The sequence below is a fragment of the Labrys sp. Lb11 genome, assembly GCF_057554225.1.
Window position 1 is genome coordinate 1 of sequence record NZ_BAAJOT010000007.1, and the last position, 115,343, is coordinate 115,343.

The window sequence follows — 115,343 nt, forward strand, 5'->3', positions numbered from 1 at the left end:
GCGACGATGTCGCGCGGCAGCGGCTCGTCCAGGCCCATCATCGTTTCCATATGGGCGCGGTTGATGGCGAAGCCCGGCAGCAGCGACAGGGCGCGGTACCAGTTGACCAGGTTGTAGTAGGCCCGCCCGTCGACGCGCCCGAGCATGTTCTCGAACACCGCGCCATGGGCGGCGATATCGGCCTCCGGCACGCCGACGATGCGCACGAACATGCGGTAGACCCGGGCATAGACATGCACGGCGAAGCTGTGGGTCAGCGGCGCGACGCAGCCGGGATAGCTCTCGACGATGTTGGAATTGTCGAAGATGGTGACGGCGTCGTCGGTGAGCGGCGCGTCCCGCAGCGCCGTGGTGATCGGCCGGGCCTGGAGCAGGAAGAGCCGGTCGCCCTCGAAGGCCCATTCGATGTCCTGCGGCCGGCCGAAGCGGGCCTCGACGCGCCGCACCGCGTCGAAGAGGGCCGCGAGGTCGGCCGCGCCGAGCACGCCGCCCCGCGGCTGCTCCAGGACGCGGCCGTCCGCCTTGTCCAGCACATAGTCCTCGCCCTCCGCCTCGCCCGAGACCAGGCGCTCGGCCAGGCCCGCCACGGCCGAGATCACCACCCGGTCGCGCCGGCCGGACACCGGATCGGCCGAGAAGGCGACGCCGGCGGCGCGCGCCTTGACCAGGCGCTGCACGATCACCGCGGGCGCGCCGCCATCGGGGTCGAGCCCGCGCGAGGCGCGATAAGCCCGCACCGTCTCGCCGGCGCCCGAGCGCCATACGGCGGCGGCGGCCGCGGCGACGCCGGCCGGGGCGACGTCGAGCACGGTCAGGAACTGGCCGGCATGGGAGTGGCTGGCGCCGTCCTCCTCGCGGCCGGAGGAGCGCACGGCGAACGGCCCCTCCCCGGCTCCCGCCAGATGGGCGGCGAGCGCGGCGGCGCCGGCCTCGGTCAGGCCGTCCGGCCCGAAGGCCTCCGGCAGGATCACGGCGAGGGGCGGCACGTCGAAGCCCGCCGCCGCCAGGGCGGCGAGGGCCGCGGCCTTGCCGCCGACCTCGGCCGCGGCGGCGCCGGCCTGAGGGACCAGCATGAGGTCGCTCATCCCGGGCCTCCGGCGAACAGCAGCGGCGCGAAGCCGGCGGCGGCGTAGCACGCCAGCACCCAGAGCCCTGCGAGGGTGTCGATCCGCTTCTCGCCTTCCGGCGTCGGCCGCCGGACGAAGCCGGCGGCGGCCAGGGCGATGGCGAGGAAGGCGGCGAGGCCGATCGCGGCGACCGGCAGCGGCGCGCCGGCGGCGAAGCCGACCCCGATCAGCAGGGCGCAGGCGAGGCCCACCATCGCCAGCCAGAGCCAGGCCGCCCGCGCCGGCCCGAGCAGCGCCGAATAGGTCTCCACGCCCCGGCGCTCGCTGCCCGGGGCCCAGACCTTGCGGCCGATCTCCAGCACGCAGCCATTGGCGAAGCTCAGCCCCAGGAACCAGCCGAGCCCCGGCGGCGGCGTGCCGGCGGCGGCCAGCCATTCCGTGCCCGTGACGAAGAGATCGATCAGCGGCATGATCGCCATGTGCGAGACGAGATAGAGGAAGGGCCGGGCCTTCAGCCGGCGCGGCGCGAAGAACTCCGCCGTCATCAGGCCGAGCCAGAGCCAGACCAGGACGAGCAGCGCCAGCACGCCGATGCCGAGGCTCATCGCCGCCAGCCCGGCCACGGGCGCCAGGCCGAGGGCGAGGCCGACGATCAGCCCGAGGCCGACCAGGCCGCGCGGGATCGGCCGCTCCGGCCGCCAGCGCGCGTCGTCCTCGCGGTCCTTGACCTCGTCGCAGGCCCGCATCTGGAAGAAGACGATCAGCGTCGCCAGCCAGGCGACGAAGAAGGTCCAGGGGCCGGGCAGCGCCCGCCCGGCGAGGCTGGCCGAGACGGCGATGCTGGCGGCGGAGAACACGGCGAGCAGCAGGCCGGTCCTGCCGAGCGGGAAGCGCTCGCGCTGGTAGATCCACAGGCGCCGCGGCAGGGACGGCGCCGCATCGGGGAGCGGGCGGACCGTCACCGCGTGCGCGCCAGCTTGCGGTGGGCCCGGGTGAAGTGCCCGGCGGCGATGGCGCCGATGATCGAGATCTCGCCGCACAGGCACACCGCTCCGGCGATCTCGGCCAGCGCCGCCGCCTTTCCCGGTCCTTTCAGCCCCATGACGGCGAGCCCGGCCGCCTGGCTCGGCAGGCCGGTGCCGCCGCCGACCGAGCCGACCAGCACGTTCGGCAGCGTCACCGAGACGAAGACGCCGCCCTCGCGCCGCTCCATCCGGGTGAAGCCGGTGGCGGATTCGGCAACGCAGGCCGCGTCCTGGCCGGTGGCGATGTAGAAGGCGGCGAGGCCGTTGGCATAATGGGCCTGGGCGCCGATCTGGCCGCTGAGCAGCGCCCCGAGATTGGCGAGGCGGCCATAGTCGAGCATGCGCTCGGCGCCGGTGTGCAGGTGCTTCTCGATGAGGTCGTCGGGCAGCACCACGCTCGCCGTCACCTTGCGGCCGCGGCCGGTGAGCAGGCCGAGATAGGAGGCCTTCTTGTCGCCGGAGAAATTGGCCTCGACATACCAGGCGCGGGGCCTGACCGGGCAGGCCTCCTCGACATGGCGGCACAGGGCCTCGGTGGCGATGGTCACCATGTTCTGGCCGGAGGCGTCGCCCGTGGTGTAGCGGCAGACCAGGAACACCACGTCATGGTCGATCATCGGCTCGATCGACACCAGCCGGCCGTGCCGGGTGGTCGCCTCGGCGGCCGCCTTGAGGTCCCCGGCGTGGCGCGCCACCCACTCGACGAAGGCGCCGGCGGCGACGACGTCGGCGAAGATGAAGCCGGGCGTGCGCAGCACGCCTTCCGACAGGAGCGCCGCGGTCGCCCCGCCGGCCCGCCCGATCAGGTCGGCGCCGCGGGCGAAGGAAGCGACCAGGGCCGCCTCGGTGGTGGCGAGCGGCACGAAATAGTCGCCATGGGCGTTGAGCCCGTTGACCCGGAGCGGCCCGATCACGCCGACGGGCACCTTCACCGTGCCGATCAGGTTCTCGATGTTGCGCGAATAGTCGGCGGCCCGCGCCACCGTGTCGGCGTCGGCCAGCAGCGCCTCCTCGGCCTCGCCCGCCCCGCCCTCGCCCTTGAGGCGCTGCCAGAGCCGGGCGATCGAGGCGGCGGAGGCACGCCGCGCCGGCCTGACCGGCTCGGGCGCCGGGCTTGTTCCCGGCCGCAGCCGCGCCGCGGCCTCCTCGACCGTCACCGTCCGGCGCAGGCGCTCGAGCTGGTGCAGGATGGTGGGCGGGATGATCGGCACGGGAACGACGCTTTCCTCCGGAGCGGCAAGGGTGGATCCGGCGCCCCGGGGTCGGGGCCGGCGCGCGAGGGACCACCGGGGTGGCCGCCGGACGCCGTGCGTGCTCCCGGGCTGCGTCGCTCGCACCGCTCCGCCCCCCGACACGCCCTTCCGGCGCCATGGCCGGGCCGGTCCCGGCCCATGGCGAATCCAATCCATAATCGACGGACGATCTCCTAGCCATGGCCGGCTCCGCCGCGCGTGCCGTATCGCACAGGCAAGACGCGGACGCCGGCCGTCGCCGAGGACGGCCGCGGCGCGGCAAACCGGCGCTTGCGGCCGATCCCCTCTTGACGTTGCGGGCGCATCGTCGTCTTTGCCGGGCAATTCGAACTCCCGCCGAAAGCCGCTTCCCATGCTCCGCTCGCCCCTGATGAATGTGATGGTCAACGCCGTGCTCAAGGCCGGCAAGGGCCTCAAGCGCGATTTCGGCGAGGTGGAGAACCTGCAGGTCTCGGCCAAGGGGCCGGGCGACTTCGTCTCGATCGCCGACAAGAAGGCCGAGCGGGTGCTGCACCAGGAGCTGGAGAAGGCGCGGCCGGGCTACGGCTTCGTCATGGAGGAGAGCGGCGTGATCGAGGGTCCGGACAAGACCCATCGCTGGCACATCGACCCGCTCGACGGCACCACCAACTTCCTGCACGGCGTGCCGTTCTTCTCCACCTCCGTGGCGCTGGAGCGTGACGGCGTGCTGGTGGCCGGCGTCGTCTACAACCCGGCGACCGAGGACCTCTTCGTCGCCGAGCGCGGCAGCGGCGCCTTCCACAACGACCGGCGCATCCGCGTCTCCGGCCGCCGGGCGCTGGAGGAATCGCTGGTCTGCGCCGGCGTCATGCAGATCGGCCGCGGCAACCACGCCACCAACCTCGCCGACATCGCCGCCGTGATGGCCCGCGTCGCCGGCATGCGCCACATGGGCTCGATCGCGCTCGAGCTCGCCTACCTCGCCTCCGGCCGCTTCGACGCCGTGATGGAGCGCTGGCTCTCCTCCTGGGACATCGCCGCCGGTATCGTGCTGGTGCGCGAGGCGGGCGGCTTCGTCACCGACACGCGCGGCGGCGACACCATGCTGCAGACCGGCGAGGTCGTCGCCGGCAACGAGGCCATCCACAAGGGCATCCTGGCGACGCTCGCAAAGGCTTGACAGCCCCCGCCGACCGCTGCATATACCGCCGCGTTCGCTCCTTGGGGCGGCGTGGCGGGGTAGCTCAGCTGGTTAGAGCAGCGGAATCATAATCCGCGTGTCGGTGGTTCGAGTCCACTCCTCGCTACCATTTGTTTTCATTGAATTTTCTTCGTTTGATGAAGCGCACTTTCGCAGTGCGGTTTGAAACTTTCGTTCCGGCTTCGGACGCCGCGCGCTTTTTGACCGCCGACTCGGCAAGCTCGGAATCACGCTTGAGATCGTGAGCGTCGAGGATCGCGCCGGCGTCTTTCAGGCTGTGACACCGTGACGGCCGGCGGCAGGATCCTGCGGCTGCCGGGGTGGCCGATTGACGCTTCGTAAGGTAAGATGACGCCTGAACACTCGAGGCCCCCATGCAAGGGCCGTCGACGACAGGAGCGCGCCCATGGTCGACCTTCCCGGCGATACGAGCACGACCGCCACCTTCCAGGGCGACGTCCAGGTGGTCGGCTCCTATTCGGGAGCCTTCGAAACCGCGGGAGACAGCGACTGGATCAGGCTCGACCTGGTCGCCGGCACCACCTATCGCTTCTTCGCCCGTGACGAGCTGGCCGGTGGCGCAAGCGGCGACGCCTATCTCCGCCTGTTCGACGCAGCGGGCGCGGAACTCGCTCACGACGACAACAGCGGCAGCGGCCAGAATGCCTATGTCAGCTTCACCGCCACGACGAGCGGCACCTATTTCGTGGGCGTCAACGACGTCGGAAACGCCATCGCCCAGTACACCATCGATGTCGTCAGCAGCCATTACCATGGCGCCGTGATCATCGACGGTGAGATGATCGATGTCGGCTCCTCCGGGGGAGGGCGCTTCACATCCGGCAGCCCGGGAGACGATCTCGTCGATTACTCAGACTTCGACGAGGGGTTCGATGATACGGTCTTTGGCGGGGCCGGCGACGACAGGATCTATGTGGGCATGGATTGGCTCGACCCGAAGATCGGGAAAGCAGGCGACGGCTACAACACCGTGTACGGCGGGGCCGGCGCGGACAGCATCAACGGCGGGTACCTCGACGACATCCTGCACGGCGACGACGGGAACGACTACATCGGTGGCGGACACGGCGACGATTCGCTCTGGGGCGATGCGGGCGACGATACCATCTGGGGTGGAAAAGGGGGCGACTCGCTGCACGGCGGCGACGGCGACGACGTGCTGGACGGCGGCGCCGGGGCGGACACCATCGACGGCGGCAGCGGCAACGACATCGTCCGTGTGACCGGGGGCGTGCTCGACGACACGATCGACGGCGGGGCCGGCACCGACGCGCTGGACCTGAGCCAAGTCTACTTCATCGACGCCTCCATTGGCGCCAGGGTCGACCTCACCGCCGGCACCTGGGGCGCCAACCCCGGCTCCGGCGGTCCCTCCGCTATCGCCGGCATCGAGAACGTCATCGGCACGCGCCGCGCCGACATCATCGTCGGCGACGCCGCCGCGAACGTCATCGACGGCCAGGGCGGCGGCGACACCCTTCAGGGCGGCGCCGGCGCCGACACCATCCTCGGCGGCGACGGCAACGACACGCTCGTCGGCGGTACCGGCGCCGACATCATGAAGGGCGGCACCGGCAGCGACACCTACTATATCGACAATGCCGGCGATCTCGCCGACGAGGCCGGCGGCACCGGCATCGACAAGGTCTACACGTCCCTGAGCCTGCGGCTCACCGATCCGACGCATTTCAAGGGCGCCTTCGAGGCCTTGGTGCTGGTGGGCGGCGGCGACATTGACGGGACCGGCAACGCCCTCGCCAACGCCATCACCGGCAACGGCGGTCTTAACACGCTGACGGGTGCTGCCGGCAACGACACGCTGGATGGACGTGGCGGCAACGATCGGCTGGTCGGCGGCGCGGGGGCGGACAAGCTGACCGGCGGCGCCGGGGCCGACACCTTCGTCTTCAACCTCGTCGGCGAGAGCACGCCGGTCTCCGCCCGCCGCGACAGCATCCAGGACTTCAGCGCCGCGGAGGGCGATCGCATCGACCTGACGGAGATCGATGCCAACAGCGTGACCTCCGGCAACCAAGCCTTCAAGTTCCTCGGCAGCGCCGCCTTCACCCATCACGCCGGCGAACTGCGCTGCCAGGCTGTGAACGGGAACGCCTATGTTTACGGCGACGTCGATGGCGACGGCAAAGCCGACTTCTCCATCCAGGTCGACCACCTGATCTCGCTGCAGGCGAGCAACTTCCTCCTGTAGAGGCGTCGATGAGGTGCCCAGGGCCGCCCTGAACCGACCTCGGCCCAGAACCAGAGCGCTTGTCCTGGAGCAAAGCGCGTTTCGGTGGAAACGCGCTTTGCTCCAACTCCCTGTTTCGACGCGTCTTTGCGACTTGACGCGATTCCGTCAAATCGCAAAACGCTCTGGCCCGCGGTCTCAGGCGGCGGGGCGCAGGCGACAGCGGCACCGGCTGCCTTGGTCCGGCTCCGTTGTGCCGGCGCGCGCCCGGTGATCTGCCCGTGCGTGCGTGCCGGCCTCACCGCCACCGCTTGGCCGCATCTGCTCGAAAATGCCGCACATCGGCAACTGCGGCAGCCGTCCTGCCTGACAGGAGCACAGGCCGCCGGCAATGGCCGCCTCGATCGCGCCGGGAGCCGCCTCGCACCAGTCCGGAGACCGACGCGGTGAAAGAGCGCCGGGAAGCGCCGATGCTGGATCGCTTCCCGGCCAGTGCTCCATCCGCCCGGGGCGCAGGGGGTAAAGTGCGTATCCCTGGCGACGAACGATCGATATCAGCTCCGCCGCTCGCCGCCACCTCCCCCTTTTGAGGGCCTCGCATCGCCGCCGAGCCGTCGGTCTCGCGGGCCGAGCACGACCGCCCGGGCGGTCGCCGCGGCGACGCCGGTCCTGGGCCGAGCCGGCTCGCCTGCAAAAAAGGCCGGGGAACTTCCAGGGGGCGCAGGTTCCCCGGCCCCCGGTCACCGAAATTGGCCTCGCACGGCCAAAGCAGCGGTGGCCAGTCAGGAACAAGCCGTCGGCCGACGCGTTCATTCCATGGCGTCCCCCAAAGCCGCCGACCAGCTCAAGCCGCCCGCGAGAGCTGGGGAGGAGGCCCGGCCCCACCGGGCCTCCTCCGTTTCAAGGCAGAGGCGGAGCGGGCTATCGTCCGGCAGCCGGGGAAATTCCGGCTGCAAGTTTCTCAAGAGCGAGACGCGTCAGCGTCGGCACGTCGCGGTCGTTCGTCATCGCGGCCTCGATCACCGCGCGGGCAACGCGGGAGCGGAGTTCCAGTTCCGGAATGTGGAGATGTCCACGAGTCCTCCGCGCAGCCGTGCAAACCTGATCGTAGACGACCCCCATGGCATCGACCTGCTCATCGTCGAATATGCTGTAGCACGGAATGCTGTGAGCCATGCTCATGTCCTCCTTCATGAAGCGGACGGTCAGCCCAGGTGACATGCCCCGGCCAGCATCACGACAATCATATTCAAGAAATCGAACAAATGATGTATGTCTAATATAAATATTATAAATATTTGTTTAGATACTTGCTCCGGTCTGTATATTTTTTGGCCACCACTACATTAATTTCAAGCTTGGCTTGACGTTCCGTCAAACAGCAGATCAACTCCCGATTCGCGAAAAGCTTGTATCTATCCGATTTGTTCTTTTTGAGGCAACCGGAACAATCCCCGACGGCACGAGTTTGCCGGCGGGTGCCTCCCAGCACCTGTCAGTTCGCGCCGCAGAGCTGCAGAAGGGGCCCGGCCACGACCGAGCCCCTTTTGTGCCGAAGGCGGAACCCTGCTGCTGCCTGTGCGTTTCGTGAGCGCGTACGGCACCGGACCCGAGCGCGATCACGCGTGTTGCCGTACGCAGGTCGCCTCGGGCAACCGGGGCGGCCTCCAAGGCGCTCCATGGGCGCCGCTTTCTCGCACGGCCGAGCCGATGAAAGCGCCGGACAGCGGCAGAAAGCATTCGCCCCCCCGTCGCTGATCTCCATGCGCCCGGGCGGGGTGGCATCTGCCCGCCCGATGTCCGACCGCCGTATGGGAAACGGCACCTTCCGGATCATCGTCAATCCAGGCGCGGCGCAACTCCCGCACGTCGAGCCAGGGATGCCGGTGAAAGTCAGGGCGCTCCGGCAGGTCCGCCGGCATATGACGACAGCGCCGCAACGATCTCCTCGAACGAATACGGCTTTCCGACGAGAGGCGCATTCGCGAACCGCTCAGGGAGGCTGTCTCGGCCATAGCCCGACATGAACACGACAGGCACCCGCAGGTCGACCAAGGCGTCGGCGAAGGGAAAGACGGGGTCATTGCCGAGCTTGACGTCCAACAGGGCCAGGTCGGGCGAACCATGCATCCTGAGTGCGCGGAATGCATCCGCCACAGTACCGACAGGACCGGTCACCCGACAGCCCTCATCGGACAGCAACTCGACAAGACTGTCGGCAATAAGGCCATCATCCTCGGCGATGAGCACACGCCGAGCGACGACATGAGCAAAAGCCCGCATCGCACCAGCCTCATATCAGTGATTGAATTATTAAATCACTATACAATCAATACTTATAAGACAATTTTACCAAAAATTACGATTTCTTGCAAGAAAGCATACGGCCAGGTTGACTTGGGAACGCAGGAATCGGAACAAATCCACGCGGACGGTATTGTTCAGCCGCGGGCGCTCGTCCCGGCGCGCCGGATTCGTCATTGCACCTCGGCCCGGCCCCGCATCCGGTCCCTTTTCATGCATGGGCAGCAAGCCGGCCCGCGCCCTCCCGGCCGGGCCTCAGCCATGGGCCCATGGGCCGACGACGTCGAGAAGCCGCAGCACGCCCCCAAGGGCGCTTCCTGGGTCTTCCCGCGCGGCGGCGCCGCGACCCGGCGCCTACAGGGTGAAGGCATCGGCGGTGATCGTGGCGAGGCGATCGAACTGGATCGAGAAGTCCGCATTGCCGTCGATCCCACCTTGGGCGACCGCCCCCTCGAGGATAAGGGTGCCGGCCCCGTCGCGCTCCGCGGCCGCGTCGGGGTCGGCGACCGGAACTTGCCAGGCCACGGATCCTGCTCCGACTAAATTTTCTGTCCCTTGATCAACGTTACGGCATCCATTGTTCCGTCAACGGAGCAGCGCAGCATAGACTTGCTGCGGGATCGGACCGGAACGAGGCTGTGGCCGAGCACCGCTCCTGCGACGCCACGGCTGCGGACATCGACCGCGGCGCGTCGCAGGCGCCCCCGGTTCTCAGGGCCGGTTTTGAAGCTTGGCTGCCGTGAGCCTCAAAATGGGTTCCCGCGCCTCCGACAATTCATTCATAGTATTCCGCAACGTCATGAGAAAAACTGTCACAATTATCACGGCTGCAACGCCGAATGGGAACAATCACCGATCTGAGAACTTGTGCCGGAGAAGCCGACCGGATCCGATCCTTCTATCGAGGAGATGTCCCATGCGTAAAAATCTGCTTTCAACCGCTGCTGCCATCATGGTGTCCGCCCTGCTTGCCGGCAGCGCCCTTGCGCAGGACGATCAGATTCTCAAGCGCAAGCCGTTGCAGCAGGGCGAGGCGCCCGTGACCCGGCAGGAGCCCGCCAACAAGGTCGAAACCCCGAGGCAGCGACCGAACACGCAGGCCGAACAGCCCGCTGCCGAGCAGCCGAGCAGAGCGGAAAGGGCTCCCGCTGCGGATACCGGCCAGCGAGCCAGGAAGCCGGCCGAGACCGCCGGCCAGCCGGAGCAGACCGGGCTCCGGCAGACCGGTCAGGCCGCCTGCGAGCCTGGCCAGGACACCAATTGCCCGCCCCAGAGGCAGCGCATGGGCCAGCAGCCCGGTGGCGTCGGCGAGCAGGGGCCCGGCATGGCGGAGCAGCCCGGGACGCGACAGCGCCGGACCTTCGGCCAGCAGGGAACCGGCGGCCGGGAGACCGACCAGCAACAGATGCGGCAGAAGGCGCCGGCCACGGCCACCAACCCGGTGCAGCCGCGGGGTGAGAACACCGGCGTCGCCGATACGACCGGCAACCGGACCGGGCGTGCCCGCACCGATGTCGATGTCACCGGCAGCCTGAGGGTGGCGCCCGACAAGGCGAGCCGTGTCCGCGACACGCTCGTCCGGACGGGCGAGCGGAGCAATGTCGACGTCGACATCACCGTCGGCCAGTCCCTGCCGGAACGCGTTCGCGTACGCCCCCTGCCGCCGGACATCGTCGAGATCGTGCCCGAGTATCAGGGGTATGACTATGTGATCGTCCATGAGCAGGTGGTCATCGTCGACCCGCAGAGCCACAGGGTCGTGGAAGTGATCCGCCAGGGTTCGGGCCGGCAGCACGCCGCCGGCAATCGCACGATGGGGACCAACGGCATCAGGCTGACGGCGAGCCAGCGCCGGCAGATCCTCGACTACGCCCAGGAGCGGCGCATCGCCGCGGTGCGGCCGAGCTTCGAGCTGCAGGACGGCGTCGACGTGCCGGCCGAGGTCGAGCTCACGCCGATGCCCGACGTGATCGTCTCCGAAGTGCCCGCGATCCGGAACTACGATTTCTTCGTGACCGGCAACCAGGGAGACCAGATCGTCCTCGTCGATCCGGACACCCGCGCCATCGTCGAGGTCGTGCAATAACGGCTCGGCGCGCGACAGGGCGGCTTCCCCGCCTGCGCCGGTCGATGCGCCGGAGAGGCCCGGTTCCGCACCGGGCCTTTTCCGCGTTCCGGATAGGAATGGCCCAGGACGACCGGCCGCCAGGACGGCACGTGCCGGCATGATGGCGGGTGGAGACGTCTCGCGGCCGCCTCCCCCTCGGCTCGCGGCTTGGCAAGACCCTGGCCGAGGTCTACCATCCCATGGGTTTAGGGTGACTTGGATGACCTCCAGTTTCAATGTCCGCGACGCGAGCGGCTACGAGCAGCTCATGGGCCGCTGGAGCGAGAAGCTCGCGCCCCTGTTCATCGATTTCGCCGGCGTCGCCGAGAACGAGACGGTTCTCGACGTCGGATGCGGCACCGGCAGCCTGACCTTCGCGCTGGCCGGGTTCGACCTCGGCGAGATCAGCGCCATCGACTTTTCTCCCGTCTTCGTCGAGGCGGCCAGGCGGCGCAACACCGATCCGCGCATCGCGATCCACCAGGCCGATGCGTGCGCCCTGCCCTTCGCGGACGCCAGGTTCGACCGTGCCCTGGCGCTGCTCGTGCTGCATTTCGTGCCGGAGGCCGGCAAGGCGGTCGCCGAGATGCGCCGCGTCGTGCGGCCGGGTGGCGTGGTCGCGGCCGCCGTGTGGGACCATCTCGGCGGCATGCCGGGCATGCGCATGATGGTGGATACGGTCGCGGCTCTCGGCGAGGGAGGCCGCCGGCTTCGCAGCCGCTATTGCGGCCAACCGATGATGCAGCCGGGCGAAATGCGGCGCACCTTCGTCGAGAAAGGCCTCTCCGACGTTGCGGAAACCGAATTGCTGATCCGCATGGACTACAAGGATTTCGACGATTATTGGGCGCCGATCGCCGCGGGCGAAGGGCCGCTCGGCCAATACGTGGCCACGCTGGACGCCGCCGAGCGGGCACGCGTCGACGCCGCCATGCGCGATGCCTACGAAGCCGGCCGGCCCGACGGTCCGAGATCCTTCGCCAACGTCGCCCGGGCCTGCCGCGGCATCGTGCCCTGAGGCGGCGTCGAGGAAACAGGCCCTCCTGACTATTGGAACAGGATCGCGGCGTAGTTCCGGGTTCCATGAAGGACGTGCAACACATCGACACGCTCGATCGGATCGCCGATCACACGGTCGGAGATCTGACAGTTGCGGCGAACACGATGCCGAACAACCCGCTCCTCATCGCGAGGAACAAGCGGAAATGCCTGGGGCATGTCCGCCAGCTCCAGGCATTTGGTTCGCAATTCTTCGACAAAGAATATGGCTCGGATAGGATTGTCTGCGGCGATGTCGCCGCCGATGGCCTCCATCTCGGCTTCGGCCTCGCGGAGAATTCAGACGATCACCTGCCGTCCGCCATGGCGCGATATTTGACGGCAAGGCGGTCGAAAACCTCCCCGGCGGGCTTGACGGCAACCACCATCATAACAGTTATCGTGAAATGTCCCGGGAGCCGCCGACGAAGGCCAGGCGGCCAGGACATGGCGCTTCTGGTGGCTGCCGCCGCAAGACACAATCTCGCCATCCTCGGTCCATTGCCCCTTTGACGAGGACACACCGTCGTCCCGCCGAGGCCGGCCGGCATCGGCGCCATCCCGCAGGAGATTGCCACGGCCAGGCCGTCGAGCCGAAGTGGTGCGTGATCCGTTCGCCGGTCTTTCCCCCCAATCGCTCCGGCGCGCGCCCCTGAAGGAGGCACCTGGCCTTCAGGCAGGTTTCTCCGCCGGCCCTGGCACGGTTCGACATGTCCGTCCCAAGGGCTTTGCCGGGACGCGGGGCTGGATTTTCCGACGCCCTGTCACCCAGGATGCTGTCCGTCGCCGATCGACTTCCTTACAGTCAACCATGCCGGTCGTCGCTTGGAACGGGTCGGCCTGGCACCTGGACTGTCCGAAGCCCGGATGCGGTGTTGTCCCGGGCTTCTGACGCGGCTGGAGATCCTGAGCCATGACCGACCGCTCGCGCACTCCGCGCGACTTGCCAGGAGGCGGCCAGCCGGCCGCCGGTGCAAACGAGGCGGCAAGGCCGCTCAAGCAGGCCGTCGTCCTGGTGCACGGGATGGGCGAGCAGATGCCGATGGACACCTTGCGCGGCTTCGTCCGCACGATGTGGGAAGACAGCCCGGCCATCGATGCCCGCCGCGACGCCGATCCGCCCGGCCGGAACCCGGTGTGGTGGAAGCCCGACGCGCGGACCGGGTCTTTCGAACTGTCGCGCATCACCACGCGGGCGGGCCGGGACGGCGCCGGGCCGCGGACGGATTTCTTCGAGTTCTACTGGGCCGACCTCACGGCTGCGAACACGCTGCAGCAACTGCGTGACTGGTTCATGTCGCTGCTGTGGCGCTCTCCCCGGCAGGTGCCGCCCCGCGTCCGGTCCGTCTGGGTGCTCCTCTGGCTGGGAACTCTGATCTTCGGCGGACTGGCCCTCTGGAAGGCCGCCTCCGCCATTCCCTGCGTTCCCACCCTGCCGCCATGGGCCAACGCTGCGCTTGCCGTCGCCACTGCGGTCTATGGCGTGGCCATCGGCCTCGTCCTCGCCACCTTCGGCGACGTCGCGCGCTATGTCCGTGCCAAGCCGCCCAACATTGCCGCCCGGCGCGCCATTCGCGAGCGGGGGCTGGACCTGCTCCGCTGCCTCGGCGGCAGCGCGGAATACCAACGGATCGTCCTGGTAGGTCACAGTCTCGGCAGCATCATCGCCTACGACCTCCTCAAGTTGCTGTGGTCGGAGGGGGCAGCCTACCGTACCATGGCGGACGACGACGAGCTGCATCGGGCCTATCTGCAGTGCGAAGCGGCCGCAGCCGCGCTCGATCAGGCACCGGAAGCCGAGCGTGGCCGCCGTCTCGAGAGCTATCGCCTGGCGCAGCGGGCCGTATTCGACGCCATGCAGGACCGTCGTGGTCCCGGGGAGCGCTGGCTCATCTCGGATTTCGTCACCGTCGGCAGCCCGCTCTCGCACGCCCAGTTCCTGCTCGCCCGTGATGCCTCAGCACTGGCGGCCGGCGTCGAGGAACGGCGGTTCCCAACCAGCCCTCCCGTTATGGAAGACCCGAAGACCGGCTTTCGCTACAGGAGCAAGGATCAGCCGGCCACATGGCAGGCCCACCATGCCGCGCCGTTCGCCGCGGTGCGCTGGACTAACATCTACGATCCCAACGCGGCCATCCTGTTCGGCGACATCATTTCCGGGTCGGTCGGCGGCAACTTCGGCGGCGGCATCGCCGATCTGCCGGTGAGGATCCGGCGCGCGGGCCGGGGCCCGTTCTCGCGTTTCTTTACGCACACTTCCTACTGGAGCGAAAAGACCGAGGAGACGGGGCACCTCGACATCCTGCGCGAGGCCCTCGATCTGTAGCCATGCGGGCCCGGCCATCCAGGCTCCAATCCCGGGGACGGCCATGCCGCGCAGTTTGCGGGGCACGGCTCCGCCGACCCCTGGCCTATCCGCTCGGCCGACGCCAATATGGTCGCGACCGTCGCCGGCCGACTCGGGCCGGCTTTCCTCCAAGCACGCCGCAGGGGCCTCGCGCGGCCTTCCGCGGGGCGCCGAACCGAAGACAGCATTTCCATGCCGGCTCCCGCCACCGTACCGATCTTGCAGACGCGCCGGCCGTGACACCCAGGCATCCGTCCGCCCAGGCTCCGGCGATCGTGCTCTTCCGCAGGGATCTGCGCCTGGCCGACAATCTCGCGCTGTGGGCCGCGGCGAAGTCGGGACGCCCGACGCTGCCGCTCTTTCTCCTGGACGACGCGAGCGCCGGCCTCCGGCCGCTCGGCTCCGCCGCACGCTGGTGGCTGCGCCGGTCCCTTCTCGCCCTCGGCGAGCGGCTGGGGCGGCGCGGCACGCCTCTCGTCCTGCGCCGGGGCGCCGCGGTCCAGACCGTCCTGCAGGTCGCCGAGGACATCGGCGCCGGCGCCGTGTTCTGGAACAGCCGGCATGCCCCATCGGAAGCGGCAGTCGATGCGCAGATGCAGGCCGCCCTCGCCGGGCGCGGCATCCGGGCCGAAGGCTTCGAGGGCGAGCTGCTGCACCAGCCGACGCGGCTGACCAGCGGATCGGGCGGCTCCTACAAGGTGCACGCCGCCTTCTGGCGGGCGGTCCTCGCCAGGCTCGAACCCGGCGACCCGATCGAGGCGCCCGACCTGCCGCCCTTCGCGCCCGACGTCCCATCCCAAGAGCTCGACCTTGTCCTGCCGCCGCTGCGGGCCCCGGACTGGCCACCGGGCCTGGACGAGCGCTGGACGCCGGGCGAGAGCGCGGCCCGGGAGCGCCTGCAGGCCTTTCTTGCCGGGCCGGTCCTGACCTATGCCTCGCAGCGTGACCGGCCCGGCGAGACGGACGGCACATCCCGCCTCTCGCCGCACCTTGCCTGCGGCGAGATCACGCCGCGCCGCATCCTCGCGGCGCTGGCGCCCTGCGACGCGCCGCAGATGACGGACGGCGCCGTCAAGTTCCGCAGCGAACTCGGCTGGCGCGAATTCTCCTACCATCTGCTGGCCCACAACCCGCGCCTGCATACGGACCATTATCAGCCCGCCTTCGATCGCTTTCCCTGGCGGAGCGACCCGGCCGCGCTGGATGCCTGGCGCAAGGGCCGTACCGGCTATCCCGTCGTCGATGCCGGCATGCGCGAGCTCGCGGCCACCGGCTTCATGCACAACCGGGTCCGCATGGTCGTCGCCTCTTTCCTGACCCGGCACCTGATGATCGACTGGCGGCACGGCGAGCAATGGTTCTGGGACAGGCTCGTCGACGCCGACCCCGCCAACAACCCGGCCAACTGGCAGTGGGTCGCGGGGACCGGCGCCGATGCGGCCCCCTATGTCCGGATCTTCAATCCGGTGCTGCAGGGCGAGCGCCTGGATCCGGACGGCCGCTATGTCCGTCGCCACCTGCCGGAGCTGGCGGGCCTGCCCGACCGGTTCCTGCACCGCCCGTGGGAGGCGCCGCCGGCCGTGCTGTCGGACGGCGGCGTCACGCTCGGCCGATCCTATCCCCGGCCGATCGTCGACCACCGGGCGGCGCGGGAGCGGGCGCTCCGCGCCAATGCGATGCTGCGGGGCAAGGCCTGACCGACGATCGGCGATCGTGCCGCTCCCGCCGGATTGACGGCGGCGGGTCCCGGCCGTAGAAGGCGGGCCTGAGAGCAGGGCCGCATCGGCGACCGGCTCGCGGAAGCAGCGTCTTCCGGCCATTCCCGGCGACGACGCCACGGCGCCGCGTGGCAGCAACGAGATCACCGGGGCCTGACGGCGCGGTTCGGCGCCGCTGATGGCCCGTTCCCAAGACCTTCCCCTTTGCCCCCTTTTCCCTTGCATGCCTCGATCCCGCCCCGGGAAGCACGGCATCCATCGTTTCATCCGGAGCCGGTCATGACGACCTTCTTCACTGCCGACACCCATTTCGGCCACGGCAACATCATCCGCTTCTGCAACCGCCCCTTCGCCTCCACCGAGGAGATGGACGCCGCGCTCATCGCCAACTGGAACGCGGTGGTCGGCCCGCAGGACACCGTCTGGCATCTCGGCGACTTCGCCTTCCGCGGCAATGATCGCCGGCTGCGCGGGCTGTTCGACGCGCTCAACGGCATCAAGCACCTGATCATCGGCAACCACGACCACAGCCGCACCCGCCGCCTGCCCTGGGCCTCCCAGCCGAGCGACCGCGCCTGCGTCACGGTCGAAGGCCGCCAGCTCGTGCTCGACCATTACGGCATGCGCATCTGGCCGGGGCACCGCCACGGCGCCATCCACCTCTACGGCCACTCGCACGGCCGCCTGCCGGGCGTCGGCAACAGCCTCGATGCCGGCGTCGACTGCTGGGATTTCCGGCCGGTGACGCTGGCCGAGATCCTGCCGCGCCTCGCCGCCCAGGGCGACTACGACCCAGAGACCGGCGGCCTGGACGAGCGGGACTGAGGCGCCGGCGCGCCGGCCTGACGCAACGCGATTTTCCGCTGCCCGCCGGTCCCGGCCGGCGCCGGGAGGGATGGCGTGCCGGTCCGATTGGCTTATGCTCGGGCCTCGATCCTCCAAGCGCCCGCCGCGACTCGCGGCGGCGCCGAGGCCCATCCCGGCCATGAACGCCGGCTGAACGGCATCTTCGGGCGGCGTTCATGGCCGCCGTGCGCAGCATGCATGCCCCGGTCGGCTCGGCCGGGTCGGAGGGAATGATGAAAGCCAAGCTCCTTTTCGCCGGGCTCGCCGCGCTGACGCTGTCGGGCTGCGTCAGCGCCGGCTACGAGACCTATTACGGCACCTATAGCGGGCCGGCGCCCGTCTATGTCGAGCCTTCGCCTGTCTATGTCGAGCCGTCTCCCGTCTATGTCCGGCCGCGGCCGATCTATGTCGGGCCGCCCCCGGTCTATCCGGTGCGCCCGCCCTATTGGGACCGGCCGCGGCCGGACTATCCCGCGCGCCCGCCCTATTGGGGCAGGCCGCGCCCGGATTATCCCGGGCGTCCCCCCGTCGCCGGCCGCCCGGACTATCCTGCCCGGCCCCCGGTCGTCGGCCGCCCCGGCTATCCCGGCCGGCCGCCGGTCGCCAACCGCCCCGATCGCCCCACGGCGGTGCCCTATCCCTCGCGCCCGGCCCGCTTCGATTGCCCTCCCGGCCGGCGCTGCAACTAGAGCAAAGCGCGTTTCAGTGGAAACGCGCTTTGCTCTAACTCCTTGTTTCGACGCGTCTTTGCGACTTGGCGCGATTCCGTCGAATCGCAAGACGCTTTTGGCGGGAAAAGGCGCCGCGGCCGGGCGGGGAGCATCGCCCGGCCGTGGCTCATCCGCTGCTTTTCGCCCAGGCCACGTAGGGGTAGCGCGCCAGGTTGGAGTTGCCGAAGCGCCCGTCCGTCGTCACCTCCTCGCCGACCCAGGGCGGCATCGCGACGACCTGGGTCGGGTGATCGAGCTCGACCTCCGCCAGCACCAGCCCGGCATTGGCGCCCGCGGCCATTGTCGGTGCAGGACAGGACATGGAGCGGAATTGCACCTAAGACCCGCCTTCATCGCATTTCCTAACGAGATCGCATGCGATCTCGTCGAGATGGCCGGATCAAGTCCGGCCATGACGCCCACGTTGATTCACTTGTTCGCGAACAGCCCCTAATCCGGTCCCTGAAGGCGTTGGGGTAGAATGGCAGACGCCCCGCTCCGACCGGTGGCCAGGGGCTCTCGAGACTCAGGAAGGCGCCATGGCTGACCACATCCTCACCTTCAACGCCGGCTCGTCCTCGATCAAGTTCGCCCTGTTCGCCGCGGCGCCGGATCGTCCTGTCCTGGCCGCCAACGGACAGGTGGACGGCCTCGGCGCTGATGTCCGCTTCAGGGTGCGCGACGCAACCGGCGCGACCGTGCACGAGGAGGACCTGCCGGAGAGCGCCGTCCGCGGCCATGCCGAGGCGCTGGAGGTGATCCTGTCCTTCGTCGCGGTGCGCTTCCCCGGCGCCCGCATCGCGGCCGTCGGCCATCGCGTCGTGCACGGCGGGACGGCGTTCGACCGGCCGGTGCTGATCGACGAGGCGGTGCTGACGGCGCTGCAGGCGCTGGTGCCGCTGGCGCCGCTGCACCAGCCCCACAGCCTCGCCGGCGTCCGGGCGGCGCGCCTGCGCTTTCCCGGCATCGCCCAGGTCGCCTGCTTCGACACCGCCTTCCATCGCGGCCAGAGCTTCGTCAACCAGGCCTATGCCTTACCCCGTCGCTTCTACGACGAAGGCGTGCGCCGCTACGGCTTCCACGGCCTGTCCTATGAATTCGTCGCGCGGCGCCTGGCCGAGATCGCCCCGGCGGACGCCGCCGGCCGGGTGGTGATCGCCCATCTCGGCAACGGCGCCTCGATGTGCGCCCTGCGCGGCGGCCGCTCCGTGCGCTCGACCATGGGCTTCTCCGCGCTCGAGGGCCTGCCGATGGGCACACGCTGCGGCGAGATCGATCCGGGCATCCCGCTCTACCTGATGGAGGAACGCGGCTTCTCGGCCCGCCAGGTCTCGGACTTCCTCTACAGGGACTGCGGCCTCAAGGGCATGTCCGGCCTCTCGCAGGACATGCGCGAGCTGGAAGCTTCCGACAGCCCGCGGGCGCGCGAGGCGATCGACTGCTTCGTCGCCGCCATCCGCCTGCAACTCGGCGCGCTCGCCGCCGTGCTCGGCGGCCTCGACGCCGTCGTCTTCACCGCGGGCATCGGCGAGAACGCTGCCCTGGTGCGCGAAGAGGTGCTGCGCGACCAGGCCTGGCTCGGCCTGGAGCTCGACGCCGGCGCCAACCGCCGCCACGCCCGGGTGCTGACGACCGCCGCCTCCCGCGCCCGCGCCTATGTCATCGCCACCGACGAGGAAGCCATGATCGCCGAACACACGAGCCGCACCGCCGGCCCAGGCAGCTTCTCCCGACCCGGCTTGCAGGTGTAAGCTTGGGCAGCGTTGATTTTGCATCGACCATGCAAAATCGATCGTGGCGAGAGCCGCGAGAAGCTGCCTGGGGCGTGTGAACGGTCGTCGAGCTCGGCGCGCAGGGACCGGATCCGACCATGACGTCGCGGCGGGGGGCCCCTCCATGAACGGAGCCCCGCCCCTCGCCGCCCCCGGGGCCTTCGCACTGGCGCCATCCGCCCCTATGCTGCGCCCGCCATGCAGCCGATTCTCGCCATCGACCGTCTGTCCAAGACCTACAAGTCCGGCCTCGCCGCGCTGCGGGAGGTCTCGCTCGAGATCCGCCGCGGCGAGATCTTCGCCCTGCTCGGCCCGAACGGCGCCGGCAAGACCACGCTGATCTCGATCGTCTGCGGCATCGTCAACCCGAGCGCGGGCAAGGTCACGGTCGACGGCCACGACATCATCAAGGACTACCGCGCCGCCCGCGCCAATATCGGCCTGGTGCCGCAGGAGCTGACCACCGACGCCTTCGAGAGCGTGCGGGCGACGGTCGGCCTCAGCCGCGGCCTGTTCGGCAAGGCGCCGAGCCCGGCCCATATCGAGAAGGTGCTGCGCGACCTCTCGCTCTGGGACAAGCGCGACGCCAAGATCATGACGCTCTCCGGCGGCATGAAGCGCCGGGTGATGATCGCCAAGGCGCTGGCGCACGAGCCGCGCATCCTGTTCCTGGACGAGCCCACCGCCGGCGTCGACGTCGAGCTGCGCCGCGACATGTGGCAGCTCGTGCACCGCCTGCGCCAATCCGGCGTCACCATCATCCTGACCACCCACTACATCGAGGAAGCCGAGGAGATGGCCGACCGGATCGGCGTGATCCGCAAGGGCGAGCTGATCCTGGTGGAGGAGAAGCGCGAGCTGATGCGCAAGCTCGGCCGCAAGCAGCTCTCGCTCCAGCTCCCGGCGCCGCTCGAGGCCATCCCCGACAGCCTCGCCGCCTACGGCCTCGCCCTCTCGGCCGACGGCGCCGAGCTCACCTACGAATACGACGCCGCCGCCGAGCACAGCGGCATCCCCTCGCTGCTGCGCGACCTCGCCGCCGCCGGCATCCATTTCCGCGACCTGCACACCCGGCAGAGCTCGCTGGAGGACATCTTCGTCAGCCTGGTGCGGGGGAACCGATGAACCTTCACGCGATCCGCGCCCTCTATCTGTTCGAGATGGCCCGCACCGGCCGCACCCTGCTGCAGAGCGTGGTCTCGCCGGTGCTCTCCACCTCGCTCTATTTCGTGGTGTTCGGCTCGGCCATCGGCTCGCACATGACCGAGATCGACGGCATCAGCTACGGCGCCTTCATCGTGCCGGGCCTGGTCATGCTCGGCCTCCTGACCCAGAGCATCTCCAACGCCTCCTTCGGCATCTATTTCCCGCGCTTCGTCGGCACCATCTACGAGGTGCTCTCGGCGCCGATCTCGGCCATCGAGATCGTCATCGCCTATGTCGGCGCCGCGGCGACCAAGTCGATCCTGCTCGGCGCGCTGACGCTCGCCACCGCCGCCCTGTTCGTCGACATCTCCATCGCCCACCCCGTCTGGATGGTCGCCTTCCTCGTCCTGACCTCGGTGACCTTCAGCCTGTTCGGCTTCATCATCGGCATCTGGGCCGACAATTTCGAGAAGCTGCAGCTCGTGCCGCTGCTCATCGTCACCCCCCTCACCTTTCTCGGCGGCAGCTTCTACTCCATCGACATGCTGCCGCCCTTCTGGCGCACCGTGACCCTGTTCAACCCGGTGGTGTACCTGGTGAGCGGCTTCCGCTGGAGCTTCTACGGCAGATCCGACGTCGGCGTGGAGGTGAGCCTGGCGATGACGCTGGTGTTCCTGGGGCTTTGCCTGGCGGTGGCGAGCTGGATGTTCAGGACGGGATATCGCCTGAAGAGCTGAGCTTGCCAATCGCATCGCGTGAGGGCAATCTCCGCGCAACAAGATGGTCGGCGGGCCTGTGCCGGTGCATTCTCCGGTCGGGCGACGGGACGTGGGGACTTCAAGATCATGATCATGGACGATGGGATCGCCGATGCCGGCGCGATGGACGCGGCAGGTCGGCTTGGGCTGCGGTCGGGGCTTCTCAGCCGCCGGTCGTTTCTGGTCGGCTCCGCCGCCGGCCTCGGCGCGCTGGGGCTGGCCGGCTGCGCGACAACCGACGGCATGAGCCTCGCCGAAGCGTCGAAGGTCTACGGGCCGGTGCCGAACGAGAAGTTCCCGATTCCGGCGGTCGACGTCAAAAAGCTCAACCCGAAATATTATCGCCGGACCGTGAGCTACGACAGCAAGGAAGCGCCCGGCACCATCATCGTCGATCCCGGCAAATACTACGTCTACCGCATCGAAGGCGACGGCAAGGCCACCCGCTATGGCGCCAATGTCGGCCGCGCCGGGTTCCTGTGGAGCGGTGAGGCCTATGTCGGGCGCAAGGCCGAATGGCCCACCTGGACGCCGCCCAAGGAGATGATCCAGCGCCAGCCCGAGGCGGCCAAATATGCCGGCGGCATGCCGGGAGGCCTCGACAATCCGCTCGGCGCCCGCACGCTCTATCTCTATCAGAACGGCGTCTACACGCTCTACACGATCTACAGCACCAGCGTGCCCCAGACGATCGGGACTAACATCACGAGCGGCTGCACCGGCCTCCTCAGCCAGGACATGATCGACCTCTATTCACGGACGCCGGTCAACACGAAGGTCGTCGTGCTGCCCGCGTAATGCGAGCGCTGTTCGACCTTTCTCTGTTCATCGTGCACCTGCTGACGGCGGCACGTGCGATCACCCGTCCCAATCGCGAGCCCGCTGCCCGCGTCGCGTGGGTGGCCGTCATCATGCTCCTGCCGGTGGTCGGCGTGGTGGCCTATCTCTTCCTCGGAGAGACCAGCATCGGGCGCGAACGGATGCGTCGGCTGAAGCAGGCGGAAGACCGGACCGCGCGGCCCGACGATGCGGCCTGCGCGCCGCAAGCCGTCGACCCCGAGGCCGCCGCCCAGTTCGACCTGTGCGGATCGATCAACGGGCTGGGGCCGGTGGCCGGCAACCGGATCGTGCTTCTCGGTGATCCCCAGGCCTCGAGCGACCGGCCGACGCTCGATTCCGACAGCGCCATCGCCTCGCTGGTGCGCGACATCGAGCAGGCGAGCGAGCACGTCCACGTCTGCTTCTACATCTGGCTCGACGACGGCAATGGCGGCAAGGTCGCCGACGCCCTGGCGGCCGCCGCGCGGCGCGGCGTGCGCTGCCGGGTGATGGTGGATGCGCTGGGCTCGCGCGCCTTCATCCGGGGGCCCCGCTGGCGGCAGTTGCGCGAAGCCGGGGTGTCGCTCGTCGCGACGCTGAACGACATCCCGCGCCTGAGCCATCTGGCGATCGGGCGCGTCGACCTGCGCAACCACCGCAAGCTCGTCGTCATCGACAACCGCATCGCCTATTGCGGCAGCCAGAATTGCGCCGACCCCGCATTCCGCATCAAGGCGAAATACGCGCCCTGGGTGGACATTTTCCTGCGCTGCGAAGGGCCGGTCGTGCGCCAGGCCCAGTACCTGTTCCTGTGCACATGGATCGCCGAAACCGGCGAGCCGCTGGAAGAGCTCGCCGTCGCCCAGCCTGCCCCAGAGCGCTTCAGCCCCGGAAGCGTCGCCCAGATGTACGGCACCGGGCCGACAACGCTCGGCAACGCCATGTCCGACTCCTTCACCGGCGCCATCTTCAGCGCGCGCCGGGAACTCGTGATCACCACCCCCTATTTCGTGCCGGACGAGGCGGTCCTGCGCGCCTTGTGCGCGGCCCCGCGCCGAGGCGTCGAGACGACGATCGTCTTCCCCGCGCGCAACGATTCATGGCTGGTCGAAAACACCAGCCGCGCCTGCTATGCCGACCTGCTCTCCAACGGGGTCCGCATCTACGAGTATCCTCTGGGGGTGCTGCACAGCAAGTCGATGACCATCGACGGCAAGATCGCCCTGGTGGGCTCGGCGAACATGGACCGGCGCAGCATGCAGCTCAACTTCGAGAACAACCTGCTGGTGGCGGACGAAGGCGTCGCCGCCGCCGTCCGCTCGCGCCAGCAGGGCTATCTCAGCGTTTCGCGGCCGGTCGCGCTGGAGAGCATTGCGACCCAGTCCTTCCGGGAGCGCCTTGTGCAGAACGCGGTCAGCATGATGGCGCCGGTGCTTTAGGCGAGAGTCTGGCCGCACCGGTCGAGACGAAGATTGTCGTCCTGCTGGCATAGGCAACGGCGTCAGCCGCCGGTACGGGCGGCGCAGAGGAACGGGGCCGCTCGTGAGAGTCATGGAGACGGCGCGACAAGGAAGCGGCGCGTGCGCCGTTTAATCTCCGCCGAGCACTTTGCTTCTCACCATCTGATGTTCATCAGGTAAATTCCGGCCTAGGATGAATTCGTTGAGGAGGACAGGCGGGGTAGAGCCGCGCAGCAGACTGAGCGAATGGCCACGCCATTCGGGATCTAGCAGCGCCGGGCGCAGCCCGACGCAGACCTTCCGGCCCCGGTGCACAACAACGAGCGGCACAGTCACCTCGTGCTCCGCCACAGGTCCCTGACAGACAAACCCCTCTAGCTCAAGCAGGCGCCGCAGATCCCTCAGCAGGTCCGCCTGAGCCGCCGGTGTCTTCTCCTCGGGACGTGTGCCGTCGAGTGCGTAGCGAAGCAGCTCTGCGGCCAGATTTCGGTCCAGTCGGTCCTTCAGGTATTGATTGTGGTAGTGACGTAGACAGCTCTCACACGAGTGCTCGCATCTGGCAGGGCAGTGCTCGAGCAGCGCAAGCGTATGCTGGAGGATTTCGCCGATGTTCCTGGCAGCCAAGTCGGCGTAACCTGCACCACCCGACAGTGTGTCGTAAAGGTAGACATCCAACAGCAATTTCTCGTCTTGCCTGTTCGGCACGATGCGGAACCCCGCCCCAAATTCGGAAGGATCGAGGTCGATCTGCGGATGGCGACTGGCCGCTAAGCGCAGGGCTTCGGCGATGGAGTACAGCGCATCCTCCAGCGTCCTCAACTGCAACGGGTCTCCCGTATTCGTAATGAGCGGTTGCTGCAGGTTGATTCGCAACAGCAGAAGGTCGGTGGAGAAGACATGACCAAGGAACACCTTTTCATAGACGCCTGAGCACTTCAGGCTCGGCCTAGGTTTGCCGTGGGAAAACTCGATCTTGTAGGGCCGGCTGTGGGATGCGTGCGCTGGCTCGTCCACTGATGCGCGCCCGCACTGGTTGCAGATCCAAAACCCGCTTCTGCCGTCTGACGTCTCCTGGCCTTTGTTGACGGTTACTAGCTTGCGGTCAGTAGTGACGACATAGGTGAGGTTGCGGCCAATTGGCGACAGGCTGGGCAGGTCGTCCCGGCCTACCGGCACCGGGAACTGTGCGGCGGTGGCGTAAGTGATGTCCTGCTCGCGGTCGTCCTCCTTGAGGGCGCGGCCGTCCTCCGGCAGGAACACCTGCGGCACGATCATATGCGTGTGCTTTAGATCGCTCCCGCAGATAGGACAGTGGGCCCCATCTTGTGTCAGGCCGTCGAGGTCGGCGACGAAACTACAGTTCTCGCAATGCACCAACGTCCTGCGGCCCTGAAAGATCGGCGCCGCGCGGTCCTCGACATCGGGCAGCGTGTTGGCCACCACCCCACCAGAGCGGTACGTCTCTTTATTGATGACGATCAGCCGTCCCGGTGCATATTCGCTGAGGGCCTTGCCGATTGATTGCTGGGGTCGTTCCACGACCTCCATTTTCCAGTCAAGGTCACGCTGAACGAGCCGCTCGACCAGAAAGCTCGACAGATCCGTTGGGAACGCATAACTGGGTAGCAGGCCCTTGACGAACAGGAACTCAAGCAGTTCCTGTTCGTCAAGGGCCTCCCGCGTGACGCGCTCATCCTCGTCCTCATCGCTGCCCCCCGTGCCTTTTCTAGCGCCGGTCTGTGCCTTCAGATCGGCGCGGAACCCCGCAAGGGTCACCAGTAGGTCTTTAGCCTCGTCCTCGATCCAGGCGTCAATCGTACGAGGAGCAACTCGCAAGTCGTCGGGCAGCCAATTCCGTATTAACACGCGCAGGCTTCCCTGCTGCGCGATCAATTCGCGGCGCACCCAGGCGTCAAAACTGGCGAGGTCGAGGCCGGACATCGGTTGGCCGAGAAAGAAATCAGTTGCCTTCCCCAGAGCCCGAAATAGCGCCGACGAGCTTGCACCTATAACGATATTGTGGCGGTCCATGTAGCCGTGGAAGAACGTCTGGAAAAGATATGCTGCGATGTGGCGCCGGGCGATCTTGGGATTGTCAACCTTGATATCCGGGTCCCGGGGGGGCCCCGCCACGATCTGCGCGGGATTGTTATAAAAATAACTGTCGTGCGGTCCGTTCTGGGCGTAAGTCAGCACGGTGGAGAGCGACGACCCGCGGCGCCCTGCCCGGCCAGCGCGCTGCTGGTAGTTCTCCCGTTGAGGCGGTACGTTGCGTAATCCCACGGCGATCAGCGAACCGATATCGACGCCGACTTCCATGGTGGTTGTGCAACTGAGCACGTCGATCGGCTTGTCGGATTTCGCGATGCGGACGTCCTTGAATCGGAGTTCGAACTGCTCCGTCGTGGCATGCACCCGTGCGTTGTCACGGTTCGACAGTTGCGCGGTATGCTCCTCGACTGCGATGCTTCGAAGCTGCGCACCGCTCACAAGTACACGTTCGACAGGATCCCGCCAGAACCCCTTGCGGGCTCGGATGTATTCGCTGGATGAGGGTATGATGGTATGGACGGCGCCAGAACCACAGGCAGCGCAGTGACCGCGCACAGATACCGGCAGTAGGGCCGTGCAGTCGCCACATTGATACCAGGACATATTCAGGTCGACGTGGACAATGACCTTCGAGGGATCAATGAAGACCGCGTTGTTGGAGTCCGTCAGACCTAGCTCATCCGCTAACACTTTCTCAATCGAGCCGAACTCGGCCACATCGACGTTGAGTGCCGCGGCCAGCGGCGGCCGGACGGCCTTGGTGAAGGCGCCATTGCTGCCCCACCCGCTTTTCCAGTACCCCGCCGCCGAGCCCCGCACATTGGCCTCGATAGTACGGTCAAAAGCATAGCCGTCAGCCACATGCATCAGCCATGCCGCCGCCAGACTGCCAACGTCATCCCGGGAGAGCGACGGTACCGGAGATGTCACAGCGTCTACGAGCTTGCCCAGTGCGCGCTTGGCAGGAAGTAAGCAACCTACGGTGGTGCCAGCCAGCGAGTAGTAGCGGCCGCACAGCTGTTTCAGCAGCGCGGCCTTGTAGCGACTGGGCGGTTCTCCTGGATCAAAGTCAGTGAGCAGTTCATCCAGGGGTTGGTCGGCGTGGTCCTTCTGCAGTCGAATGACCTGCTCTTCGATCGTCTGGGCGTCCTGTCGATCGAAGATCGGCAGGTTGCTTTCACTCAGGACCTTGAGGACAGCGATGTAAAGCAGCCGGTCTGGCCGCGGCTCCCGGCCTACCTCGACCAGCGACCGAGTGGCAAGAGCCAGCAATTGCCGAAAAATATCCTGCTCAACTTCGCGCGGGATGTCACGCGCCAGTCGCGCCGCCTTCTGTCGGCCGTCCGAAAACAGCAGGACCTTGCGGCCACCATTGGGAAACTCCCGCGTCTCCTCCCGCGAGGCTGGCTGGGCATCCAGTTGTGTCTTCACGAGATTTGCAAATGGCGCTTCGCCCTTGGTGGCATGATCCATGATGGACGACGTATCACCTCGCATGGTCGGCTCACCACAGACGCAGCACTTGCAAAACCTAGAGCCGTTCTTCACCCAGTCTTGGTTCTGCTTGGGTAGGTGCACCCGGGTAAACCCGGCTGACGGCTTGGGTTCGCTGTAGACAAGGCGCCCGCTGCGTGTATCAAGCCAAGCCTCGACACAATCGAGGAAGCGAGGATTAGGGGGGTCGATGAGCAGTTCCACCACGACAAGTGCCGGCTGTCTTCCTTCACGGAATGGCCCCGAGGGCGTGCTCCACAGGAAGTCCGGCTGCGAGCTGTCTGCATATGCCCTAAGGTAGGCGGTACCACATTCGCGGTGCGTCAGCAGCTCAAAAACTCTCGCTCCGCACTGGCATTGGCGACGTTGGTGCGTGTGGAGCCTGCCGAGAATCCGGTCACCACCTAGATAACGCGCTTGGGGGCAGTTGGGGTCGACGCACGCGTAGAGGCCGGGAAGACCGCGGAAGAACATATGAAGGCGGGATGGCAGCAAAACTCTGTCATCAACCTTCCGGCGCGCAAAGGGCGCCAGGGCGAGCAGGCTGTCCAGCGCCCGATCTCCGTCGGGGTGCCGATCGAACAGTTGGCCCTGCAATGTGTCAAGCGCGACGGCCTTCCCTGAAACAAGCTCAATCAGCCGCTCCAATACAGGGAAGCTGGTGAGGTTGGTGAACAGGTAGTCGGCGAGGTCCTGCGCTGCGGCCGGTGCCGGCCAGCCAAATCCGGCGGCAAGTTCTCTGATCGCCTGCCGCGCAGCTTCCGGACGGGTCGCGAACTGTTCGAAGGCAGCTAGATCGAAGGCCGCCAGCGCTGCCGTCTGGGCGTCGCTGGGCCGGCCGCCCGGCGAGCGCTGCTCGCGAGTGCCCGTGACGACCGAGAATCTACGAGCGGATTGCGGGGAGAGGCCTGTCAGGCTGCGGCCGAACTCCTCAATGGCCGCCACGGCCGCAGCCCCCTGCCCAAGGCTCGCGCTGGTGAGGATGAACCGGACTCGTTCCCGCGGCACATCAAGACGCGCCAACACACGTCTGATCAGGAGAGCCACTTCAGCGCCCCCGGCCCCCCGATACATGTGCGCCTCATCAAGGATGAGAATTAGCTGATTGCCCTCGTCGGCGTGCAACCATTCCTTTGTCTGCTGAAAGATCGACCGCTCGATCGGCCGCATCAGCATGTATTCCAGCATCGAGTAATTGGTGATGAGGATATCGGGGCAAGCTAGTTGCGTTTCGTCGCGGGTCATCATCTCGCGGTCACCCGGCTGGGTGATCAGCCTTCGGTCCCAATGACGGAAGCGGCGCGGCGGTCCGCCTTTCGGATTCGGCTTCAGTTCCTCGTGCTGCTTACCGAAGAACGCTTCAAGGTCCTTGGAGGGCCACTGGCCGATCTTCTTCAAGCTGGTGACCGTGGCTGGATCGGCCATCAATGGCAAGTAGAAGCTCTCGAACAGTGGTTCAATGCGTTCCGTATCCCGGGGTCCTGATCGCACACCGGGATAGGGCGATCGACCAGTATAACTGCCAAAGCGCACCGGTCGCCCACGGCCGGCGGAAACGATCGCAGATGCTGCCTCGTCGCCGAGCAGGCGCCGAATACGCCCTAGCTGGTCGTTGACAAGGGCGTTCATCGGATAGAGGAGCAGAGCGCGGCAACCGGGCAGCGAGGCGGTGCCCCTCCGCTCATATGCTTCCAGGGCGAGTTGGCCGATAATCGGCATAAGAAAGCTCTCGGTCTTGCCGGAACCAGTGCCCGTCGCGACAATGAGATCATCGCCGGCAAAGAACTTTTCCAGCGCCTGTGCCTGATGCACATATGGCCGCGGAAACAGGCCGACCTTTGCCTCGGCGAGGTCCTCCAAAACTCCTGCGACGGTCCGCGGTAGCTCGAGCTGATTAAAAGGCGCCCCCAGTTCATAAACCGGCGTGGACTCGACAAACGGCGCCCGTGCGACGGCCCCGCGCTCCTGCAGCAGCAGGCGCCGTTCCCGGATTAGGGCTTCGTTTCTGACATGATACTGAGCTTCAATGTATGACCTGAGACTGGCCCCGAGCCGCCCGATTGTTGCATGCACGCCGCGTTCGCGGCTCAGGGTATCGTTGGTCATAGACTCCCCCCTTCCAAACGCATTCCCAGGCGACTGAACGCGTGGGCGACGAATGGCATGGCGCGCATCGGAAACGCCACGTGCCGGACCGCTGGTGAGGTTGATTCCGACGCGCTCCATCCGAGCGCAAGGATGCGCTGCTCCTCGGGCGGCAGATCGTTAGCGATAGTGAGCCGCACAGTATCGCCAACCTGCTTCAATCGCACCCTGCGCCACGCGGCGAAAATATGGTCGAAGGCAAACCTGAAGCGCCGGGCGTGCCCATGCTCCACTTGGATCGCACGCTTCAACCGAAGCCCGTCCGCGGTTCGCTCGAAGTCTCCAAGGAAATAGGGACGGCTGTAGATCGCCGACCGCTTGGTCTGCGCCCGGCACAGCCGAAGGCTAACGCCGCCAAGCTCGACGTCCCGGGCATCGACCCAGCGCGGCAAGGACTGCCGCCGCCCCTGCTCCGGCGCATAGATTTGCAGGTGACCGGCGGAGAGTCCGGCCTGTTGCAGCCGCGGACGGTAGTTCCGAAGTGCCCTGTTCATCCAAACATCAATGGGTTCTTCGCGCCCGAGCCAATCATCGAAGCTTTGTACAGGAGACGGCGTTGTCCGAGGATCGGCGTAGCGTACGATTCCCTGCGCCACGAAACGGCCCACTCCACTCGGCAGCGCTCCTAGCAGGAACGAACCACCACTCGGTAACGAAACAGCGCGCGCCGGTGTCGGGTGCCAATATCCTCCCGGCGAACACCACAGGTCTCCAGTCATCTCTAGTCCGTCGAGGACCTCCCTCGCGAGCGTGCGAATAGAGTCGCCCAGCTCAAGCAGCCCCCCGAGGTTCCTAACCACCATGTGAGTGAGGCGCCCTGTGTAGACGCCACCATCTTCCTGCGCTGCGCATGTCTCGCACGCGGCGCGCAGGTGCGCAGCAACGATTGCCCGCCAGACAGCCTCGGGCGGTCCTTGGATAGTTAGGCTGCCGACAACGTCCGCGATCGTTTCAGAGCGTGACAGCAATCGGACGGAAAGGACCATCTGCGGCGCTAGCCCTTGTCCGGACCGGCCAATTCGAGCAGCAGCTTCAGCCGCCCGTCAACGTGGCCGTCGCTATCCACCTTGCCACCGTCGAGTTCCTGCTCGCAGTCTTCCATGGCGAAGCCGATCATGCGCCATAGAGGCCAAAGCCAAGCATAGGCCGTCGACTGCAGTGACGTTGGGACGTTGGTAGTGCGGAAAGACTCAAGGGCTGCCATATATGCCGCCGTCGCCCGTTCGATGCGCGGATTGCGGAAGGATCGGTCACGGCGGAGCAGCCTGACCAGTTCCTCGGTTTGAGGCTTGCCGCTGGATAGGCGCATGGACAGCTTCTCCGGATCGAGCGACGCCAGTGCCCCCGCTACTATGGGGGCAGCCGACTTGAGAAACACGTTCCAGTCCAGCACGTCGGTATCGAAGACTGGCCCCAACTGCAGATAGAGAGGCTGCTCGGGAAGAGTCGAGACGCCGTCCGAAAGTGTTGCCACGACGAGGACGCCGGCTGTGCGGACCAGTTCGGCCACGGCGTCAACCAGCAACTCGAAGGGCGCATTGTTCACACGCTCCAACACCAGCACACCGACTGCGTCGCCTAGGCCGACGAAGACCCGCTGCGCGTCTTCATCCAGCGTGGACGCATCGACGAAGCCGACCGGGACTCGCGCCCGAAAACTGTGCTGTCCAGCCAAGGCCATTGCCGTCGCACGGGCGAGGTCGGCCGCGTAGGCGCCCTTCAGAAACAGAACTCGCCCCGTCACGACTGCAGCAAGCAACTCCTCCGCGAATGTAATGGCGGAAGAGGACTTCAACCCAAGCGCGACAAAATTTGACGTCAGCAGACGAACGGCCTCTACTCCAGTAGCGAGCGGTTTTACGGCTTCAGGGCGCAGCCTCAGAGGCACGATGTGGAGCGTGCTCGATGACGTAACCACCTGCGAGCCTGTGGCCATGGGTGCCGAGTCCGGGTGCGACATTGCCTTGGCGCGGATGTCAGAGAGCGAAGCTAGCTCCTGGCCGAAGTCCTCAGCCAGCTTGTCCAATCGTTTCTCCGTGTCGCCCCAAAGCGCCTCGAGATCAGCGATGCGGCTTTCGATGGCCCCCATGCGCAACGCCATCTCGTCGCTGCGGCGTTCTACGGCCTGCCCCTGGACATCCAGTTTCTGCAGCACACCCGTCGAAAGTTCGACAAACTTGGCTTCGAGTTCAGCGAACCGAACGCTATTATCAACCGGCTGGGGAGGCTGCGTGCGCAGTCCCGCCAAGGCCTCAGCCAGTTGAACAAGCTCTTTGGCCTGCCTTTCAACGTCGCCCTGCAGGCGCTTCAAGAGCCTTTCATCGTCCTGCAGGCGGTCCGGCAGCGTGGAGAGCGCTCGGTCTTTCTCTACCGCCACCGAGGGCTTTGACCCGGTGGCCAGTCTGTCAAGCGTGTCTGTTATCTCGAAGGGGCTGAAGCGCAGCAGACGCGCAATGGTCTCAGCAGCACAACGGTTGAGGAACGACTGCTCCTGCAGGCACCGGAACAACGCCTCGATCTCGAGCTGCGGCTGGTCGGCAACCGTCTGCGGGTGCTCCCTAGTGGTGGCTTTCTCGATTGCACCGAGCAGCGCGTCGAGCCCCTCCACGTCGGGTAGATGCTGCTCCGCCCAGGCCCGCCAGAAGTAGTAATAGGAGGCATTGTCAGCACGCGCTTTGTTGCCTGAACCAGTAGCTCGCTTTTTCAGGAAACTACTAACGAATACCTGCTTCCGCCTTAGCAGGCCGGCGACACTGTCTTTCCGAAAACCATCGACGCTCGGCAGGACCTTCAGCAATTCCCGGTCGGTCTTGTTGGTGACCTCATTGAGAAAAGTCAGCACCTCACGTTCGCCCAGCAGGCGCAGTCGCTCGGTCACTTGGGGAGTGGGCGAGGGAATGGTCATCTCCGCTCCCATTTTTTGCGGACGCGGACCGCGGCTACCCGATGATGAGCGATCAGCCAACACGGCGCGTTCAGCGAAAGCGTTGCCGCCGCCAGGGCGTCGTCGGAATGCGACCGGGCGGCCGCAGCCGGACGGCCAGCCGCCGCGAGGACCCAACGGGCATGGGAGCGACTAGAGGGCGTCAGGGTCTCGGAGGAGGCAACAATCGGTATCCGCCCCTCCAGCCACCACTTGCCGAAAGGACCGAGGTCGAGCAACACATCACGCGATGTGTCGTGCAGCACACGTGCAAGCTCCGTCAGGCCGGGTTCGCTCACCGCGGCAGTCGTCGGATGCTGCGCATCGGCGGCGGTCGGCAGCTCATGGCTGTCCCACTCGAGTTGACCCGGCGGCCGTGAAAGCAGCCTCGGAACCAGACCTGCCGGCAGCACCAAGGCGGAGAGTTCAATCAGGCCGGTGCGCACCTGTTCCAGCAGCGACCGCGCCTCGACCGAGCTCGCTGTCACCATGCGGTTCCCTAAGGTCATGATCGCGACAGGGGTAGTGCGCACCATTGGGCTGACCACCAGATCCGGCAGTGTCTGCCCTTCGGCCTCCAGCACAGGCGGTTCGGTAGACTTGAAGCCGCTGACCTTGACGAAGCGCCAGTCTCCCCCTGCCACGGCCACTGCGACCTCAGTTTCGCCGCTCCGCGCTCGCACGATCGCCGGTCCGTTGCCAATTTCTCCCGGCTGCATCGCCAGTATGAGGTTGGTTCCGGTCTCAAGCACCAGTCGCGCCAAGGCATCCATACGGTGCATCGCCGGCAGGGCCACACCCCACTGCCGCCTTGCAGGTTGCACCGTCAGCCCGGTTGCGTGCTGAAGCCACGCTGCTAGCGCCTCGTCGGCCACCTGCGGCAACCTAACAAGTAGGCAGCTCCAATTCCCCAGATCCGCGAGGCGGGTCTCCGTGATCTGCGGAGGCACGGTCGTGGCAGCGCCTGTTCGCTGGACGAAGTAATAGGCCGCCCCCCAATCGAGCCCTGCAGCCAGTGATTTTCGACTGCCGCTCGCTGCAACAAACACCGAACTCCGCCCGGCCTCCAGTCCCGAGACGGGCGACTGCACGGCCAGCCCAAAGGCGCGATCCACGTCGTGGCTAACCCTGGACACACGGAAAGACGGTGCGTCGGGGTTGACCACGTAACTCTGGGTGCCACCATACAGTTTGTCGCAAGACACCTCGACGCGATACCTGTCGCCGCCGCCATCGAAGGTGAGCGTTCCTCGGCTGCTTGGGGCCTTCGGAATGAGCACCTCAAGACCCCAACGCGCCGCTGTCCTGCCGGCGGGTGGCTGGACATGGAGCAGTAGAGCAAGCGACTGCAGTAAGGATGGTTCGAGTCGGACCGGGGCCGACACATCGAGACCGAGACCGTACCCCCCTTCCGTTGAATGATAGAGATCGCATTCAGGCTGCGCCGCCCCCGAAGCGTGTGCAAAGTGGGCGTCGCGGTAAACTCCCTTGCGCAGCCCCACCGGCGAGCGGCAGACGGGGCAGGTGTAGCGACGGTGCCGCTGAGCCAGCGTTGCTGTCACCTCCTTTCCGGTCCCGACATCGATGGCGAAATACATTCTATGCTCCCGGCCGCATGACGGCCGTCACCTGCTCTTTGAGCTCGGTCAGGCTGCCGGCGACCGCCCCATTGACCAGCAATGGAATGGCGTCCCGTCGCCAGTTGCGAAAGGCCGGCTCGCGTGCGCCGCGAGGGGCGATCCAGCGGGTAACCGCCAGCGCCGACACCTCTGCAACCGTCCTAAGGTCGCAGTAGTCGGGAACAGCTTGACGGCCCTGCAGGATGTCGACGGCGTTGGCGGCCAAGCAGCAGACGAACACCTGTCGTTGTATGCCGTGCCTGAGGAGAGACTCGCTGAAGCCGAGCCGCGTAAGCGCGGCTTTGATGGTGCGAAGCCGCCAATTGGGGCCCTTGCCGTATTCGTGGTGGTCTGCGTACCCGTGATTAAGGTGCCTGAGGTAGGTCCGCATTTTCTCGAACAGGCCATCGGTGATATGGAAGTGCCCCCAGCCGGTTGTGTAGCCGACTGGCACGAAATATGGCCTCCCACCGAGGGCCAGACGGTTGTAGACCGACGAGCGCCCCATGGACGACGTAGTTGTGACCATCAGTAGACTGGCGTGCTTCGCAGTTCCCGATATAATCCCGACGCTATCGCCATAGGCCTGATTGAAGTCTCGCACTACCTCCTGCGTCCGCACCAGCGCGGCAACCGCCTTACCGCCGAGCAGGAACGAATAAGGCGGCACAGCTCCCAACACATAGGCGTCAAGGAGGTGCACAAGCCGCTGCGACCGGTCATGAGTCGTCCATGAGATAAACCTGTCGCGCACCGCGAGATTAAAGACGGGATCGCCCAGCGCAATAACCCCAGCGAGGCGGTCGTGCCCCTCATCCCACACGAGATAGCGCAGGCGGCGACCGAACCCCGCAGACACAGGGACCGACCAAGTCAGGGTGGCCAGTCGAAAAAGGTCGGCCTCGACAGTATCGCTGTGGACGCGCCGCAGGACCAAGCGGATATTCGCCGGCTCAATCTCGTCACCGTTGGCAAAACTTGCCAGCAGCCTCTCCATATTCCGTGCGAGAAAGGCACCATTAGCGCCTAGCTTTTCCGCGCGCTGCCCTCGGTGCAACTGCCGTACGGCGACCTTGTCCTGCCCTGGCGGCACGAGGATACCATTCTTGCCCTTCTTAAATCCCTGATCCCTAAGGTTCTGGCGTACAGCACGCTTAAGCTGCGCTTCCGGCGTCGGAAACTTAACGAGCACTCCCCTATCGTCCCGCAATCCCCCCCCCTCTGGTTGACCCAGATTGCTTGCACCAGTTAACAACAGGCCTAATGCAAAATAAATACCCGGCAAGCTCCAGATAGCGGCAATGCTTGGAGTTGGCGAAAATTTTTGATTCGCCTGTGCGATTTGATTTGAGAATCACGTTTAGCCGCCTGCAGACTAGGGACGATGTGTGCGGCTGGTGGATACCTACTTTGGGTCATTTTCCGACAACATCGAGAAATCTAAACACAGATGAGAGTGGCGTTGCGAGCGCATCGAATAGCGATTCGGAATATGACGTCAACGATCACGGATTGGCTCACACCCCTCCGTCAACGCCCGCCACCCCACCCACCCGGATCCCCATGGCCCACGCCCTCCACTCCCCCGCCTCCTCCCCCGCCCTCTCCAACCGCCCCGATCTCGCCACCGCGGCGATCCGCGCCGCGCGCGAGGATCTCGCCGCCTGCTTCCGCATGGCCGCCCGCAACGGCTTCGAGGAGGGCATCTGCAACCATTTTTCGGCGGTGGTGCCGGGCCATGACGACCTCTTCCTCGTCAACCCCTACGGTTACGCCTTCCGCGAGCTGACCGCGTCGCGGCTGCTGGTCTGCGACTTCCACGGCAACGTCGTCGACGGCGAGGGCCAGCCGGAGGCCACCGCCTTCCACATCCATGCCGAGATCCACAAGCGCCTGCCGCGCGCCAAGGTCGCGTTCCACACCCACATGCCCTACGCCACGGCGCTGTCGATGACCGAGGGCGATCCGCTGGTCTGGGCCGGGCAGACGGCGCTGAAGTTCTACGGGCGCACGGCCGTGGACCGCGACTACAACGGCCTCGCGCTCGACTCGCGGGAAGGCGCCCGCATCGCCGCCGCCGTGGGCGAGGCCGACATCGTCTTCATGAAGCATCACGGCGTGATGGTGCTGGGCCCGACCGTCGCGGAGGCCTGGGACGACCTCTACTACCTGGAGCGGGCGGCGCAGGTCCAGGTGCTGGCGATGTCGACCGGCCGCGCCGTGCGTCCCGTCGACCCGGCGATCGCCGAGGCCGCCTACCGGCAGATGCGCGAGGGCGACGCGGACTCGGCGCGGCTGCACCTCGCCTCCATCCGCCGCCAGCTCGACGCGGAGGAGCCGCAATACCGGCACTGAGGCCGGCGCCCGGCGGACGCTGCGGCGCGACCGGCCGAGGGGCGCTCCGAAGACGTCGCCACCCCCACGCACTGCCACTGCCGCGCCAGGGCGGCGCAGCTCTTCCGCGCCGGACGCAGCCGGCTCGCCGACGACGCGACGCACACCTGCGGCCCGGCCCGGGGCCACGGCGTGGACGGCGGCCTGCAGGACGTCTTCGCCCTCGCCCGGAAGCCCGCCCCGGCCTGCCCGGGGCCCGCTCCAAAGGGCTCTTCGACAGCGATCATGCGGCGCGGCGTCCCGGCAAGACCCACCCGGCGGTCATCGCCATCCCCTCGCCACAAACGCCTCCTACCGCGACCCGATGACTCGCCTTCCCCTCCTCGTCCTCGCCGCCGCCGCCCTCCTCCTCGCCCAGCCCGCCCAGGCCCTCTCCCCGCAGGAGCAGAAGCGCCTCGACGCGCAGATGCTGAAGCTGGCGCCGGAGACGCGGGCGGAGCAGCGCTGCAACAGGCGGGCGAGCAGCCGCGTCCGCCACGAGCATGGCGGCTTCCAGCCCGACCGGGTGGTCGCCTACGCCTTCGGCGACGTCACCGTGCGGGGCACGCAGGTCGAAGCACCGGGCGCGGCGCTGCGCAGCAACGGCGAATGGTATCGCATCGCCTATCACTGCCGCACGACGGCGGACGGCCTGGGCATCGAGGCCTTCGACTACACGCTCGGCGACAAGGTCCCGCACGGGGACTGGAAGGACCACGACCTCTACCGATAGGGCGCTCGCGGGGCCGGCATGCCGGCTGGCCCGGCGTGGTCCGGCTGCCCTGCCCCTGCGACAACGATTTCGCGTTCGTGATCCCCTTCCGCCCCGGACGGTGGTATAAAGGTGCTTGGACCGTCGGCGGAAAATGCTCTTCGTGACGGGGTCCCAACGCCAGCGTCACGACAGCTTCTCCGCCGGCAGGCCATCGACCACAGCCTGCAGGAAGGAGGAAGAGATGCCTGCTCCTGTCATTCGCAAGACCGAAGAAACCGCCATAGACCTCGTCAACGTCGCCGTCGGCCTGTGTCTGGCGCTCTCGCCCTGGGCGCTGGGCTTCACCGGGGAGACGCACGCGGCCTGGGCCGCCTGGATCCTCGGCATCGTCATCGCCGCGGTCGCGCTCGGCGCCTTCATGGCGTTCCATGCGTGGGAGGAATGGGTGAACCTCGTGCTCGGCCTGGCGGCCCTGATCTCGCCCTGGGCCCTCGGCTTCGCGGCCGCCAACCGCGCCGCCACCACCGCCCTCGTCGTCGCGGGCGTGCTGGTGGCCGTGCTCGCCGCGGTCGAGCTCTGGTACGCCCACCACCGGCCGATGTCCTCGGCCTGACCGCAAGCCGCCGGCCGCACGGCCGGCGCAGGGATAGGCGCGCCGCGACCCGCCCGGGGCCGCGGCAGCCCGCGGCTCACGCCGCCCGGAAGCCGCCGTCCACCGGCAGGCTGACGCCGTTGATCATCGCCGCCCGGTCGCTGAGGAGATAGGCGATCGTCTCGGCCACCTCGACCGGCTCGACGAAGCGGCCCATCGGGATGCGGTTCAGCATGCCCGCCGCCTTGGCCGGGTCGCTCCAGGCCTTCACCGCCATCGGCGTGAGCGTCACCACCGGGTTGACGGCGTTGACGCGGATGCCCTTGGGGGCGAGTTCCACCGCCATCACCGTGGTCAGCGAATCGAGCGCGCCCTTGGAGGCGCAATAGGCGGCGTGGTCGACCACGCCGTAATAGGCGGCGGTGCTCGAGACGTTGACGATGGCGCCCTTCTTGCCGCGGGCGATCAGGCTGCGGGCGGTCTCCTGGCCGAAGATCAGCGCCGCCTTGACGTTGACCGCCATCAACTCGTCGAAGGCTTCCAGCGAGGTCTCCAGGAACGGCTCCAGCGTCGTGGTGCCGGCATTGTTGACGAGGAGGTCGATCGGCTGCAGCGCCTGCGCCGCCCGCCGCGTCGCCGCCGGGTCGGCCAGATCCACCACCAGGGTCTCGCAGCCGATCTCGGCGGCGAGCGAGGCCAGTTCCGCCTCGGTGCGCCCGACCGCCACCACCTTGGCCCCGCGCGAGGCCAGGAGCTGCGCGGTGGCCCGGCCGATGCCCTTGGTGGCGCCCGTGACGAGAATGCGTTGATCGACGAAGTCCATGGCTGCCCTCATGCCTGCCGCGCCGCGTTCCGTCGCGACGCCGTTTCCTGCCCGCGGCCAAGCTACGAGGCTTTTGGCCGGGGAGGCAAGCCGGGACGGCGGGGCTCGTCCCGGCCGGTGCCGGGAGCGGGCCTCGCTGGGAGAGCCGGCCCCGGCGGGACAGCGGCACGGTCGGGCTTGACTCCACAGTCGCCAAGATGAGCGACCGATGGAAATGGGCTCGCCCATTCAGCCGCGTCATGGCCGGACTTGATCCGGCCATCGCGACCAGATCGCATGCGATCTCGTAAGGGAACGTGACGATTGCAGAGCTGCCGCCACCCGATCCTGTGTCGTTGCGTGCGCGTGGATGGCCGGATCAAGTCCACGGCTGTCCGGTTGGTTTTGGTAGACAGGTTGCATGGCATTGATTCTACTTGTTTCCAAGCACTTGCCGGTGTTTTGGACACGAGAAGGAGCCAACGCCATGCGTCACCACAATAGCGTATTGCACGGGCTTCTGAAGCATGTGCCGTGGTCGGTGTTCGATCGGCTTGTGGATGAACAGGGAACGGATGCCCGGGTTCGGCGGCTGAGCACCAAGAGTCAGTTTGTGGCGCTGCTTTACGCGCAGCTTTCCGGCGCCGCCTCGCTGCGCGAGATCGAAACGGCGATGTCCAGCCACGCGGGCAGGCTCTATCACCTGGGCGTGCGTCAGGTGTCGCGCTCGACCTTGGCCGACGCCAACGCCCTGAGAACGCACGAGGTCTTCTCGGGCCTGTTCGCCCATATGGCGGCCCAGACCAGCCGGGGCTTTCGTCGGTCGAGCGCCGAGGTGGTGCGCCTGATCGACTCGACGAGCCTGCGGCTGTCGGGGATTGCTGCGGCCTGGGCACGCTTCTCCCGCAGCGCCGTCGGCGCCAAGGCGCACATCATCTACGACCCGGACGCCGACCGGCCGCTCTACCTTGAAGTCACGCCCGCCAAGGTCAACGACATCACGGCCGCGCACGCCATGCCCATCGAGCCCGGCGCCACTTATGTCTTTGATCTCGGCTATTATCATTACGGTTGGTGGGAGCGCCTGAACGCAGCCGGCTGCCGGATCGTCACCCGGCTCAAGAAGAATACGCCCCTGGCTCCGGTCGCCGAACAGCCTCTGCCGCCCGGATCGACCCTGCTCTATGATCGGATCGGCCACCTGCCCGAACGCCTGACGACGACGCGCATCAACCCCTTCCAGGATCCCGTGCGCGAGATCGGCGTCGTTCTCGATGACGGCAAAACACTGCGCATCCTCACCAACGACCTGGACGCCCCAGCCCAGGAGATCGCCGACCTCTACAAGCGCCGCTGGGCCATCGAACTCTTCTTCCGATGGGTCAAGCAGACCCTCCGCATCAAGCACTTCATCGGGCAATCGGAGAACGCCGTGCGCATCCAGATCGCCGTCGCCCTCATCGCCTACCTGCTGCTGCGCATCGCCAACGACGCCGTCAAAATCGTCGACAGCCCACTCGCCTTCGCCAGGCTCGTCCGCGCCAACATCATGCACCGTCGCAGCATCGACCAATTGCTCAAGCCGCCCACCATCCCAAAAAGCGACCCTCGCCAAGTCCATCTGGACTTACTCCCAACATGAACCGGACAGCCGTGGACTTGATCCGGCCATCTCGATGAGATCGCATGCGATCTCGTCAGGGAACGTGACGATTGCAGGGCTGCCGCCACCCGATCCTGTGTCGTTGGCGTGCGCGTGGATGGCCGGATCAAGTCCGGCCATGACGGCTGAGAGGGCATCGCCCCTCCCAGCGGCGACATGGTCCGGCCTTCTCTCAGCCCCACGAGATCCAGTCCGGCCGCAGCGCCGGGCCGGCGCGGTTCCCGCAGCGCAGCATGCATTTCCTTTGACCGTCCGCGGGATCGGCGCTAGCGTCGCGATGCTGGTATCAAAGGTACACCACATGGCCAAGGCGGCGATCCGGCGGCGCAAGCTCTATGAGGAGATCGCCGACGACCTGGAGCGGATGATCCAGGACGGGCAGTATGCGCCGGAGGATCTCCTGCCCTCCGAGCGCGACCTGATGCGCCAATACGGCGTCGGCCGGCCGGCGGTGCGCGAGGCGCTGTTTCACCTGCGCAAGATGGGGCTGGTGCAGATCCGCTCGGGCGAGCGGGCGCGGGTGACGCGGCCGACGCCGGAATTCGTCATCGAGGCGCTGTCGGGCACGGCCCGGCACATGCTGGCGGCGCCCGGCGGCGTGCACGACTTCCAGGACGCCCGCCTGTTCTTCGAGGTGGGCCTGGCCCGTCTCGCCGCCACCACCGCCACGGACGAGGACGTCGCCGATTTCGAGGCGGCCCTCGCCGCCAACCGCGCGGCGATCGGCGACCTCAAGCGCTTCCGCGAGACCGACGTCGCCTTCCACTACGTGCTGGCGGTCATCCCCGGCAATCCGATCTTCACCGCCATCCATGCCGCCCTGGCCGACTGGCTGATGGAGCAGCGCCAGACCACGCTGGCCCCGGCGCAGGACGCGGTGATCTTCGAGCAGATCTACGAAGCGCACCGCGCCGTCTTCGAGGCGGTGGCGGCACGCGACCCGGACCGGGCCGAGCAGGCCATGCGCAGCCACCTCGAGGACGTGGCGCGGCGCTACGGCGACATCGTCGGAGCCCGGCCATGAGCGGCCACGTCGTCATCGTCGACTTCCGGCTCAGGCCAGGCGCCCGCCCGGCCTTCCGCCGCCTCGTCGACGCCAACGCCCGCGCCTCGGCGCACGAGGAGCCGGGCTGCCGGCGCTTCGACGTGGTCGAGCCCGACGGCGAGCCGGACCGGGTGCTGCTCTACGAGATCTACGACGACCGCGCCGCCTTCGCGGCGCATATGCGCACCGGGCATTTTCTCGCATTCGACGCCGAGAGCGCCGCCCTCGTCGCCAGCAAGGCCGTCATCCTCGGCGATCTTGCCTGCGAGGGATCGGTATAGTTATCATACCAGCATACCCTCCCATAGAGGCGGGACGACGGAGGACAAAGGCATGACCGACAGCGGTCTGAAGGCGATGGCGGGGACCAGGGCCCCGAAATTCGGGCATTTCATCGTCGAGTTCGCCACGCCCGGCATCGGCCACATCCTGAAATCGGCCGGCTGCGACTTCGTGCTGTTCGACCTGGAGCATTCGGGCTTCCACTTCGAGACGGTGAAGAGCGTGCTGCGCTACTTCGAGGCGGCGGACCTGCCGGCGATCGTGCGCGTGCCGTCGAAGGAGTACCACCACATCGCCCGCGCCATGGACATGGGCGCCGAGGGCCTGATGCTGCCGATGGTCGGCACCGCCGCCGAGGCGCGCCACATCATCCAGTCGATGAAGTACCACCCGCAGGGCGGGCGCGGCGTGGCGCTGCAGGTGGCGCATGACCGCTACCGGCCCGGGGCGGTCGCCGACAAGTTCGCCGCCGCCAACAGGCGCTCCACCTTCTTCTGCCAGATCGAGACGGTCGAAGGCGTCGAGAACGCCGACGAGATCGCGGCGGTCGAGGGGGTCGACTGCCTCTGGGTCGGCCATTTCGACCTGTCGGTCTCGCTCGGCATCCCCGGCCAGTTCGACCATCCCGCCTTCAAGGCGGCGATCGACAAGACCGTCGCCGCCGCCCGCAGGCACGGCAAGGCGCTCGGGCGCCTGGTGCCGAACGTGGAGACCGGCGTCGCCCTCTATGGCGCCGGCTTCGACTTCATCTGCTATTCCGGCGACGTCTGGGTGCTCCAGTCCGCCCTCACGGAGGCGATCACCCGCCTGCGTGAAGGCACCGCCGGCGCCGGGAGCTGAGGCCATGACCTTCCGCGTCGCCCTGTCCGGGGATTTCAGGAAGGCGGACGGCTCGCCGACCTATCCCGACTTCGACCTCGCGCCGCTGCTGGCGGCGCCCGGCGTCGAGACCGTCTTCCTGGAGTCGGCCAGCCCGATCCGGGCCGAGCAGCTCGAGGACTTCGACGCCCTGATCCTGCTCGCCCACCGCTTCGCCGCCGAGAGCGTGCCCAGGAGCGGGCGCCTCTCGGTCGTGGCCCGCTTCGGCGTCGGCTACGACACCGTCGATGTCGAGGCCTGCACCAGGGCCGGCATCGCCCTGGCGATCACGCCGGACGGGGTGCGCCGGCCGGTGGCGGTGTCGATCGTGACGCTGATGCTGGCCCTCGCCGGCAAGCTGATGGTCAAGGACCGGCTGACGCGCGAGGGACCGGCTGGCTTCGCCCGGCGTTCCGAGCACATGGGCGTCGGCCTGGTCGGCCGCACCATCGGCTCGCTCGGCATCGGCAATATCGGCGCCGAGCTGTTCCGGCTGCTCAAGCCCTTCGACATGCGCTTCATCGCCCACGACCCCTTCGCCGACAAGGCGGTGGCGGCCGAGCTCGGCATCGAGCTGGTCGGGATCGACGACCTGTTCCGCCGGGCCGACATCCTCAGCGTCAACTGCCCGCTGACCCCCGAGACCCGCCACATCGTCAATGCCGAGCGCATCGGCCTGATGAAGCCGACCGCCTATCTCATCAACACCGCGCGCGGGCCGATCGTCGACCAGGCGGCGCTCACCGCCGCGCTGCAGGCCGGCCGCATCGCCGGCGCCGGCCTCGACGTGCTCGAGCAGGAGCCGCCGGACCCGGCCGATCCGATCCTCAAGCTCGACAACGTCATCCTGGCGCCGCACGCGCTGTGCTGGACCGACCAGTGCTTCGCCGGCAACGGCGCCGCCGACATCCGCGCCGTGCTCGACGTGCGCGAGGGCCGGGAGCCGCGCGGCGTCGTCAACCGCGCCGTGCTCGCGACCGAGCGCTGGCGCGAGCGGCTCGCCGCCTATGCCGTGGCCGCCGGGCCGTAGGAACCGATCCGGGCGCCGCCGCAGACAAGAAGGCTCGACCGAAGCGCCCTCGGGACGAGCTCGATCAGGGAGGAACGACATGAACGAGCGTGAGAGGCGTGACTTCGAAGCGGGCCTGGCCGAGGAGGTCGACGCCTGGCTGCAGGGCCGGCCGACCCGGCGGACCTTCATCACCCGGCTCGGCCAGATGATGGGCATGCTGCCCCTGGCCGGGCTGGCGCTGCCGGCCTGGACCAGCGAGGCGCTCGCCGCCGCGGCCGTGGACCTGGCCGACCCGTCGACGCCGCTCGGCAAGGCCCAGGCCGCCGCCATCAAGGCCTCGACCGAGGGCCCGGCCGACGGCTCGGCCTTCCGGGCGGTGCAGGCGGCCAAGCAGTTCTCCGGCGTCACCCTCAACATGACCTACGAGGCCGGGCTGCAGGCGCTCGACCCGCGCAACTTCTCCGGCCCGGTCTGGGAGCAGTTCACCGGCATCAAGACCAACGTGGTCGAGCTCTCCCATCCCGACCAGTATTCCAAGCCGGTGGCCGAGCACATCGCCGGCTCCGGCGCCTACGACATCCTCGACATCGAGCCGGCCTGGACGCCCTCGCTCGCCGACGGCGGCGTCATCGCCCCGCTCGACGACTACATCGCCAAATACATGAACAAGGCGGATTTCGACGACTACCATCCGCTCTACAAGGCGCTGCCGACCTACAAGGGCAAGGTCTGGGGCTTCTTCGACGACGGCGACATGTTCGCCCTCTACTACCGCAAGGACATCTTCGACGATCCCAAGCTCAAGGACGCCTATTCGAAGAAGTTCGGCAAGGCGCTCGAGGTGCCCAAGACCTGGGAGGATTATGCCCAGGTCGCCCAGTTCATCTCCGACCAGCTGGCACCCAATGTCTACGGCGCCGGCCATTTCCGCAAGGCCGGCAGCCCGGGCAACCAGTACGACTTCCTGCAGCAGTTCCGCGCCAACAAGGGCGTGTTCTTCGACGACGCGATGAAGGCGCAGCTCGCCTCGCCCGCCGGCGTCAAGACGCTGGAGAACATGCTCGCCGCCAACAAGGCCTCGATCCCCGGCAATGACGAGCTCGACGCCGTCTCGCTCTGGGCCGCCTTCCTGCAGGGCAAGGTGGCGATGATCTATTCCTGGCCGCCGAGCGGGCGCATGGCCGCCAACTATTCCCAGAGCGCCAAGGCGATCAACTTCATCCCGCAATCCTCGGTGGCCGGCAAGGTCGGCTATGCCATCGTCCCCGGCGGCCATCCCGAGCACGCCACCGGCTACACCAAGAGCCTGGCGGCCGAATCCGCCAACGCCGAGGCCGCCTACCTGTTCATGCAGTGGGCGACCTCGCCGCCGGTCTCGCTGGCCCGGACCATGCTGCCCTATTCGCTGCGCGACCCGTACCGGCTGTCGCACTTCAAGTCCGACCTCTATCGCGCGCTCTGGCCGGACGCCAAGGACTACCTGATCAACCTCAACAACTCGGCCAATGTCGGCCTGCTCGACATGATCATGCCCGGCTGGCAGGACTATGCCCTGACGCTCGACCGCATGTGCACCTCGGTCTGGGCCGGCACCGACCCGAAGGCCGCGCTGGAGACCGCTGCGGCCGAGTGGGACCAGACCACCGAGCGCCTCGGCGTCGACAGCCAGAAGGCCTTCTTCGCCGAATACAACAAGCTCCCCGGCTCCTCCGCCGACCACACGGTGGAGTCCATGGGGATGGCGGTGAAGCTGGAGTGAGGCAGGCCGCACCAGCACCGCGTCTCCGGCCGGGAGAGCGCACAAACCTTTCGGGCGTCATGGCCGGACGTGATCCCATGGGCACCGGGACAAGGCCGGACCATGCCGCTCCCGGGAAGGGCGTCGCCCTCTCAGCCGTCATGGCCGGATCAAGTCCGGCCATGACGCACTGAACCGGTGAGCCCGTTTTTCCGGCGATCGCACATCTTGGCGCCCATCGAACTTGATCCGGCCATCTCGACGAGATCGCATGCGATCTCGTCAGGGACCGCGCCCGCCAACGGCACGACATCGAGCCACGACACACCGACACGAGACAGATCGCATGGTGCAGGACGCCCTCCGAGTCTCCCCCGCCCGACCGCCCGCGGGCCCGCTGGCGCGGCTGTCGGCGTGGAGCGACCGGCATTTCAAATGGCTGCTGGTCGCCCCCGCCGTGCTGCTGATCCTGGCGCTGTCGGTCTATCCGCTGCTGTTCTCGCTCTGGGTCGCCTTCGTCAATTTCGACTTCCAGGTGCCCGGCCACGCCTTCGTCGGCCTGAAGAACTTCTCGCTGGTGGTGTTCGACCCTGTGGCCCGCTGGTCGCTGGTCCTGACCGTGCTCCTGTCGAGCGCCAACGTCGCCATCGAATTCGGGCTCGGCCTCGCCCTGGCGCTCGCCATGGTGCGCGCCTTCCCCGGCCGCGGCCTGGTCATGTCGATCCTGATCGTGCCGCTGTTCATCAGCCCGGTGATCGTCGGCCAGGCCTGGGCGCTGATGCTGCAGCGCCCCTTCGGGCCGACCAACTATCTGCTCGGCCTGATCCTCGGCCACGAGGTGACGATCGGCTGGCTGACCGAGTCGCCCTGGATCTACATCGCCCTGATCCTGGCCGACGTCTGGCAGTGGACGCCGTTCATGTTCGTCATCCTGCTGGCCGGGCTGACCTCGATCCCGCCCAATCTCTACGAGGCGGCCGAGCTCGACGGCGTCGGCGGCTGGCTCGCCTTCCGCGCCATCACCCTGCCCCAGCTCAGGCCGATGATCCTGCTCGCCGTCACCTTCCGCCTGCTCGACGCGGTCAAGCTGTTCGACACGATCTTCATCATGACCGCGGGCGGGCCGGGCACCAGGACCTACACCTCGTCCTTCTACCTCTACACCGTCGGCTTCACCCAGTTCCACCTGTCGCAGGCGACCGCCGGCAGCTGGATCTTCCTCATCATCACCGCGGTGGTAATCGGCCTCCTGGTGCGGCGGCTGCTCAAGACGGAGCCGGCCTGATGCCGAACCCCACGCCCCGCTGGCGCCGCCGCGGCTCGGCCGGCCGCTTTCTCTTCCTCGGCCTGTTCGTGCTCTTCGTGCTGGCGCCGCTCTACTGGATGTTCGTCACCTCGATCAAGCCGAGCGACGACTACCTCGCCGTGCCGCCGGTCTGGTTCCCCTCCGAGCCGACCATCGTGCACTACACCGCGGCGCTGTTCGCCTATCGCGGCCTCGCCGGCCTGATCAACAGCCTCGTCATCTCCGTGGCGGCGACCGTGCTCTCCGCCGTGTTCGGCACGCTGATGGCCTACAGCCTCGCCCGCTACGGCACCGGCGGCAAGCACCTGTCCTTCTGGGTGCTGTCGCAGCGCTTCCTGCCGCCGATCGCCGTGGTGCTGCCGATCTTCCTGATCTACCGCAACATCGGCCTGCACGACACGCATCTGGGCATGATCATCGCCTACACCGTCTTCACCCTGCCGGTGACGGTGTGGATGATGTACGCCTATTTCAGCGGCCTGCCGCGCTCGATGGAGGAGGCGGCGCTGGTCGACGGCTGCACCCGCTGGCAGGCCTTCCGGCGCGTCGCCGTGCCGCTGGCGGCGCCCGGCATCGTCGCGGCGGCGGTGTTCGCCTTCATCGCCTGCTGGACCGAGTTCTTCTTCGCGCTGGTGCTGACCAGCCGCACCGCCTTCACCCTGCCGACGGTGTTCCGCGCCTTCCTCGGCTTCCAGGGCGCCCAGTACGGCGAGGCCAGCGCCCTCGCCATCGTCTCGCTGGTGCCCTCGATCCTGCTCGGCGTGCTGGCGCAGCGCCATCTCGTGCGCGGGCTGACGCTCGGCGCCGTCCGCGGTTAGGGCGAGTGATCAGATATGGTTTGGAGCGAGATGAGGTCAAAAATGGCCAGATGCAAGGAGCGGCGCGACGCCAAGACGTCCGTCTTGGCGAGCGACGGGACGCGGCAGATGGCCATTTTTCACCTCACCGCTTCGCGGCGCGGCGCTTTTGGCCGATTGGCGCGTCGCATCGCTCGCCAAGGCATCAGCCTTGGCGTCGACGTCGCAAGCCCGAGGCTTGCGACAGCGCTCCTGCCACTCGGCCAAAATCGCTCGCGTCTCGCCCGAAACCATATCTGATCACTCGCCCTAGGAGATCATCATGGCCGGCGTAGAGATCAACAGCCTGCACAAGCGCTACGGCTCCTTCCATGCCGTGCGCGGCATCGACCTCGCCATTCCCGACGGCGAGTTCACCGTGCTGGTCGGCCCCTCCGGCTGCGGCAAGTCCACGCTGCTGCGCACCATCGCCGGGCTGGAGGACGTCACCGAGGGCCGGATCGCCATCGGCGGCGAGGTGGTCAACGACATGCGCCCGCGCGACCGCGACGTCGCCATGGTGTTCCAGGACTACGCCCTCTACCCGCATATGGCCGTGGCCGAGAACATCGGCTTCGGGCTGAAGGCGCGCAAGATGCCGCAGCCGGAGATCGAGGCGCGGGTCAAGCGCGCCGCCGCCATGCTCGGCATCACCGCGCTGCTGCAGCGCTATCCGCGCCAGCTCTCCGGCGGCCAGCGCCAGCGCGTCGCCATCGGCCGCGCCATCGTGCGCAACCCGCGCCTCTTCCTGTTCGACGAGCCGCTCTCCAACCTCGACGCCCAGCTGCGCGACGAGATGCGCGGCGAGATCAAGCGGCTCCACCAGGAGATCCGCACCACCATGATCTACGTCACCCACGACCAGATCGAGGCGATGACCCTGGCCGACCGCATCGTGCTGATGCGCGAGGGCGTGATCGAGCAGGCCGGCGCCCCGCTCGAGCTGTTCGAACGGCCGGTCTCGCGCTTCGTCGCCGGCTTCCTCGGCTCGCCGCAGATGGGCTTCGTGCCGGGCGAGCTCGTGCGCGGCGAGGCCGGCGACGCCGTCGCCTTCAGGGACGGAGCGGTGGCGAGCCTGCCGCTGCCGCGGGGCCGCCTCCCCGCGGACGGCGCCGGCGGCCTGGCCGTGCTGCTCGGCATCCGGCCCGAGCATGTCAGCCGGGCCACGGGGCCGCAGCCGGCGCCGGGCGTCGCCCGGATCGAGGCCGCGATCGAGCTGCTGCAGCCGACCGGCTCGCGCAGCTTCGCCACATTCCGGCTTGCCGGCGTGCCGATCCTGGCCGAACTTCAGGCCCACGACGTCAGCCGCCCGGGCGAGAGCATCGCCCTCGACATCAACCTCAACCGCGCCTCGCTGTTCGACGCGGCCACGGAGAAAGCGCTGTGACAGAGGCATCCCAACCGAGCCGGGCCGTCCGGCTGTGCGGCACCGAGGAGATCGAGGCCCCGGTCCGGCTGCTGCGCGCCGGCCCCCTCTCGGCCGAGCTCGACGGCGGCGCCCTGCGCGCCATCCGCATCGGCGAGGTCGAGGTCATCCGCGCCATCGCCTTCCTGGTGCGTGACGAGAACTGGGGCACCTTCTCACCCGCCATCGCCGACCTCACGGTCGAGGAGGATGCCGACGGCTTCCGCGTCGGCTACCGCGCCATCTGCGCCGACGCCAGGCGGACCCTGACCTACGAGGCTCGCATCACCGGGCGCAGCGACGGCTCCCTCGACTTCGAGGCCGACGCCTTGCCCGTCACCGACGTGCTCACCAACCGCACCGGCTTCGTCGTGCTGCACCCGGTCGAGGGCGTCGCCGGCCATCCCGTCAGGGTGCTGCACGTCGACGGCCGCGAGGAGCTCTCCACCTTCCCCGACCGCATCGACCCGATGCAGCCCTTCCGCGACATCCGTGCCCTGTCGCACGAGATCGCGCCCGGCGCCTGGGTCACCTGCACCATGACCGGCGATACCTTCGAGATGGAGGACCAGCGCAACTGGTCCGATGCCTCCTACAAGACCTATGTGCGCCCGCTCGCCCTGCCCTGGCCCTACACGCTGGCCGCGGGCGAGCGCTTCTCCCAGGCGGTCCGGCTCGCGGTCTCCGGCCCGCTGCCGGCCGCCGCGACGGCGGGCGCGGCCCGGCCGGTGACGGTGACGCTCGGCGGCGAGGCCGGCCGCATGCCGCGCCTCGGCCTCGGCGTCCCGGCCGAGGAGGCCTCCCACGCGCTACGCCTCGGCGCCCTGGTCAAGCGCCTCGCCCCGCGCTTCCTGGTCTGTCAGCTCGACCGGCGCCAGGGCAACGGCCTCAGCGAACTGGAGCTCTATCGCCGGCTCGGCGAGGCGGCGGGCGCGGAGGTGGTGGTCGAGATCGTCATTCCCGGCGGCCCCGACCCGGCGGCGGAGCTGGCCCCGATCGCTCAGGCCTTGCGGGAAACCGGGCTGAAGCCGGCCGCCGTCCAGGTTTTCCCGGCCCAGGACCTCAAATCGGTGCTGCCCGGCTCGCCCTGGCCGGAGATGCCGAGCTTCGAGGCGATCTACGCCGCCGCCCGCGCCGCCTTCCCCGGCATCCCGCTCGGCGGCGGCATGGCGACCTATTTCACCGAGCTCAACCGCAAGCGCCCGCCGGCCGCCCTGCTCGACTTCGTCACCAACACCACCTGCCCGACCGTCCATGCCGCCGACGACCACGCGGTGATGGAGACGCTCGAGGCGCTGCCCTACCAGATCCTGTCGACCCGGGCCTTCATGGGCGACCTGCCCTACCATATCGGCCCGAGCGCCATCGGCTGCCGCGAAAACCCCTATGGCCGGGCGACGACGCCCAACCCGGACAACCGGCGCACCTGCCTGTCGCGCCTCGACCCGCGCCAGCGCGGCCTGTTCAACGCCGCCTACACCATCGGCTATGCCGCCGCCTTCGCCCGCGGCGGCATCGCCGCCCTGGCCATGGGCGCGCCGACCGGCCCGTTCGGCTTCATCCACCGCCCCGGCGAGGGACCGCAGCCCTTCTTCGAGGATCTGGGCGAGGGCGCGCTCTATCCCGCCTGGCACGTCATGGCCGGCCTCGCCGCCGGCAGCGATGCCCCCAGGATCGAGGCCGGGTCGGACCGCAGGAGCACGGTCGAGGCCCTCGCCTGGCGCGACGGCGCCGGCACCGTGCTCTGGCTCGCCAACCTGACTCCGGCGGACCAGGCCGTCAGCCTCGACGGCGTCGCCTCCGGCAGCGCCACGGTCGCGGTTCTGGACGAGGGCAATTTCGTCGCCGCGGTTTCGACGCCGGACCTCCTCGACGCCGGTCGCCGGCCCCTCGACGGAACCTCGCTCACCCTCGGCGCCTATGCCGTGGCGCGGATCGACATCGCCTGAGCCCGGCTCTGGTGGATCGAGGGCAAAGGCTGAGGCCGCCTGTCCCCGAAAGCCTTGCCGCAGAGCAGGAAAAGCAGGACGAGGCGCGCCAATTGCACGATCTCGCGCGGCGGAGCGCGTGGCCGGACGCCTTTCAACCCGGCGACGGCGTTAACATTGTTCGACGCCCGGTATTGACGGTATCGCGAATTTATCGAAAGTCTTCAGAATCGGCGAAATCATCGGGTCTGAGGGCGATGGCACAGAGCGGGCCTCTTGCTGGGCGGAACATCCATGGTGTCCAGTATCTGCGCGCCCTGGCCGCGATCCTGGTCGTCTATTTCCACACCACCGTCTACACCAGCGCCTTCGCCTGGCCGGACAGCCTGTCGCGCGATTTCGGCGAGGGCGGCGTCGACCTGTTCTTCGTCATCAGCGGCTTCATCATGATGACGGTGACGGCCCGCTCGCCGATGACGCCCGGCCAGTTCCTGCTGCGGCGCATCGTGCGCATCGTGCCGCTCTACTGGCTGGTGACGCTGGTCATCCTGGCGGTCGGCCTGATCTATCCCGCGGCCATGCTCAACAACGTGGTCACGGTCGACCACGTCATCCTGTCGATGCTGTTCATCCCGCACGCCAATCCGCTGACCGGCGCCATCACGCCGTTCTTCAAGCTGGGCTGGACGCTCAATTACGAGATGTACTTCTACCTGATCTTCGCGGTGCTGCTGCTGGTGCTGTCGACGCCGCGCGCCCGCCTGATCGCCCTCGTCGCCTACGCCGCCGTCATCTCCACCATCTTCCTGATCGTCGACCCGCAGATCGCCATCGTCCGCGTCTACACCAACCCGATCATCTTCGAGTTCGTGATGGGCGCGGCGGTCGGCTATCTCTTCATCACCGACCGCCTCTCCCGCCTGCCGCCGCTCCTTTGCGGCGCGATCATCCTCGCCGCCCTCGCCGCCATGCTGTCGGTGCGGCCGGACGACGAGATCCGCACCCAGGTGCACGGCGTCGCGTCCGCCTTCCTGCTGGCCGCCTTCCTGGCGCTCGAGATCCAGGGCCGGCTGCGCCGCGTGCCGCTGCTGTGCCTGCTCGGCGACGCCTCCTACTCGATCTATCTCGTCCACCCGCTGGTGCAGTCGGTCGCCCGCATCGGCGCCAAGATGCTGCACCTGCCGGTCGAGACGCCGGCCGTCGGCTTTGTCCTGGTGGTGGCGGCCACCGTCGGCGCGACGATCGGCGGCGTCTTCGCCTACCTCCTGGTGGAAAAGCCGCTGCTGACCTGGCTGCGCCGCTACGTCGAACGCAAGCCCAAGCGCACCGCGGCGCCAGCCGCGGCCTGAAGCGGCGCGATCGAGATCGCCCCGCCCTACACCCTCTCCCAGCCGCCGTTCCTCTCCGAGCGGAACAGGGCGTCGATGATCTTCATGTTCTGCACCGCATCGGCCGGGCCGTAGGGCAAGGCGGTCTCCCCGCGGATGGCGGCGGAGAAGGCATCGGCCTCCTCGGCATACTGGTCGACCGGGTCGGTCATCGAGGCGACGGCCGAGAGATCGCCGAGCCCGGAGCCGTCATCCGTCAGCATGCGGCAGGCCTCGCCCTGCGGCGCGTTGAACGGGATCGCAATCTCGAAGCGCCGGCGGGTGCCGAGGATCTCGACCCGCTGGAACGGCACGAGCTGCGTCGACACGGTGAAGTCGAGGCGCCGTCCGCCGCCGAAGTCGGCGATGGCCGTCGCCAGCCGGTCGACGCCGCTGACCGGGTCGCGGTCGACCAGGGCGACGACGCGCTGCGGCTCGGCCTCGAAGATGAAGCGGCCGGCGACGATGGGATAGCAGCCGATATCGAGCAGGCCGCCGCCGCCGATGTCGGCCTTGTTGCGGATGTCCTGCGGATCGTCGTTGAAATAGGAGAAGAAGCACTGGATGGCGCGCACCTCGCCGAGGGAGCCCGAGCGGACCGCCTCGCGCGCCTTCAGCCATTGCGGATGGAAGCGCACCATGAAGGCTTCCATCACATGGCGGTCCTGCGGCAGCGACAGCAGGCGCTCGGCGTCCGCCGTGTCGAGGCCGATCGGCTTCTCGCACAGCACGTGCTTGCCGGCGGCCACGGCCTGAAGGGTCAGCGGCACGTGCAGGTGGTTCGGCAGCGGATTGTAGATCGCCTCGATGGTCGGGTCGGCCAGCAGCTCCTCGTAGGATCCATAGGCCGTGGGAATGCCGAGCTCGGCCGCCGCGGCCTGCGCCCGGCCGAGGTCGCGCGAGGCGATCGCCGCGACCTCGGCGGTGCGCGAGCGCTGGATCCCCGGAATGACCTTCTTCGTGCCGATCCTCGCGGTCGACAGGATGCCCCAGCGCGTCTTGGTCATGCTTCCTCCTCGTCCGTCCCGGACCGTTGTCGCCTTGCAGACGGCTCTCAGCGTATCGCCTTCTCGCCTCCGGCCAATGTGATCACCGCGATGATGATCAGACCGGTGAGCAGCATGCGCAGGCCCGGATCGGCGCCCGCGGCGTTGAGCATGGTCACCACCAGGAACATGAACAGCGCCGCGCCCCACACGCCCGGCACGCTCGCCCGGCCGCCGGCCACCGAGGTGCCGCCGATCACCACCACCGCGATGGTGAGCAGGAGATATTCCTGGCCCTGGTCGAGGGAGTTGCCGCTGGAGAAGCCGGCGATCAGCGCGCCGGTCAGGCCGGCCAGCGCCCCCGACAGCGCATAGGTGACGAAGCGGGTGCGCTCGACGTCGAGGCCGGCGAGGTGGGCGGCGCGCTCGTTCTGCCCGGCCGCGCCGACCGAGCGGCCATAGACGGTGCGCTCCAGCGCCAATGCCACCAGCACGGCGGCGACGAGGGCGACGACGGCCAGCAGCGGCACGCCGAGGAGCTTCCAGGTCACCAGGTCGAAGAACAGGTCCGGCGGCTTGATCTTGAGGCCGCGGCCGTTGACGATGGCGATCGACATCACCACCAGGCTGGAGGACAGCGTGGCGATGATCGGCGGGATGCGCAGCACCCGGATCAGGGCGTAGTTGCAGGCGCCGACCGCGAGACCGACCAGCACCGCGGCGAGGAGGCCCGGCACGATCATCATCGCGTCCTCGTTCATCACCAGCATCGAGACGGCGCTCGACAGCGCGATCACCGAGGGGATGGAGAGGTCGACATTGCCGGGGCCGGTGGTGATCACCAGCATCTGGCCGAGCGACACCAGCACGGTGAAGGCGGAGAAGGAGAAGGCGGCGGTGAGGATCTGGCCGCCGCCGTGGCCGCCGGACACCGCCAGCGTCGCGAGCCAGGCGGCGACCGCGGCGAGGTAGGACCAGATCCACGGCTTGCCCAGCAAAGTGCGCATCATGCCGTCCTCGCCACTTGCTGGATCAGCGCCCGCACCGCCAGCACCAGGATGAGGATCACGCCCTGGGCGCCGATCTGCCAGTCCGGCGTGATGCGCATGAAGGTGAGGAAGGAGGAGGCCAACGTCAGCGTCATGGCGCCGAGCACGGCGCCGACCGGCGAGACGCGGCCGCCGACGAAGGAAGCCCCGCCCAGGATGACCGCCGCCACCGAGATCAGCGTGTAGCGCGAGGCGATGTTGGCGTCGCCCGAGGTGGTGAGGCCGAGCAGGCTGAGGCCGGAGACCACGCCGAACAGCCCGGCCATGGCGTAGACGGCGACGCGGATGCGCAGCAGCGACCAGCCGGCCCGCTGCACCGAGCGGGCATTGCCGCCGGCGCCGCGGATCAGCACGCCGAAGGTCGAGCGCATCACCAGGAGCCAGGCGACGAGCGCCGTCGCCGCCGCCACCCAGATCGGCAGCGGCGCCAGCGGCGGCTTGACCTGCATCGCCGCCTTGAGCCAGTCCGGCGCCGCCCCGCCCGGCGTCGGCAGCACCAGCACGGACAGGCCCAGCCAGACGAAGGACAGACCCAGCGTCACCACGATCGAGGGCAACCGGCGCCATTCGATCAGGGCGCCGACCAGGGCATAGCCGGCCACCGCCGCGACCAGCGCCGCCACGCCCAGCACCGGCGAGACCGGCAGCAGCGTCGCGCCGATGCAGACGACCAGCGAGACGAACTGGCCGATCGACAGATCCAGGTCGTTGACTGCGATGATCAGCATCTGCGCGATGGTGGCGAAGATGATCGGCACCGCCAGGTTCAGGAGCAGGTTGACGCCGAAATAGGACATGGCGCGCGGCTGCTGCCAGAAGATGGCGGCGCACAGCAGCACCAGGGCCAGCGCCGGCAGCGCCGCCTCCAGGGCGTTCGACAGGCGCAGGCGCAGCCCGGCGCTCATGGCGCCGCCTGTTCGAACGAGGCCTGCACCACGCGCTCCTCGGTGAGGTCGGCGGCGGCGATCTCGCGGACGATGCGGCCATTGTGGAAGACGTAGACGCGGTCGCAGTGGAAGAGCTCGTCCATTTCCGTGGTGTACCAGAGGAAGGTGCGGCCGTCGGCGGCCTCGGTGCGGATCAGGCGGTAGACCTCCTGCTTGGTGCCGACGTCGACGCCGCGCATCGGGTCGTCCATCAGCACCAGCCCGGCCGGCGAGCCGAGGGCGCGGGCGAACAGCGCCTTCTGCTGGTTGCCGCCGGACAGCGACAGGATCGGGCTGTCGATCGACTTGCAGACCAGGGCGAGCCGCCGGCGCCAGTCCTCGGCGCGGCGGCGCTCGGCGCCGAGGTCGATCAGGCCGCCGCGCGTCAGGCCCTTCAGCCAGCGCGGGCTCATGTTGCGCTCGATCGACCAGAGCGGGAAGACGCCGTCGGCCTGCCGGTCGCCGGCGACCAGCGCCGCGGCGCCCTCGACCGTGACGCCGGCGACGCGCCGCCGGGCCGCGTCGTGGACGCGCATCAGCAGGCTGGTCTGGCCGTGTCCGGCCAGGCCCGCCAGGCCGACCACCTCGCCCTTGCGCGCGGTCAGCGCCAGCGAGCCGTCGGCCCCGGGCGCGACCGCGACCACGGCCGGGCCGGCGCCGGCATGGGACGCGGCCGCCGCGGCGCGGCGCTCGGCGGCATGGCCCATGGCCGCGACGATGCCCTCGCGCGAGAACTGCGCCGTCGCCTTGTCGGCGACGATGCGGCCGTCGCGCATGACGACGACGCGGTCGGTGGCGGCCAGGATCTCGTCGATCTTGTGGGAAATGATGATGACGCTGCGCTCGCTGGAGACGAAGCTGCGGGCGAAGGCGATCAACTGACGGGCGGCGCTGGCGTCGAGCGAGGAGGTCGGCTCGTCGAGAATGACGACGTGGGCCTCCTCCCGCGTCTCGGTGAAGGCGCGGGCGATCTCGACCATCTGGCGCCGGCCGATCGGCAGGCTGCCGACATGCGTGTCCATGGCGAGGCCATGGCCGGGGAAGATCTCGTCGAGCTTGCCGCCGATCAGCCGCGCCGCCTCGCGCCGCCAGCCCAGGCCCCGGATCGAGGGATGCGCGATCCGGGCGTTCTCGGCGATCGACAGGTTCGGGCAGAGCGACAGCTCCTGGAACACGCAGCGCACGCCGAGCCGGTGGGCGTTGCGCACGTCATAGGTGCCGGATATCGCCTGGCCGCGGACGGTGAAGCTGCCGCCGTCGGGCTGCAGCGTCCCGGCGATGAGGTTCATCAGCGTCGACTTGCCGGCGCCGTTGTGGCCGACGAGGCCGAGGCACTCGCCGGCACGCAGGGTGAAGTCGACCGGCGACAGCGCCTGCACCGCGCCGAAGCTCTTGGCCACGCCTGCCAGGGCGACGGCCGGGACGGGCTTGGCGGGAAACGCGACCACGGTCACCGGACGAGCGTCACTTCAGCTTGGCGAGGAAGTCGATCACGTCCTTCTGGGAATATTCGACGTTGGTGACGCTGCCCTTCTCCGTGCGCTTGAGATCGTCCTCCAGGCTGTCCTGCGTCACCACCAGGATCGGCAGCGTCATGTCCTGCGGCGGCTTGGCGCCGGCCAGGATCTGCTGGGCCACCCAGAAGGCGAAGGTGCCGGCGCCGGGGGCGATCGAGGCCGACATGCTCTGATAGCCGTTGGCGTCCTTCTGCTCCTTCCAATAGGTCAGCTCGTCCTCGCGATTGCCGAAGAAGATGGTCGGCACGGTCCGTCCGGCGGCCTTGAAGGCCTGCGCCGCGCCGAAGCCGTCGCCGCCCTGGGTGACCACGGCCGCGACCTCCGGCAGGGTCGGCAGGATGCCGGCGACCTCCTTCTGGGCCACGGTCTGCGTCCAGTTGCCGTGCACGGAGCCGACGACCTTGAACTCGGGATTGGCGGCGACGCCCGACGTGATGCCGGAATGGATTTCGTCGTCGACGAAGACGCCGGCGATGCCGCGGATCTCCAGGAGGTTGCCCTTGATGCCGCGGCTCTTGAGATAGTCGATCTGCATCGAGCCGAGCTTCTTGAAGTCGACGGCGATGCGGTAGGCGCAGGGTTCGGTGACGATGCCGTCGAAGGAGACGACGACGATGCCGGCGTCGCAGGCCTGCTTGACCGCGCCGTTGACGGCGGTCGGCGAGGCGGCGTTGACGACGATGGCGTTGTAGCCCTGCAGGATCATGTTCTGGATCTGCGCGGCCTGCTCGGTCGCCTGGTTCTCGGCGGTGGTGAAGGCCGGCGCCTCGGCGACGAGGCCGTCGGCCACCGCCTGCTTGGCCACCTTGTCCCAGCTCTTGAGCATGGCCTGGCGCCAGGAGTTGCCGGCATAATTGTTGGACAGGGCGATCTTCATGTCCTTGGTGTCGGCGGCCTCCGCGCCGGCCAGCGGCACGGCCGCCAGGGCCGCGGCCACCAGGATCGCCTTGATCGAAGTCGTGCTGCTCATGGTGTCTCTCCCGGAAATAACGGTTGGTCCGACGTGTTTTTGATCATTCCGTCGCGGGCGACGCGACAGCCGCGGGCGCCAGTTAACTAGCATGTCAGTGCAGGGTCAAGCGGCCCCGCGCATTGGTCGGACGATATTCCTCTGGACAATCCGCGGGATCGCCACGGGACCGGTCGGCGCGCCGGCGATGGCCGTTTCGGCCGTCGGGACCAGGGACGAGGCGGGGGCAATTCACCGGGAACGCCGGACCATGTCGTGCGCACCGGCAAGGCAGCCGGCCCGGCAGCGATGCCTGCCGGGACGGATGCGGCCCGGCCCCGGATCGCCGGGCCTTGCGTCAGTCGCGCGGTCCCGCCGGCTGGCGCAGCCGAAGCCGCGGATGGCCGTATTCGCGGATCAGGCCGAGTACCTGGGCCTTGACCAGGCCGCGGGCCTCCGGCCGCACGAAGCTCATCAGGAAGTCGATGGCTTCGTCGAGCCTCTCGTCGTGATCGGCTTCAGGATCGGTGAAGTAGTTTCCGTGCGCGTAGATGTTCTCGGTCATGCGCCGGTCGAGGTCCGCGAAGAATCCCATGGCCGTTTGCCCGGTTCCGGCAGCGAAGGCGCCGCCTCCCCTTCATTAAGGCAGGCGGGCATAAAGGTTCCATGGGATCCGGCCCGCAAGCGCATGAAGGCAGTCGAGGGCGGAGACGGCCGGCCCCGATGCACCGGAGGCTTCTTCGGCAGGGACCGCGGCTACATCCGCCCGACGTCATGCGCCGTCTGGTCGAGGACGCGGTTCATCGCGGCGCGCGCCCCGGCGGTGTCGCGGTAGCGGATGCAGTCCATCACGTCCTTGTGCAGGGACAGCGTCCGCGACTGGCTCTCCATCAGGCTGTTGGTCAGACGCAGGGAGGCCCGCAACGCCGTCTCCATGGTGCCGATCAGGCCGTTCAGCACGATGTTGTGGCTGGCGGCGATGACGGCGCGGTGGAAGGCGAGGTCGGCCTCGCAGCAGGCGAGGAGATCGTTGGGGATCGAGCGCTCCATGGCGAGATAGGCCTCCTCGATCACGGCGAGATCCGCCGCCGTGCCGCGCCGGGCGGCGAGCTCGGCCGCGGCCGGCTCGATGATGCGGCGCGCCTCGACCAGGCTGGTGACCAGCTCGACGTCGCGGGTGAGGTTGGGGTGCCAGGACAGCACGGCCGGGTCGAGCAGCCGCCAGTCCGCCCGCGGCCGCACCTTGACGCCGATGCGCGGCCGCGCCTCGACCAGTCCCTTGGCCGCCAGCACCTTCACCGCCTCGCGCACCGAGGTGCGGCTGACGCCGAGCACCTCGACTAGGTCCTCCTCCCGCGGCAGCGTGTCGCCGGGCGCGTAGCGCCCGCCGAGCAGCCAGGCGCCGAGGGTGCGCACCACGGTGTCGTGCACCTTGCCGCCGTCGGCCTGGCTGTCGGTCACCATCGGCAGCCATTGCTGCGGGTCGATGTCGCGACTCATGCGCCAGGCCCTCCCCTCATGTCAGCTCCGGCGCAACGCCTGGCTGCGGACGTTGTCGAGCAGCACGGCGAGCAGGAGGATCAGGCCGCGCACGAGATACTGGTAGAAGGCCTGGATGTTGAGCAGGTTCATGGCGTTCTCGGCGATGCCGAGGATGAGCACGCCGACGACCACGCCGGAAATGGTGGCCCGTCCGCCGGCGAGCGACACGCCGCCGAGCACGCAGGCCGAGATCACCGACAGCTCCAGGCCGGTGGCGGCGTTGGGCTGGCCGGAGGTGATGCGCGAGGCGAGCAGGATGCCGGCGATGGCGCACATCAGGCCCTGGATGGCGAAGATCCAGATGCGGGCGCGCGATACCTCCACGCCGGCCAGGCGCGAGGCGTCCGGATTGCCGCCGATCGCCAGCACGTTGCGGCCGAACACGGTGCGGTTGAGGACGAAGCCGAAGACGGCCAGGCACAGGATCATCACCCAGACCGGGGCCGGGATGCCGAGGAAGGTCGTCAGCGCGATGGCGTAGAAGCCGGGGTCGTTGACGCCGACGGCGCGCCCGTCCGAGACGATCAGCGCCAGGCCGCGCACGATCTGCATGGTGGCGAGCGTGGTGATCAGGGCGTTGATGCGCAGCTTGGCGATGACCACGCCGTTGATCACGCCGACGATGACGCCGGCCGCGAGCGCCAGCACCAGGCCGGCGAAGATGTTGCCGGCCCAGTTCGAGCCCATCACCGCCATCATGCCGGCGAAGGCGGTGATCGAGCCGACCGACAGGTCGAAGTCGCGCGAGGCCAGGCACAGCATCATGCTGCCGGCGACGATGCCGATCGTCACCACCGACTGCATCAGGCCCAGCATGTTGCGCGTGGTGAAGAAGTTCGGGACGAACCAGGCCACCAGCGCGAAGGCGACGACGAAAAGGAGCACGAGGCCCTGGTCTCCCAGGATCAGGCGGCGCACGGCGTTCATTGGCTGGATCCCTCGGCATGCACCGGCAAGGCGGCGGCGAGAATGGCGTGTTCGTCGAACTGGCTGCGGGTGAACGCGGCGGCGATCCGCCCCTCGCGCATCACCAGGATGCGGTCGCAGATGCCCATCACCTCGGGCAGCTCGCTGGAGACCACGCCGATGGCGAGGCCCTTCTCGGCGAGGTCGTAGAGGATGGCGTAGATTTCGCTCTTGGCGCCGACGTCGATGCCGCGCGTCGGCTCGTCGACCAGCAGCACCTTCAGCTGCGGCTCGGCCAGCCAGCGCGCCAGGATGGTCTTCTGCTGGTTGCCGCCGGAGAGGTTGACGATGTCCTGCCGGCGCGAGGGCGTCCTCACCTTGAGGCGCTTGATGAAGTCGTCGGCCAGCACGGCCTCGCGCGCCGGCTGGATGATGCCGAGCGGCGAGAAGTGGCGCCGGGTCGAGATGACGATGTTCTCGCCGACCGAGCGGCCCTGGACGATGCCGTCGGCCTTGCGGTCCTCCGGGCACATCACCAGCCCGGCGGCGATGGCGGTGCTGGGCCGGGGCGAGAGCGGCGCGCCGTCGACGGCGATGCTGCCGCCGCTGGCCGGGTCGGCACCGTAGACCAGGCGGAACAGCTCGCTGCGCCCGGCCCCGACCAGGCCGAAGAAGCCGAGGATCTCGCCGGCGCGCAGCGAGAAGCTGGCCGGATGCGGCAACCGGCTGCCGGCGAGCTCCCTAACCTCGAGCCGGGTCCGGCCCGACGGCCGGCCGCGCCAGCCCCAGATGTCCTTGATCTCGCGCCCGACCATCTGCCGCACGATCTGGTCGCGGGTGACGCCGGCCATGCTCTCGAAATGGGCGGCGACGCGCCCGTCGCGCAGCACGGTGGCGGAGTCGCACAGGCGGAACACCTCGTCGAGCCGGTGCGAGACGTAGAGGATGACCTTGCCCTGCCGGCGCAGCTTGTCGATCAGGCGGAACAGCACCTCGCTCTCGGCCGCGGAGAGCGAGGAGGTCGGCTCGTCGAGGGCGATCACCTTGGCGTCGAACATGATCGCCTTGGCGATCTCGACCATCTGGCGCTGGCCGATCGAGAGGTTGACGATCCTGGTGCGCGTGTCGATGCCGCCGCCGACCTCGGCGATCGCCGCGGCGGCGCGCTGGTGCAGCGTCCGGAAGGAGATGACGCCGCCGGCATTGGGGAAGCGCCCGAGCGTCAGGTTCTCGCCGACGCTGAGTTCGGGCACGAGCTGCAGCTCCTGGTGCACCACGGCGACGCCCGCGGTCATCGCCTCGTGCACCGAGCCGAAGCGGCCGTCATGCTCGCCCAGGTGCAGCATGCCGGCGTCGGGCTTGAGATCGCCGCCGAGGATCTTGATCAGCGTCGACTTGCCGGCGCCGTTCTCGCCCATCAGCCCATGCACATGCCCCTTCGGCACGCCGAAGCTGATGTCCGACAAGGCCTGGACGCCGGGGAAGCCCTTGGAAATGCCCTCGAACCGGAGGAATGCGGTCATGGCGGTCCTGGTGGGATGGATATCACGAGGGAGAAGGCGTCGAGCCACGGCGTCGAACGCGGACGCTCACCCCTCTCCCGGCTGGGCTAGTGTCGGCACACAAGTCGTTCATGAGATTTCAGGCGCGACGCCAGCCGATCTCCTCCCCCTTGCGGGGAGGGGTAAGGGGGTGGGGGTCGTAGACGCAGGGCTCTTCCTACCCTGCACGACCCCCACCCTTCATCCCTCCCCGCAAGGGGGAGGGAAGACGCAAGCGTCCCGCCTCAGCCTGTCTCCGCCCCTCTCGCCCGGCCTCTAGGATGTGTGCCGACACCAGCCCGGCCGGGAGAGGGGTCCGTCGGCGCCAAGCCTTGCGGCTTGCTACTCGATGCCGAGGCTCTTGCGCACGGCGCCGTAGTCGTCGCGCTTGGCGAGCTGGCCGGCGGTCTGCACCAGCTTCGGCGGCTCCTTGCCACCGATCCAGTCGAACATGTTCACCGAGGTCTCGTAGCCGTGGCGCTTGGGCGAGATGATCACGGTGGCGAAGAAGCCGGTGGGGCTGGCCTTCTTGAACTCGTTGATCGCCGAATCCGCGCCGCCGATGCCGACGGCGATCACGTCCTCGGGCTTGATGCCGACGCCTTCGGTGGCGCGCACCGCGCCGAGCGCGGCCTCGTCGTTCAGGCCGAAGGCGACCCAGTGCTTGACGCCGGAATGGGCGTTGATGACCGTGGTCGCGGCGTTGAGGGCGGCCTCGGTGTCGGTCTTGGCCTGCGGCGCATCATAGATGTTGGCGGCGGGGAAGCCTTCCTTGGTCAGCACCGAGATCGCGCCGTCGACGCGGTCCTTGGCGGTCGGCAGCTGGTCGTAGGAGACGCGGATCGCGCCGACGTCCTTCAGGTCCCAGCCGCGCTTCTTGGCCTCGTCGATGATCGCCTGGCCGACCTGCTCGCCAATCTTGGTGGCCGAGATGCCCATGTGCGGCACATCGGCGAGCGGCGCGCCCGAGCCGTCGACCAACTGGTCGTCCACCGTCATCAGCTTCAGGTTGTTGGCGGCGGACTTGGCGACGATCGCCGGACCGAGCTTGACGTCGGGGGTGCAGATGATGAAGCCCTGCGCGCCCTGGGCGCCGAGATTGTCGATGGCAGCCATCGCCTTCTCGCCGTCCTCGGCGCCGATCTTGACCAGGGTGAAGCCCTTGTCCTTGGCCGCGGTCTCGGCGAACTTCCACTCGTCCTGGAACCACGGCTCTTCCGGCTGCTTGACCACGAAGCCGATCTTCACGTCGGCGGCATAGGCCGACACCATCAGAGCCTGCAGGGCGATGCCCGCGACGGCCAGTCCTTTCACGATGCGCAACATGTCGTCTCCTCCCGGATCGCTTGATCCCTTTGCCCGGGCACGGGCCGCGTGCCCAAGACGGTTGCGGGGCTGGACCCCGGATCTCTTCCCTACTCGTGGTAGAGCACGGACCGCCCGCCATCGATGACGATGCAGGCGGCGTTGATGAACGGCGCCTCGTCCGAGGCCAGGAACACGGCGGTCATCGCCACCTCCTCCGGCCGGCCGATACGCCGGGGCGGATGCAGATCATAGGCGCGCCGGCGCTCGACGTCCGGGTCCGGGAAGGTGTTCCAGTAGTCGACCGCGATCGGCGTTTCGATGTAGCCGGGGGCGATGGCGTTCACCCGGATGCCCTCGGCCGCATATTCGATGCCCAGCGCCCGCGTCAGGCCGAGCAGGCCGTGCTTGGCCACCGGATAGGGAAAGGTGTGCGGAATGATGGTGAAGGAATGCGAGGAGGCGATGTTGACCACCGCGCCGCCTCTGCGGGCCCGCATGGTCGGCAGCACCGCCCGCGTCACCGTCCACACGCCCTCCAGGTCGACGGCGAAGCAGCGCCGCCATTCCTCCTCGCTCGTCTCCAGCGGCTCGTGGAAGACGTTGATGCCGGCATTGTTGACCAGGATGTCGATGCCGCCGAAGGCCTCGAGGGTCCGGGCGGCCATGGCCTCGACCGCGGCGCGGTCGGTGACGTCGGTCGGGACGAACAGCGCCCGGCCGCCGGCGGCCTCGATGGCCCGCGCCATGGCGGCGCCGGTCTCGGCGTTGCGCTCGGCGATCACCACCGCGGCACCCTCGCGGGCGAACGCCTCGGCGGTCGCCGCGCCGATGCCCTGGCCGGCGCCGGTGACGATCGCGGTCTTGCCTGTCAGCCGGTCCACCATGGCCTCACCAGTCGACGATGGTGCCGTCGTCGAGGACGGCGTTGGTGGTGTGCAGCACCTCCGGCTGGAACGGATGGGCGGCGCAGGCCGCCTCGTCCACCTCCAGGCCGAGGCCCGGCGCCTCCGGCACCTGCCAGAAGCCGTCGACCATGCGGATCGGGCCGCGCACCACGTCGAAGTACCAGGGCACGGCGCCGACCATCTCCTCCTGGATCAGGTGGTTCGGCGTCGAGACGGCGAAGTGCAGCGCCGCCACGCCGGCGATCGGCCCCAGCGGGTTGTGCGGGGCGACGCCGACCGACACGGTCTCGGCCATGGCCGCGATCTTCTTGGCCTCGAGCAGGCCGCCGCAATGGCAGATGTCGGGCTGGGCGATGTCGACGGCGCGCGCCCGGAACAGCTCGTCGAACTCCAGCCGGTCGACCAGCCGCTCGCCGGAGGCGATCGGCACGCCCGTCTTGGCGGCGATGGCGGCGAGGCCCGCGGTCTCGCCCGGCGGCAGCAGTTCCTCCACGAACATCGGCCGGCCCGGCGCCAGCGCCTCGACATAGGCCAGCGCCGCCCCCGCCGAGGCCGGCCGGCCGTGGAAGTCGACCATGATTTCGATCTCGGGCCCGACGGCGGCCCGCAGCGCCTCCATCATCCGCGCCACCTTGTCGACCTCGGGCAGCGGCGCATGGAAATGCGTGTAGGGGATGAACACCGCCTTGAAGGCGCGATAGCCCTTCTCGACCACCTCGTGCGCCCGCTCGACCAGCGGCGCGGCCTCCATGGTCTCGTAGACCGCGCGCATGTCGCCGAGGCCGAGATGGGTGTAGACCCGCACCTTGTCGCGCACCTTGCCACCGAGCAGGCGCCAGACCGGCACGCCGAGATGCTTGCCCAGGATGTCCCACAGGGCGATCTCGATGCCGGAGATGGCGCTCATGCCGATGGCGCCGAGCCGCCAGAACGAGTGCTTGCGCATCACCCGCACCGCCTGCTCGATGTCGCGCGGGTCGCGCCCCACGACCAGCGGCGCCAGATCCTCGACCGCGCCGACCACCGCGCGGGTCTTCCATTCCAGCGTCGCCTCGCCCCAGCCGAACAGGCCGGGCTCGTCGGTCTCGACCTTGACGAAGACCCAGTTGCGCATCTCCGCATTGACCACGCGGGTGCTGATATTGGTGATTCTCAACGCGGACGTTCCTGAGGGCGGCCGACCAGCGGCATGTTTTTATCGTATGAATAAATCTATAATCCCGCGGAATGACGGATGCAACCGATTTGTCCGAGCACACGAAATCGAGCGGCCCGATCGCGATCTCCGCCAGCGCACGCAGGGGAGGCAGACCGGCTGACGGCCTTCCCCAAAAGGCGCCGCCCCCTCTCCCGGCCGGGCTGGCGTCGGCACGCAAGTCGTTCATGAGATTTCAGGCACGACGCCGGCCGGCCCCCTCCCCCTTGCGGGGAGGGAAGACATAAGCGTCCCGCCTCAGTCTGTCTCCGCCCGTCTCGCCCGGCCCCTAAGATGCGTGCCGACGCTAGCCCGGCCGGGAGAGGGGCTCGCGCGCGCCTGCCGGCAGCCCGAAGGTCGAACCGGCCGACTTGTCCAGGGCCGCGCCGATCTTCGGCAACGCCCCTCACCTCTCTGCTCAGTCCCGCGATACCGCGATTTGGATCAGCCGAGCCGACACCGAATTCATCATATCAATAGCCGGGATTGACGCGGACCTGAATCCGTCCCTGCGAGTCAGAGGGCCACGGCCCTGGCGCAGTCGCAGATCGCCGCGAACGCCGCGTCGATATCGGCGGCGGTCGCATCGAACTGGCCGGCCTGGAAGCGGATGGCGACCTGACCGTCGACGCGCGTCTGGGTGAGATAGATGCGACCGTCGTCGTTGATCCGGCTCACGACCGCAAGGTTGTGCGCGTCGAGGGCCTCGCCGGCGGCGTCTGCGCCGGCCAGGGCTTTCGGGACGTGCCGGAACGAGAACAGCGACAGCATCGGCTCCGTCACGATGGCGAAATCGGCTTCGGCGGCAAGCCGGCGGGCCAGCGTCTCGCTCCAGGCGACGTGGCTGCGGATGCGCGTGCGCAGATCCTCCAGGCCGTGGGCCCGCAGCACGAACCAGAGCTTCAGGGCCCGGAACCGCCGGCCGAGCGGCACCGACCATTCCGAATAGTTGATGACCTCGTCGCGGCCCGGGGTCTTCAGGAAGTCCGGCCGCATCGCCAGGGTTTTGACCAGGCTGCCGGGATCGCGGATGAAGTGCGTCGAGCAGTCGAACTGGGCTCCCAGCCATTTGTGCGGATTGAGCACGATGGAGTCGGCTTCCTCGGCCCCGGCCCAGTAATGCCGGAACTCCGGGCAGATCATGGCCGAGCCGGCCCAGGCCGCATCGACATGCACGTAGAGCCCGTGCCGGCGCGCGACGGCGCAGACGCCGGCCACGTCGTCGGTGCCGCCGACGCTGGTGCCGCCGACGCTGGCGACGATCCCCGCCGGAACGAAGCCGGCGGCCTTGTCCGCGACGATCGCCCGCTCCAGCGCGACGAGGTCCATGGCCCGCGACGGACCGGTGCCGGGAATGCGCACCAGGTTGTCCTCGCCGATGCCGGCCACCCAGATCGCCCGGTCGATCGAGGTATGGACCTGGCCGGAGCAGTAGACCCGGATGCGCGGCTGGCCCGACAGGCCATGGCGGTTGCCGCCCCAGTCGAGGGCGCGCTCGCGCATGGTCAGCACGGCGACCAGCGTCGCCGAGGAGGCGGAGTCCTGGATCACCCCGGCGAAGTCTGCCGGCAGGCCCACCGCCTGGCGCAGCCAGTCGAGCACGCAGGTCTCCAGCTCCGTCGCGGCCGGCGAGGTCTGCCAGAGCATGCATTGCGCCGCCATGGCCGAGACGAGGTATTCGGCGACGACCGAGACCGGCGCGGCATTGGCCGGGAAATAGGCGAAGAAGCGCGGATGCTGCCAATGGGTCATGCCGGGCACGATCGCCTCTTCGAAGTCGGCGAAGATCGCGTCCATCGGCTCGGGCTGCTCGGGCGGTGCCTTGGCGATCCTGGCTGCCACCTCGCCGGGGGCGGTCTGGGCCCTGACAGGCCGCCGGCGCAGGGAGTCGCGGTAGTCGGCCCCCCATGCGGCCGCCCGGGCCGACCATTCCCGAAACGCGTCATTGTCCATGCTGCACCCTCCCGCGGCCGATGGCGCCGACCATAGCGAGGGCGCGCCATTGCGCCAATGTCGGGCGTGCCGCCCCTGTGGACCTTCGGGCCGCGCCTTCCCGGCCGGCCGCTGCCTGGCAGGGGCTGCGGCGGAACGGGGCAGCCCGCCGCTCCGCCGATCCGCGCCTCAAATCGTCAGAGTGCCGGCCTTGGCGGCGGCGTAGCGTTCGCCGACCTTGTCCCAGTCGACCACGCTCCACCAGGCCTTGAGGTAGTCCGGCCGGCGGTTGCGATAGGTCAGGTAATAGGCGTGCTCCCACACGTCGTTGCCGAACAGCACCCGGCCGCCCTCCATCAGCGGCGTGTCCTGGTTCGGCTTGGCGACCAGCGCCAGCCTGCCGTCCGGCGCCACGGTGACGAAGATCCAGCCCGAGCCGAACAGCTTGGCCCCGGCGGCGTCGAAGGCCTCCCGCAGCTTGGCCAGGCTGCCGAAATCCAGTTCGATCGCAGTCTTGAGGTCGCCCGTGGGCTCGCCGCCGCGCCCGCCCATCACCGTCCAGAACATGCTGTGATTGGCGTGGCCGCCGCCATTGTTGCGCACCGTGGTCCGGATGGTGTCCGGCACAGCGTCGAGATTGGCCAGGAGCGCATGCAGGGGCTGCTGCGCGATGTCCGGGTGATCGGCCAGCGCCTTGTTGAGGTTGGCGACGTAGGCGGCATGGTGCTTGCCGTGATGCAGTTCCATCGTCTCGGCATCGATGGTCGGCGCGTTGCGGTCGGCCGGATAGGGCAAGGGCGGCAGGGTGAAGGGCCCGCCTTCGGCGCGGGCCGGCCCGAGGCCGATCTGCGTGGAGGCGACGGCCCCGCCGATGACGGCGAGGGCGGCGCGGCGATCGAGCGACAACATGGGGTGGGCTCCTGTCTTGGCTGAGGCCGCCGGGCGCATCCCGGCCGCCCGGAGGAACCGGACCCCGCCGCGCCGCATGACCCCGCACCGTTGAACGGCGGACCTGCCTCCGGCGCAATCCGCCGGAACAGGCCCGCTGCATCCTGGACAACGGAGGCCACCCGCCCGCGTTCCCACGGGAACCGCATGCGTGGATCGAGAAGGCGATATGCCGCGGCGGACGACAGCCGGCGCGGGCACGACGCCGGCCGGCCCGGCCTCAGGCCTTGATCACCCGATGCGAGCCCTCGGCGCGGTGACGCTCCAGCGCCGAAAAATCCCAGGCGATGCCGAGGCCAGGCTCCGGGCTGGGCACGGCGTGGCCGTCGCGGATGGTCATGCCGGCGACGGTCAGACTGTCGAGCTGGGGGATGTACTCGACCCAGCGCGCATTCGGCACGGCGCAGCACAGGCCGACATGCAGCTCCATCAGGAAATGCGGGCAGACGGCGATATTGAAGCTCTCGGCCAGATGCGCCGTCTTCAGCCAGGGCGTGATGCCGCCGATGCGGGCAACGTCGACCTGCACGATCGAGCAGGCCCGGCGCTGCAGGTAATCGCGGAAATGCGACAGGCCGTAGAGGCTCTCGCCCACCGCCACCGGCACCGGCGTCGAGGCGGCGAGGCGGGCATGGCCGTCGACGTCGTCGGCCGGCAGCGGCTCCTCGAACCAGCCGATATCGGCCTGGACGTAATGATGGGCGCGGCGGATGGCCTCGTCCACGGCGAAGGCCTGGTTGGCGTCGGTGAAGATCTCGAAGTCCGGCCCGACAGCGGCGCGGATCGCCGTCAGCCGGGCGACGTCCTCCTGCACCGGCCGGCCGACCTTGACCTTGCAGCCGCCGAAGCCGTCGGCCTTGGCGCGCAGGGCGTCCTCGACGATCGCGTCCGCGCCGAGATGCAGCCAGCCGCCCTCGGTGGTGTAGAGCCGCACCTTGTCCTGCGCCCCGCCCGCCATGACGTGCAGCGGCAGGCCGGCCCGGCGGCAGCGCAGATCCCACAGCGCCGTGTCGATGGCGGCAAGCGCCAGCGAGGTGATGGCGCCGACCGAGGTTGCGTGCGTGAGGAACAGGAGGTCGCGCCAGATCTGCTCGACCATGCCGGCCTCGCGCCCGATCAGCGCCGGGCCGAGGCTGCGGCCGATCAACTCGACCACGGAATGGCCGCCGGTGCCGATGGTGTAGGCATAGCCCGTGCCTGTCGCCCCGTCGCTGTCGGTGATGCGGACGATCGGCGTCTCCTGGGCGACGAAGCTCTGGATGGCGTCGACCCGCTTCACCTTGGGCTCGAGCACCACCATGGAGAGCTCGACCCGCTCGATCCTGGCCATATCGTCTTCCCCGCTATTGCCCGCCCGATAGGCGATATGCCGATAGGGTTGTCAAGGAGGGGCGGTGCCCCGAGAGCTGCACACCGCCCGTGGCGAGGCCTCGGCCGGTCCGACTCGACTGGGACAGAAGTGTGCTGCTACTCTTTTCGTCGCCTCACGTCAGGGGTGCAGTCCGCGTGAGCCGCGACCACGAATTGAGTAAACTGCGCCCGCTATTCTCGTTGACGCATCAACCATGCTATTTAATTCTGCAGATGCGTCGCTCCAAATTTCACTCTATAACATATTGAATCCGAATCTTACCCACTTTCGCAGGACCAACTCTCTGTACATACTTCTTTTGCGCGGTTATTTTCACAAAATCCGAAGAAACAATCTCCACTTTAGGTGGATTTGATTGCATTTCGTACGCCCATTGAAACATTAATTCCAATTGATTCATATTATCAGAAAGGTTAGTCATAAATTCAACCTTGTAATCATGGGTACTTGCAAATCCATCATCGCATAGTATATCAATTATTTCTATAAATCCATTTTGGTTTAGGTTGGAAAATTTTGATATAATATTGTAGTTGCATCGCGACTCCATATGAGGACCAAAAAAATTCATGGCCCTGTAAAATGCAAAGCCCGCAACGAGCAGGATCAATAGGCACACTCCGGAGAAAGCGTACACAAGCCCCCTCATTGCCCCTCCTACCAACCGCTAGTGTCCCAGAGCCTCGCACCAATGCGACACGATATAACATTGGCGGAGATATTCGCACGAAATATTGTAAAAATACTTCCTCCTTGCAATGGAGGAAGCCCTTGGAATTGGAGAGGCCCAATGTGTGCAGGCGACGATGGCGCTGCGACCTGGCACACCAATGAAACAAGTGATGAAAACACGGAATCGTATATATACGGTAGAAAATGTGCACTAGAGGAAATTATTGGAACCGCAGGATTCAACAAATACCCGTGCATATCCGAATCCATGGCGAAAAATGTCCCGACACATCTTTCCAATGCATGATACTTGTCCATCCTCGGCGTGCGGCCGGCGGCACGAGGGCAGCGGTTGGCGCAACGTCTCCTTGAATTGACCTTGAGCAGAGCCGATCGTCAGGGTGCCACGCGCTTCCTGGAAACCTTCAATCCGTAGAGCCTGCCCTTTTGCCCGCGGTTTGGCTTTTCTCACGAGATCCGATGCTTTGAGGAGGTAACTGCCCGCCCCTACTCGATTCTAACCCGAAACACTGTCAAGTGAGCCGGCCCGCCGATGCCTCGGGCGGTGATGGCCCTGTTCCGGGACCATCACCCCGAAGCACGTGCCGTTTGTCGAAGGTCGTACAGAGACAGGAGATGTCGAGAGCGATCATGGCGCCGATGCAGCGTGGCGGATCTCCACCGGAATGTGCATGAACGCATGCTGGTCGCCCGGGGCAGAACTCTCGTATCCGCCTGCGAGGACGCCGAGGGCGGCGCGCCCGCGTTTCGACGCGGGAACTCGACGAACCGACCGGCACAGGACTGCGCCTGAGGGCCTGCCCCGAAAGTCCGTCGGGCAAGGTCATGAGGTTTCTGGCCAGGAACCGTGCCCCGCCAAGGGTGCGGGTCGAGGCCAGTCTGCCCGGGCAGTCTCGTCGGAACTCAACGCCCCCGGGCCGCTCGCAGCCTACGCGGTCGGGCCGCCAGCCAGCCGATCGGCTTCGCGCTGCTGCTGCCGTGCCGCGATGCGAGCCTGCCGTTCGGCTTCACGCTGCTCCCGCCGCGCCGCGATGCCGGCTTGCCGCTCGGCTTCGCGCTGTTCCTGCCGGACCGCGATGCGAGCCTGCCGTTCGGCTTCGCGCTGTTCCTGCCGTGCCGCGATGCCGGCCTGCCGCTCGGCTTCGCGCTGTTCCTGCCGGACCGCGATGCGAGCCTGCTGTTCTGCGATGCGCACGCGCTGCCGCATCTGCTTGCGCTGTTCGACCTTGGCCTCCCTGCGCTCGGCAAAGGCCGCCTCGGCTTCCTCGCTCGACATGAGCGCCAGACGACGATCTTCTTCGCGGGCCGACCGCCACGTCGCCAACAGATCGGCATCCGTCATGCCGGTCCGGCAGAAATAGCGCTCGAACAAGGCCAGGTTGAAATCGATGACCGACCAGTGCGGATGCTTGCGGTCGGCGGAGAACGGGCGCTCGAAACAGCCGAGCACGACCTCATAGCTCGGAAAATAGAAAAGATTGCCGTCGTCGCCGTGCCGGGCCTTGAACTCGTCCAGCGCCGCTCGCAGGATCGCCTTCGATGCGGCATTGGCCGCCAGCGCCGGCATGTTTCGGAAAGTCGCGGTCAACCCTACGGGAGAAAGTGTGAAGACGATGGTGGTGTTCGGTTTGCGCCGCCGTATCAGCGAATAGATCGCTTCCAGGTTCGCGATATTCTCGCTCGTCGTCGTGTTCCGGAACTTGTGCCGCGACAGATCGATGCGATCCATCGGGACGGCGCGCCAGAAAACCTCTCCCGTCGGCTCGTCGTACCAGACCTCGCTGAGGCCGAGGGTGAGGATGAAGACTTCCGCCGCATCGAAGATCCGCCGCGTCTGCCCCCTGATGTCTTCGTCATAGCCGAATTCCCGGCCGTCATAGCCGTGCCAGAGCGGGACTTGCGGGACCTTCCGTTCCCAGGCCCATTCGAACTGCTGGCGGATCGCATAGGTGTTCACGATGCCGTCGCCCATGATCGAAACATAGGCCTGGGCGTTGCTCTGTTCCGAATTGTTGAAGCCCAGATTGCTCAGGTGATTGGACAGATGGGCCGCGAAGCATGAGCCGAATGCGACGGTGACGGTCTCCGGGCCGATCATCGGCTCCGCGGGCACGAGCCCCTTGACGAGGTACTCGTACACGACATCCTCCCGGGCGAGACTGCCGTCGCCCGGATAGTAGTTGACCGTTTCGCCGCGATAGAAGGTGCCGGTGGTTCTTGTGCCGACCCCGTCCTGGGTGAACTCCATCATCGGTGTCTTGGCGGGGGGCATGACGAGGCCGGCCTCGCGCAAGGGCATGCTGATCTTGTCCATGGCCGACGACATCCCCACCCCGTTCCCGCCAGTCCAACGCTGGCGCCCGCCGCAATTGCAATGATCGCCGCAGTCGCCCGTACCGTAGGAGAATGCGTCGAAGCCTGCAATCAGGAGCGGACTGTCACCGGATTGCCGGCCCGCCGCCATTCACGTGTAGTAGTGAACCTCGAGCAGCAGGCAGCCCTCGATCGACTGGAACGGTCCGTGATGAATGCCCGGAGGCCGGCAGGCATAGGTGTTCGGGCCGAAGGCCTCGGTCGGCTCGCCCGGCCCGCGCCGCCCGACGACAAGATCGCCGCTGATCAGATAGACTTCCTCCCAGTATTCGTGGACGAACCGCGATGTCGTGAAAGCTCCGGGGGCAAAGCGCAGCAGCCGCGTCCGATTGCCGGCCCTGGCGGTCTCGTCGAGGTCCCCGGCCAGGATTTTCTGCTGGATGCCCGGCGGGTAGCCGGGCGGCGAATGCCAGTCGCCGCCCTCGATGTCGACCGCGTGGAATTCCCTGTGCTGCTTTTGGATCGGCATGGTGATCTCACGCGGCAACGGTCTGCTCATGCGGGATTTCGTCTTCGAGCGAATAGCCGTCCAGCATCCGGTCCACGCAAGAGGGGCAAAACCCCGGGCACACACTCAAGGCATCGGGTCACAACGAAAATTGTGCCGTTGAAAGCACAGAGTTTTTTTGGCCGTACTGCCTTCTCAATACCCGTTTCGCCGACACCTGCCCGGGGTTTTGCCCCTCTTACCGGTCCACCAGTTGCGTGCAGCGGCCCCAGTCGCAGGTCCTGAAGCTGTGCCCTTTCGTGACGAAGGCGGCGCCGGCGTAGAACATCTCATACTGGGCGTGGCGCGAGGCGAACTCCGAGCCGACCGCATCCCAGGCGAGCTTGAGAAACTTGACGCGGCCTTCCGACGAAGCGGCGGGGGATTGCTGTGTCTTGCCGATCAGGGCCCGCAGCTCGTCATTGGCGAAATCCTGCACCGATGACGGCAACATGATCAGGCCGCCGCCGGCCAGCTCGCGCAGTTCGCTGATGATTTTCGCATAGAGCTGCTGGGTCAGCACTTGCGCGGCGTACAGGGTGTGCGCGTCCGGGATGAAATACCGGCCGTACATCCGTCCCTTCACCTCCATGGCGTGGACCAGGGCGTCGACCATGGCCGTGTGCGCCGCCAGCAGTCCGAGGGTCTCCCGGACCTGCGGAAAGGCGATGACGCCGTTCGTCTCGGCGATGCGCCTGGCGATGCCGGCCAGGAAGCGCATCTTCACCATCAGCCGGACCTGGGCCTGATAGTTCTGGTAGACATGTGCCGGCGTCGCATGGAACTGGCGCTGGCACATCGGGATGTCGCGATTGACGAACACCCGGTCCCACGGAACCTTCACGTCGTCGAAATAGAGGATGGCGTCGTTCTCGTCGAAACGGCTGGCGAGCGGATTGTCGAAGACGCTGGCCGCGTTCTCCTCATAGGATTTCCGCGACAGCAGCTTCAGCCCGCTTGTGTTGAGCGGCAGGGCGAAGGTGACCGCATAGCGCTCATCGCCCTCGCGCAGCGGCTGGATGCAGGTGACGAGCACCTCGTTCGCCATGACGGCGCCCGTGCCCAGCATCTTGGCGCCGCGGACGGTGATGCCGCCACCATCCTGATCGACCACCCCGGCCGCCAGGAAGGGGTCCTGCTGCTCGCCCGCGGCCTTGGAGCGGTCGGCCTGCGGATTGATGATGACGTAGCTGAGGTAAAGATCGTTGTCCCTGGCATATCTGAAATAATCGGCGAGCGCCTGCGCCCGGAGCGGGTCGTGGGCGTTGAAAGTCTCGATGCCCATCACCATGCCGGCCAGTGACGAGGCGACATGATCGGGCGCGCGGCCCAGGAATCCGCCATGGAGTTCCGCCCATGCCTCCAGCGCCGCCCGCCGCTTGACCAGATCCTGATAGCTGCCGGGCAGTTGCCAGATGCGGCTGGCCCGCCGTCTCCCGGCTTCCGGGACCTCGAAGCTCATCAGGTCGAGGTTGTCCGGCCGCGACTGGAAATCGTAGAGCGCGCCGAACGACCGGATGCTGCGGCGGAAGGCCGGATGGGTGGTGACATCGGCCGCCACGCCGCCGTTGATGTAGACCTGCCGACCGTCCTTGAGCGTTTCGATATACTGCGCACCTGTCTTGAGCATGATGCCCTCCTGCAGGATCAGTCGTGAATGTCCAGGAACCGGAGCAGTTCGGAAAACTCCGTCGGTTGCGGCTCGAAATCTCCTTCCGTTCTTCACCGGCCCGGTGACGGCATGACCTCCGGCCATCGTTCGCCAGGGCGGCCCCGCCGGGCGACGATCAGGGCCGAAGCGGGCCTGACCGAGCGCTCGCGGCAAGGCTTCCGGGCGAGCTGTCCCGGCACTGTCGCTCATGCCCCCTCGCAGCCGCGCCGATCCGTGTTGCCTCGGCAGGCTCAGAGGAACCTGCTCAGGACGGGCGTGACCGCCATCGCGGTGAAACCGGCATCTTCAGCGTCGCAAGCGTCAGCTCCAGGTGATCGGCCATCGCCGCCGCCGCGCCTTCGGCGTTCCCTGCACGCAAAGTCTCGACGATCCGCCGATGCTCCGAAAGCACATCGCCCGCGCGACGCTCGAATGCCACGATGGCCTGGAATCCCATCCGCAATTGGCGGTCGCGCAGCGTCTCGTAGAAGGCGACGAGGACCGGATTGCCCGCAGCCCGGATGATGGCGCGGTGAAACTCGCGGTCGCTTTCGATGAAATCCACGGGGGATTGCTGCAGGCTTTCCTGCTCATCGACCAATCGATCGAGCTCGGCAGCCAGCGCCTCGCCGAAATGGCTCGCCCGGCGCGCGCTCCAGCATTCGATCAGCTCGCGCGCTTCCATGACGGCGGCGATGTCGGCGTCCGTGATGGGCGGGACATAGGCGCCCTTCTTGGGAACGATCTTCAGGAAGCCGTCCGTTTCGAGCCGCAGCAACGCCTCTCGTACCGGCGTCCGGGAGGTGCCGGTCGCCCGGCATACTTCCGCCTCCGTCAGGAAAGTCCCGTCTTCCCGCGGCAATCCGGCGATATGGGCTTTCAGCCAGCGGAAGACGACGTCCTGGGCGGCTTCGCCCTGTCGCTCCTCCGTCCCGGGCTTGGCTGACTCGCCGATGATGATCATGAACGGAATGTATACATCTTGTTCATGACTTGCACAACAGAAGAGACGGCTGGATCGATTGCAACCCCTCGGGCGTGCAGCATCCGCCTCTCCGCACCGGGCGTCGGCAGGGGACGTCGAGCTCATCGCCCCGGTCGGCCTGCCGGGAGACGCACATCATCGTCGAGGGCGGGCATGATCTCCGGATTGCCGGTCAGGTCGTATGGCCGCCACCGGACGGCATGGCGTTCGTGGCCGAAGCAACCGCCGTGCAGGCTGACGCCGGCAGGGCGGATCGCACCGGATCCGTCGACGTCAGGGCGATCGCCGCCAGGCATGGAAGCGAGTTCATCGACGCGCAGCGGAGCCGGGATCCGGGGAATCGCGCGCGACCAAGGCCGGAGTGAAGCTGAAACAAGTATGCCTGCCCCTCCCCGGCCCCCGCTAGGCGGCGTGGACAAATTCAGCGAAGCGTTTCTACGCTCACCAGCTTGAGGTCGCCGTCGAAGGGCTCGACGTATGCGCAGATGTTGTCCGAGAACTCGTCCATCAGATTGAGCCCTTCTGGATCATAGTCGTTCTCGGCGACCAGCCTCAGCTTGCCGTCCACAAAGGTGCAACTGACGTTGTGTTCGTGCGGATAGTGAAGCCGAAACGCTTCAGTGATGTCGCGTGCCGCTTCGTCTCCCGCTGCGGCGGGAACATCATGGCATTCCAAAGTGATGCGATACATGCGTCAATGCTCCGGGTTTGCAAACCTATCGGCAAACAGGGTCGATAGGGAAGCCGAAATGATTGACGTTGGGCTCAGGGGTTGATTCAAGGCTGCTTTTTGGAGACAGGCTTGAGCAGGGGCGATCTTACTGAAGCAGAATGGCGCGTTCTGAAAGGTTTGTTACCCATCGAACCAGAGAACCGTGGTCGCGGCAGGCGCCCTGAGCAGAACCGCTCAATCATCAACGGTATCCTCTGGCGGCTCCGCTGCGGCGCTCCGTGGCGCGACGTCCCGCCCAAATATGGTAGCTGGAACACCATCTATCGCCGGTTCAGGCGATGGAGCGAAGCGGGGGTCTGGGAGGCCGTTGCCGTGACGCTGGCTGAGATCATGGCGGACAGCGGCCACTCCAGCATCGATAGCACCACCGTTCGCGCCCACGTCTCGGCAGCGGGCGGAAAAGGGGGACTCATCGACGCGCTCTTGGCCGCTCGCGGGGCGGGTTCACCAGTAAGCTTCATTGCCTGGCTGATGCTCTCGGACGACCAGTAGCCTTCCACCTGACGGGCGGCGAAGCAGCGGACTGCAAAGCTCATGACGCTTTGATCGACCTGCCCGAGCGCGCGCCAGGCGCTTTGTTGGCGGACAAGGGCTACGATGCCGACGCGATCCGAACCGATCTCGCCAAGCGGAAGATCAAGGCGGTCATTCCTGGTCGGTCAAACCGCCGCGTGAAAATCGAGCATGATCGGACGCTCTACAAGCAGCGCAATCGCATCGAGCGCATGTTCGCACAGCTCAAGATCAACCGCGCCATCGCCACCCGATACGATCAACTGGCCAACAGCTTCCTCGGAATGGTCCATCTCGCCACAGCCAGATACTGGCTCAAATTTGTCCACGCCGCCTAGAGCAAAGCGCGTTTTGGTGGAAACGCGCTTTACTCTAACTCCTTGTTTCGACGCGTCTTTGCGACTTGACGCGATTCCGTCAAATCGCAAAACGCTTTAGCCGTGGTTGTCCCGCCACGTCCACCCGCCGTCGTTCCGGCATTCGACCATCGCGTCGAAATCCTCGGGCGACAGCCTCTCCTCGATTGCGACATATCCGATCGAGCGCTGCCTCAACATCGTCAGCACCTTCGGCAGGTCTTCGGGATTCAACGTCGTGCCGATCCGGTCCATGAACACGAGGCGTGGCCCGGCCAGCAGCACGCGGGCGATCGCCAGGAGTTGCTGCTCGCGAAGCGACAACAGCGCAGCCCAGCCTTGTTCCTTGTCCAGCCCACCGGCCCGGTCGCGCGTGCTCTCGATACCGAGCTCGCGAAGGAGCTCTTGGATATCGTCGTCGGCAATCGCCTTCGGCGGGTCCAGCGCCGTCAGGAGCTGGCGCAGCGTGCCCGCAGGCAGGTAGGGCCGCTGGGAGAGGAACAGGGGATCGTCGGGGCCGAGGACGGTGATCCGGCCCGTCCCGGCGACCGAGGCGCCGGCCGTCGCCCGGAACAGCGCCGGTCCGGCGCCGCCGGTGACCAGAACCCGCGCGTCCGGGGCGATCGTCAGCGACAGGTCCCTGATCAAGGGAACCCCGGCCGGGTCAAGCACGGTCAGCGTGTCATAGGACACCGAGCCGTCCTTGCTGCCGACAGCAAGGCTCACCTCGCCCTCAGCCTTTGATCTCTCGATCGCCGCCGCGAGGGAGGTGAGCCGCGAGACGACGGCCGCGAAGCTCGACAGCTGCTGCAGCTGGGTGACGATCAGCGAAAAGGCCCCGACCAGGAAGGAGAAGGCGACCGCCGACTGGGTGATCACTCCGAAATCGACCTCTCCCCGGATGAAGGAGGGCGCGACGATCAGAGCCGGGATGATCTGGATCAGCCAGCCATAGCCCGTCGTGAACAAGCCGATATCACGGTTCACCGAGGTGATGCGGCGAAAGTTCGAGATCATGTCGTCGATGCGGGTCTGCAGGCGCGACAGTTCCAGCCCCTCGCGGCGCGCGAGCATGATCGCCTCGGCATCCTCGCGGATATGGACCAGGGCCGAGCGGAAGCTCGCCTCCTTGTCGGACTGGTCATAGTTCAACCTCACCAGCGGCCGGCCGAGAATGATCGCGAGGACCGATCCGGCGGCGGCATAGAGCACCGCGACGCCGAAGAGCAGCGGGCTGATCGCCCAGAGCACGCCCGAGAAGGCCATGACCGTCAGGCCGCTGTTCAGCATCATGACCAGGAAGGACAGCGTCGTGACGGTGAAGGCGCGCACGTCCTCGGCCAGCCGCTGATCCGGATTTGGCAGGTTTCCGGAGGCGGCAAGGCGATAGAAGGTGCGGTCGGCGAGGTAGAGGCCGACCAGCCTGCGGGTCAGGAACTCGCGCCAGAGCAAGCCGATGCGCTCCTCGATGAACCGGACCCCGACGGAGACGATGGTGAGCGCGGCGAAGACGCCGAGATAGAGCAGGGCCTGCCGCAGGAATTCGGGCTTGTCGCGTTCGGCGATCGCAGTCATGAAATCCCGGCCGACATAGCTGTTGGCGACGTTCAGGCCGCTGATCCCGCAGAGCAGCGCGACGAGCCCCGCGAACATCCACAGCGCCTTGGCGCCGACCTCCGAACGCAGCAGGCTCCTGACCGCGCTTGCGAATCGCGCCGCGCTGACCTTGAGCGGCACTAGCTGCGTGTCCATCTCGTCCCTCCGCCAGGCCCGGCCGGTTGCCGGGCGGCCGGCGGGCTCCGCCTCCGCGCTTCAGTCGATCGGACAGGGCGATGCCTGCCAGATGTCCTGCGCATATTGCGAGATCGTGCGGTCGCTCGAGAACCGGCCGGAATGGGCGATGTTCATCACCACCCTGCGGCCCCATTCGCCGGGGCGGCCATAGACCTCGGTCAGGCGCCCGTCGGCATCGAGATAGGCCGTCAGGTCCGCCAGGTGCATGAAGTAGTCGCCATGCCGGAGCAGGGCATCCAGCAGCACCTGAAAGGCGCCTGGCTCGTTGCGGCTGAAGTGATCGGAGGCGATGAGATCGAGCGCCTTCCGGATCTCCGGCTCATTGTCGTAGTGCCAGCGGGGATCGTACCAGCCGCGGCTCTGCGCGACCTGGTCGGCCGTCAGCCCGAACAGGAAGAAGTTGTCCTCGCCCGCCGCTTCGGCCATCTCGATCGTGGCGCCGTCACGGGTTCCGATCGTCAGCGCACCGTTCATCATGAACTTCATGTTGCTGGTGCCGCTTGCCTCGTATCCCGCCGTCGAGATCTGGTTCGAGACGTCGGTCGCGGGAATCAGGGCCTCGGCGAGCGACACGGAATAATTGGGAAGGAACAGGACCTTGAGGCGGCCGGCCACTGCCGGGTCGCCATCGATCGTTCCGGCAAGATTGTTCAGGAATTTGATGATCACCTTGGCGAGCCGGTAGGCCGGCGCGGCCTTGCCCGAGAACAGGAAGGTCCGCGGCGCCATGTCGAGGCCGGGGTTCTCGCGCAGCCGGTTGTAGAGCACGACGATGCGCAGCGCGTTGAGCAGCTGCCGCTTGTATTCGTGGATCCGCTTCACCTGGCTGTCGACGATCGCATCGGGATCGACGGCGATGCCGGAAGAGGCCCGCAGCCAATTGGAGAAGCGCGTCTTCGTCGCGCGCTTTGCCGCCAGCAGCGCGCTGACGAAGCTGCCGTCCTCCGCCAGCGGCGCCAGCCTCGACAGCTCCTCCAGATCGGTGACCCAGCCGGTGCCGATCGCGTCGCTGATCAGCCCCGCCAGCTCGGGATTGGCATTGAGGAGCCAGCGCCGCGGCGTGACGCCGTTGGTCTTGTTGTTGAACCGCTCGGGAAAGAGCTCGGCCAGCTCCTTGACGGTCGACGTCCGTAGCAGCGCCGAATGGATCGCGGCAACGCCGTTGGTGCTGTGCGTGCCGACGATCGCAAGATGGGCCATGCGCACCTTGGGCGAGGCGCTGCGATCGACGATCCCGACGCGCTCGATGCGGCCCTCGTCGGCGGGACGGCGCGCGCGGACCTCCTCGGCCAGGCGCCGGTCGATCTCGAGGATGATCTCGCCCTGGCGCGGGAGGAGCAGCTGGAACCAGGCCAGCGGCCATGTCTCCAGGGCCTCCGGCAGCAGCGTGTGGTTCGTGTAGGCGAGCGTCTGCCGGGTGATGTCCCAGGCCTCGTCCCAGGCGAGGCCCGCCTCGTCGAGCAGGATGCGCATGAGCTCGGCGACCGCGAGGCTCGGATGGGTGTCGTTGAGCTGGATCGCAGCCTTGCGCGGCAGGTCGCGCCAGTCGGGATTGCCACGGCGGAAGCGCCGCACGAGGTCGGCGAGCGAGCAGGCGACGAGAAAATACTCCTGGACGAAGCGCAGCCCCTGTCCCGCGCTGGTGGAGTCGTCGGGATAGAGCACGCGCGTGACCGACTCGGCCGTCAGCTGCTCGGCCAGGGCTCCGACGAAGTCCCCGGCGCTGAAGGCGGCGAAGTCGAAGGATCGGGGCGCCGTCGCGGCCCACAGCCGCAGCGTGTTGATGGTGCGGCCGCCATAGCCCACCACCGGACGGTCATAAGGGACGCCGATCAGCGTTGCGCGCCGGCCGGGCACGGCCTTCAGCATGCCGCCGCGCACCTCGAAGGAGCAGCCGAGCCCGATCTCAACCTCCTCCTGCGGGCGCATGACCTCCCAGGGGTCGGGATGGCGCAGCCAGTTGTCGGGCTGCTCGACCTGCCAGCCGTCGTCGATGGCCTGGCGGAAGATCCCGTATTCATAGCGAAGCCCGTATCCGATCGCCGGGATCGCGAGCGTCGCCATCGACTCGATGAAGCAGGCGGCGAGGCGCCCGAGGCCGCCATTGCCGAGCCCGGCATCCGGCTCCTCCTCGAGCAGGGCGTGCCAGTCGACCTTCCGCTCCTCGACCAAGGCCTTGACCAGCGGGGTCAGGCCGAGGTTCAGGATATTGTTCTCCAGCGAGCGCCCGATCAGGAACTCCATGGAGAGATAGTACACACGCTTGGGATCGAGCCTGTCATAGGTCCGGTCGGTGCGCAGCCAGCGCTGCGACAGCACGTCCCGGATGGATCGTGCTGCCGCCTCATAGCGCTCGCGGGCGCCGACGCGATCGGCCTCGACCACGTCGTCGAACATGAGGTGGCGCTCGTAGAGAGCGCTCTCTGTTCCGGAGAACCGGACCGGGCCGCAGTCGTACTGGCCGAGCAGCGCCCCCATGTCCGGCGGCCTGTCAGACATTGTCGGCCTCGGTCGAGCCCACGCTCTCGGCGGCCGCCGGCTTGCGCCACCGCCAGCCCTTCACCTCGGGCATGTCGTCGCCGTATCGCGCGATGTACTGCCTGTGATCGACCAGCTTGTCGCGGATCGCCTGCTTGGCATAGGCGGCGCGCGATCCGAGCGACGGAACCCGGTCGATCACGTCGGCGACGAGGTGGAACCGGTCGAGGTCGTTCATCACGCACATGTCGAACGGCGTGCTGGTCGTGCCCTCCTCCTTGTAGCCGCGCACGTGAAGATTGTCGTGGCCGTTGCGCCGATAGGTGAGGCGGTGGATCAGCCAGGGATAGCCGTGGAAGGCGAAGATGATCGGCTTGTCGGTCGTGAACAGGGCGTCGAAATCGGCGTCCGGCAGGCCATGCGGATGCTCGGAGGCCGGCTGCAGCTTCATCAGGTTGACGATGTTGACGACGCGGATCCGCAGGTCGGGCGCATACTGGCGCAGGAGGTCGACGGCAGCCAGCGTCTCGAGCGTCGGCACGTCGCCGCAGCAGGCCATCACGACATCGGGCTCGCTGCCGCGGTCGTTGCTCGCCCATTCCCAGATGCCGAGCCCGGCCTCGCAATGCTTGATCGCCTCGTCCATGGTCAGCCATTGCGGGGCGGGCTGCTTGCCGGCGACGACGACGTTGACGTAGTTGCGGCTGCGCAGGCAGTGGTCGGTGACCGAGAGCAGGCAGTTGGCGTCCGGCGGAAGATAGACCCGCACGACCTCGGCCTTCTTGTTCACGACATGGTCGATGAAGCCCGGATCCTGGTGGCTGAAGCCATTGTGGTCCTGTCGCCAGACGTGGCTCGACAGGAGATAGTTGAGCGAGGCGATCGGCCGGCGCCAGGAGATATGGTTGCACACCTTCAGCCATTTGGCGTGCTGGTTGAACATCGAGTCGATGATGTGGATGAAGGCCTCGTAGCACGAGAAGAAGCCGTGGCGTCCGGTGAGGAGATAGCCTTCGAGCCAGCCCTGGCATTGATGCTCGCTCAGCATCTCCATGACGCGCCCGTCGGGCGCCAGGTGATCGTCCCATGGCAGCGCCTCGGCGATCCAGGCGCGGTTGGTGACCTCGAGCACGTCCTGCCAGCGGTTGGAGTTGTTCTCGTCCGGGCTGAACAGCCGGAAGTTCCTTGCCGACATGTTGAGCTTCATCACGTCGCGCAGGAACTTGCCCATGACCCGGGTCGACTCGGCGACGGTTGCGCCCGGCGCGTCGACGGCGACGGCATAGTCGCGAAAGTCCGGGAGCCTCAGGTCGCGCAGGAGCTGCCCGCCATTGGCATGGGGATTGGCGCTCATGCGCCGTGCCCCGCTCGGGGCGGCGGCGGCGAGTTCGGGCCTGACGCGGCCCTCGCCGTCGAACAGCTCCGAGGGCCGATAGCTCTTCATCCACTCCTCGAGGATGCGGATATGCGAGGGATTGTCCTGCATCTCGCCCATCGGCACCTGGTGCGCGCGCCAATAATCCTCGGTGCGCTTGCCGTCGACCTCCTTCGGGCAGGTCCAGCCCTTCGGGGTCCGCATCACGATCATCGGCCAGCGCGGGCGCTCGACCTTTCCGGCGGCGCGGGCCTCGCTCTGGATGCGCTTGATGTCGGCGACGACGCGGTCGAGCGTCTCGGCCATCAGCTGATGCATCGCGGCAGGATCATCGCCTTCCACGAAGTAGGGCGTGTAGCCGTAGCCGCGGAAGAGCTGGTCGAGCTCTTCCTTGCTGATGCGGGCCAGCACCGTCGGGTTGGCGATCTTGTAGCCGTTGAGGTGCAGGATCGGCAGCACCGCCCCGTCGCTGGCCGGATTCAGGAACTTGTTCGAATGCCAGCTGGTCGCGAGCGGGCCGGTCTCGGCCTCGCCGTCGCCGACGACGCAGGCGACGATCAGGTCGGGATTGTCGAAGGCCGCGCCATAGGCGTGCGATAGGGCGTAGCCGAGCTCTCCCCCTTCGTGGATCGACCCCGGCGTCTCCGGAGCGACGTGGCTCGGTATGCCGCCGGGAAACGAGAACTGCTTGAACAGGCGGGCCATTCCCGCCTCGTCCATCGAAACGTTCGGATAGACCTCGCTGTAGGTTCCCTCCAGATAGGCGTTCGCGACGAGCCCGGGGCCGCCGTGCCCCGGCCCGGTGATGTAGATGACGTCGAGGTCGTTCTTGACGATGACCCTGTTCAGATGCGCGTAGATGAAGTTGAGGCCGGGCGTCGTTCCCCAATGCCCAAGCAGGCGCGGCTTGATGTGCTCCTTGGCGAGCGAGACTTTCAGCAGCGGATTGTCGTAGAGATAGATCTGGCCGACCGAGAGATAGTTCGCTGCCCGCCAATAGGCGTCGATCAGCTGGAGCTCCTTGTTCGACAACACCTTCGTCATGGATGAGCCTCCCTTGGGATGGATACGGCAGCCTTCCCTTTTCGGCTGATGCTAGCATCGCTCGGAGCGGCGAAAGTTGATCTGGATCAGAGAGTCGACGATTCCACGGCCCCTCGACGCCGGTGAGATCAGGTCGCGATGCCTGATATGTATCAAAGAGAGGCGCCGGCGGCGAGCGGAGACTGGGCCGGTTGCCTGACATCGAGAGGTTCGTTCAACCCGCAAGCCGCCCCTCCCGACCTCGCCTGCCTATGTGGCGAGTGGACGAGGTTCAGGTCCCGGCGCATGTCTACGGTGTGCATTCCGACAGCATGCATTCCGGAGGTCCCCATGAGCGGAGACATGCAGGATGTCTCCACGGCGCTGGAAGAAATGGTCCGGGGTTTGGCGCCGAGCCTCGTTTCAGTCGTATCCCATCGCATGCAGGCGTCAGGCTTCGTCTGGCGCGACGGCCTTATCGTCACGTCGGACGAAAGCCTTGCCGCGGACGGCGACATCAGGGTGACGCTGCCCGGCGGTGAGAGCATCACCGCCCGTCCCGTTGGGCGCGCCCCGAGCACCGCCGTCGCCCTGCTCAGGGTTGACCGGGCTGATCTACAGCCTGTCGCCATGGCGGTACCCCTGCCCTCGCCTGCCGCGCTCGTCCTGGCCCTGGGCGCGGAAGATGGCGAACCGACCGCTGCCCTCGGCGTGGTCTCCGTCAGCAGGGGCCCCTGGCAGTCGATGCGCGGCGGCGACATTGACGCGCGCATCGAGCTCGACACCGGCCTGCGGTCGACGGCCGAGGGCGGCCTCGCGGTCAACGCCGCAGGGCAGGCTATCGACATGACGGTGTTCGGACCACGTCGACGCGTCCTCGTGATCCCCTCGGTCACGATCAACCGCATCGCGGCGAAGCTGGAGACCGACGGGCGGATTGCGCGCGGCTACGTCGGTCTTGGCCTGCATCCGGTCTCGATCGAGGGCAATGGCCCAGGCCCCATAGTGATGAGCGTGGACCCCGAGGGCCCGGCGCGGCGGCCCATATTCACCAGGGGGATGTCCTGGTGAGTTGGGACGGCAAGCCCATCGGCACGCTGCAATCGCTGCTGAGATCGCTCGGCCCCGACAGCGTCGGCAAGCTCTTGGAGATCGAGTTGCGGAGGGGCGGCCGATCGCACCGGACAAAGCTCCGAGTCGGTGAGAGGCCAGCGGCTTGAGAGACCGGCGCGCGAGGGATCGGTTGCGACTGGCGGTCGACGTGGCCGACCCTGCGCTCGCCGATCGGATCGCGTCCGTTCTGGCCGATGTCGAGGAGGTCGAACTGGTCGGCAAGGAGGATGAACCCGACGCGCTCGCCGTCGCGCCCGGAGCAGCGACAGAGCTGCCAGCCGGCAGCGCACTCACCGCCCGGGAACTGCAAGTCCTCGCCCTGCTGGCGGAGGGCGCATCGAACAAGCTGATTGCCCGCCGGCTCGGCATTTCGGCGCACACGGCCAAGTATCACGCCGCATCCTTGCTGGAGAAGTTCGATGCCGTGAGCCGCAGGAATGCCGTCGCCCATGCCGCAAGGATCGATGTCCTCCACCTTTGACACGCGTGCGCCCACAGCCGCGTCGCGTCCGTCTTCCCTTGAGAGAATTGGAAATAAGTGGAGTGTCACCGGAACACCGGGAACACCGGGAATTCTAAATATGTATTTTTCGGACCTGCATCGAGCAGGGGCACGGGACGCATCAACCGCTGCCAGCGCGCCGAATTACGCTGCGCAAAGACAGTCCAAAACTTCCGGTCAATCGACAGTCTCGCCGTTGACCTATGCTTAATCAAATTCGTCCGCACGCCCTATCGAGAAAAGCCATAACGGGTAACCGAACAATCCTCCTTTCGTATCGTCATTTCGAAAAACCCCCTATAAGAACCCAAGGGATCTGGCCCACGCTCTAAATCTATCAATATAGCCCAAAATTCTTTTGGAGATCTATCTACAATCTCTACGTCAAAGTCAGAGAAATTGAACTTTAGATTTTTTACTAAATTGTTAATTGAATCGATGCATCGCAAGATATCACGCTTCACTATAAATGTCTCCTGTGGCCCCAAAAGCAGAGAAGGCAGGCGCGGAAACTCCGCCTCTGCCTCCGCCTTGCTCTTTGGCAGCTCAGCTCCACTAGCACTTTGCATATCAGCGAACAAGGCCATAGATGACAGTAGCACTTGAGTCACAATAATAAATTTTAGCATAATTAACTCCTTTTTATCCAAAGCATCGACTACATGTCAGCTAACATATCATTGGAACTTCTCAATGTCATCGCCCTGGATTGCATAGCCTCCGCAGCACGAGACGAATGGGACTCAGCGCGGGAACGCGAACGCTTTGGAGTTCTGGCTTCCCATTCCTCGTCCGCCAGGTAGCGGGGACAGCGTTGACGGCTACGGCAGCCGCAACGGCGGCTTGCAGTCGCCCACATCACTCCTTTCGAAACAGGCCGCGTTCCTTGACTCACAACCGATTCCATTGATCGAATGTCTTTGCGAACGGGCGCTAAGCGCATCGGGCGCATGCCCATCACCATATCATTGCGACCCTTACTCATGGAACCACAACTGTGACAGAACCCTCTTCCGTCAGGGCCGTTCAACGCTGATTACAGAGCGTGGTATGCGAGGATGAGATCGAGGCTGAGGGCGCCGTTCCGGAGGGCTTGAGCGACGTTGGCGATGCGGTTGTGTCGCAGGATGTTGAGAGCGAAGCTTCTGGCGCGAGCCATGATGCCGGGATTGTGGCGGATGCGGCTGCGATCCTCGTTGCAGGAGACGTCGCGGACATAGTGGTTGCGGTTCTCGATGCCCCAGTGGCCTCGGACGATTTCGGCCCAGATGGCTGCGGCGAGGCCTTGGGCGGAGGAGATATAGAACGCGACTTCGCCGCGTTGCGTCCACAGGCCGGTGGCGGCTTGGCGAAGCCAGGTCTGGCGGGTGACGCGGATGATGGTCTTGACGAAGGGGTGCCATTCGCTGTCGGCGAGGGCGTCGCCGACGGGAAAGACGTCGACGGTGCGATGCTCCTGGCGGGATCGTGCGATGTCGCGCGAAGAGACGGTGTCGCTGGGATGGCGGGTGTCGGCGAAGGCGCGGACGTCGGCGTCCAGATTGAGCTGGTTCTCCTTGAGTTGGACCAGGAGATGGTTACCGGTCGCCAGAGCCGTCGCGAAGGTTTTTTGGGCATGCATGGCATCAAGGGTGAACAGGCGCCCGGTCAGGCCGAGGGTGGCGATCAAGTCCTGGGCGGCGGGGATTTCGTTGCTCTTGTCGTCGATCGCCAGGTGGCCGAGGATGATCTGGCCATCGCTGGCGAAAGCGTTCAGCACATGGGCAGCCTTGCGGTCGTTGAAGGCGTCGAAGCTGCCGCGCAGCGTCTTGCCGTCGATGGCCACGCAGGCCGGGATGGCGCCGCCTTCGGCCGCGGGCGTGAGCAATCCGGCTGCATGCTGGCGGAACACGGTCTCAACCTCGGCCGCGTCCAGGCCGCGGATGATGAAGCGCACCGTCGAGTAGGCCGGAGCCTTTCGGACCGAAATCCCGAACGCGGCGTTCAGGCGCTTGAGATGGGCGCGGATGAAGGCATGGACCTGACGATACGACTGCGCGCCGGCCAGCATCGCCAGCACCGTGAACAGCAGGATCGGCGCCTGCGGGTACATCTGACCCTGGCCACGACGCGGATCGGGGATCTGGGAAAACAACGACAACAACGCGCTCGGCATCGGAGCAACCCTCACAAACGGTTGCTCCCCATAGATTCAGACAAAATGCTTCGAGGGAATAGCCTTCTTCGCCCCCAGCCCGCACTCGCCGATCACCAAGATCCTAGCGTTGAACAGCCCTGCCGCAGACCCCATTCGAGCCTTGACCGGAAGACACCCGATCAGGCCTACTTCAACAAGCCAACGCCAATCCCGGCGGCGGCATAATACCGGCCGAAACCCACTTATCCGGCAGCTTCAGCTGTCCAAACAAACCGAGCCGGCTCTCTTCGCCTGAAAATGAGGGGATACTTGAGCGTTGACATCACTCCATGGCGCGATACTCAAATTTTGAAACTCCCGCTTTCTAAGGCTTCTTCCAGTGCGTCACCGCCATATCTATCAAATGCATCAATTGCACTTATCTTCTCATCTTCCATAAATGCTCTTCGGGATCGAATGTAAGTTCCCTTAGACACATAAAAGCACAGAGATAATGGCTGCATGCATTGCCTAACAAACTCATCTGGCAGGTCAAAATCAAGCTTCCCACGATCCTGAACATTCACAAGACGTGAAAAATCACGAAGCCATCCCTCGAATTCAATCCACTGTTTGTTCGTAGAGGCAATACGCATTGCCTGCTGAACATCGCCTTCGAGGACTGACACCAGTTTCCAAAGTTTCATCGGGATCTCATACTAACGTTGCATAAAAGGTACGGGGTTGACCGTGTAACCAAGCCTCTCCCACATCGCCACAGTCGCATTCCATTGCGACAGAGTAATTCCTGCTCCATCACCGAACCGTCCGGACCCTGCGTTTATTACGACTGAGTTATTAGGGCCGAACCACGCCTCACCTCCTATTGAGGCCTCAGAACTAAGGTTGGTATGTACGATGTTCCCTCTCGGTGTCGGGAATGGCGTGCTTTCCAGTGCGATGTTAATTCCTCGTTGGTCAACGGTATACAGGTATTTCGTGGCTGCGTCTCCACGTGTTCCGAACACAACATCATCAAAGAGGCCAGCCGTCCTAGGGCGTCGACTCATAAACTTTGGCACCATATTTTTGCTGCGATGAGCTTTACGGCTGCGAGAAAGTTCTCGGGCCGCTTGTCATATCGGGTTGCGATGCCTCGGAACTGCTTGATCCTGTTAAAGAAGCGCTCCACGAGGTTGCGCTGCCGATAGACCCAGGGCGAGAAGACAAAGGAGGCCTTGCGGTTTGACTTCGGCGGGATGTTGGCCCAGGCCTTGCGCTCGGCGGCCTTGGCCCGAATGGCATTGTTATCATACCCCTTGTCGGCCAAGAGGATGGTTCCCTCGCCGAGTTGGTCCGTCAACGCGTCGGCCTCGGTGCAGTCGGCGATCTGCCCGCCGGTCAGACGGAGGGTGACGGGACGGCCTTCGGCGTCCACGAGCGCGTGGATTTTGCTCGTAAGTCCGCCGCGGGAACGTCCCATGCCGCCATCCTCGCCATCCCCCTTTTTCCCGTGGCCGCATGCTGGTGAACGCGGACACAGCTGGAGTCGATCATGACGATGTCACCATCGTAAGCTTCCGAAACCGCTTCCAGAAGCCGGTCCCAGACCCCGGCTTTCCGCCAGCGGACGAAGCGGTTGTAGCAGGTGGTTGGTGGACCGTAGCGCTCCGGGATTTCTGACCAGGGCGAACCAGTCCGAAACCGCCAGAGAATGCCATTCAGCACACGCCGGTCATCCACACGGGGAACACCGCGCGGTTTGTTCGGCAGGAGCGGCGAAAGAATTGACCATTCATGGTCCGTGAGTTCGTGGCGACGGCGCGTCATTAAGGCGCCCTCGTTCGGAAACCTCGAATCACGCATGTCGGAAACGAAATGAATTTACACCCGTACAGCTTAGTTTGCGTAACTTAGCGAAAAACATGAGATGCACCCGTATAATCGATGTAAACAAAAGTACCAAAAATTGATAACATACAGTTAATTCACAATTTCAAATCAACCCTCTTGCCATCTTCTATATTATAAATCCATTCTTTTCCAGACGAATCGCAATACTCCACACCATCCCGATTCTCTCCTTGAAATTTCCAATCTATTAAAGCATGATTCTGGCGCCATCGCAATTTGCCATCACTGTCAAAGCAAATAATACCCCCCTCGTAAATTAACGCCAAATAAGACTTAATGGATACGCCAAAAATATAAGCAAACCCACTATCGCACATCTCTCGGCCGAATAGTAGCGCCTCAGGCACAATTAGACCCACGTCTGCATCAAATCTCCATGCAATATTTCCATGATTAAGTACACCTATTACACAACGAGATCCTTCCGAATGAAAAATGTCAATCGCGATTTGTCCAAATCCTAACGGAATTTGACTTTTGACAAGACCTATATCATCAGAAACAAACGTTACATATTCATCATCCTCCCAATTCCACTCGCCGAGGCCATCAAACGAAACCTGCTTCTTTTTCAGAACAACGTCCTTGAGAATCGTCATCTTTTTTGAACTCCGCTCACGCGCTATATTAACTCAATTTTTTGGCAAAAAGTAGCGGACATCGCCCCCCCCATTTTCACTAGGGCGTTATAGAAGGCTCGATCTCCAGTGATAATTGGACGACCTGTCAACAAGATAGTAGTGCCGATAATACCGTCTCCATTGAGTCCTACGAGAATGTTGAGATCTGCAAAAGAACCGCCGGGAGACGTGAAGGTGCCAAGATGCGATCGCAATGCGGCTTGCGTACTAACATCGACTACATCTGGAAGCACCGTAATATACTTTGCAAGTTTTGGCATGGCACTGAGAGTTACACCTCGGCTAATTACATCGACTGCTTCCCTCATAACCTGCTGAGTAATTGCTGGTATTTCTCCAGGCTTTATAAAGCTGCTAGCTAACTTGAAAGAAAATAAAGCATTAGTGTCCAGGATTACGAATTTCTCTACAGCAGTAGTACTTGTGATAAATTTCGAAGCGCCAACCCCTCCACCTCCAATCAAGCCCCAAGAATTTCTACGGGATAGCCAAATGCGGGAGTGTCATACCCCAGTCTGGGAATCTCTATTGAAACGTATTCATTTAGAAGTCTAAGTCTCGGATCCCCCTGGGCAATCATGTTTGATAAACCAGCACCGATGTTCCAAGTCGCTGCAAATGTGTCATGCATCGCGCTTTGGAAACCCATCGGGTCTCTATCTGCAGACCAGAAATTCTCAAATGTATCCGGCAATCCGCTATAGAGATCGAAGAAACTGTGCCCGCTGGGATCGGCCACATTGACCGGGTTGTTCACCGCATAGGCGTAGCGATTGGTGCCGACGCCGCCCTGGGTCGGGTCCCACCAGTCTGGCGAGACGAAGCGAGCGACCTTCGGGTCGTAGTAGCGGGCGTTGAGGTAGAGCAGCCCGGTCTCGTCCTGGCGCTCGCCGATATAGGCCCTGTCCTCCCGCGTGCTGCCGCTGGCCGAGGCCGGCGTGCCGCGCTGGAAGCCGTAGGGGGCGTAGCTCACGCTGCTGACCAGCAGCCCGCCCGCGTTGCCGACGATGGTGCGGATCGACCCGAGGTGATCCTTGAACAGGATATAGGTCTGCTGCGCCTTGCCCGGCACGGTCTCCCGCTTCGTGTCCGACGTCGGGTAGCTGATCCAGGTCGGTGCGGTCGGCACGCAGGTGTCGGTCGAGGCCGCATAGGTGACGCGCTCGTCGCCGAAGACGGTGAGCGTCGTCTCCATCGGCAGCGGGCTGGGCGCGGTCGTGCAGCCGCGCGGCGCCGCCTTGACCATCTTCTTCAGCCGCGAGCCGTCCGGGCCGTAGACGAAGGTGGTGGCGGCTCCGGTCGCGGTGATCGCGGTCGGCCGGTTCTCGGCGTCCCAGGCATAGGTGCGGTTGTAGCCGCTGGTCAGGTTGCCGTTGGCGTCATAGACGAAGTTGAAGGTGAGGCCGCCCGCCACGATCCTGGACACCGCATGCGGGCCGCCGCCGTTCGTCCCGTCATAGCTGTAGGCGCCGACGCCGGTCTTCGACAGGAGGTTGCCGGCCGTGCTGTAGGTGAAGGTCTCGTTGTAGGTGTTGTTGCCGGCGTTGCTCGCCTGCAGCAGCTGGTCGAGTTCGTCATAGGCGTAGGTCCAGGCTTCCTCCTGCGCGGCGCTGGTGACGGCGTCGATCCGCCCGGTCTTGGCGCGGGTGTAGCCCAGCGACAGGCGGGTGGTGGCGCTCGACACATGCTTCAGCGTCGCCAGCCAGCCGCGAGCCGCGTCATAGGTCGCGGTGCTGGTGCCGACGACCGTGCCGGCGTCGTTGGCGTAGGAGGTCACCAGCGGCTGGCCGGAGGCGTCGTAGGTGATCGAGCCGATCAGGCCCGGCACCTTGGCCAGACGCCCGGCCTCGTCGTATTCCAGCGGCGCGGCCGCCGTGCCGACCGTCGAGCCGTCCGGCAGGCCGCGCCAGAGCACGCGCGAGCCGCGATCATAGGCCGTCGTTGTCTCGTAGGTCTGGCCGTCGACCGTGAGCAACTGCCACCCCAGACGCAAATAAAACAAACCGTTATCACAAAGAAAAATTAAATAAAATACCTATCCTACTTCTACCACAAAACATATCTTTCCACAATTGTTGTTATATATATATCATTTACTCTAATAATTCTAGCATCTTCGGCACGAAAATTATTTGGATCTAATCGATTAAGCTTCGGGTTTATTTCAGAATAGCCAATAACTAAAACCCAATTCGGGAAGCCATTCATACGCCACTGATCAAATCCTTTAACCAAGGAGGTCGCCGTGGGCTCTCCAAGCTTTTCGTAAATCTGAACGGCCGTACGGCCGCGCAGGGACGGGTCTTTCCATTGACTTGGCACTCCATAGTACCTCCAAAAGATGCAGAATCCGAATCCCAGAACAGCCAGAATCGAGATCAGTCGCAAGCCATTTCGCAGGAGGGAACTCATCATTCACCTATTCTCCGAAATCCTGGGGAATTACGGTGCCGCTGCATACATTCCTTCAATGCATTGAAATTATTACGTTATCTTGATGATACTGTGCCACCATCCCCCTACCCCCGCCCGGCCCGGCGGGCCGCCAGCCGCTCCACCGCACCCAGGGCGTCATAGACCAGCACGGCCGTGAGGCCGACGATGACGCCGCCCTGCAGCACGAAGGCGGTGTTGGAGCTCTGCAGGCCGGCGATGATCACCTCGCCCAGGCCCTTGGCGGCGACGGTGGAGCCGATGGTGGCGGTGCCCAGGTTGATCACAACCGACAGGCGGATGCCGGCCAGGATCACCGGCAGCGCCAGCGGCAGCTCCACGGCGAGGAGCCGGCGGGTGCCGCTCATGCCCATGCCGCGCGCCGCCTCGACCACGGCGGCCGGCACTTCGCGCAGGCCGGTGATGGTGTTCTCGAACACTGGCAGCAGGCCGTAGAGCACCAGCGCGATCAGCGCCGGCTTGACGCCGAAGCCGACCGCCGGCACCGCCAGCGCCAGCACCGCCACGGGCGGGAAGGTCTGGCCGATATTGACGATCGAGCGCGACAGCGGCAGGAACTCCGCCCCGGCCTCCCGGGTGACGAAGATGCCCATGGCCAGCGCCAGCGCCGCCGCCGCGAGGCTCGCCCCGGCCACCAGCGCCAGATGCGCCAGCGTCAGGTCGAGCAGGCTGCCCTGGTTGTAGATCGCCGGCGCGCCGTTCTCGGTCAGCGGCCGCAGCAGCGGCTCGAACAGCGACGGCGCGAGCAGGAAGGTCGCGAGGATGGCGAGCGCCGCCAGGCGGGCCAGGGTCGGGACGAGCCTCATGCCGCCCGTCCCGCCCGCTTGAGGATGGCCGGCAGGGTGATGCGGGCGCCGACGCTGCCGTCGGCCGCGGCGACCGGCAGGCTCTCGACGCCGCGCCACAGGAGGTCCGACAGCGCGTCGCGCAGCGTCGCCGTCTCCGGGACCGGCTCGCCCTCGGCGTGGCCCGGCTCGGCCGCCTCGGCGACGCGGGTCAGCGACAGCAGGCGGAACGGCCGGTCGCCGCCGCCGACCAGCCGCTCGACGAAGCCGGGCGCCGGCCGGGCCAGGATGTCGGCCGGGGCGGCGTATTGCAGCAGGCGGCCGCCGTCCATCACGGCGATGCGGTCGCCCAGGTGGATCGCCTCCTCCATGTCGTGGGTGACGAGCACGACGGTGATGCCGAGGCGGCGCTGCAGCACCAGCAGATCCGCCTGCGCCTTGGCGCGGATGATCGGGTCGAGCGCGCCGAAGGGCTCGTCCATCAGCAGCACCGCCGGCTCGGCCGCCAGCGCCCGGGCGACGCCGACGCGCTGCTGCTGGCCGCCGGAGAGCTGGTGCGGGAACTTGCCGCCGAACTCGCCGGGATCGAGCTCGAACAGGGCGAGGAGTTCGTTCACCCGCCGGCCGATGCGCGCCCTGTCCCAGCCGAGCAGGCTGGGGACGGTGGCGATGTTGCGCGCCACGCTCCAGTGCGGGAACAGGCCGTGGCCCTGGATGACGTAGCCGATGCCGCGCCTGAGCTCTTCGCCCGGCACCCCGGCGGTGTCGCGCCCGCCGATGCGGATGGTGCCGCTGCCCGGCTCGATCAGGCGGTTGATCATGCGCAGCAGGGTCGACTTGCCGCTGCCCGAGGCGCCGACCAGCACGGTGATGCTGCCGCGCTCGACGCGCAGCGACACGTCGTCGACCGCGAGGACCCGGCCGAAGCGGCGGCTGACCTGTTCGACTTCGATCATCAGCGGCGTCCCTTGAGGCAATCGACCAGCGCGTCGAGGAGGATGGCCGCGGTGAAGGCGAGGACGATGGTCGGCACGGCGCCGAGCAGCACAAGGTCGGTGGCGGCCTGCCCGATGCCCTGGAACACGAAGGTGCCGAAACCGCCGCCGCCGATCAGCGCGGCGATCGTCACCAGGCCGATGTTCTGCACCAGCACGACGCGGATGCCGGTGAGGATGACCGGCAAGGCGAGCGGCAACTCGACGCCGGCGAGGCGCTGGCGGGCGGTCATGCCCATGCCCTCGGCCGCCTCGACCACCTGCGCCGGCACCTGCGCCAGGCCGACGACCACGTTGGCGACCACCGGCAGCAGCGAATAGAGGAACAGCGCGATCAGCGCCGGCGCCGCGCCGATGCCGCGGATGCCGAGATCGGCGGCGAGCGGCACCCGGGCGGCGAGGATGCCGAGCGGCACCATCATCAGCCCGTACATGGCGATGCTGGGGATGGTCTGGATGATGTTGAGCGCCGGCAGCGTCACGCCGCGCAGGGCGGCGGAACGGTGGCAGGCGATGCCGAGCGGCACGCCCGCCGCCACCGCGGCGGCGAGCGAGCCGAGCGCGAGCTCGATATGGCGGGCCCCCTCCTGCCAGAAGCTGTCGGCATGGGAAGCGTATTCGCGCATCGCCGACAGGCCGTCCCACAGTCCCGAGCCAAGAATCCCGGCGACGGCGACGGCCGCCACCGCCAGGGCCGCGAGCCGCGCCCCGGGCCCGAGCGCCAGCTTGGCTATGGCGTCGGTGACCAGGATGGCGAAGGCGAAGCTCAGCACCCAGAATCCGGAAGCCGGAGCGACCCGCGCCAGGGCGTTGCCGGGCGGGACGAGATGCGCCGGGGCGAGGCCGGCCAGCACGGCCAGCGCCGCCAGGCCGAGCGCCCCGGCGGCGAGGCGGATGCCGGCATGGCCGCGCCACAGGGCCAGGGCCGCCACGGCCAGCAGGACGGCGAGGCCCGCCGCGGCCGTCGCCGGCGGCAAGGCCGCGAACAGGCCGAGTCCCTTGCCCGAGACGATGCGGTTGGCGCGGAAGGTCACGAAGGGCTGGAGGGCGAGCGCCAGGACGGCCAGCACCGCGATCGCCACCCCGACCTTGTCGAGGCGCAAGACGAGGCGCGCCCGGGCCGCGGCCGGACGGGCGCCGCCTGAGGGCGCCTGCGCCTCGGCGACCCCGGCCATGCCGCCGGGCTGTCCCGCCTCTCCGGCCGCCGGCATCAGGCCGTCCTGCCCGTCACTTCACGAAGCCCTTCGACTTCAGATAGTCGGCGGCGACGTCCCTGGCGGCCTCGCCATTGACCTGGATGCGGCCGTTGAGGGTCTGCAGGGTCTTGAGGTCGAGGCCGGCGAACACCGGCTTCAGCAGGTCGGCGATCGCCGGATTGGCCTTGAGCACGGCCTCGCGGATCACCGGAGCCGGAGCATAGACCGGCTGCACCGACTTGTCGTCGTCGAGCACCACCAGCCCGGCCGCGGCGATGCCGCCGTCGGTGCCGTAGACCATGGCGGCGTTGACGCCGTCGGTCTGCTCGGCCGCCGCCTTGATCGTGGCCGCGGTGTCGCCGCCCGACAGCACCAGGAGCTGGTCCGGCTTGAGGGTGAAGCCATAGGTCGCCTGGAAGGCCGGCAGGGCGGCGGCGCTGTTGACGAACTCGGCCGAGCCCGCCAGCTTCACCTGGCCGCCGCCGGCAACGTACTTGCCGAAATCGCTGAGCGTCTTGAGCTTGTTGGCCTCGGCCAGCGTGCCGAGCAGGCCGATCGCCCAGGTGTTGTTGGCCGGCGCCGGCGCCAGCCAGACGATCTTGTTGGCGTCGTAGTCGAGCGTCCTGGCCGTCTCGTAGCCCTTGGCCGCGTCCTTCCACAAGGGATCGTCCGCCTTGTTGAAGAAGAAGGCGGCGTTTCCGGTATATTCGGGATAGATATCGATCTCGCCGGCGAGCAGGGCTTTGCGCACGATCGGCGTGGTGCCGAGCGCGATCTTGTTGGTGACGGCGATGCCGCCCGCCTGCAGCACCTGGGCGATGATGTTGCCGAGCAGATTGCCCTCGGTGTCGATCTTGGACGACACCACGACCGGATCGGCTGCCTGGGCCGTGCCCGCCAGCACGGTCAACGCCAGGGCGAGGCTCCAGGACTTGAACGATCTCGACATTGTACTCTCCTGATTGAACCAGACTTCGGTTTCGGCGCGTCGGGCCGATGGCGGGAAACCCTATCGAGCCAAGGCTCGCGCTTAAAGTCAATAATTTTTATAGACTTTATTGTTTTTATCGGACAGGCTGGTGAAATCGGACGGCGGGCCTCTCGGGAAGCCGCCGGCTCGGCCCAGTCTACACGCCGGGGACGGGAATCTCGACCCTCGCCGTCAGGCCCGGCGGCTGCATCGGGCTCTGATATTTACTCCACGCCTGCGAAGACGACATCGAGTATATAAAAAAATTAAACAGTATATATAAGAATACACCCGAAATTCCAATCGATTTTGGAAAAATACTCTGCGCAATTATCTCTTTGTAGAATATTTTACTCTTGCCGAAACCGTGACGCCTGACCAGGAGCTGTTCATGACCGACGAACCTGCCGTCCGCAGGACATTGAGCGAAGCGGCTGCCAGGCAGCTTGCCAATGCCACCAAGACCCGTGCGCAATGGTCTGGCATCACGCCGCGCTGGCTGGTGTCCTTCCTGCCCTGGACGCCGGTGGAGGCCGGCATCTACCGGCTCAACCGCGTCAAGGAGGCGGGCGGCGAGATCGACGCGGAGGTCGAGTGCTCCCCTCGCCGCGACCAGGACCCGGATCTGCCCGAGACCTTCGTCGACTATGAAGACGCGCCGCGCGAATATTCACTCAATGCGGTGACCACCGTCCTCGATGTCCAGACCCGCGTCTCCGACCTCTACAGCCACCCCTACGACCAGATCCAGGAGCAGTTGCGCCTCCTGATCGAAAAGGTGAAGGAGAAGCAGGAAGCCGAGCTGATCAACAACGGCGAATACGGCCTGCTTGCCAACGCCTCCGCCTCGCAGCGCATCAAGCCGCGCACCGGCGCGCCGACGCCGGACGACCTCGACGAGCTGATCGCCCGGGTCTGGAAGGAACCCTCCTTCTTTCTCGCCCATCCCCGGGCCATCGCCGCCTTCGGCCGCGAATGCACCCGCCGCGGCGTGCCGCCGCCGACGGTGACGCTGTTCGGCTCGCCCTTCCTCACCTGGCGCGGCCTGCCGCTGGTGCCCAGCGACAAGCTCTTCGTCGACGACAAGGGCAGGTCCAGCATCCTGCTGCTGCGCACCGGCGAGAAGAAGCAGGGCGTGGTCGGCCTGTTCCAGCCGGGCGTGCCGGGCGAGGTGCAGCCGAGCCTGTCCGTGCGCTTCATGGGCATCAATCGCAAGGCGATCGCCTCCTACCTCGTCTCGCTCTACTGCTCGGCGGCGGTGCTTTCGCACGACGCCCTGGGCGTGCTGGAGGACGTCGAGGTCGGCAAGTACCACCAGTACCCCGACAAATATGCATGAGGCCTGCCGGCCCGGCCACGGCCGGCTGGAACCGGACGGCGATGCCGGCATCGCCGTCCTGCAGGATACCGCCCGCCCCGCCTGGCGGAGCCGAGGGTCCTGCGCATCTCTTGAAATCCTGGCCCCAGGGAGCTCGGGCTCATGTCGTCACCCACCCCGCCGTCCGTCCCGTCCTGGCCCGATCCGGACGCGATCGCCCAGATGGCCAACGCCCTGTTCCAGGCCTCGCCCGGCGCGGCCCCCGGCCTGCCGCTGGCGCCGACCCCGCCGGCCTCGCCGCCAAGCCCGGCGCTCGCGCCCGCTCCCTCGGTAACGACCACCGTGGCGCCGCTCGCGCCGGCCCGCCCGCCCATCGGCCCGCCGGACGTACCGCCGGTGACCATTCCCTCGGTCGTGCCGACACCGACCGTCCCGCCGCCGACGCCGCCGGCATCGCTCGTCGACACGGTGCCGGTCTCAGGCTCGCCTGCCTCGCCTCCCGGCCTGCCGCAGCCCGGCGGCTCGCCCGGCCCGTTCCTGCCGCAAGTGCCCTCGGCCTTCGACCTCGGCGATCTGCCGCAATCCCTGCGCCAACTCCTCGCCTTCGTGCCGCAGGAGCACGCGCCCCCGCCCGTGGCCGTGCCCGCTGTCGTGCCGGAGCCGCCCGCCCCGCCTGGCGCGGCGCCGGCCAGCCAGCATATGCCGCGCGACGGCTTGACCTTGCCCCCGACCGAGGCGCCGCGCGCGCCCTCGCCCGATTTCTCCGGCATCGGCGTCAGGACGGGCCTGCGCCCGGAGCTGGTGCCTGGATCCGACGGGCCGCATCGGCCCTTCGACGCCCATGCCGTCAAGCGCGACTTCCCGGCCCTGCAGCAGCACGTGCACGGCAAGCCGCTGATCTGGCTCGACAATGCTGCGACGACCCAGAAGCCGCAGGCGGTGATCGACCGGCTCGCGCGCTTCTACGAGCACGAGAACTCCAACATCCATCGCGCCGCCCACGCCCTGGCCGCACGCGCCACCGATGCCTATGAATCGGCGCGAGAGAAGGTTCGCCGCTTCCTCAAGGCCGGCTCGCCCCGCGACATCGTCTTCGTGCGCGGCACCACCGAGGCGATCAACCTCGTGGCCCAGGCCTGGGGCCGCCGCAATCTCCGGGAAGGCGACGAGATCGTCATCACTTGGCTGGAGCATCACGCCAACATCGTGCCCTGGCAGATGCTCTGCGCCGAGATCGGTGCGCGCCTGCGCGTGGCGCCGGTGGACGATCGCGGCGACGTCATCCTGGAGGAATACGAGAAGCTGCTGTCGCCGAGGACGCGCATCGTGTCGATCACCCAGGTCTCCAACGCGCTCGGCACCGTGGTGCCGGTCGCCGAGATGACCGCCATGGCCAAGCGCCACGGCGCCGCGGTGCTGGTCGACGGCGCCCAGTCGGTGTCGCACATGCCGGTGGACGTACAGGCGATCGGCTGCGATTTCTTCGTCTTCTCCGGCCACAAGGTGTTCGGGCCGACCGGCATCGGCGTGGTCTATGGCCGGCCGGAGGTGCTGGCGCACATGCCGCCCTGGCAGGGCGGCGGCAACATGATCACCGACGTCACCTTCGAGCAGACGGTCTATCAGGGCCCGCCCGAACGGTTCGAGGCCGGCACCGGCAACATCGCCGACGCGGTCGGCCTGGGCGCCGCCATCGACTATGTCGAATCGATCGGCATGGCCGCCATTGCCGCCTATGAGCACGAGCTGCTGGTCCACGCCACCGAGACGATGCTGACCGTGCCCGGCCTGCGGCTGATCGGCTCGGCCCGGGAGAAGGCGAGCGTGCTCTCCTTCGTGCTCGACGGCTGCCGCAGCCAGGATGTCGGTGCGGCGCTCGACCGCGAGGGCATCGCCGTTCGTGCCGGCCATCATTGCGCCCAGCCGATCCTCCGCCGCTTCGGCCTGGAGACGACGGTGCGTCCGTCCCTTGCCTTCTACAACACCCACGAGGATGTCGATGCGCTGGTCACGGCGCTGAAACGTATCCGGAGCGGACGCGGCTACCGGCCCGGATAAGCTCCTGGGCCGGCATGACGCGCCGCCCGACGCAAGCATCGCGCGGCGGGGCGTCAATGACCGCCGCGTGAAGCTGTCAGCCGCGAGCGGCGGCGCCTGGAGCCTCCGGCTTGCGCAGGATCGCGACGCGCGGCGTCCCGGCCTCGTCGCGGGCGAAGGTCATGGCTTCATAGGCCCTGGTCCTGGCGGCCAGGGCCGCGGCCTGCCGGTCCTGCCCCTCGCCGAACTCGAACAGCAGCCAGCCGCCGGGCCTGAGGACATCCACGGCCTCCCGGATCAGCCTGAGCTGGATGGAGATGCCGTAGGGGCCGCCGTCGAAGGCGGCGCGCGGTTCGGCCTCGAGCAGGTGCGCGCGCTCGGTCTCCAGGCGCGAGGTCGAGATATAGGGCGGATTGCAGACGACCATGTCGACCGCCCCGGCAAGCCCGTCATCGGCCAGCGCGCCGAACAGGTCGCCCTGCCGGATGGTGACCCGGTCCTGCATGGCGAGACGCTCCGCGTTGCGGCGGGCCAGGGCCACGGTGCTGTCGGTCAGGTCCGCGGCCCAGACGCGCGCCGACGGGACTTCGGCGGCGATCGCCAGCGCCAGGTTGCCCGAGCCGCAGCACATGTCGACCACGACCGGGCCGGGGTCGCGGTCGCGCAGGATCGCGACCGCGCTGCGTCCGAGCAGCTCCGTTTCCTGGCGCGGCACCAGGACGTCGGGACCGAGCTCCAGCGTCACGGTCATGAAGCGATGCAGGGACGCGGCATCGCCGGCATTGTCGGTTGCGCTGTGCGGCACCGGGGCTTCCTCCCCTTGCGGAATGACCTCCACGACGAAGCTATCACACTCCGGCCGGCAAGTGCCGAAATACATCTGCCGCCTTGCGCCGCCCCGGCCCGGAAACTAGGGTGCGCCTGCCCTTCGACACAGGCTCGGGGATGGCGAAGCGCCGGGGACGGCGCCGGCGCGCATCCGGAGCGACGCGGACGTCACCCCGATGAGCACGGAACGCGCAGACATCCCTCGCCTCGGCCTGGTCGCCGCCCTGCCGGAGGAAGCCGCCGGCCTGCTGGACGAGATGCGGGCCGCACCCGACACCCGCGTCGTGCATCTGGGCGGGCGCGACTACCATGTCGGCCGCCTGTGGGGGCGCGACTGCGTCCTGACCCTGGCGCGCATCGGCAAGGTGGCGGCGGCGACGACGGCCACCGCCCTGATCCATCACTTCGGCGTCACGGGCATCCTGTTCACCGGCGTCGCCGGCGGCGCGGCCGGCCATGTCCGGGTCGGCGACATCGTGCTCGGCGAGACGCTGCTGCAGCACGACATGGATGCCAGCCCGATCTTCCCGCGCTACGAGGTGCCGCTCTCCGGCCTGTCGCGCTTCGGCACCGACGCGGCGCTGAGCCTTGCCCTGGAGCGCGCCGTGTCCGGCTTCCTCGCCGAGGATTTCCCGCGCCTCGCCGAGGCCGCGCGCGCCCGTCTCGGTCAGGCCCGGCCGTCCCTGCATCGCGGCCTCATCGTCAGCGGCGACCGCTTCGTCGCCGGCCACGCCGCGGTGGCGCAACTGCGCCGCGACCTGCCCGACGCCCTGGCCATCGAGATGGAAGGCGCCGCCGTGGCGCAGGTCTGCCACGACTACGACGTGCCCTGCGCCGTCATCCGCACCATCTCGGACACGGCCGACGACACCGCGCATATCGACTTCCCGGTGTTCCTCAGCGAGATCGCCAGCCATTATTCCTACGCCATCGTCCGCCGCTTCCTGGCCGGTGCCTGAGGCTGCCGGTCAGGTCGATCCGGTCAGCCCGCCAGGCGCTCCAGCCAGGCGATCGCGAAGGGCAGGATCCCCGCCGCGTCGACCAGGACCGACGGTGCATGGCCGACACGGCCCTGCCGGCCGGCGCCCGTGGCGAGATAGTCGGTGACGATCCGCTCGATGAAGTTGACCGGCAGGCTCGCCACCGCCGGCTCCGACGTGTCGAACTCCTCGATCACGCGCCAGATCACGCCGGCCGGCATGGCGAAGGGGATTTCCTTGCGCAGGATGCGCTTGCCCGGCAGCCGCGCCAGGTGCTCGGCGTGGTGCAGCAGCGTCATGGTGTCGAGCGGGGCACCGAGCATCAGCACCTTGCCCCGCGCCTCCACCAGCCGGGCGAGCGGCGTGCCCGGGCCGTAGCCGTAGTCGAGCGGATGTTCGGCGGTCAGCCAGTCGGCCCTGGCGCCGATCGCCGTCACCGACGCGCCGGGATTGCCGCTGCGCAGCGCGCCCGGCGTCGTGCGCAGGAACTCGGGCAGGACGCCGTTCTGCCGGGCGCCGCGGGTCGCCGCCGGGTCGAAGCCGGGCACGTGCAGCCGCCATTCCGGGAGCGTGCGGCCGTCGGCGTCGACGAAATCCTCCCAGGGCGCGTCCCAGTCGAGATAGGCCATGACGGTGCCGGCCGGCCCGACCGTCTGGCGCAGCGCCGCGATGACCGCGTCCGGGCCGCCGAGCACCGGGCCGATCCGTCCGCAGGCGGCATGGACCATGACGATGTCGGCAGGCGCCACGCCGAGCCGGGACAGGTCGGCGACAAGCGCGGCACGCGTGATCGGCTGAGCGCCGTCAGCTTGGGGCATGGCGGGACCTCGGGCCTGGGCTCGCCCCCTGCTGGCATGATCAGCCCCCGTCTTGCAAGTGCCGCCTCGCCGATCACTTGCCTGACGGGGCCCCCTCGCGTCCATGGCCGCGGCTGCGGGCCTGGGTCACCTGGCTGCCCGGCGGCACGCTGTGGGTCAGCCAGACATTGCCGCCGATGGTCGAGCCCTTGCCGATGGTGATGCGGCCGAGCACGGTGGCCCCGGCATAGATCACCACATCGTCCTCGACGATGGGATGGCGGGCGACGCTCTTGACCAGGATGCCGTTCTCGTCGGCAGGGAAGTGCCGCGCACCCAGCGTCACGGCCTGATAGAGCCGCACCCGCTCGCCGATGATCGCAGTCTCGCCGATCACCACGCCGGTGCCATGGTCGATGAAGAAGCCCGGGCCGATCTCGGCGGCGGGGTGGATGTCGATGCCGGTCCGGGAATGGGCGATGTCGGAAATCAGCCGGGCCAGCAGGCTGGCGCCGAGCCCGTGCAGTGCATGCGCCAGGCGATGGGAGATGACCGCCGCCATGCCGGGATAGCCGAGCAGGATCTCCGGGAAGTTCGTGGCCGCCGGGTCGCCGCGATAGGCCGCACGCAGGTCGCTGACGACGATGCCGCGAATCCCCGGCAGCGCCCGGGCGAAGGCTCCGACGATGCGCAGCGCCTCGCGCCTGCGCTCCTCTTCGCTCGGTTCGCCGGCGCTGGTGAAGGACAGGTCGAGCCGCACCTGGTCGGCAAGGCTCGCCAGCGCCGTGTCGAGCGTGCTGCCGACGAAATAGTCGATCGACTCCGGCCCCAGCTCCGCGCGGGCGTGATGGGTGGGAAACAGCGCCGCCGTCAGCCCGTCGACGATCGCCGCCAGCGCCTCGCGCGACGGGGTCTGGCGAATGCGGCCGCGATGGCGGATGTTGTGCGTCACCTCGCGCGAAAGGCGCAGTTCGGCCACGACCGCGTCGAGGTTCCAGCGCAGGCCGGGCGCTTCGGCCACCGCGACGTCGGCCGGTTCGGCGTCCAGCCGGGCCTCGCCCGCATTGATCATCGTCATTCGCCGCCTGCCGGAGTGCATCCCTTAAAGTCGACAAAATTTATCAACTTCAGACGACAAACGTCAAGCGACAGGCCTCCGGCTCCCCATGGCCGGTCGGTGCGAACGCCTCCTTGAGCGCGATGCCGCCATCCAGGCGGCTCGAGGGTGGCAGCGGCATCGACGACGAGGCCGCCTCGGCCTCCAACGATTCTCGTCGCGCCCGGCACGGCGCGGGAGGTGCTGCGTCAGCCCGAACCTGGACCGTGGCCGGTCAGCGTCACGGCCGGATCCCGCGGCCAGCCTGGCTTTCGCGATGACGGGCTCACCATTCCGGGGAGCAGCGGGCGAGCACGGCCGTGACGGCCGCGGTGCAGGACAGGATCAGCAGGATCATGACTGTTCCTCGACATCGACGCCGATTGCAGCTATCTTCCCTACGGGAATAAGAGGGGTTGTTATGCGCTATATATTAGCTCTGATATTCATAATGCTTGCAAATCATGCCGATCCATCTCAAATGACGCAAAGCATGGTTGGAACATGGCATTATGATACAGTAGCAGATATCGACGACGACGGCGTCACATATCTGGCGAGACTGGACGGTGACGAAGCCGGCACTGTTTCTGGCCAAAAGATTGTTACGAATCTAGCCATAGAGTGCAGAAAGTTCGGTGAATACAAAATCGGCATAGATTCAAAAAGGATTATCTTCAGCGAAAAGACCAACGGCCTGGTTCGTTTCGACAACGATACCCCGATACAAGTCAGTTACTTCAACCATCAAGGAACATCGTTTCCATATATCAAGCATGTCGGTGACACGTCATTTTCCCGATATGCCATCAAACGCATGAGGCAGATCGAAAAACGGAAGATATATTTCAAGCTTGGCACGAATCGCGGCGATATCGATCTCGAATTCACCTTGACCGACATCAATCGCATTCTCGACAAGCTGGACACGGAATGCCTCCCGAAGGACGCGCCCTAAAGCGTTTTGCGATTTGACGGAATCGCGTCAAGTCGCAAAGACGCGTCGAAACAAGGCGTTGGAGCAAAGCGCGTTTCCACCAAAACGCGCTTTGCTCTAGGCAGCCTCTCGTGGCTCCCGCCACGATTGATTTGGCATTTTCAACGCAAAATCAATGCTGCCCGGACGTACGCGCGCAAGCGGGCTCGAGAGAACCTGCCTGCAGGCTGCTGAAGAGGCTCCCCGGCCCGGCGTGACGGCCATGGTTCACCGGCGGCCTGCCGGCGCCCGCATGGCCGGCGGCCGTTCGGCCGGGGAGCGACGCCGCCTGGCCCGATCAAGGGGGCGAGCAGGGCCGGGCCGACCGGGATCGGCGCCGCGTCCTGGCCGCGCCCGGCCGGGGCACCGGATCGGCCGAGTGCCTTCAAGATCGGTGTTGCAATTTTCTTCTGAAAGATGTTCCATCGGACATGGCCGAGCCGCCCTTGGCCCCCCTCCCGCCGGAGCGCCGGCGTCGAGGGGCGCTCTTCAGAATGCACGCATTGCGGTGCGCCGTCCGGGCCGGACGCGCCGAGCAAGACCAAACAAAGCCCGCAAGACTGTCGCAGAAGGAGGAAACCGTGAAGTTCCTGACCAAGCTCGCCCTGCCGTTGACGGCGCTCCTGCTCGCGGGCGCCGCGGCGCGCGCCGAGACGATCACGATCGCCACCGTCAACAATGACGACATGATCATCATGCAGAAGCTCTCTCCCGAATGGGAGAAGGCGACCGGCAACAAGGTGAACTGGGTGGTGCTGGAAGAGAACGTGCTGCGCCAGCGCGTGACCACCGACATCGCCACCAAGGCCGGACAGTTCGACATCGTCACCATCGGCGCCTATGAGACGCCGATCTGGGGCAAGGCCGGCTGGCTCGCATCGCTGGACGATTTCAGCGACGACTACGATTACAAGGACGTGTTCGAGCCTCTGCGCAACGGCCTCTCCGTCGACGGCAAGCTCTACGCCCTGCCCTTCTATGCCGAGAGCTCCTTCACGCTCTACCGCAAGGACCTGCTCGAGAAGGCCGGGCTGACCATGCCCGACCAGCCGACCTGGGACCAGATCGCCGAGTTCGCCGACAAGCTCACGGACAAGTCCAAGGAGCAGTACGGCATCTGCCTGCGCGGCAAGCCGGGCTGGGGCGAGAACATGGGGCTGATCACCACCATCATCAACACCTTCGGCGGCCGCTGGTTCGACATGGACTGGAAGCCCCAGCTGACATCCGATCCCTGGAAGGAAGCCGTCAAGTTCTACGTCGACCTGCTCAAGCGCGACGGACCGCCCGGCGCGACCTCCAACGGCTTCAACGAGAACCAGGCGCTGTTCGCCAGCGGCAAATGCGCCATCTGGGTGGACGCCACCTCGGCCGCCGGCCGCCTCTACAACAAGGCGACGTCCAAGGTCGGCGACGTGCTGGCCTTCGCCCAGCCGCCGATCAAGGTGACGCCCAAGGGCGCCGGCTGGTTCTGGGCCTGGTCGCTGGCCGTGCCCTCCTCCACCAAGAAGCTCGACGCGGCCAAATCCTTCGTGAAGTGGGCCACCTCCAAGGAGTACGTCGCCCGCGTCGGCGAGACGCAGGGCTGGGTCGCCGCTCCGCCCGGCACGCGCCGGTCGACCTATGACAACCCGAAATACAAGGAGGCCGCGCCCTTCGCCGACATGGTGCTGAAGTCGATCCTGACCGCCGATCCCACCAACGCCACCAAGGATCCGGTGCCGTACAAGGGCATTCAGTTCGTCGCGATCCCGGAGTTCCAGGCCATCGGCACCAGCGTCGGCCAGGCCATCGCCTCGATCCTCGCCGGGCAGCAGGACGAGGCCGCCGCGCTCGGCGCCGCGCAGGACGAAGTGACCCAGACGATGCAGCAGGCCGGCTACATCCAGTAGCCGCCTGCCTGTCGAGGCTCCGGGCGTCCTCCCCGCCCGGAGCCTCCTGCCCCGAAGGCGCGCCTTGCGTCCGGATCTCCTGCGAGGGCCCATGTTCCAGAGGTCAGCCAGTCGCCGCGCCATCCGCACGGGCCCCCTTCTCGCGCCCGCGGTCAGCGTCCTGCTGCTCTGGATGATCGTGCCGCTGGCGATGACGCTGTGGTTCTCCTTCCAGCGCTACAACCTGCAGAATCCGCTCATCACCGGCTTCGCCGGCTTCAACAACTACAAGTACCTGCTGCTCAACAAGACGCTGTGGGTCTCGATCCTCAACACCGTCACGCTGGTCGGCTCCGTGCTGGCGCTGACGATCCTGTTCGGCGTGCTCTTCGCCGTCGTCTACGATGTCGAATTCCCCGGGCGGAACGTCGCCCGCCTTCTGGTGATCGCGCCGTTCTTCGTCATGCCGACGGTGGCGGCCCTGATCTGGAAGAACCTCCTGATGCATCCGGTGAACGGGCTTTTCGCCTGGATCACCCGCTCGCTCGGCCTGGGCGTGGTCGACTGGTTCAGCCAGGCGCCGATGCTCTCCGTGGTCCTCATCGTGGCGTGGCAGTGGATCCCCTTCGCCACCCTGATCCTCATGACCGCCATGCAGTCGCTCGACCGCGAGCAGATGGAGGCGGCGCGCATGGACGGGGCGAAGGGCCCCACGATGTTCTGGTTCATCATCCTGCCGCATCTGCTGCGGCCGATCTCCGTGGTGGTGATGATCGAGACGATCTTCCTCCTCTGCATCTTCGCCGAGATCCTGGTCACCACCTCGGGCGGGCCGGGCAACGCCACCACCAACCTGACCTATTTCATCTATCTCAAGGCCCTGCTGCAATGGGATGTCGGCGGCGCCTCGGCCGGCGGCGTCATCGCCATCGTGCTCGCCAACATCGTCGCCGCCTTTCTGGTCCGCACCGTCGCCCGCAACCTGGAGACCTGAGCATGGCCATGCGCGGATCGAAGCGAAGGGTCGTCTGGGCCGGCGTCGTCGGCTGGCTCGCGGCGCTCGTGATGTTCTTCCCGATCTTCTGGATGCTGCTTGCCGCCTTCAAGACGGAGATCGACGCGGTCGGCCCGCCGGACCTGTTCTTCCGGCCGACGCTGGAGAACTTCGTCGAGGTCAATGCCCGCGCCGACTATCTCTCCTACGCGCTGAACAGCGTGCTCGAATCGCTCGGCGCCACGGCGCTCTCCCTCGCGCTCGCCGTGCCCGCCGCCTATGCCGCGGCCTTCTTCCCGACCGGCCGGACCAAGAACCTGCTGCTCTGGATGCTGTCGACGAAGATGATGCCGGCCGTCGGCGTGCTGGTGCCGATGTACCTCATCTTCCGCGACACCGGCCTCCTGGATACGCGCACCGGCCTCGTCGTCCTCTTCACCCTGTCGAACCTGCCGATCGTGGTGTGGATGCTGTATTCCTTCTTCAAGGACGTGCCGCACGAGATCCTCGAGGCCGGGCGCATGGACGGAGCACGCGTCGGCGCGCAGATCCGCCATCTGTTGCTGCCGCTGACATTGCCGGGCATCGCCTCCACCGCCCTGCTCTCGATCATCCTGTGCTGGAACGAGGCGTTCTGGAGCCTCAACCTCACCGCGTCGCAGGCAGGGCCGCTGACCGCCTTCATCGCCTCCTTCTCCAGCCCCGAAGGCCTGTTCTGGGCCAAGCTCTCGGCGGCCTCGACCCTGGCGGTGGCTCCCATCCTGGTCTTCGGCTGGATGACGCAGCGCCAGCTCGTTCGCGGCCTCACCTTCGGCGCCGTGAAATGAGCCCCCCATCGCCGTTTCCAAGAGCATGACATGGCACAGCTCAGTCTCAGGGACATCCGCAAGTCCTTCGGCGCCGCCGATATCATCCGGGGCGTCGACCTGCATATCGCAGACAAGGAGTTCTGCGTCTTCGTCGGCCCGTCCGGCTGCGGCAAGTCCACCCTGCTGCGCCTGATCGCGGGACTGGAGGAGATCACCTCGGGCGACCTCCTCATCGACGGCGCGCGCGTCAACGACGTGCCGCCCGACGAGCGGGGCCTGGCCATGGTCTTCCAGACCTACGCGCTCTATCCGCACATGAGCGTCAGGGACAACATGGCCTTCGCGCTGCGCCTGGCCGGCGTCGCCAAGGCGGAGCGGGACGCCAAGGTCCACGCGGTGGCACGATTGCTGCAGCTCGATCATCTCCTCGACCGCCGGCCGCGCCAGCTTTCCGGCGGGCAGCGCCAGCGCGTCGCCATCGGCCGGGCCATGGTCCGCCAGCCGAAAGTCTTCCTGTTCGACGAGCCGCTTTCGAATCTCGACGCGGCGTTGCGCGTACAGATGCGCATCGAGCTGGCGCGCCTGCACGAGGAGCTCGGCGTGACGATGATCTACGTCACCCACGACCAGGTGGAGGCCATGACGCTGGCCGACAAGATCGTGGTGCTGCGCGACGGGGTGATCGAGCAGGTCGGCTCGCCGCTTGACCTCTACCACCATCCGCGCAACAGGTTCGTCGCCGGCTTCATCGGCTCGCCCACCATGAACTTCATCGACGTGACGGCGCGGACGGTCTCGGCGGAGGGCATCGGCGTGGAATTGCCCGGCGGCGCGACCCTCGCGGTGCCGGTCTCGGCCGGCGGCATCGCCCCCGGCGAGAAGCTGGCCCTGGGGATCCGGCCGGAGCATCTCTCGCGCGCGCAGAACGGCCATCTGTCCGGCGAGGTGATGGTGGTCGAGCGCCTGGGCGGGCAGACGTTCCTCTATGTGCAGGTGACCTCGTCCGACCTCTTCATCGTCCAGGCCGGCGGCGATGACGGCTCGAGGGTACACGACCGCATCGGCGTCGCCGTCGCCGCTGCAGCCGCGCATCTTTTCAGGCAGGATGGCACGGCGCTCGCCGCCCTGCGCAGGAATCCGCTCGCCGCATGAGGGCGGGCGGCCGTCTCGAACCGCTTCAGGAATGCATCGATGTATCTCGACAAATACAGGCTCGAGGGCCGGACCGCCTTCATCACCGGCGGCGGCCGCGGCATCGGATTGGCCGCGGCCGAGGCCCTGCTGGAAGCCGGCGCCAAGGTCGTCATCTCCGATTGCAGCGAGGAGCTGCTGGCGAGCGCCCGTCGGCAGCTCGCGGCCGCCGGCCACGCCGTCGATTGCGTGACTCTGGACGTCACCAGGCCGGACGAGGTCGCCGGGGCGGCGGCCGAGGCGAACCGGAGGCACGGCGCCGTCGACATCCTCGTCGCCAATGCCGGCATCGCCTGGCCCGACACCCCCGGCGAGGCGATCCCGGACGAGATCTGGCACCGGATCGTCGACGTGGATCTCAACGGCGTCTACTGGTGCTGCCGGGAATTCGCCAAGCCGATGCTGGAGCGCGGCTTCGGCTCCATCGTGACGCTCGGCTCCATCTCCGGCCTGATCTCGAACAAGCCGCAGCGCCAGGCCCATTACAACGCGGCCAAGGCGGCGGTGCACCACCTGACGAAATCCCTCGGCGGCGAATGGGCGGAGCGGGGCGTGCGGGTCAACGCCGTCGCCCCGACCTATGTGGATACGCCGATGTCCAACACCAGCTTCACCGATCCGGCGCGCTTCCCCATCTGGATGGAGATGACGCCGATGAAGCGCGTCGCCCGGCCGGACGAGATCGCCTCCGCCATCCTGTTCCTGGCCTCGGACGCCTCCAGCGCCATGACCGGCGCCACCGTGGTGGTGGATTGCGGCTACACCGTCTGGTGACGGTTCCCCCGCCGGCATTCCCGTCCAGAGGGACTTGCAGCTTGTCGGACAACACCCCTCCGGACGGGTCGGCCACGACGCGCAAGACGCTGCACCTCGTCGCGCGCCTGCACTACGAGTCCGACCTCTCGCAGGTCGAAATCGCCCGACGCCTGGGCCTGTCCAGCGCCACCATCTCGCGCCTGCTGCGAAGAGCGCGGGAGGAAGGCATCGTGCGCATCGAGATCCGCGACTATGCCGCGCCCGAGGACATCACCCGCGACCTGATCGATGCCCTCGGCCTCAGGCAGGCCGTCGTGGTGGAAACGGTCGAAGCCGGGCTGCTCGGCTCGCTTGCGCAGCCCGTCGGGACGCTGCTGAAGAAGGCCGGGCTGAAGGGCGGTTCCGTGCTCGCCATCGGCTGGGGCCGGGCGGTCCGCGAGGTCATCCGGGCCGGGCTGCCGCGCATTCCCGGCGTCGTCACGGTGCCGGCGACGGGCGGCATTCAGCAGGCGGCGGCGCATTTCCAGATCAACGAATTCGTGCGCCAGGCAGCGGCACAGCTGGGCGGCGTGCCGAAATTCATCTTCGCGCCCTACCTGCCCTCACCGCAATATCGCGACGCCTTCCTGAGCGATCCCGCCGTGCATGACCTGATCGCCCTGTGGGACCGCATCGACGTGGCGGTGGTGGGCGTGGGCCTGCCGCATGCGATAGACCCCATCCATGCCGGCACCGTCACATCCAGCGAGCGCGCCCTCGTGCACGTCGCGGGGGACGTGATCCGCCATTATTTCGACGAGGGCGGCACCATCGTGCCGTGGGAGGGCGACACGAGCCTGATCGCCGTGTCGCCGACGCAATTGCGGGCCGTGCCGCTGGTGATCGGCGTCGCCGTGTCTCCCGAGAAGGCCAGGGCGATCATCGGCGCCGTGCGATCCGGCCTCATCAATGCGGTCGTCACGGATGTCGCCACCGCCCAGGCAGTCCTCAGCGCGCTGCAGCCGTGAGAAACGGATGAACGCGGGCGCTCGCCGACCTGTTTTTCGCAGTCGAAAGGAGAAATTGCAATATGGCCAACGAACTCGATGGAAAGATCGCCGTCGTCACGGGAGCAGCCTCCGGCATCGGCCTGGCAACGGCGCAGGCTTTCATGCAGGCCGGCGCGACGGTGGTGATGGTCGACCGCAATGCGGCGGCCCTGAACGACCTGGTCGCGAAGGCGAATGGCAGGGCCGTCGCCCAGGTCACGGACCTGATCGACGCCGAGAGCTGCGCCGCGATGATTCCGGAGATCCTCGCCAGGACCGGACGCATCGACATTCTCTACTGCAATGCCGGCACCTATATCGGCGGCGACCTCGTCGACACGGACGCCGCCACGATCGACCGCATGCTCAATCTCAACGTCAATGCCGTCTTCAAGAACGTCCACGCCGTGCTTCCGCACATGATCGAGCGCGGCAGCGGCGACATCGTGGTGACATGCTCGGTGGCGGGCCATGTCGCCGTCGGGCACGAGCCGGTCTACGCCGCCTCGAAGTGGGCGGTGACCTGCTTTACCCAGGCCACCCGCCGCCAAGTCAACAAGCACGGCATCCGCGTCTCCCAGGTTTCGCCGGGGCCGGTGGTCTCGGCCCTGCTTGCCGACTGGGAGCCGGATCGCCTGCAGGCCGTCAAGGACGCCGGCGCGCTGATCGAGCCCGGCGAGGTCGCCGACGCCGTCCTGTACATCCTCAGCCGGCCGCGCAATGTGACGATCCACGACATGATCGTCCTGCCCACCAACGTCGACGTCTGACAGGGGGGCCGGACGGCGCGGCGCGACCGACGCGCCGGGCATGCGGGGACTCCGCCCCGCATGCCTCCGCCGACCGGCGCCGCCCCCGAGCCGCCCCCAAAGCGTTTTGCGTTTTGACGGAATCGCGTCAAGTCGCAAAGACGCGTCGAAACAAGGAGTTAGAGCAAAGAGCGTTTCCACCAAAACGCGCTTTGCTCTAGTCTTACTGAGTCAGAAAGCCGCGGATTGGATCGGTATTTTGGGGCGAGCCGCCGGCGTATGGTGTTGGACTGATTTGGCCGGCATCATCGGAGGGTGGGATGGACGGTTTGGCGAGCCGGGAGAGTGAAGCGCGCTTTTCGAGCTATGTCGAGGGTCTTGTCGGGGTGATCGGGCATGCGGACCGGGCGGAGCCGCTGCGCGCTTATTGTCTCGGGCTGCTGCTGCCGGGCGAGCGCAAGAGCGTGGAGCCGATGGCGGCGGTGACGGCGCCGTCCCGGGTGGCGGCGCAGCATCAGGCGCTGCTGCATTTTGTCGGCAATGCGCCGTGGTCGGATGAGCCGGTGCTGGCCAAGGTGCGCGAGCAGGTTCTGCCGGCGATCGAGCGCAGTGGGCCGATCGAAGCCTGGATCATCGATGACACGGGCTTTCCGAAGAAGGGGCGTCATTCGGTCGGGGTGACGCGGCAAGATTGCGGCCAGCTCGGCAAGCAGGACAACTGCCAGGTGGCGGTGAGCCTGTCGATCGCCAACCATGCCGCCAGCCTGCCGGTGGCCTACCGGCTGTACCTGCCGGAAGATTGGGCGGCAGATCCGCTGCGGCGGGCCAAGGCGGGCGTGCCGCCGGAGGTGGCGTTTGCGACCAAGCCGGAGATCGCGCTGGCCCAGCTGCGGGCGGCGTGTGCGGCAGGTCTTCCACGAGGGACGGTGCTGATGGATGCCGGCTATGGCGTCGACACGCGCCTGCGCACCGAGATCACCGCCCTCGGTCTTCGCTACGCAGCGGGCCTGACGTCGACCATGACGGTGTGGCCGCCCGGCACCGGGCCGTTGCCGCCGCGGGAGCGGAGCGGCCGGGGCCGGCCGGGCACGCGCCTGCGCCGGGATGCCGAGCATCGGCCGGTCACGGTCAAGGCCCTGGCGCTCAGCCTGCCGGCTTCGGCCTGGGAAACCATCCGTTGGCGCGAGGGCGCGGCCGACTGGCTGAGCTCGCGCTACGCCAGGGTGCGCGTGCGCCCGGCCCACCGCGACGAGCAGCTCACCCGGCCGCGCCCGGAAGAATGGCTGCTGATCGAATGGCCCGAAAGCGAGGCGGAGCCGGTCAAGTATTGGTTCTCCACCCTGCCCGAGGCCATCCCCTTCGCCGACCTGGTCGATGTCACCAAGCTGCGCTGGCGCATCGAACGCGACTACCAGGACCTCAAGCAGGAGGTCGGGCTCGGCCACTACGAAGGGCGAGGCTGGCGAGGCTTCCACCATCACGCCACCCTGTGCATCGCCGCCTACGGCTTCCTGGTCTCCGAAAGGGAGACGATTCCCCCCTCCGGACCGGGCACCGCCGCGAACCTCCCGCAACCTGCCCTTCCCGACGATTATCGACCCCGAGGCGCCGCCGGTCCGGCCCGAACGGCACATGCCCAACTCGATCGCCTCCATGCGCCGACGCCTCACCGTCGCTCTCGCCGGCAGCCTGCAGCGCTGTCCCTGCTGCAACGCTCCGCGCAAGCCAGCGACTGTCCCACAACGCTTGTGACGCAGTAAGACTAGCAGGCTGCTGAAAAACTGCTTTGTTCACGGGACGTGCCGCAATCGGAATGAGTCCGAAGCCGAATCGAACCGGGTACATCGGGGACTTTTTCAGCAGCCTGCTAGCGGTCCCGCATGGCCGCCCGCCATTCGGCCAGGAAGCGGCGGCGCTTGGCCTGGTCGAGGGTGGCGAGCAGGGCCGGGCCGATCGGGATCGGGTGGTAGCGGCTGGAGATTTCGTCGAGGCCCGGCGCGTCGATGCCGGCCGGCGGCGGTCGGTCGAAGGCGAAGAAGAAGGATTTTTCCGCTGCCACGGCCTGGCCGCGCTCTGACAGGAGGTAGTCGAGGAAGGCCCGGCCCATCGCCGCGTCGCGCGCCTTGGCCGGGATCACGGCTGCACGGCTGAGCACCAGCGTGTAGTCGCGCGGCAGCACGATGCCGATCGGCGCGCCGGCGCGCAGCCTGGCATAGGCGTAGGAGCCGATCAGATTGTAGCCGATCAGCAACTCCCCGCTCTCGATGGCGGACAGCAGCTCGCCCGTGCAGCAGCGCAGCACGCCGCCGGCCCGGCCGATCCCTTCCAGCAGGCGGCCGAAGGTGCTCGATTCCTGCGCGTCGAAGAAGGCGACGAGATAGCCGATGCCGGAGCGCTCGATATCGTAGGTGCCGATCCGGCCGTCATAGACCCCGGGCTTGGCGCGCAGCAGCTCCACCAGGCCGGCCCGGTCATGCGGCACGTCGCCGGGGGGCACCAGCTTGCGGTTGTAGACGATCACCGCCGGCTCGAAGGAGAAGCCGAACACCTCGTCGCGCCATTTCGCCCAGCCGGGCAGCCGCCCGGTCTCGTCCGAGACGTGGCTGCGGGCGCAGCCGTCATTGGCGAGCTTGACCATGTGGTCGACCGAGGAGGACAGCACGATGTCGGCCAGCGCCTCGCCGCTCTCGCAGGCCCGCCGCACCGTCTCGAACAGCTCGTTGCTGAGATAGTCGTGATACTCGACCGCCACCTCCGGCCGCATCGCCTGGAAATCCTCGATCAGCGGCGTCATGGCGCTGGGATCGGCGGTGGCGTGGATGACGAGGCGCTGCGTCTCCGTCCCCCTGGCAGGGAACCGCAGCGTCTGGCGCGCCGCGAGCGGCGTCGCCCACAGTCCCACCGCGGCGAGGACGAGGCCGATCAGGCACGCCGCCCTCATGCGCCCTCCCCGGCCGGCACCGCGAAGGTGACGACGAAGCGGCCCTGCGGGTCGACGCCGAAGCTGAGATCGCCGCCATGGCTCTGCGCCACGTCGGCAGCGATCGCCAGGCCCAGCCCCGAGCCGGGAGCGGCGGCGGCGCCGCGCACGAAGCGGCCGGTGATGCGGTCCCACTCGCCGGCGGGAATGCCCGGCCCGTCGTCGACCACCTCGACCCGGGCCTCGTCACCGTCGCGGCGCACGCGCACGCCGAGGCAGGAGGGGGCGCCGTGATGCACCGCGTTCTCGATCAGGTTCTTCAGGGCCTCGGTGATGCTGAGGCGGTCGCCTTCGACGACGGGTCCCGTATCGGGGACGTCCAGCGTCACGGCAAGGTCGCGCCCGAGCGAGGCCGGCACGGCCTCCGCCAGGGCCTGGCGGGCGGCCGCGGCGAGGTCGACGCTCTCGAAGACGACCGCCTCGGCCCGGTGCAGCACCATGGCGTGGCTGAGCAACTGGTTCGTCAGGCGGCCGAGCTCGCCGGCGCGCTCGCGAACCCGGCAGATCAGGGCCTCGCGCCTGGCCGGCCGGGTCTCGTCGGACAGAAGCTCGAGCTGGGCGATCAGCCCGGTCAGCGGCGTGCGGATCTGGTGGGCGGCATCGGCGATCACCGTCTCCATGGCGGCGAGCCGGCCCGAGAAGCGCGCCATGAAGCTGTTGATCGTGTCGACCAGCGCCCCGACCTCGACCGGCGCCGCCAGGGCGAGCGGCCTCAGGTCGTTGGGTTCGCGCACGGCGAGCGCGGTTTCGATCTGCCGCAGCGGCGCCAGCGCCTGCTCCACCGCCAGCATGACGCCGCCGAGCGCGACGGCGC

Annotated in this window: 97 protein-coding genes, 1 tRNA gene and 2 pseudogenes (1 of these 100 running past the window's edge); 46 read left to right on the plus strand and 54 right to left on the minus strand. The window is 67.0% G+C overall.

Annotation, left to right across the window (positions count from 1 at the left end):
• The 3 genes from AC27L4_RS25095 to AC27L4_RS25105 all read right to left on the minus strand — a co-directional run.
• On the minus strand, positions 1-1,085 hold a 1,085-nt coding region (locus AC27L4_RS25095), incomplete at its 3' end, for a PEP/pyruvate-binding domain-containing protein (protein WP_487145254.1).
• A complete protein-coding gene (locus AC27L4_RS25100) occupies positions 1,082-2,029 on the minus strand; it encodes a UbiA family prenyltransferase (RefSeq protein ID WP_487145255.1) in 948 nt (315 codons plus the stop codon). The genes AC27L4_RS25095 and AC27L4_RS25100, both read right to left, overlap by 4 nt.
• Positions 2,026-3,303 carry a hydroxymethylglutaryl-CoA reductase gene (locus tag AC27L4_RS25105; RefSeq protein WP_487145256.1) on the minus strand — a complete coding sequence of 426 codons (1,278 nt, stop codon included), beginning with the start codon at positions 3,301-3,303 and terminating at the stop codon, positions 2,026-2,028. Before AC27L4_RS25105 ends, AC27L4_RS25100 begins: the two co-directional genes overlap by 4 nt.
• Before the next feature lie 394 nt (positions 3,304-3,697).
• On the opposite strand from AC27L4_RS25105, the gene AC27L4_RS25110 reads away from it, so the two are divergent.
• From AC27L4_RS25110 to AC27L4_RS25120, 3 genes are all read left to right on the plus strand, one after another.
• The gene (locus AC27L4_RS25110) at positions 3,698-4,486 is read left to right on the plus strand and encodes an inositol monophosphatase family protein (RefSeq protein ID WP_487145257.1); all 789 of its coding nucleotides are present in this window, start codon (positions 3,698-3,700) and stop codon (positions 4,484-4,486) included.
• Positions 4,487-4,539: 53 nt separating this feature from the next.
• A tRNA-Met gene (locus tag AC27L4_RS25115) sits at positions 4,540-4,616 on the plus strand.
• A gap of 297 nt (positions 4,617-4,913) precedes the next feature.
• On the plus strand, positions 4,914-6,737 hold the full coding sequence (locus AC27L4_RS25120; RefSeq protein ID WP_487145258.1) for a pre-peptidase C-terminal domain-containing protein: 1,824 nt from the start codon (positions 4,914-4,916) through the stop codon (positions 6,735-6,737).
• A 900-nt stretch (positions 6,738-7,637) separates the two neighbouring features.
• Here the strand turns inward: AC27L4_RS25120 and AC27L4_RS25125 are convergent.
• From AC27L4_RS25125 to AC27L4_RS25135, 3 genes are all read right to left on the minus strand, one after another.
• Complete coding sequence (locus AC27L4_RS25125; RefSeq protein ID WP_487145259.1) at positions 7,638-7,892, minus strand: hypothetical protein; 255 nt, start codon at positions 7,890-7,892, stop codon at positions 7,638-7,640.
• Positions 7,893-8,609: 717 nt separating this feature from the next.
• Positions 8,610-8,999, minus strand: coding sequence for a response regulator (locus tag AC27L4_RS25130; protein WP_487145260.1), 390 nt, complete (start codon positions 8,997-8,999; stop codon positions 8,610-8,612).
• Between the two features lie 375 nt (positions 9,000-9,374).
• Positions 9,375-9,545, minus strand: a complete 171-nt coding sequence (locus AC27L4_RS25135) for a hypothetical protein (RefSeq protein WP_487145261.1) — start codon at positions 9,543-9,545, stop codon at positions 9,375-9,377.
• Positions 9,546-9,936: 391 nt separating this feature from the next.
• Between AC27L4_RS25135 and AC27L4_RS25140 the strand changes: the two genes are divergently transcribed.
• Together AC27L4_RS25140 and AC27L4_RS25145 are read left to right on the plus strand one after the other, a co-directional pair.
• Positions 9,937-11,106: a DUF1236 domain-containing protein gene (locus AC27L4_RS25140; RefSeq protein WP_487145262.1), complete on the plus strand. Its 1,170-nt coding sequence runs from the start codon at positions 9,937-9,939 to the stop codon at positions 11,104-11,106.
• 241 nt (positions 11,107-11,347) lie between these two features.
• Positions 11,348-12,145 carry a class I SAM-dependent methyltransferase gene (locus AC27L4_RS25145; protein ID WP_487145264.1) on the plus strand — a complete coding sequence of 266 codons (798 nt, stop codon included), beginning with the start codon at positions 11,348-11,350 and terminating at the stop codon, positions 12,143-12,145.
• Positions 12,146-12,174: 29 nt separating this feature from the next.
• Here AC27L4_RS25145 and AC27L4_RS25150 read toward each other — a convergent pair whose 3' ends face one another.
• Entirely contained in the window at positions 12,175-12,441 is a 267-nt protein-coding gene (locus AC27L4_RS25150) for a type II toxin-antitoxin system RelE/ParE family toxin (protein ID WP_487145265.1), read from the minus strand.
• Positions 12,442-13,078: 637 nt separating this feature from the next.
• Here AC27L4_RS25150 and AC27L4_RS25155 point away from each other — a divergent pair.
• From AC27L4_RS25155 to AC27L4_RS25170, 4 genes are all read left to right on the plus strand, one after another.
• The gene (locus tag AC27L4_RS25155) at positions 13,079-14,491 is read left to right on the plus strand and encodes a hypothetical protein (protein ID WP_487145266.1); all 1,413 of its coding nucleotides are present in this window, start codon (positions 13,079-13,081) and stop codon (positions 14,489-14,491) included.
• A 257-nt stretch (positions 14,492-14,748) separates the two neighbouring features.
• Positions 14,749-16,209, plus strand: a complete 1,461-nt coding sequence (locus AC27L4_RS25160) for a cryptochrome/photolyase family protein (RefSeq protein WP_487145267.1) — start codon at positions 14,749-14,751, stop codon at positions 16,207-16,209.
• Between the two features lie 300 nt (positions 16,210-16,509).
• Entirely contained in the window at positions 16,510-17,055 is a 546-nt protein-coding gene (locus tag AC27L4_RS25165) for a metallophosphoesterase (RefSeq protein WP_487145268.1), read from the plus strand.
• Between the two features lie 254 nt (positions 17,056-17,309).
• A complete protein-coding gene (locus AC27L4_RS25170; RefSeq protein WP_487145269.1) occupies positions 17,310-17,765 on the plus strand; it encodes a hypothetical protein in 456 nt (151 codons plus the stop codon).
• A 148-nt stretch (positions 17,766-17,913) separates the two neighbouring features.
• Here the strand turns inward: AC27L4_RS25170 and AC27L4_RS25175 are convergent, their stop codons facing one another.
• A complete protein-coding gene (locus AC27L4_RS25175; protein WP_487145270.1) occupies positions 17,914-18,087 on the minus strand; it encodes a hypothetical protein in 174 nt (57 codons plus the stop codon).
• Positions 18,088-18,325: 238 nt separating this feature from the next.
• Here AC27L4_RS25175 and AC27L4_RS25180 point away from each other — a divergent pair, with 238 nt between their 5' ends.
• The 5 genes from AC27L4_RS25180 to cls all read left to right on the plus strand — a co-directional run bounded on the left by AC27L4_RS25180 (position 18,326) and on the right by cls (position 23,720).
• On the plus strand, positions 18,326-19,537 hold the full coding sequence (locus AC27L4_RS25180) for an acetate/propionate family kinase (protein ID WP_487145271.1): 1,212 nt from the start codon (positions 18,326-18,328) through the stop codon (positions 19,535-19,537).
• Positions 19,538-19,756: 219 nt separating this feature from the next.
• A complete protein-coding gene (locus AC27L4_RS25185) occupies positions 19,757-20,683 on the plus strand; it encodes an ABC transporter ATP-binding protein (protein ID WP_487145273.1) in 927 nt (308 codons plus the stop codon).
• Entirely contained in the window at positions 20,680-21,441 is a 762-nt protein-coding gene (locus AC27L4_RS25190; protein ID WP_487145274.1) for an ABC transporter permease, read from the plus strand. Before AC27L4_RS25185 ends, AC27L4_RS25190 begins: the two co-directional genes overlap by 4 nt.
• Before the next feature lie 108 nt (positions 21,442-21,549).
• Positions 21,550-22,260 carry a L,D-transpeptidase gene (locus AC27L4_RS25195; protein WP_487145275.1) on the plus strand — a complete coding sequence of 237 codons (711 nt, stop codon included), beginning with the start codon at positions 21,550-21,552 and terminating at the stop codon, positions 22,258-22,260.
• The gene (gene cls, locus AC27L4_RS25200; RefSeq protein WP_487145276.1) at positions 22,260-23,720 is read left to right on the plus strand and encodes a cardiolipin synthase; all 1,461 of its coding nucleotides are present in this window, start codon (positions 22,260-22,262) and stop codon (positions 23,718-23,720) included. Before AC27L4_RS25195 ends, cls begins: the two co-directional genes overlap by 1 nt.
• A gap of 150 nt (positions 23,721-23,870) precedes the next feature.
• Here cls and AC27L4_RS25205 read toward each other — a convergent pair whose 3' ends face one another.
• The 5 genes from AC27L4_RS25205 to AC27L4_RS25225 all read right to left on the minus strand — a co-directional run bounded on the left by AC27L4_RS25205 (position 23,871) and on the right by AC27L4_RS25225 (position 35,166).
• Positions 23,871-29,393, minus strand: a complete 5,523-nt coding sequence (locus tag AC27L4_RS25205) for a DEAD/DEAH box helicase (RefSeq protein WP_487145277.1) — start codon at positions 29,391-29,393, stop codon at positions 23,871-23,873.
• Positions 29,390-29,926, minus strand: a complete 537-nt coding sequence (locus tag AC27L4_RS25210) for a hypothetical protein (RefSeq protein ID WP_487145278.1) — start codon at positions 29,924-29,926, stop codon at positions 29,390-29,392. The genes AC27L4_RS25205 and AC27L4_RS25210 overlap by 4 nt, the downstream gene beginning before the upstream one ends.
• Before the next feature lie 500 nt (positions 29,927-30,426).
• Positions 30,427-32,337 carry a hypothetical protein gene (locus AC27L4_RS25215; protein WP_487145279.1) on the minus strand — a complete coding sequence of 637 codons (1,911 nt, stop codon included), beginning with the start codon at positions 32,335-32,337 and terminating at the stop codon, positions 30,427-30,429.
• Entirely contained in the window at positions 32,334-33,953 is a 1,620-nt protein-coding gene (locus AC27L4_RS25220; RefSeq protein ID WP_487145280.1) for a competence protein CoiA family protein, read from the minus strand. Before AC27L4_RS25220 ends, AC27L4_RS25215 begins: the two co-directional genes overlap by 4 nt.
• A 1-nt stretch (position 33,954) precedes the next feature.
• Positions 33,955-35,166, minus strand: coding sequence for a Druantia anti-phage system protein DruA (locus AC27L4_RS25225; protein WP_487145281.1), 1,212 nt, complete (start codon positions 35,164-35,166; stop codon positions 33,955-33,957).
• 371 nt (positions 35,167-35,537) lie between these two features.
• Between AC27L4_RS25225 and AC27L4_RS25230 the strand changes: the two genes are divergently transcribed.
• The 4 genes and pseudogenes from AC27L4_RS25230 to AC27L4_RS25245 all read left to right on the plus strand — a co-directional run bounded on the left by AC27L4_RS25230 (position 35,538) and on the right by AC27L4_RS25245 (position 37,675).
• Complete coding sequence (locus AC27L4_RS25230; RefSeq protein ID WP_487145282.1) at positions 35,538-36,329, plus strand: aldolase; 792 nt, start codon at positions 35,538-35,540, stop codon at positions 36,327-36,329.
• 72 nt (positions 36,330-36,401) lie between these two features.
• Positions 36,402-36,557, plus strand: a pseudogene (locus tag AC27L4_RS25235) (FAD-dependent monooxygenase); the annotation flags it as partial.
• A gap of 115 nt (positions 36,558-36,672) precedes the next feature.
• Positions 36,673-37,080, plus strand: a complete 408-nt coding sequence (locus tag AC27L4_RS25240) for a DUF930 domain-containing protein (RefSeq protein WP_487145283.1) — start codon at positions 36,673-36,675, stop codon at positions 37,078-37,080.
• A gap of 223 nt (positions 37,081-37,303) precedes the next feature.
• On the plus strand, positions 37,304-37,675 hold the full coding sequence (locus AC27L4_RS25245) for an SPW repeat protein (protein WP_487145284.1): 372 nt from the start codon (positions 37,304-37,306) through the stop codon (positions 37,673-37,675).
• Between the two features lie 76 nt (positions 37,676-37,751).
• Here AC27L4_RS25245 and AC27L4_RS25250 read toward each other — a convergent pair whose 3' ends face one another.
• Positions 37,752-38,477 carry an SDR family oxidoreductase gene (locus AC27L4_RS25250; RefSeq protein WP_487145285.1) on the minus strand — a complete coding sequence of 242 codons (726 nt, stop codon included), beginning with the start codon at positions 38,475-38,477 and terminating at the stop codon, positions 37,752-37,754.
• 466 nt (positions 38,478-38,943) lie between these two features.
• Between AC27L4_RS25250 and AC27L4_RS25255 the strand changes: the two genes are divergently transcribed.
• The 11 genes from AC27L4_RS25255 (at position 38,944) to AC27L4_RS25305 (ending at position 51,878) form a co-directional block, all read left to right on the plus strand.
• Positions 38,944-40,098, plus strand: coding sequence for an IS4 family transposase (locus AC27L4_RS25255; RefSeq protein WP_487141794.1), 1,155 nt, complete (start codon positions 38,944-38,946; stop codon positions 40,096-40,098).
• Positions 40,099-40,420: 322 nt separating this feature from the next.
• Entirely contained in the window at positions 40,421-41,143 is a 723-nt protein-coding gene (nanR, locus tag AC27L4_RS25260; RefSeq protein WP_487145286.1) for a transcriptional regulator NanR, read from the plus strand.
• Entirely contained in the window at positions 41,140-41,445 is a 306-nt protein-coding gene (locus AC27L4_RS25265) for a putative quinol monooxygenase (protein ID WP_487145287.1), read from the plus strand. The genes nanR and AC27L4_RS25265 overlap by 4 nt, the downstream gene beginning before the upstream one ends.
• 52 nt (positions 41,446-41,497) lie before the next feature.
• On the plus strand, positions 41,498-42,286 hold the full coding sequence (locus AC27L4_RS25270; protein WP_487145288.1) for an HpcH/HpaI aldolase family protein: 789 nt from the start codon (positions 41,498-41,500) through the stop codon (positions 42,284-42,286).
• Between the two features lie 4 nt (positions 42,287-42,290).
• A complete protein-coding gene (locus tag AC27L4_RS25275) occupies positions 42,291-43,334 on the plus strand; it encodes an NAD(P)-dependent oxidoreductase (protein WP_487145289.1) in 1,044 nt (347 codons plus the stop codon).
• Between the two features lie 79 nt (positions 43,335-43,413).
• Positions 43,414-45,075 (plus strand): extracellular solute-binding protein, encoded by a 1,662-nt coding sequence (locus AC27L4_RS25280; protein WP_487145290.1) that lies wholly within the window; start codon positions 43,414-43,416, stop codon positions 45,073-45,075.
• 325 nt (positions 45,076-45,400) lie between these two features.
• A complete protein-coding gene (locus AC27L4_RS25285) occupies positions 45,401-46,339 on the plus strand; it encodes a carbohydrate ABC transporter permease (protein WP_487145291.1) in 939 nt (312 codons plus the stop codon).
• Complete coding sequence (locus AC27L4_RS25290) at positions 46,339-47,178, plus strand: carbohydrate ABC transporter permease (protein WP_487145292.1); 840 nt, start codon at positions 46,339-46,341, stop codon at positions 47,176-47,178. Before AC27L4_RS25285 ends, AC27L4_RS25290 begins: the two co-directional genes overlap by 1 nt.
• A gap of 301 nt (positions 47,179-47,479) precedes the next feature.
• Positions 47,480-48,583 carry an ABC transporter ATP-binding protein gene (locus tag AC27L4_RS25295; RefSeq protein ID WP_487145293.1) on the plus strand — a complete coding sequence of 368 codons (1,104 nt, stop codon included), beginning with the start codon at positions 47,480-47,482 and terminating at the stop codon, positions 48,581-48,583.
• Entirely contained in the window at positions 48,580-50,550 is a 1,971-nt protein-coding gene (locus tag AC27L4_RS25300) for a D-apionate lactonase family protein (RefSeq protein ID WP_487145294.1), read from the plus strand. Before AC27L4_RS25295 ends, AC27L4_RS25300 begins: the two co-directional genes overlap by 4 nt.
• 236 nt (positions 50,551-50,786) lie before the next feature.
• A complete protein-coding gene (locus AC27L4_RS25305) occupies positions 50,787-51,878 on the plus strand; it encodes an acyltransferase family protein (RefSeq protein ID WP_487145295.1) in 1,092 nt (363 codons plus the stop codon).
• A gap of 26 nt (positions 51,879-51,904) precedes the next feature.
• On the opposite strand, the gene AC27L4_RS25310 is transcribed toward AC27L4_RS25305, so the two are convergent.
• From AC27L4_RS25310 to AC27L4_RS25385, 16 genes are all read right to left on the minus strand, one after another.
• Positions 51,905-52,903, minus strand: a complete 999-nt coding sequence (locus tag AC27L4_RS25310; protein ID WP_487145296.1) for a Gfo/Idh/MocA family protein — start codon at positions 52,901-52,903, stop codon at positions 51,905-51,907.
• Positions 52,904-52,950: 47 nt separating this feature from the next.
• Positions 52,951-53,892, minus strand: a complete 942-nt coding sequence (locus AC27L4_RS25315; protein ID WP_487145297.1) for an ABC transporter permease — start codon at positions 53,890-53,892, stop codon at positions 52,951-52,953.
• Complete coding sequence (locus AC27L4_RS25320) at positions 53,889-54,836, minus strand: ABC transporter permease (RefSeq protein WP_487145298.1); 948 nt, start codon at positions 54,834-54,836, stop codon at positions 53,889-53,891. The genes AC27L4_RS25315 and AC27L4_RS25320 overlap by 4 nt, the downstream gene beginning before the upstream one ends.
• Positions 54,833-56,311 carry a sugar ABC transporter ATP-binding protein gene (locus tag AC27L4_RS25325; protein ID WP_487145299.1) on the minus strand — a complete coding sequence of 493 codons (1,479 nt, stop codon included), beginning with the start codon at positions 56,309-56,311 and terminating at the stop codon, positions 54,833-54,835. Before AC27L4_RS25325 ends, AC27L4_RS25320 begins: the two co-directional genes overlap by 4 nt.
• Positions 56,312-56,321: 10 nt before the next feature.
• Entirely contained in the window at positions 56,322-57,344 is a 1,023-nt protein-coding gene (locus tag AC27L4_RS25330; protein WP_487145300.1) for a substrate-binding domain-containing protein, read from the minus strand.
• 337 nt (positions 57,345-57,681) lie between these two features.
• Positions 57,682-57,918 carry a hypothetical protein gene (locus AC27L4_RS25335; protein ID WP_487145301.1) on the minus strand — a complete coding sequence of 79 codons (237 nt, stop codon included), beginning with the start codon at positions 57,916-57,918 and terminating at the stop codon, positions 57,682-57,684.
• Positions 57,919-58,079: 161 nt separating this feature from the next.
• Positions 58,080-58,823 (minus strand): FadR/GntR family transcriptional regulator, encoded by a 744-nt coding sequence (locus AC27L4_RS25340; protein WP_487145302.1) that lies wholly within the window; start codon positions 58,821-58,823, stop codon positions 58,080-58,082.
• Between the two features lie 21 nt (positions 58,824-58,844).
• The gene (gene araH / locus AC27L4_RS25345; protein ID WP_487145303.1) at positions 58,845-59,792 is read right to left on the minus strand and encodes an L-arabinose ABC transporter permease AraH; all 948 of its coding nucleotides are present in this window, start codon (positions 59,790-59,792) and stop codon (positions 58,845-58,847) included.
• A complete protein-coding gene (araG, locus tag AC27L4_RS25350) occupies positions 59,789-61,294 on the minus strand; it encodes an L-arabinose ABC transporter ATP-binding protein AraG (RefSeq protein WP_487145304.1) in 1,506 nt (501 codons plus the stop codon). Before araG ends, araH begins: the two co-directional genes overlap by 4 nt.
• Before the next feature lie 360 nt (positions 61,295-61,654).
• Entirely contained in the window at positions 61,655-62,584 is a 930-nt protein-coding gene (locus AC27L4_RS25355) for an arabinose ABC transporter substrate-binding protein (RefSeq protein ID WP_487145666.1), read from the minus strand.
• Between the two features lie 143 nt (positions 62,585-62,727).
• A complete protein-coding gene (locus AC27L4_RS25360) occupies positions 62,728-63,504 on the minus strand; it encodes an SDR family oxidoreductase (protein WP_487145305.1) in 777 nt (258 codons plus the stop codon).
• Between the two features lie 4 nt (positions 63,505-63,508).
• Entirely contained in the window at positions 63,509-64,681 is a 1,173-nt protein-coding gene (gene dgoD, locus AC27L4_RS25365; protein ID WP_487145306.1) for a galactonate dehydratase, read from the minus strand.
• Positions 64,682-65,236: 555 nt separating this feature from the next.
• On the minus strand, positions 65,237-66,673 hold the full coding sequence (locus AC27L4_RS25370) for a pyridoxal phosphate-dependent decarboxylase family protein (RefSeq protein ID WP_487145307.1): 1,437 nt from the start codon (positions 66,671-66,673) through the stop codon (positions 65,237-65,239).
• A gap of 168 nt (positions 66,674-66,841) precedes the next feature.
• On the minus strand, positions 66,842-67,561 hold the full coding sequence (locus AC27L4_RS25375) for a superoxide dismutase (protein ID WP_487145308.1): 720 nt from the start codon (positions 67,559-67,561) through the stop codon (positions 66,842-66,844).
• A 259-nt stretch (positions 67,562-67,820) separates the two neighbouring features.
• Positions 67,821-68,930 carry a mandelate racemase/muconate lactonizing enzyme family protein gene (locus tag AC27L4_RS25380; protein WP_487145309.1) on the minus strand — a complete coding sequence of 370 codons (1,110 nt, stop codon included), beginning with the start codon at positions 68,928-68,930 and terminating at the stop codon, positions 67,821-67,823.
• 271 nt (positions 68,931-69,201) lie between these two features.
• Entirely contained in the window at positions 69,202-69,582 is a 381-nt protein-coding gene (locus AC27L4_RS25385) for a hypothetical protein (protein WP_487145310.1), read from the minus strand.
• Positions 69,583-69,969: 387 nt separating this feature from the next.
• On the opposite strand from AC27L4_RS25385, the gene AC27L4_RS25390 reads away from it, so the two are divergent.
• Complete coding sequence (locus AC27L4_RS25390; RefSeq protein WP_487145668.1) at positions 69,970-70,080, plus strand: hypothetical protein; 111 nt, start codon at positions 69,970-69,972, stop codon at positions 70,078-70,080.
• A gap of 513 nt (positions 70,081-70,593) precedes the next feature.
• On the opposite strand, the gene AC27L4_RS25395 is transcribed toward AC27L4_RS25390, so the two are convergent.
• From AC27L4_RS25395 to AC27L4_RS25415, 5 genes are all read right to left on the minus strand, one after another.
• Positions 70,594-71,979 (minus strand): GSCFA domain-containing protein, encoded by a 1,386-nt coding sequence (locus AC27L4_RS25395; RefSeq protein WP_487145311.1) that lies wholly within the window; start codon positions 71,977-71,979, stop codon positions 70,594-70,596.
• 150 nt (positions 71,980-72,129) lie between these two features.
• Positions 72,130-72,537 carry a cupin domain-containing protein gene (locus AC27L4_RS25400; RefSeq protein ID WP_487145312.1) on the minus strand — a complete coding sequence of 136 codons (408 nt, stop codon included), beginning with the start codon at positions 72,535-72,537 and terminating at the stop codon, positions 72,130-72,132.
• Between the two features lie 187 nt (positions 72,538-72,724).
• Entirely contained in the window at positions 72,725-74,155 is a 1,431-nt protein-coding gene (locus tag AC27L4_RS25405; protein ID WP_487145313.1) for a 4-hydroxyphenylacetate 3-hydroxylase family protein, read from the minus strand.
• Positions 74,156-74,441: 286 nt separating this feature from the next.
• Complete coding sequence (locus tag AC27L4_RS25410; RefSeq protein WP_487145314.1) at positions 74,442-75,140, minus strand: GntR family transcriptional regulator; 699 nt, start codon at positions 75,138-75,140, stop codon at positions 74,442-74,444.
• Between the two features lie 442 nt (positions 75,141-75,582).
• Positions 75,583-75,852, minus strand: coding sequence for a hypothetical protein (locus AC27L4_RS25415; RefSeq protein WP_189677821.1), 270 nt, complete (start codon positions 75,850-75,852; stop codon positions 75,583-75,585).
• A 111-nt stretch (positions 75,853-75,963) separates the two neighbouring features.
• On the opposite strand from AC27L4_RS25415, the gene AC27L4_RS25420 reads away from it, so the two are divergent.
• Positions 75,964-76,745 (plus strand): IS5 family transposase gene (locus tag AC27L4_RS25420; protein WP_487145315.1). Its coding sequence is split into 2 segments (ribosomal slippage): positions 75,964-76,288 and positions 76,288-76,745, totalling 783 coding nucleotides; the frame shifts between segments, so codons are not numbered across the junction.
• Between the two features lie 96 nt (positions 76,746-76,841).
• Here the strand turns inward: AC27L4_RS25420 and AC27L4_RS25425 are convergent.
• From AC27L4_RS25425 to AC27L4_RS25435, 3 genes are read right to left on the minus strand one after another with little or no spacing between them, the layout of a single operon-like run.
• Positions 76,842-78,515 carry an ABC transporter ATP-binding protein/permease gene (locus tag AC27L4_RS25425; protein WP_487145316.1) on the minus strand — a complete coding sequence of 558 codons (1,674 nt, stop codon included), beginning with the start codon at positions 78,513-78,515 and terminating at the stop codon, positions 76,842-76,844.
• Between the two features lie 60 nt (positions 78,516-78,575).
• Positions 78,576-81,056: a glycogen/starch/alpha-glucan phosphorylase gene (locus AC27L4_RS25430; RefSeq protein ID WP_487145317.1), complete on the minus strand. Its 2,481-nt coding sequence runs from the start codon at positions 81,054-81,056 to the stop codon at positions 78,576-78,578.
• Complete coding sequence (locus AC27L4_RS25435) at positions 81,049-83,454, minus strand: phosphoketolase family protein (RefSeq protein WP_487145318.1); 2,406 nt, start codon at positions 83,452-83,454, stop codon at positions 81,049-81,051. The genes AC27L4_RS25430 and AC27L4_RS25435 overlap by 8 nt, the downstream gene beginning before the upstream one ends.
• A 330-nt stretch (positions 83,455-83,784) precedes the next feature.
• Here AC27L4_RS25435 and AC27L4_RS25440 point away from each other — a divergent pair, with 330 nt between their 5' ends.
• From AC27L4_RS25440 to AC27L4_RS25450, 3 genes are read left to right on the plus strand one after another with little or no spacing between them, the layout of a single operon-like run.
• Positions 83,785-84,504, plus strand: a complete 720-nt coding sequence (locus AC27L4_RS25440) for a S1C family serine protease (protein ID WP_487145319.1) — start codon at positions 83,785-83,787, stop codon at positions 84,502-84,504.
• Complete coding sequence (locus AC27L4_RS25445; protein ID WP_487145320.1) at positions 84,501-84,653, plus strand: hypothetical protein; 153 nt, start codon at positions 84,501-84,503, stop codon at positions 84,651-84,653. The genes AC27L4_RS25440 and AC27L4_RS25445 overlap by 4 nt, the downstream gene beginning before the upstream one ends.
• A 23-nt stretch (positions 84,654-84,676) precedes the next feature.
• Complete coding sequence (locus AC27L4_RS25450) at positions 84,677-85,027, plus strand: helix-turn-helix transcriptional regulator (protein WP_487145322.1); 351 nt, start codon at positions 84,677-84,679, stop codon at positions 85,025-85,027.
• Between the two features lie 1,057 nt (positions 85,028-86,084).
• On the opposite strand, the gene AC27L4_RS25455 is transcribed toward AC27L4_RS25450, so the two are convergent.
• The 11 genes and pseudogenes from AC27L4_RS25455 to osmF form a co-directional block, all read right to left on the minus strand.
• Positions 86,085-87,188 carry an ISAs1 family transposase gene (locus AC27L4_RS25455; protein ID WP_487145323.1) on the minus strand — a complete coding sequence of 368 codons (1,104 nt, stop codon included), beginning with the start codon at positions 87,186-87,188 and terminating at the stop codon, positions 86,085-86,087.
• A 338-nt stretch (positions 87,189-87,526) separates the two neighbouring features.
• Complete coding sequence (locus tag AC27L4_RS25460) at positions 87,527-87,871, minus strand: hypothetical protein (RefSeq protein ID WP_487145324.1); 345 nt, start codon at positions 87,869-87,871, stop codon at positions 87,527-87,529.
• Positions 87,872-88,217: 346 nt separating this feature from the next.
• A pseudogene (locus AC27L4_RS25465) lies at positions 88,218-88,994 on the minus strand (IS5 family transposase).
• 158 nt (positions 88,995-89,152) lie between these two features.
• The gene (locus tag AC27L4_RS25470) at positions 89,153-89,677 is read right to left on the minus strand and encodes a hypothetical protein (protein ID WP_487145325.1); all 525 of its coding nucleotides are present in this window, start codon (positions 89,675-89,677) and stop codon (positions 89,153-89,155) included.
• 23 nt (positions 89,678-89,700) lie between these two features.
• Entirely contained in the window at positions 89,701-90,183 is a 483-nt protein-coding gene (locus tag AC27L4_RS25475) for a hypothetical protein (protein WP_487145327.1), read from the minus strand.
• Positions 90,180-91,694 carry an RHS repeat-associated core domain-containing protein gene (locus AC27L4_RS25480; protein ID WP_487145328.1) on the minus strand — a complete coding sequence of 505 codons (1,515 nt, stop codon included), beginning with the start codon at positions 91,692-91,694 and terminating at the stop codon, positions 90,180-90,182. The genes AC27L4_RS25475 and AC27L4_RS25480 overlap by 4 nt, the downstream gene beginning before the upstream one ends.
• 71 nt (positions 91,695-91,765) lie before the next feature.
• A complete protein-coding gene (locus AC27L4_RS25485; RefSeq protein WP_487145329.1) occupies positions 91,766-92,134 on the minus strand; it encodes a hypothetical protein in 369 nt (122 codons plus the stop codon).
• A 104-nt stretch (positions 92,135-92,238) separates the two neighbouring features.
• Positions 92,239-92,979 carry an ABC transporter permease gene (locus tag AC27L4_RS25490; protein ID WP_487145330.1) on the minus strand — a complete coding sequence of 247 codons (741 nt, stop codon included), beginning with the start codon at positions 92,977-92,979 and terminating at the stop codon, positions 92,239-92,241.
• Positions 92,976-93,914 carry an ABC transporter ATP-binding protein gene (locus AC27L4_RS25495; protein WP_487145331.1) on the minus strand — a complete coding sequence of 313 codons (939 nt, stop codon included), beginning with the start codon at positions 93,912-93,914 and terminating at the stop codon, positions 92,976-92,978. The genes AC27L4_RS25490 and AC27L4_RS25495 overlap by 4 nt, the downstream gene beginning before the upstream one ends.
• A complete protein-coding gene (locus AC27L4_RS25500; RefSeq protein WP_487145669.1) occupies positions 93,914-95,128 on the minus strand; it encodes an ABC transporter permease in 1,215 nt (404 codons plus the stop codon). The genes AC27L4_RS25495 and AC27L4_RS25500 overlap by 1 nt, the downstream gene beginning before the upstream one ends.
• A gap of 52 nt (positions 95,129-95,180) precedes the next feature.
• Positions 95,181-96,098, minus strand: coding sequence for a glycine betaine ABC transporter substrate-binding protein OsmF (gene osmF / locus AC27L4_RS25505; RefSeq protein ID WP_487145332.1), 918 nt, complete (start codon positions 96,096-96,098; stop codon positions 95,181-95,183).
• A 412-nt stretch (positions 96,099-96,510) separates the two neighbouring features.
• Here osmF and AC27L4_RS25510 point away from each other — a divergent pair, with 412 nt between their 5' ends.
• Together AC27L4_RS25510 and AC27L4_RS25515 are read left to right on the plus strand one after the other, a co-directional pair.
• Positions 96,511-97,458: a family 2A encapsulin nanocompartment shell protein gene (locus AC27L4_RS25510; RefSeq protein WP_487145333.1), complete on the plus strand. Its 948-nt coding sequence runs from the start codon at positions 96,511-96,513 to the stop codon at positions 97,456-97,458.
• 141 nt (positions 97,459-97,599) lie between these two features.
• Complete coding sequence (locus AC27L4_RS25515) at positions 97,600-99,495, plus strand: family 2A encapsulin nanocompartment cargo protein cysteine desulfurase (protein ID WP_487145334.1); 1,896 nt, start codon at positions 97,600-97,602, stop codon at positions 99,493-99,495.
• A gap of 76 nt (positions 99,496-99,571) precedes the next feature.
• On the opposite strand, the gene AC27L4_RS25520 is transcribed toward AC27L4_RS25515, so the two are convergent.
• Complete coding sequence (locus tag AC27L4_RS25520; RefSeq protein WP_487145670.1) at positions 99,572-100,225, minus strand: N5-glutamine methyltransferase family protein; 654 nt, start codon at positions 100,223-100,225, stop codon at positions 99,572-99,574.
• A gap of 253 nt (positions 100,226-100,478) precedes the next feature.
• On the opposite strand from AC27L4_RS25520, the gene AC27L4_RS25525 reads away from it, so the two are divergent.
• The gene (locus tag AC27L4_RS25525; protein ID WP_487145335.1) at positions 100,479-101,261 is read left to right on the plus strand and encodes a 5'-methylthioadenosine/adenosylhomocysteine nucleosidase; all 783 of its coding nucleotides are present in this window, start codon (positions 100,479-100,481) and stop codon (positions 101,259-101,261) included.
• A 23-nt stretch (positions 101,262-101,284) separates the two neighbouring features.
• On the opposite strand, the gene aac(3) is transcribed toward AC27L4_RS25525, so the two are convergent.
• Positions 101,285-102,100: an aminoglycoside 3-N-acetyltransferase gene (aac(3), locus tag AC27L4_RS25530; RefSeq protein ID WP_487145336.1), complete on the minus strand. Its 816-nt coding sequence runs from the start codon at positions 102,098-102,100 to the stop codon at positions 101,285-101,287.
• Between the two features lie 73 nt (positions 102,101-102,173).
• Positions 102,174-103,151 carry a serine O-acetyltransferase EpsC gene (gene epsC, locus AC27L4_RS25535; protein ID WP_487145671.1) on the minus strand — a complete coding sequence of 326 codons (978 nt, stop codon included), beginning with the start codon at positions 103,149-103,151 and terminating at the stop codon, positions 102,174-102,176.
• 301 nt (positions 103,152-103,452) lie between these two features.
• On the opposite strand from epsC, the gene AC27L4_RS25540 reads away from it, so the two are divergent.
• The 9 genes from AC27L4_RS25540 (at position 103,453) to AC27L4_RS25580 (ending at position 113,309) form a co-directional block, all read left to right on the plus strand.
• Complete coding sequence (locus tag AC27L4_RS25540) at positions 103,453-104,133, plus strand: hypothetical protein (RefSeq protein ID WP_487145337.1); 681 nt, start codon at positions 103,453-103,455, stop codon at positions 104,131-104,133.
• A gap of 704 nt (positions 104,134-104,837) precedes the next feature.
• Positions 104,838-106,043 (plus strand): ABC transporter substrate-binding protein, encoded by a 1,206-nt coding sequence (locus AC27L4_RS25545; protein ID WP_487145672.1) that lies wholly within the window; start codon positions 104,838-104,840, stop codon positions 106,041-106,043.
• A gap of 91 nt (positions 106,044-106,134) precedes the next feature.
• Positions 106,135-107,016 (plus strand): carbohydrate ABC transporter permease, encoded by an 882-nt coding sequence (locus AC27L4_RS25550; protein WP_487145338.1) that lies wholly within the window; start codon positions 106,135-106,137, stop codon positions 107,014-107,016.
• 2 nt (positions 107,017-107,018) lie between these two features.
• Positions 107,019-107,843: a carbohydrate ABC transporter permease gene (locus tag AC27L4_RS25555; RefSeq protein WP_487145339.1), complete on the plus strand. Its 825-nt coding sequence runs from the start codon at positions 107,019-107,021 to the stop codon at positions 107,841-107,843.
• Positions 107,844-107,873: 30 nt separating this feature from the next.
• The gene (locus tag AC27L4_RS25560; protein ID WP_487145340.1) at positions 107,874-108,977 is read left to right on the plus strand and encodes an ABC transporter ATP-binding protein; all 1,104 of its coding nucleotides are present in this window, start codon (positions 107,874-107,876) and stop codon (positions 108,975-108,977) included.
• 39 nt (positions 108,978-109,016) lie between these two features.
• Positions 109,017-109,790 carry an SDR family NAD(P)-dependent oxidoreductase gene (locus tag AC27L4_RS25565; RefSeq protein ID WP_487145341.1) on the plus strand — a complete coding sequence of 258 codons (774 nt, stop codon included), beginning with the start codon at positions 109,017-109,019 and terminating at the stop codon, positions 109,788-109,790.
• 41 nt (positions 109,791-109,831) lie between these two features.
• Positions 109,832-110,779 (plus strand): sugar-binding transcriptional regulator, encoded by a 948-nt coding sequence (locus AC27L4_RS25570; RefSeq protein WP_487145342.1) that lies wholly within the window; start codon positions 109,832-109,834, stop codon positions 110,777-110,779.
• A 62-nt stretch (positions 110,780-110,841) separates the two neighbouring features.
• On the plus strand, positions 110,842-111,570 hold the full coding sequence (locus AC27L4_RS25575) for an SDR family oxidoreductase (RefSeq protein WP_487145343.1): 729 nt from the start codon (positions 110,842-110,844) through the stop codon (positions 111,568-111,570).
• A gap of 299 nt (positions 111,571-111,869) precedes the next feature.
• The gene (locus AC27L4_RS25580) at positions 111,870-113,309 is read left to right on the plus strand and encodes an IS701 family transposase (RefSeq protein WP_487145344.1); all 1,440 of its coding nucleotides are present in this window, start codon (positions 111,870-111,872) and stop codon (positions 113,307-113,309) included.
• A gap of 107 nt (positions 113,310-113,416) precedes the next feature.
• Here AC27L4_RS25580 and AC27L4_RS25585 read toward each other — a convergent pair whose 3' ends face one another.
• Together AC27L4_RS25585 and AC27L4_RS25590 are read right to left on the minus strand one after the other, a co-directional pair.
• Positions 113,417-114,490 (minus strand): ABC transporter substrate-binding protein, encoded by a 1,074-nt coding sequence (locus AC27L4_RS25585; RefSeq protein ID WP_487145346.1) that lies wholly within the window; start codon positions 114,488-114,490, stop codon positions 113,417-113,419.
• A protein-coding gene (locus tag AC27L4_RS25590) for a sensor histidine kinase N-terminal domain-containing protein (protein WP_487145347.1) crosses the window boundary here: on the minus strand, positions 114,487-115,343 show its 3' portion. 565 nt of this gene lie beyond the right edge of the window; only the last 857 of its 1,422 coding nucleotides appear in the window; the start codon falls outside the window, past its right edge — the gene reads right to left on this strand; the stop codon is at positions 114,487-114,489. Before AC27L4_RS25590 ends, AC27L4_RS25585 begins: the two co-directional genes overlap by 4 nt.

What these genes read in the sequence shown, in the direction of transcription:
- AC27L4_RS25495 (WP_487145331.1), bottom strand. Translation starts at nt 93,914, where the DNA reads ATGATCGAAGTCGAACAGGTCAGCCGCCGCTTCGGCCGGGTCCTCGCG.
- nanR (WP_487145286.1), top strand. Translation starts at nt 40,421, where the DNA reads ATGGCCAAGGCGGCGATCCGGCGGCGCAAGCTCTATGAGGAGATCGCC.
- AC27L4_RS25185 (WP_487145273.1), top strand. Translation starts at nt 19,757, where the DNA reads ATGCAGCCGATTCTCGCCATCGACCGTCTGTCCAAGACCTACAAGTCC.
- AC27L4_RS25580 (WP_487145344.1), top strand. Translation starts at nt 111,870, where the DNA reads ATGGACGGTTTGGCGAGCCGGGAGAGTGAAGCGCGCTTTTCGAGCTAT.
- AC27L4_RS25140 (WP_487145262.1), top strand. Translation starts at nt 9,937, where the DNA reads ATGCGTAAAAATCTGCTTTCAACCGCTGCTGCCATCATGGTGTCCGCC.
- araH (WP_487145303.1), bottom strand. Translation starts at nt 59,792, where the DNA reads ATGAACGCCGTGCGCCGCCTGATCCTGGGAGACCAGGGCCTCGTGCTC.
- AC27L4_RS25175 (WP_487145270.1), bottom strand. Translation starts at nt 18,087, where the DNA reads ATGGCCGCGGGCGCCAATGCCGGGCTGGTGCTGGCGGAGGTCGAGCTC.
- AC27L4_RS25125 (WP_487145259.1), bottom strand. Translation starts at nt 7,892, where the DNA reads ATGGCTCACAGCATTCCGTGCTACAGCATATTCGACGATGAGCAGGTC.
- AC27L4_RS25205 (WP_487145277.1), bottom strand. Translation starts at nt 29,393, where the DNA reads ATGACCAACGATACCCTGAGCCGCGAACGCGGCGTGCATGCAACAATC.
- AC27L4_RS25320 (WP_487145298.1), bottom strand. Translation starts at nt 54,836, where the DNA reads ATGAGCGCCGGGCTGCGCCTGCGCCTGTCGAACGCCCTGGAGGCGGCG.
- AC27L4_RS25380 (WP_487145309.1), bottom strand. Translation starts at nt 68,930, where the DNA reads ATGGCCAGGATCGAGCGGGTCGAGCTCTCCATGGTGGTGCTCGAGCCC.
- AC27L4_RS25265 (WP_487145287.1), top strand. Translation starts at nt 41,140, where the DNA reads ATGAGCGGCCACGTCGTCATCGTCGACTTCCGGCTCAGGCCAGGCGCC.
- AC27L4_RS25375 (WP_487145308.1), bottom strand. Translation starts at nt 67,561, where the DNA reads ATGTTGTCGCTCGATCGCCGCGCCGCCCTCGCCGTCATCGGCGGGGCC.
- AC27L4_RS25305 (WP_487145295.1), top strand. Translation starts at nt 50,787, where the DNA reads ATGGCACAGAGCGGGCCTCTTGCTGGGCGGAACATCCATGGTGTCCAG.
- AC27L4_RS25555 (WP_487145339.1), top strand. Translation starts at nt 107,019, where the DNA reads ATGGCCATGCGCGGATCGAAGCGAAGGGTCGTCTGGGCCGGCGTCGTC.
- AC27L4_RS25315 (WP_487145297.1), bottom strand. Translation starts at nt 53,892, where the DNA reads ATGATGCGCACTTTGCTGGGCAAGCCGTGGATCTGGTCCTACCTCGCC.
- AC27L4_RS25575 (WP_487145343.1), top strand. Translation starts at nt 110,842, where the DNA reads ATGGCCAACGAACTCGATGGAAAGATCGCCGTCGTCACGGGAGCAGCC.
- AC27L4_RS25335 (WP_487145301.1), bottom strand. Translation starts at nt 57,918, where the DNA reads ATGGGATTCTTCGCGGACCTCGACCGGCGCATGACCGAGAACATCTAC.
- AC27L4_RS25500 (WP_487145669.1), bottom strand. Translation starts at nt 95,128, where the DNA reads ATGGCCGGGGTCGCCGAGGCGCAGGCGCCCTCAGGCGGCGCCCGTCCG.
- cls (WP_487145276.1), top strand. Translation starts at nt 22,260, where the DNA reads ATGCGAGCGCTGTTCGACCTTTCTCTGTTCATCGTGCACCTGCTGACG.
- AC27L4_RS25130 (WP_487145260.1), bottom strand. Translation starts at nt 8,999, where the DNA reads ATGCGGGCTTTTGCTCATGTCGTCGCTCGGCGTGTGCTCATCGCCGAG.
- AC27L4_RS25120 (WP_487145258.1), top strand. Translation starts at nt 4,914, where the DNA reads ATGGTCGACCTTCCCGGCGATACGAGCACGACCGCCACCTTCCAGGGC.
- AC27L4_RS25295 (WP_487145293.1), top strand. Translation starts at nt 47,480, where the DNA reads ATGGCCGGCGTAGAGATCAACAGCCTGCACAAGCGCTACGGCTCCTTC.
- osmF (WP_487145332.1), bottom strand. Translation starts at nt 96,098, where the DNA reads ATGTCGAGATCGTTCAAGTCCTGGAGCCTCGCCCTGGCGTTGACCGTG.
- AC27L4_RS25430 (WP_487145317.1), bottom strand. Translation starts at nt 81,056, where the DNA reads ATGTCTGACAGGCCGCCGGACATGGGGGCGCTGCTCGGCCAGTACGAC.
- AC27L4_RS25405 (WP_487145313.1), bottom strand. Translation starts at nt 74,155, where the DNA reads ATGCTCAAGACAGGTGCGCAGTATATCGAAACGCTCAAGGACGGTCGG.
- AC27L4_RS25525 (WP_487145335.1), top strand. Translation starts at nt 100,479, where the DNA reads ATGAGCACGGAACGCGCAGACATCCCTCGCCTCGGCCTGGTCGCCGCC.
- AC27L4_RS25180 (WP_487145271.1), top strand. Translation starts at nt 18,326, where the DNA reads ATGGCTGACCACATCCTCACCTTCAACGCCGGCTCGTCCTCGATCAAG.
- AC27L4_RS25110 (WP_487145257.1), top strand. Translation starts at nt 3,698, where the DNA reads ATGCTCCGCTCGCCCCTGATGAATGTGATGGTCAACGCCGTGCTCAAG.
- AC27L4_RS25565 (WP_487145341.1), top strand. Translation starts at nt 109,017, where the DNA reads ATGTATCTCGACAAATACAGGCTCGAGGGCCGGACCGCCTTCATCACC.
- AC27L4_RS25150 (WP_487145265.1), bottom strand. Translation starts at nt 12,441, where the DNA reads ATGGAGGCCATCGGCGGCGACATCGCCGCAGACAATCCTATCCGAGCC.
- AC27L4_RS25190 (WP_487145274.1), top strand. Translation starts at nt 20,680, where the DNA reads ATGAACCTTCACGCGATCCGCGCCCTCTATCTGTTCGAGATGGCCCGC.
- epsC (WP_487145671.1), bottom strand. Translation starts at nt 103,151, where the DNA reads ATGATCAATGCGGGCGAGGCCCGGCTGGACGCCGAACCGGCCGACGTC.
- AC27L4_RS25435 (WP_487145318.1), bottom strand. Translation starts at nt 83,454, where the DNA reads ATGACGAAGGTGTTGTCGAACAAGGAGCTCCAGCTGATCGACGCCTAT.
- AC27L4_RS25280 (WP_487145290.1), top strand. Translation starts at nt 43,414, where the DNA reads ATGAACGAGCGTGAGAGGCGTGACTTCGAAGCGGGCCTGGCCGAGGAG.
- AC27L4_RS25395 (WP_487145311.1), bottom strand. Translation starts at nt 71,979, where the DNA reads ATGGACAAGATCAGCATGCCCTTGCGCGAGGCCGGCCTCGTCATGCCC.
- AC27L4_RS25270 (WP_487145288.1), top strand. Translation starts at nt 41,498, where the DNA reads ATGACCGACAGCGGTCTGAAGGCGATGGCGGGGACCAGGGCCCCGAAA.
- AC27L4_RS25195 (WP_487145275.1), top strand. Translation starts at nt 21,550, where the DNA reads ATGATCATGGACGATGGGATCGCCGATGCCGGCGCGATGGACGCGGCA.
- AC27L4_RS25440 (WP_487145319.1), top strand. Translation starts at nt 83,785, where the DNA reads ATGAGCGGAGACATGCAGGATGTCTCCACGGCGCTGGAAGAAATGGTC.
- araG (WP_487145304.1), bottom strand. Translation starts at nt 61,294, where the DNA reads ATGACCGCATTCCTCCGGTTCGAGGGCATTTCCAAGGGCTTCCCCGGC.
- AC27L4_RS25360 (WP_487145305.1), bottom strand. Translation starts at nt 63,504, where the DNA reads ATGGTGGACCGGCTGACAGGCAAGACCGCGATCGTCACCGGCGCCGGC.
- AC27L4_RS25470 (WP_487145325.1), bottom strand. Translation starts at nt 89,677, where the DNA reads ATGACGATTCTCAAGGACGTTGTTCTGAAAAAGAAGCAGGTTTCGTTT.
- AC27L4_RS25415 (WP_189677821.1), bottom strand. Translation starts at nt 75,852, where the DNA reads ATGTATCGCATCACTTTGGAATGCCATGATGTTCCCGCCGCAGCGGGA.
- AC27L4_RS25165 (WP_487145268.1), top strand. Translation starts at nt 16,510, where the DNA reads ATGACGACCTTCTTCACTGCCGACACCCATTTCGGCCACGGCAACATC.
- AC27L4_RS25285 (WP_487145291.1), top strand. Translation starts at nt 45,401, where the DNA reads ATGGTGCAGGACGCCCTCCGAGTCTCCCCCGCCCGACCGCCCGCGGGC.
- AC27L4_RS25425 (WP_487145316.1), bottom strand. Translation starts at nt 78,515, where the DNA reads ATGGACACGCAGCTAGTGCCGCTCAAGGTCAGCGCGGCGCGATTCGCA.
- AC27L4_RS25515 (WP_487145334.1), top strand. Translation starts at nt 97,600, where the DNA reads ATGTCGTCACCCACCCCGCCGTCCGTCCCGTCCTGGCCCGATCCGGAC.
- AC27L4_RS25355 (WP_487145666.1), bottom strand. Translation starts at nt 62,584, where the DNA reads ATGGTGTCGGCCTATGCCGCCGACGTGAAGATCGGCTTCGTGGTCAAG.
- AC27L4_RS25155 (WP_487145266.1), top strand. Translation starts at nt 13,079, where the DNA reads ATGACCGACCGCTCGCGCACTCCGCGCGACTTGCCAGGAGGCGGCCAG.
- AC27L4_RS25310 (WP_487145296.1), bottom strand. Translation starts at nt 52,903, where the DNA reads ATGACCAAGACGCGCTGGGGCATCCTGTCGACCGCGAGGATCGGCACG.
- AC27L4_RS25490 (WP_487145330.1), bottom strand. Translation starts at nt 92,979, where the DNA reads ATGAGGCTCGTCCCGACCCTGGCCCGCCTGGCGGCGCTCGCCATCCTC.
- AC27L4_RS25560 (WP_487145340.1), top strand. Translation starts at nt 107,874, where the DNA reads ATGGCACAGCTCAGTCTCAGGGACATCCGCAAGTCCTTCGGCGCCGCC.
- AC27L4_RS25220 (WP_487145280.1), bottom strand. Translation starts at nt 33,953, where the DNA reads ATGTATTTCGCCATCGATGTCGGGACCGGAAAGGAGGTGACAGCAACG.
- AC27L4_RS25460 (WP_487145324.1), bottom strand. Translation starts at nt 87,871, where the DNA reads ATGAAACTTTGGAAACTGGTGTCAGTCCTCGAAGGCGATGTTCAGCAG.
- AC27L4_RS25275 (WP_487145289.1), top strand. Translation starts at nt 42,291, where the DNA reads ATGACCTTCCGCGTCGCCCTGTCCGGGGATTTCAGGAAGGCGGACGGC.
- AC27L4_RS25340 (WP_487145302.1), bottom strand. Translation starts at nt 58,823, where the DNA reads ATGAGTCGCGACATCGACCCGCAGCAATGGCTGCCGATGGTGACCGAC.
- AC27L4_RS25585 (WP_487145346.1), bottom strand. Translation starts at nt 114,490, where the DNA reads ATGAGGGCGGCGTGCCTGATCGGCCTCGTCCTCGCCGCGGTGGGACTG.
- AC27L4_RS25550 (WP_487145338.1), top strand. Translation starts at nt 106,135, where the DNA reads ATGTTCCAGAGGTCAGCCAGTCGCCGCGCCATCCGCACGGGCCCCCTT.
- AC27L4_RS25400 (WP_487145312.1), bottom strand. Translation starts at nt 72,537, where the DNA reads ATGAGCAGACCGTTGCCGCGTGAGATCACCATGCCGATCCAAAAGCAG.
- AC27L4_RS25230 (WP_487145282.1), top strand. Translation starts at nt 35,538, where the DNA reads ATGGCCCACGCCCTCCACTCCCCCGCCTCCTCCCCCGCCCTCTCCAAC.
- AC27L4_RS25170 (WP_487145269.1), top strand. Translation starts at nt 17,310, where the DNA reads ATGAAAGCCAAGCTCCTTTTCGCCGGGCTCGCCGCGCTGACGCTGTCG.
- AC27L4_RS25510 (WP_487145333.1), top strand. Translation starts at nt 96,511, where the DNA reads ATGACCGACGAACCTGCCGTCCGCAGGACATTGAGCGAAGCGGCTGCC.
- AC27L4_RS25255 (WP_487141794.1), top strand. Translation starts at nt 38,944, where the DNA reads ATGCGTCACCACAATAGCGTATTGCACGGGCTTCTGAAGCATGTGCCG.
- AC27L4_RS25330 (WP_487145300.1), bottom strand. Translation starts at nt 57,344, where the DNA reads ATGAGCAGCACGACTTCGATCAAGGCGATCCTGGTGGCCGCGGCCCTG.
- AC27L4_RS25410 (WP_487145314.1), bottom strand. Translation starts at nt 75,140, where the DNA reads ATGATCATCATCGGCGAGTCAGCCAAGCCCGGGACGGAGGAGCGACAG.
- AC27L4_RS25245 (WP_487145284.1), top strand. Translation starts at nt 37,304, where the DNA reads ATGCCTGCTCCTGTCATTCGCAAGACCGAAGAAACCGCCATAGACCTC.
- AC27L4_RS25520 (WP_487145670.1), bottom strand. Translation starts at nt 100,225, where the DNA reads ATGACCGTGACGCTGGAGCTCGGTCCCGACGTCCTGGTGCCGCGCCAG.
- AC27L4_RS25545 (WP_487145672.1), top strand. Translation starts at nt 104,838, where the DNA reads ATGATCATCATGCAGAAGCTCTCTCCCGAATGGGAGAAGGCGACCGGC.
- AC27L4_RS25250 (WP_487145285.1), bottom strand. Translation starts at nt 38,477, where the DNA reads ATGGACTTCGTCGATCAACGCATTCTCGTCACGGGCGCCACCAAGGGC.
- AC27L4_RS25145 (WP_487145264.1), top strand. Translation starts at nt 11,348, where the DNA reads ATGACCTCCAGTTTCAATGTCCGCGACGCGAGCGGCTACGAGCAGCTC.
- AC27L4_RS25540 (WP_487145337.1), top strand. Translation starts at nt 103,453, where the DNA reads ATGACGGGCTCACCATTCCGGGGAGCAGCGGGCGAGCACGGCCGTGAC.
- AC27L4_RS25215 (WP_487145279.1), bottom strand. Translation starts at nt 32,337, where the DNA reads ATGACCATTCCCTCGCCCACTCCCCAAGTGACCGAGCGACTGCGCCTG.
- AC27L4_RS25290 (WP_487145292.1), top strand. Translation starts at nt 46,339, where the DNA reads ATGCCGAACCCCACGCCCCGCTGGCGCCGCCGCGGCTCGGCCGGCCGC.
- AC27L4_RS25210 (WP_487145278.1), bottom strand. Translation starts at nt 29,926, where the DNA reads ATGAACAGGGCACTTCGGAACTACCGTCCGCGGCTGCAACAGGCCGGA.
- AC27L4_RS25485 (WP_487145329.1), bottom strand. Translation starts at nt 92,134, where the DNA reads ATGATGAGTTCCCTCCTGCGAAATGGCTTGCGACTGATCTCGATTCTG.
- AC27L4_RS25370 (WP_487145307.1), bottom strand. Translation starts at nt 66,673, where the DNA reads ATGGACAATGACGCGTTTCGGGAATGGTCGGCCCGGGCGGCCGCATGG.
- AC27L4_RS25240 (WP_487145283.1), top strand. Translation starts at nt 36,673, where the DNA reads ATGACTCGCCTTCCCCTCCTCGTCCTCGCCGCCGCCGCCCTCCTCCTC.